This is a genomic window from Methylobacterium sp. E-016 (assembly GCF_022829745.1).
GTDB lineage: Bacteria > Pseudomonadota > Alphaproteobacteria > Rhizobiales > Beijerinckiaceae > Methylobacterium.
Genome location: NZ_JAKSYF010000108.1, coordinates 1 through 96448, shown reverse-complemented (window position 1 = coordinate 96448; position 96448 = coordinate 1). Strand labels below are relative to the sequence as shown.

The following is a 96448-nucleotide window of genomic DNA, read 5'->3' as shown; positions in this document are numbered from 1 at the left end:
GGCGAAGATCGCGTTCTGCGGCGAGACACCGACGACGGTGGCGCCGCGGTTGTCGTTGGCATCGAAGCCGTAGCCGGCATTGATACCGAAGTACGCGCCCGTCCAGGTGAACACCGGAACCGGGGTGAACACCGGCGGCGGGGCGCGACGCGGAAGGTCGGCGGCGGACGCGGCAGCGGTGAGAGCCGTGAAGGCTGCGAGGGACGTAAGGATCTTGTTCATATGTCGGGTGCCGATCGGTGTGCCTAGTTGACTGCTAGATACCCTTTTCCCGCGCAGTTGCTGTAGCGACTAAGACACACCTGCAATCCCTCTATTCTGATCCAATCACGCCCTCGCATCATGAGGCGCGCCCCGCCATCCGCACGCTTTCACGTAAGTCCCTGGTGGGCAAACAGCCCTGCTGTCTCGGCCTGGCTTTCCTGGGTCGCACTACGCGCGTTACCCCCAAAGTTCACACCCTGACTGACTGCCGAAGGGATCCGCTTCGAGGGCACTGCAGTCGGGCGCCTGGCTGGCCCGTGGGCGCAGTTCGGTGCCGCCGAATAGGTCGCCCAGCGCACGGCGCCGGAACGGCGTTCGCTGTCGCTGATGCTCGGGCCGGTCGTGGTTCACGCGGCAGCACGGTGAGGCTCTTGCCCTTCCCGTCACGCCAGGCGTTAACCTCGGCATTCCGCCACCGCCCGTCGCCCAGGTGGGAGACCATGTGCCCATGCGGTCATCCGCAGCCCTCGCAGGCGCCGCCGGCACGCCGGAACCGGACCATGGCCGACAGCTCGCGCCCGTCGATCGGGTAGGAACAGCGGTCTGGATAGCTCGGCGGCCATCGATCTGCCGGCTGTGGTCTGCGCCGCATTCGCGGTCGGCAGATCCGTCCCGAGCCGTCAGGTGGCGCTGGCCTCTGCTAAGGCCGCCAGGACGTCCGAGAGGTTCCTCTCGGCTCTCTCGTGGACACGGTCCAGGGCACGCTGGGCCGCGAGCGCGCCGGTGCCCCCGGCGGCGATCAGGGCCAGCATGTCCCGATACGTACCCTCGCCGCCCTCGCGATCGACGCGAAGCCTGGCCAGGTTGTGGATGGTGCGCGTCCGCAGGTTGTCGTCGAGCGCTCCCAGCAGGGTCCGAAATTCCGTATCGCGTGGCTGGCAGGTATAGGGGTCGATCATCAGGCCTGCCGCCTCGCGCGGATCATCCAGGCATCACGGTCCGCACGTGCCACGGCCAGCTCCATCTGCAATTCCTCGACACGGGCATGCATCTCGCCGGCATCGACGGCGGTCTCGATTAAGAGTTCCTGAGCCTCGGCGAGCGCCGCGCGCAATTCCGCGTTCTCGGTCGCGAGCGCCAGGACCAGAGCCGTCGTCTCGTTGCTCATCCCTCAGCAACCCATCTGATCCACCGTGGACGCCGCCGCATCCGCGGCCAGCAGGTCGCTCGATCTGTTGCGACGGTCCTGTTTGCCCCTTCGAGCAGGGCCGCCGCCTACATTCCAGCCGACAACCTGCTCTCGCACCCTCGTGACCCGACGTTGGGCGGACCCAGTGCGTACACGGGCCGACAGGGTCAGGCGCAACCCGATTCCGTCAGCGGCTGCCGAAAATTATTTTCGACCGCTGACCGCGCACGCCATTTCGACTTTCATACTCCGGCCGGATCGTAGGGGCTCCATTCAACGGAGCCACGCCGATGCCTCTCGCGAGGGACGGCGCCTGAAGGACAACCGCGGTCGCTACGTGCCGCCGGATCGGGGCGATCCGAACGGCGCGGAGGTTGGCTGGAAGGCCCCGGCCACGTTCCTGGAGCGGGCTGCCGAAGGATCGGCCGCCGACTGGGAGTAGCGGGGGAGCACGAGGGGTTGGGTGCCAGCGGCTGATTGTGCGACGACCGTGTCGGGAGTCCATACCCCCGAGAGCGAGCGGGCTTCCGGCACCGGTGGCAGATCTGAGCGCCGAGGTTATCGAGCATCTGACGCTACATATGTCAGCGCTCCTCGGCATGTTGTGTTTCAGCCGCTACAACGGTCTCTCAATAAAGAACCGCCGCGCGGAAGCGATATCAATTAAAGGCAATAAGAAGCGCGCCAGGTAGACACATCAGTATATTTTAGGCTTCTTGGACATGCTCACACCGTGAGCCCGGGATGGCGGTTCCGGAACGAAGCCAGGCGAAATGAAAGCGTCATGACGGGTCCGAGCAAGCGATACCCCTGGGAGAGCCCCTCCGAACTCGAAGCGCCTACGAATGTGACCTCCTCGACCGACACCCACCTGGCCAACGTGTTGAGGTTGGTCGGGCCTCTCGACGACATCGGTGGTGGAGGCGCTCCCACCCGTCGTTCCTCGCCACAGGATTGGTCGAAGCTGATCGAGCGGGTTCGGCATGCGGCCAATCACGCCCGCGAGGTCGAGGCGCAGGCTCAAGAACAGGAGCTGCGCGTCCAGGAGGTGCTTGACCGCGTCCGCGAAGATGTCCGCAACGCCGCCGAGCGGGTCCGAGTCGCTGAGGCGCGCACCGCTGAAATTCAGAGCCGTGCCGACGCCATGCTGAAGCTGGCCGACGAGAGGGTAAAGGCGGCCGAAGAGCGAGCGCGGATCGCGGAGGAGTGGCTCACACGCGTCTACGACACGATCGCGAGCGAGTTCCCCCTTGAGCCGGATGTGAAGAGGACTGCGTGATGCCGAACTCAGCTCAGCGTCCTGCAATCACCGTCCGCCCGGCCGGACGTGATATCCCGGCCGACGATGCTTGGCGCAGCAGCTCCGAGCTGGCGGCCGGGCTGCCTTCCAACAGCAAGATCGTCCCCCTCTTCGTGGAGCCGGGCATCTCACCGCCACGGCTTGCGGATATCGGTCCTGGCGAAACCGACTGGCCTGCCGCGCTCGACCTGATCCGCGACGTTGGAGACCGCGTGCGCCGGGCACGCGATTTCGCGCAGGAGGTGTCCCGCCAGTCTCAGTCGATCATTCGCCGTAGCCTCAAGCAGACCGAAGAGGCCGAACGGCGCGCCGAGGCTGCCGAAGCTTCAGCGGCCGCGGCCATCGCACGTGCCGAGAGGGCTGAGGAACTGGCTCGGCTGTCGGAAGCCAGGGCGAAGCTTGCAGAGAAGCAGGCAGAGGCCGCCAAGGCTGAAGAGGCTGAAGCTCAACTATGGCTCAGGCGCGTGCATACTTGCCTCAAGGACGAGTTCAAAGACCTGACCGAAGATCCGACCTGACCGTATCAACTGCCGTGAGGTGGCAGGGCATCGAACCGAGCCTCCGGCCCACCGTGGGCATCGGCGGCCGAACGATGCGAATTCTCGCTGCCGCCCGGTCCAGTGGCGCCGAGCGCCCGCGCTCGTTCGAGACAGCGGGTTGTGAGCGGCCATGGTCGTCGCCGCGTCCTTGAGGAAGGCGGCGATGACCGCCCGGTCCGCCATATGCGCCGCGGTTCGGAGTGATGCTGCGAGCTGGCGCGGCGTACGGTCTGCGCAAGGCGGGCGCGCGGCGGAGGAGGGCGCCACGGAGGCCGAATCGAACGCCTGGTTCGGATGGGCTGAGGGGAGCCGCGAGCGCGACCTACCTGCGCGGAGCCGACCGAGCGAAACTCGCCGAGCGGGTCGCAGAGAGGGCAGCAGCTCGAATGTCCATCTCCGCTTCTCCTGAACCGGTGCGGGGTTCGGAGCGAAAAGATTAATCCGAAAAATGGCTTGGAGAAGTGATGGCTCCCCGAGCAGGACTCGAACCTGCGACAAGGCGATTAACAGTCGCCTGCTCTACCAACTGAGCTATCGGGGATCACGGGGGTGATCTACACAGCGTCGGTACGGCGCGCAAGGGCCTCGGGTGGATGTTTTGCATTTCGCGCGGGCTGCCTCGGGCGGCGCGAATGGAACCTCGGCAACAGCGTTGCGCCGGGGCCACGAGGCGGCCGCGCCACGAGGCTCAGGCTTCGCGTCGCGATGCCGGAGGACGCGCGGCGCCTGCGATCGATCGCCGGGGATGGGTCAAGGAAAAGTAGATGGGAGGACGTGACGTGGAGGCCTCGCCCGGAATCGAACCGGGGTGCAAGGATTTGCAGTCCTCTGCGTAACCACTCCGCCACGAGGCCTCGTCGCTCCGGCGCGGCCGTCGAAACGGGGCGCCCGCAAGATCCCGTGCCGGGCGGCCGGCGCGGGGTGAGGGGTCTCTAGCAGACGAGGCGGGCGCTGAGCAACGGGCGCGAGGCCGTATCTCCGCAGGATCGTCGGGCATTCGCGCTTTCGAAGGACCGCCGGCCGTCGAAAGCCGCCGAGCCCTCAGGCCTGCCACACCCGCGGGAGCGCCACGCCGCGGTAGCGGACGAGCAGGCGGGCGGCGACGGCGCGCAGCGGCCCGAGATCGGTGGCGAGGAGGCGGATCGCGAGGTGGCCGTTCCAGGCGCTCGCGCCGGCCTCGACCCCCGAGCCGGCGTTCGCGCCGCATTCCGCCAGCAGGCCCCGGGCCTCGTCCAGGCGCGCCTCCGCCCCGGGGGAGAGGTCGAGCACCGTCGCGCAGGCCCTGGCGCCGCCGCCGATCGCGGGCCGCGCGAGGCGGGCGGCGATCGGCCCGTCGAGGCGCAGGCTGTCGGCGTAGACGAGGCGGCCGCCCCGCCGGATGCGCCAGACGTCCTCGAACAGCCCCGCCTCCACCCGCTCGCCGCGGGCGGCCCGGCCGAAGGCCACGGCCTCGAACACCAGGAGCCCGGCATCGGGGGCGAGATCAGCCTCGAAGCGCCGCCGCAGGCGGGCGCGGTCGAACACGATCGTCTCCTGCGGCAGCCAGGCCAGCCGGGCCCCCGGGCCGAGGGCGACGCGGTTCGCGATTTGGCTCACCGGCCCGTCCGAGCGGTAGATCTTCTCCGCCGCGGTCGTGGTGAGGACGAGGCCGGCCCCGGCCTCGAGCGCGAGCGAGACCGCGAAGTCGTCGCCGCAGGCGATCCCGCCGGCGGTGTTGACCAGGATCGCCTCCGCGGCACCCCCATGCGCGCGCGGGAAGCGCAGGCGCGAGGGGCCGGATTCGGCGAGGTCCGCGATCCGCGTCGCCGTGCCGGCGCCGTCGGCGGCGACGCGCAGCATCACCCGGCCGACCGAGCGCTGGCGCGCCGGCGCGGTCTCGGGTGAGACGGCGTCGGTCCGGTCCGAAACGGCGAGCCGGTCGCTCATCCGCGCGTCGCGGGCGCAGGCACGGCGGCGATCGGGGTCGGGCGGTCGAGGATGCGGCGGCCGAACAGGCTCGCGACCAGCTCCACCAGCACGCGGGCGCTGCGGCCGCGCTCGTCGAGGAACGGGTTGAGCTCGACCACGTCGAGCGAGCCGACGAGGCCGGAATCGTGCAGCATCTCCATGATCAGGTGCGCCTCGCGGAACGTCGCCCCGCCGGGCACCGTGGTGCCGACGGCCGGCGCGAGGCCGGGATCGAGGAAGTCGATGTCGAAGCTGACATGGAGGTGGCCCGAGGCCTCGGCGACCCGCTCCAGGCTGCGCCGGAGCGGCGCCACGACGCCGAACTCGTCGATGTGGCGCATGTCGGTGACCTCGACGTTGCGCGCGGCCACGAGGGCCCGCTCGCCGGCATCGATCGAGCGCAGGCCGAACAGGTGGACGCGGGTCGGGTCGAGGGCCGGGCGGTCGGGGTCGGCGAACAGGTCGGACAGGCCCGGCTCGCCGCAGAGCGCCGCCAGCGGCATGCCGTGCAGGTTCCCCGAAGGCGAGGTCTCCGGGGTGTTGAAGTCGGCATGCGCGTCGAGCCAGAGCACGAAGAGCGGCCGGCCGGTCCGCGCGCAGTGGCGCATCGCCCCCTCGACGGTCCCGAGCGACAGGCTGTGATCCCCGCCGACGACCACGGGCAGGTCGCCCGCGTCGAGGGCGGCCTCGACCTGGCGGGCGAGCGCCCGGGTCCAGGCCGCGACCGCGGGCCTGCCGACCGCGTCGGCCGGCCCGTCGGGCACCGCATCGCCATGGTCGGCCACCGCGTGGCCGAGGTCGCGCAGGGTGCGGACGAGGCCCGCGGTGCGCAGGGCGGCCGGGCCCATCACGGAGCCGGGCTCGCTGGTGCCGACCTCCGTCGGCGCGCCGAGGATCGCGATACGTTCCGGGCCGTCCATCCCCACCTCGTCCGTACGGAACCGTGCCGGTTCCTGCGCCGTGCGGCGTGACACGCTTGCGCGACGAGCCCGTGTCGGGGCCGCCGCCTCGGGCCTCGGCCGGGAACGGCCGGCGACACGAAGGCCCGCCATGCGAAGGCTCACGCCGCGATAGGGCATGCGCAAGCCGCGGGCCAGCGGCCGGCCCGGCGCGGGGAAACGGGCGGGGCCCCGGGCGGTTGGCAGGGACGCCGGCCGCGGCGCAGCGAGGGAGATCGCCCATGCCGAACCGTTTGCAGACCGTCGGGTGCCGCGCTTTCGCCTGCGCCGCTGCGATCCTGCTCGCGCCCGCGGCCGTGGCGCAGACCACGCCGGCGGCGGGCGCCGCCCGCATCGCCGAGCACATGGAGGTGGTCGGCGCCGACGGGGCGCATGTCGGCACCGTCGACAAGGTCGAGAACGGCACCATCGTCCTGGCCGAGACCGACCGGGATGCCGGCGGACGCCATCACGCCGTGCCGATCGCGTGGATCGGCACGGTGGACGGCAAGGTGCTGCTGACGAAGCCGGCGGCCGAGGCGAAGGCGCAGTGGGATCGGGCGGACAAGCCGACGGACGGGCCGAAGCACTGAGCCGGGCGCTACTCGGCGACCGCCTCGGTGACCTGGACGCGGCCGGCATCCTCGATGATCGCGGCGGCGGCGGCCTTAGCGAGCATGGCGTAGCCGCGGTCGGCCATGTGCAGGCCGTCGGCGGAGAAGAGCTGGCTATGGGTCAGCTTGCCGTCGCGGATCCAGCCGCGCATCAGGTCGGCGCGGCGGATCACCGGCACGTCGAGCGCGTCGCCGATCTCGCGCACCGCGTCGCGGAAGCGGTCGGAGCCGGGGGTGGCGTCGAGCTTCGGGCACCATTGCGGCTCCATCAGCACGACGTCGATGCCGGCCTCCTGCATCCGGCGCACGGCGCTGACCGTCGCCTCGCGGAAATGCTCGATGGTGACGCCGCGCAGCGGGTCGTTGCTGCCGGTCTGCCAGATCACGAGCTGCGGCTCGGCGGCGATCACGTCCCGCTCGAGCCGGCGCAGCATGTCGTCGACGTGCTCGCCGCCGATGCCGCGGTTCAGCACCGTGATGCTCGCGGCGACGCTCGGCAGGGCGGCGCGGAGATCCGCCTGCAGGCGGGCGGGATAGGCGTTGGCCGGCGTGCTGGCGCCGATACCCTCGGTCGAGGACGAGCCGAAGGCGACGATGCGCAGCGGTGCGCCGATGGCGATCTGCCGGGCGACGTGCGGCAGGTCGATCTCGGCGACCGCATCGCCGAGGCCGAAATCGAACGGGACCGGGAGAAGGTCGGCGTAGGCGAGCACCGCGCTCGGCAGGACGAACAACCCGGTGAGCAGGGCGACGCCGCGAATCAGTCCCCGCAGGGGTTTCGTGACGCGGCGGGCGGACGCGGTGTTCGGCACGGGCACCATCGGAGCGTTCGGGCTTGCGGGATCCGAATACGATCCTACGGGGCCGACCGAAAGGTCCCGTCTGCAACACCTGTTGAATTCCGATTGAATTCGTAACGCAAAATTAAGGCTGAATTCCGGTGATACCTGTTCGGACGCCCGCGCCGCGGCTCGTCGGCTTCGCCGATCAGTTCGCCGGCGGCGTGAGCACGAGCTTGCCCACGAACGGCGCGTTCTTGTTGGCCGTGCTGGTGCAGGCGAAGTCGTGGTCGCCGGCCTCGAGCGTCCGCACGCGCAGGGTGCCCTGGCCGTCCCGCTTGATCAGGTAGCCCTTCTCACTCGCCACGTGGACGAGGTCGCCGTCGGCATGGAGCACGTGGCCGTTCTCGAACAGCCCCGCCGCGGTGATCGTCACCGGCGTGTCGGCGTGGCTGACCACGTGCAGCGCGACGTCGGTGTTGGCGGGCAGGCGCAGCTCCGCCGGCGCGCAGACCGGCTTGCCGCCCTCGGCGGTGATCGTCAGCTCGACCGGCGGCATCACGGCGCTCGACGGCGCGGGCAGGGGCTTGCCCTGGGCATGGCCCGCGGCGGTCCCGAGGACGAGGAGGGCGGCCGCGGCGAGGTCGCGTCGAAGATGCTGCATGAAGGTCCGTCCGGAGAAGCGTGAGCGACGGGCATCGCGCGGGGTCGCGCGGCCTCGGGATAGGAGCGGAATGGCAGCAGGCGCCGGCGAGTTCCGGCACGCGACGCCGCACCGGCGGCTCGCGACGGGGTCGGGCAGGCGCTCAGATGTAGGCGGAGGCGAGCGTCGGCGCGCGCCCGAGCGCGTGAGCCAGCACCTCGAGCGCCTGGGCGACCTCGGCGCGGGCGCCGACGCCGCCGAGGCAGATCCGCACCGCCTCGGGGGCGGGGCCCGCGGCGCAGAAGGCGTCGCTCGCGACGACGCCGAGCCCGGCGGCGCGGCCCTGGCTGGCGAAGGCCGAGCGGGTCCAGCCCTCGGGCAGCCGCATCCAGAGATGGAAGCCGTTCGGATCGGAGCGGACCAGCTCCCCCGGCAGCAGGCGGGCGGCGATGGCCTGGCGCGCCTGCGACTCGGTGCGGACGAAGCCGAGCACCGCCTCGCCGGTGCCGTCGAGGATCCAGCGCGTGGCGAGCGCCGTGGTGAGCGGCGAGGCCATCACGGTCGCCGCGCGCAGGGTCGAGGCCAGCGGCAGCGCCGCGCGGGCGCTCGGCGCGACGCAGTAGGCGAGGCGCAGCCCGGCCCCGAGGCACTTGGCGAGGCCGGCGACGTAGTAGGTGATCTCGGGGGCCAGCTGCTGGAAGCTCGGGGGCGGATCCGGGCAGACGAAGCCGTAGGCGTCGTCCTCGACGATCGCCACGTCGTAGCGGCGCGCCACCGCGAGGATCGCCTCGCGCCGGCCCCGGCCGATCGTCTGGGTGGTCGGGTTCTGCAGCGTCGGGTTGAGGTAGAGCGCCTTGGGCGCGAGCCGGGTGCAGGCGGCCGCGAAGGCGTCGGGCTCCAGCCCGTCCGCGTCCGTCGGCAGGCCGACGAGCCGCAGGCCGCGATGGGCCGCGAGCGAGCGGATGCCGGCATAGGTCAGCGCCTCGGTGCAGAGCACGTCGCCGGCCTGCGCCACCGAGCCGAGGATCGCGTCGAGGGCGCTGTGCGCGCCGGGGCAGAGCAGGAGCCGGTCGTGGCCGGCGACGACCCCGCGCCGCGCGAGCCAGAGCCCGCCGGCCTCCTTGTCGGCGTCGGTGCCGCCGAAGCCCTGGTAGCGCAGGAGGTTGGGCAGGTCGTCGGCGATCGCCGCGACGCCGGCCCGCATCCGCGCCTGCAGCCGCGGGTCGTCGGGCTCGGGCGGCAGGTTCATCGAGAAGTCGACCGCGCCGCGGCGGCGCGGCAGGGCCGGGCGGGGCGCCTGGAGGCTGCGCGCCGGATCGCACACGAAGGTGCCCTGGCCGACCCGCGACTCGACGAGGCCGCGGCCTTGCGCCTCCACGTAGCCGCGGGCCACCGTGGTGAAGTTCAGGGCGAGGCGGGCCGCGAGCACCCGCTGCGGCGGCAGGCGCTCGGCGACCGCGAGCTTTCCCGTGCGGACGTCCTCGGCGATCGCCTCGACGATGGCGAGGTAGTGCGGCTTGCCGAAGCGCCGCAGGTCGGGGCACCAGCCGTCTTCCGGGCGCGATCCCGGAGCGGGCGCCCCGGAGACGCGTGATTTCGGCGTCGCGCGGCTCATGTTCGCCTCCCGACCGGTCAGGATGCAGTCAATCGTCGATTGATCGGGAGCAATCGGCGTGCCGCACGCCCGAGCGCTGCGAACCGCGCGAGCGATACGGTCAATCCGGTCAAGTACTCGCCAGAGAACTCACAATAATGGCGCCCATTTTATCGGCAGATGCCGCGTCGTTCGGCGCCGTTTCCAAACAGACGTCGATCGCGCCGCATCGACCATTGACCGCATGATTGACCGCATCCCGCACCGGGCGCCGAAACGGCGCGTCGTCGGCGTCTCGCTGGCACGGGGATTGCCATCCTCGATTGAACCTGCGGCCGGGATCATTCGATCCGCCGCAGGTCGCGATGCACAAGAGGGAGTGCGGCCGATGCCTGCCGTCAGCACCGACAAGCACAAGAAGGGCGATTACTTCGTCGATTACGAGGAGAAGGTCTTCGAGGACGTGAAGGCCGAGCCGGGGCAGAAGGCCCTGGTGACCTTCCACACCGTCGCGTTCGAGGGCTCGATCGGCTTCGTGAACCTGCTCCAGGCCACGCGCCTCCAGCGCAAGGGCTTCGACACCTCGGTGCTGCTCTACGGCCCCGGCGTGACGCTGGGCATCCAGCGCGGCTTCCCGACGCTCGGCGACGAGGCGTTCCCGGGCCACCTCAACATGAACAACCAGATCGCGAAGTTCATCGCCGAGGGCGGCAAGGTCTATGCCTGCCGCTTCGCGCTCCAGGCGCTCTACGGCCACGGCGAGCCCTCGCTGATCGAGGGCATCCGCCCGATCGCGCCGACCGACGTCCTCGACATCGTGCTGCTGCACAAGCGCGACAACGCCGTGATCATCGACACCTGGACCGTCTGAGCGGCCGGCCGCCGGCACCCATCACGAGCGAGGAGGCGGACAATGGCGGAGCCGCGCATCGTCCGGGCCGCCGCGGTCCAGATCGCGCCGGACCTGGACCGGCCCGAGAACACCCTGGAGCGCGTGCTGAACGCGGTCGCGGACGCGGCGGGGAAGGGGGCGCGCTTCGTCGTCTTCCCCGAGACCTTCGTGCCGTACTACCCGTACTTCTCCTTCGTCAGCCCGCCGGCGATGCAGGGGGCGGAGCACCTGCGGCTCTACGCGCACGCGGTCGTGGTGCCCGGCCCCGTCACCGAGGCGGTCTCGGCCGCCGCCCGCCGCCACGGCATGGTGATCGTGCTCGGCGTCAACGAGCGCGACCACGGCACGCTCTACAATGCGCAGTTGATCTTCGACGCCGACGGCAGCCTGGCGCTCAAGCGCCGCAAGATCACGCCGACCTACCACGAGCGCATGATCTGGGGGCAGGGCGACGGGGCGGGTCTCGCCGTGGTCGACACCGCCGTCGGCCGCGTCGGCGCGCTCGCCTGCTGGGAGCACTACAACCCGCTCGCCCGCTACTGCCTGATGGCCCAGCACGAGGAGATCCACGCGGCCCAGTTCCCGGGCTCGCTGGTCGGCCAGGTCTTCGCCGACCAGATGGAGGTGACCATCCGCCACCACGCGCTCGAAGCCGCCTGCTTCGTGGTCAACGCCACCGGATGGCTCTCCGAGGACCAGATCGCCAAGGCCTGCCCGGAGGAGGGCTTGCGGGGCGCGATGCGCGGCGGCTGCTTCACGGCGATCGTCTCGCCGGAAGGGCGGCTGCTCGCCGAGCCCCTGCGCGCGGGCGAGGGGCTCGTGATCGCCGACATGGACCTCGCGCTCGTGACCAAGCGCAAGCGGATGATGGACTCGGTCGGCCATTACGCCCGGCCCGAGCTGCTCAGCCTCAACCACGACGCGCGCCCGGCGCTTCCCGTGACGACGACGCCTCCCGCGACGAACCGCCTTCCCGCGACGACCCGGAGTTCAGACCATGGACAGCCCGCTCCTGACCGGTTCGACCGCCCCGTCGCCGGCCTCCCCGGCTCCGGGCCCGGCGGCGCCCGGCCTTCCGACCGAGCGGCTGATCAACGCGCTGCAATCCTACGGAGTCCGGCTGGCTGACAGCCGCCCCGGCGTCCAGAGCCGGCGCGGCGGGGCCGGCCCCTCCGACCACAAGGCGATGACGATCTCGGGCCGCACGGTGATGGTGCCGGTCCACACCGCCACCGCCTTCGAATCGCCCTTCCTCGTGCAGCGCCCGGGGCCGGACGGGTTCAGCCTGATCGAGCACGACGGCGCGGTGGTCGGGCGGGTGACCTTCCCGGACAAGCCGCGCTTCTACGCGCTCCAGACCTTCGACGGGGTGCCGTATTCCAAGATCGCGGTGCTGCACGGGCGCGACGTCCTCGCGACCACCGTGCTGCAGACCTGCATCCGCTACCAGAGCCGCACGAGGACCTGCCAGTTCTGCGCGATCGGCCAGTCGCTGGCGGCCGGCCGCACGGTCGCGCACAAGAGCCCGCAGCAGCTCGCCGAGGTGGCCCGCGCCGCGGTGCTGCTCGACGGCGTCAAGCACATGGTGATGACCACCGGCACGCCGAACGCCACCGACCGCGGCGCCGCGGTCCTGTGCGAGAGCGCCTTCGCGGTGAAGGCCGCGGTGGACCTGCCGATCCAGGCGCAGTGCGAGCCGCCCGACGACGACCGCTGGTTCTCCCGCATGCGGGCCTCGGGCATCGACGCGCTGGGCATGCACCTCGAGGCGGTGACGCCGGAGGTCCGCAGCCGGATCATGCCCGGCAAGGCGAGCGTCCCGCTGGAGCGCTATCTCGAGGCCTTCGCCGCCGCGGTGCCGGTGTTCGGGCGGGGCCAGGTCTCGACCTACATCCTCGCCGGCCTCGGCGACGCGCCCGATGCGATCCTCGGGATGGCCGAGCGGCTCGTCGCGCTGGGGGTCTACCCGTTCGTGGTGCCGTTCGTGCCGATCTCGGGCACGCCGCTGGAAAGCCACCCGGCCCCGTCCCCCGACTTCATGCACGCGATCCTGAAGCCGCTGGCCGGGATGCTGGCGCGGGCCGACCTCCGCTCGGCCGACATCAAGGCCGGCTGCGGCCGCTGCGGCGCCTGCTCGGCGCTCTCCGCCTACGAGCGGAGGCCTTGAGATGTTCGAGCCGGTCGCCCCGTATCGCGCGAGGCTGTTCCGGGTGAAGTTCGCCACCGCCCCCTGGGAGCGGCGCGCCTGCGCGCGCCTGCGCCGCGCGGTGTTCTGCGCCGAGCAGGGCCTCTTCGCGGGGAGCGACGCGGATGCGCTCGACGCGCATGCGATCCCGATCTGCGCCCTGTCGACGCTCGGCGGCGACCCGGACGCGGTCGTCGGCACCGTCCGCATCCATGCGGCGCCGGAGACGCCCGGCGAGTGGTGGGGCTCGCGGCTCGCCGTCGAGCGCGGGCATCGCCGGGTCGGGGCGCTCGGCGCCGGGCTGATCCGGGTCGCGGTGTCCTCGGCCCATGCGCGCGGCTGCACGCGCTTCCTCGCCCACGTCCAGGCCGGCAACGCCGCCTTGTTCGCCGGCCTGCACTGGGACGACCTCGGCGCGGTCGACCTGCACGGCCGGCCGCACCGGCTGATGCGGGCCGACCTCGCCCACTACCCGCCGATGCACGATCCCGAGCACGGGCTCGTCACCCTGCCGCGCGGCCGGCCGGCGACGGCCGCGTGACGGCGCCCCCCAGCCTCGACGCCATCGCCCGCGCCGTCCGCGAAAGCCGCGGGCTGGCGCACAAGCGCGACATCGACGCGGTCGTCGGGAGGCTCGGGATCGGCCGGCTCGGCGCGCGCGGCCTCGCGGTCCCGGCCGGGGACGACTGCGCCGCGATCCCCGACGGCGACGGGCACCTCCTGCTGGCGATCGAGGGCTTCCTCGACGGGTTCGTCGCCGCCGACCCGTACTTCGCCGGATTCTGCGGCGTGATGGTCAACGTCAGCGACATCGCGGCGATGGGCGGGACGCCGGTCGCGGTGGTCGACGCCCTGTGGAGCCGCGACCAGGACCACGCCGACCCGGTGCTCGCGGGCCTGCGGGCCGGCGCCGAGGCCTACGGCGTGCCGGTGGTCGGCGGCCACACCAACACCCGCAACGGCGCCGAGCACCTCGCGGTGGCGATCCTCGGCCGGGCCGGCCGGCGCCTGCTCACCAGCTTCGACGCCGCCCCGGGGGACGTGCTGATCGCCGGCATCGACCTGCGCGGGCGCTTCCGCGAGCCCCATCCGTACTGGGACGCCGCGACCGGCGCGCCGCCGGAGCGCCTGCGCGGCGACGTCGCGATCCTGGCGGGGCTCGCGGCCGACGGCCTGGCGCGGGCCGCCAAGGACATCAGCATGGCCGGGCTCGTCGGCACCGCGCTGATGCTGATGGAATGCTCCGGCGTCGGCGGCCGGATCGACCTCGACCGGCTCCCGATCCCCGACGGCGTCGCGCTGGAGCGCTGGCTCACCGCCTTTCCGAGCTTCGGCTACCTCGTCGCGGCCGCCCCCGCCGAGGCGCCCGCGGTCGTCGGGCGCTTCACCGAACGCGGGATCGCGGCCGCCGCGATCGGCAGCCTCGACGCGAGCCGGGTCGCGCGGGTGGCGCGCGGGACGGAGGAGGCGGTGGTGTGGGATTTCGGCAGCTCGCCGCTGATCGGCTGCGGCGCGACCCGCGGCGAGGGAGCGTGAACCCATGCCGCGGCAGCTGCGCATCGCGATCCTGACGCATTCGACCAACCCGCGCGGCGGCGTGGTGCATGCCCTGGCGCTGGCGGAAGCGCTGTGCGGGCTCGGGCACGAGGCCAGCGTGCACGCCCCCGACCCCACCGGCGGCGGCTTCTTCCGCCCCGCGCGCTGCCCCACCGTCTCGGTCGCGGCCAAGCCCGCGGCCGGGACGACGGTCGAGCTCGTCCGGGCGCGGATCGCCGACTACCTCCGCCATTTCGCGACGCCGGCGGCCTGCGACTTCGACCTGTTCCACGCCCATTGCGGCATCGGCGGCAACGCGCTCGCGACCCTGGCCCGCCGCCGCCTGATCCCGGGCTTCGTCCGCACCGTCCACCACGTCGACGCGTTCAGCGATCCGCAGCTCGCGCAGTGGCAGGACCGAGCGATCCTGGACGCGCAGGCGCTGCTCTGCGTCAGCGCCGGCTGGAAGGGCGTGCTCGCGAGCGATTACGGGGCCGAGGCGACGATCGTCGGCAACGGGATCGACACCGACGCCTACGCACCCGAGCCGGCCGACGACGACGCGGCGGTCGCGGCGCGCTTCGGCCTCGGGACCGGCCCGGTGCTGCTCGCCGTCGGCGGCTTCGAGGCGCGCAAGAACACGCTGGGCATCGTCGCGGCGTTCGCCGTGTTCCGGGCCTCGCACCCGGAGGCGCAGCTCGTGGTGGCGGGCGGCGCCTCGCTCCTCGACCACGCGGATTACCGGGCCCGCTGCCGGGACGCGCTGGCGCGGGCGGGTCTCGCCGTCGGGCCCGGGCAGGCGGTGGTCGAGACCGGGCCGGTGGCGCAGGCCGTCATGCCGGCCCTCTACCGCCGCGCCGACGCCCTGGTGTTCCCGTCGCTGAGCGAGGGGTTCGGCCTCTGCGTGCTCGAGGCGATGGCGAGCGGCACCCCGGCGATCGTCTCCGACTGCGCGCCGTTCACCGAGTATCTCGGGCCCCGCGACGCCCTGTTCGTCGATCCCGACAACGCCGCCGCGATCGCCCGCGCGATGAAGGCCGCCCTCGACCCGGAGGTCCAGGCGCGCCTGATCCCGGCCGGGCTCGCGATCGCCAAGACCCATCCCTGGCGGCTCTGCGCCGAGCGGCACCTGCCGGCCTACGCCGCCTGCGCGCGCCGGCGCCCGGAGACGTCCCATGCCTGAGATGCGCTTCCACATCCGCTGGCCCGACGGCGCCCGCGAGGCCTGCTACTCGCCCTCCCTGGTGATCAAGGACCACCTCGCGGTCGGCCAGGACTATCCGCTGGCCGAGTTCGTCGCGCTGAGCCGCACCGCGCTCGGGATCGCGAGCGAACGGGTGCGCGAGCGCTACGGCTTCCCCTGCGGCCGGGCGCTCGCGCAGCTCGCCCGGATCGAGGAGGGCGCGCGCCGGCAGGCGCCGGGCACCGTCCACGTCGAGGCCTTCGAGGAATGACCGTTCGCGAGGAATGACCGTTCGCTCCGCCCGCACGCGGGCGGGCCTTCGCCAGAGACCAGGAGACGCGCCATGAGCCGCCAGCCCGAGCCGGACACCCATTCGCCCGCGCACTGGCCCGTGATCGTCGTCGGCGGCGGCCAGGCCGGGCTCGCGATGAGCCGGCAGCTCGCCAACCGCGACATCCGCCACGTGGTCTTCGAGAAGAACCGCATCGCGCACACTTGGCGGACCCAGCGCTGGGACAGCTTCTGCCTCGTCACCCCGAACTGGCAGTGCCGGTTGCCGGACTTCCCCTACGACGGGCCGTCCCATGACGGCCGGGACCCGCACGGCTTCATGCGGCGGGAGGAAATCGTCGGCTACATCGAGGCCTATGCCCGCCACATCGCGGCGCCCCTGCGCGAGGGCGTCGGCGTCGAGGCGATCCGCCCGCGGCCCGAGGGGGGATTCGCCGTCGCCACGGGGGAGGGGGTCCACACCGCCGACGCGGTGGTGCTGGCGATCAGCGGCTACCACCTGCCGGCGATCCCGGCGATGGCCGCGGGCCTGCCGGCGGAGGTGCGGCAGGTCCATTCCTCGGCCTACCGCAACCCGGCGCAGATGCCGGACGGGGTGGTGCTCGTCGTCGGCTCCGGCCAGTCCGGCTGCCAGATCGCAGAGGACCTGCACCTGGCCGGCCGGACGGTGCATCTCGTCACCGGTTCGGCGCCGCGCTGCCCGCGGGTCTACCGCGGGCGCGACGCCGTCGATTGGCTCGCCGAGATGGGCCAGTACGACCTCACGGTCGAGAAGCATCCGCTGAAGGACGAGGTCCGGCGCAAGGCCAACCACTACCTCACCGGCCGCGACGGCGGGCGCGACATCGACCTGCGCCGCTTCGCCCGGGAAGGCATGCGCCTGCACGGGCGGCTGACGGGAATCGACGGCCCCCGCCTCGCCTTCGCCGACGATCTTGCGAAGAACCTCGACGGGGCGGACGCGGTCCATATCGGCATCCAGGCCGCCATCGACCGGCACATCGCGGCAGCCGGCATCGCGGCCCCGGAGGAGGCGCACTACGCCCCCGTCTGGCAGCCCGGCCCGTTCGAGCCCGTGCTCGACCTCGCGACGGCCGGAATCCGCAGCGTGATCTGGGCGACGGGGTTCCGTGCCGATTTCGCCTTCGTCGAGGCCGACATCCTCGACGGCCGCGGCCTGCCGGTGCACCGCCGCGGCGTCACCGCCCAGGACGGGCTCTACGTCGTCGGCATGCCCTGGCTCTGGACCTGGGGATCGGGGCGCTTCTCCGGCATCGCGCAGGACACCGCCTACCTCGCCGACGCGATCGCCGGAGCCGCCGCCGCGCAGCCGCTTCCGATCGCCAGCTGAGACGGCGGCCTCCGCGAAGGTCTACCCGACGATCACCCGCCGGTCGCCGGCCCGGCGGGTGAAGCCGGTGGCGTCGAGGTGCTCGAGCAGCGGGATCGAGAATTTTCGCGAGATGCCCAAGGCCGCCCCCGCCTCGCGGGCGAGGAAGCCGGATTCGGGCTGGGTCGCCCCGGGGAAGGCGGTGCGGAGCTTGGCCCGGGCCTCCTCCACCGCCGCCTTGTGGAACAGCACGGCGCGGCGCTGCACCCGGTCGACGGCGCGGATCACCGTGCCGGCGCCGACGAGGTAGGTCAGCGCCTCGCGGCGGCGCACGTCGCGCCCGATCGCCTCCGCCTCGTCGGGCGGGTTGAGCCCGGCCTGGCGGAACACGGCTTCCAGGCGCCGGGCGACCTCGCTCTCGTTACGGGCCGGGTTGAACGCCGCGCGGCGGAAGAGGGCGCCGCCTTGCGCGACGTCGCCGGTGGCGACGAGGTCGCGCAGGGCCGCGGCGGCGACCGGCTCGGCGAGGCCGAGCGCCTTGACGATGCGCTCGGCCGGCAGCCCGTGCTCCATCGGCTGGTCGCGATGGTGGCCGGCGAGCACCGCCAGGATCGCGTCGCGAAGGCTCGCGAAGGCCGGGCCGCCGAGGATGCGCTCGCCGACCTCGCGGGCGCCGAGCGCCGGCAGCAGCGCCCGCACCCGGTCCGGCGCCGTGCCGCTGACGCGGGCGAGGTCGCGCAGGCCGGCGCCGGCCGCGCCGGCCTGCGCGAGGCGGATCGCCAGCGCCTCGGCCGGCCCGCCGCCGGCGAGCCCGGCGAGGTCGGCGAGCACGCGCGGGTCGTGACGCTTGCGGCGGCGGCTGTCGGGATCGAGCACCCGGCCGCCGGCCACCGTGATCGCCGGCGAGTCGCGGCGCAGGATGAACGGCTCGCGCGCCGGCACGGTGACCGCCGCGTCGAGATGGAGCTGCGCCGGCGCCGTCGCGCCGGGCTCCAGCGCGTCGCGATCGAGGAGGCGCAGGCGGGCCGCGACCTCGCTGGTGCCGAACAGCAGGCGCAGGGCCGTGCCGCCGGGGAGCGGATCGCCGCCCGGGCTCGCGGTGAGCGACACGTCGAGCCAGCGCGACGGCACCAGGAGGTCCGGCGGCGCGAGCGCCTGCCCCCGGCTCAGGTCGGACAGGCCGACGCCGCGCAGGGCCACCGCCGTCCGGCGGCCGGGCTCGGCCGTCGCGACGGCGCGGCCGTGGATCTGCAGCCCGCGCACCGTCGCCGTCGGCCCGCCCGGCACGATCGCGACCGCGTCGCCGACGGAAAGGCGCCCGCGCCGGAGCGTGCCGGTGACCACCGTGCCGAAGCCGGCCCGCGAGAACACCCGGTCGACCGGCAGGTAGGGGAAGCCGTCGTCGGCCCGCGGCGGGCTCGCGTCGAGGAGGGCCGCCAGCGCCTCGGACAGGGCGGGAAGGCCGGCGCCGGTCAGCGTCGAGGTCGCGACGACGGCAGGCGCCTCGAGGCCCGCCCGCGCGGCCACCGCCGCGACCTCGGCCGCCCGCTCGGCGAGGGCGTCGGGCGCGACGAGGTCGGATTTCGTAAGCGCGACGACGCCGCGGCGGACGCCGATCAGCCGGGCGATCTCCAGGTGCTCGATCGTCTGGGGCTTGATGCCCTCGTTGGCGTCGACCGCCAGCAGCACCGCCCCCATGCCGGTGGCGCCCGAGATCATCGCGCGGACGAAGCGCTCGTGGCCGGGCAGGTCGACGAGGTCGATCTCCCCGTCGCGTCCCTCGGGCGCGAGGAGGGCGAAGCCCGGCACGATCGAGACGCCGCGGGCCTTCTCTTCCTTCAGCCGGTCGGTCTCGATGCCGGTGAGCGCCCGCACCAGCGCGGTCTTGCCGTGATCGACATGTCCGATCACGCCGACGAGGAGTGTCTTCATCGCTTATCGTCACCGTCCCGACCGGGCGTGCCTCCGAACCGTCGCCGCCGCGCGCCCGCCCCGGATGGCGGTCGTTCGGGGGCATGGCCGGGAGACGCACCGAACACGCGCACCGTTCCCGTGAACGAGGACGACGCGCAGCCCAATCCGCGACGCGACCGCCGGCTCGGCATCGAGCCGAGGCCCCGCCCGGATGCGGCGGGACCCGCGAGACGGTCGGGTCGATTGTGCACAACACGCTCTTGCGCCAAGCTTTTGCACGAAGCGTCGGTCGCGCAAAGGGCAAACTTTGCGGATGCGGCCGAGGGCGCCACCGCCGCCCTGCGCGTGCTACATGGCGGGCGATCCGGACGGATCGGAGGTGGCTCCGATGCGTTCTCGCGGTGACAGGGGCTGCGGCCCGGAACGGACGGACGAACGCTTCATGGACACGCCGCGGGAGATCGAGCTGAAGCTGGAATGCACGGGCCCAGACCTCGCCGCACTCGGTGCCCATCCGCTGCTGCAGGGGCAGGCCGACGGGGCCGCATCCGAGCCGAAGCTCCTCGCGGCGACCTATTTCGACACCGCCGACGGCGCGCTCCGCGAGGCCGACCTGACCTTGCGGGTGCGCCGGACGGGCGAGGCCTTCGTGCAGACCGTCAAGGCGGGCTCCGGCGCGGCCGGGCTGTTCGACCGGGCGGAATGGGAGAGCCCGGTCGCCGGCGAGGCGCCGGAGCCGGCGGCCTTCGCCGACACGCCGGTGGCCGATCTCCTCGCGAAGGCCGAGGCGCCGGACCTGGCGGCCCAGTTCCGCACCGTGGTGATGCGCTCGGTCCGGCCCGTGACCTACGGCGCCTCGCGGATCGCGGCGACCCTCGACGAGGGCCGGGTCGAGACCGACCGGGGCGATGCCCCGCTGTGCGAGCTCGAGCTGGAGCTTGAATCCGGCGATCCGGCCGACCTGTTCGCGCTGGCCCAGGCGCTCGCCGAGACGGTGCCGCTGCGGATCGGCGTGCTGTCGAAGAGCGCCCGCGGGTTCGCGCTGCGCGACGGCAAGGCCGCGCGGCCGAGCAAGTCCGACATGGCGCCGTTGCCGAAGGACGCGACCGGCGGCGAGGCCTTCCGCCACATCGCGCTCGGGTGCCTGCGGCACCTGCGCCTCAACGAGGACGTCTGGGGCCACGCCCGCGACCCGGAGGCGCTGCACCAGATGCGGGTGGCGCTGCGGCGGCTGCGCACCGCGCTGTGGCTGTTCAGGCCGATGCTGGCGGGCGACGCCCGGGCGGCCACGCTCGGCGACGAGATCAAGCGCGTCACCGAGCCGTTCGGCCGGGCGCGCAACCTCGACGTCTTCCTCGAGACCACCCTGCCCGACGAGATCGCCCGGCGCCCGGACGAGCCGGGGCTCGCCGGCCTGCGCGAGCGCCTGGAGACCGAGCGCGACCGGGCGCACGACGCCGTCGGCGCGATCCTGACCTCGCCCGAATGGCGCAGCCTGCTCCTCGACCTCCTGGCCTGGATCGAGGCCGGCCCGTGGCGGGAGGGCGTGGGCAAGCTCCGCGACGCGCCCGCCCGCGACCTCGCCACGGAGGTGCTGGAGCGCCTGCGCCGGCGGATCGCCAAGCGCGGCCGCCACATCGAGCGGCTCGATCCCGAGGCGCGTCATCGCGTCCGCATCGCCGGCAAGAAGCTGCGCTACGGCGCCGAGTTTTTCGCCGGCCTCTATGGCGGCCGGAAGGCGCGCCGGCGCCACAAGGCGTTCGCAGCCGCCCTCTCCGACCTGCAGGACCACCTCGGCGGCCTCAACGACCTCGCCACCGCGCATGCGGTGATGGCCGGACTCGCCGATGCGTCCGGGCCCGCCTCGGACGCGCTCGACGGCCAGGCGCTGTTCGCGGCGGGCCTCGCCACCGCCGATTCGGAGGCGAAGGCGGACGAACTGCTCGCGGGCGCGGCCGAGGCCCACGGCACGCTGGCCGACCTCAAGCCGTTCTGGCGCTGAACCGGGCGCCCGTCGGCGCGTAGACCCCTCGCGGACGGCGCGGGGGGAGGCGGCATGGCTCACGTCTACAGGTTCGGCATGGAGGAGGAGTTCTTCCTTGCCGACGCCGAGACCCGCAACACCCCCCGCAAGACGTCTCGCGGCCGGGTGAGGGCCTTCCATGCCGCCGTCCAGGCGCGGATGGAATCGGCCGAGCGGGAGATGCTGGAGAGCCAGGTCGAGACCTGCACCCCGCCCTCCGACAGCATCGCGGAGACGCGCGCGCGCCTGATCGCGATGCGGGCCGACCTCGCGACGATCGGGCGGGAGCACGGGTTGCGCGTCTTCGCCGCCGGCACCCACCCGGCCGCGACGTGGCGGCGGCAATCGACGACGCCGGCCGAGCGCTACCGCGGGATCATCGACGACCTGCAGATCGTCGGGCGGCGCTCGGTGGTCTGCGGGCTCCACGTCCACGTCGAGGTGCCGCGTCCCGACGCGCGCCTCGACCTGCAGAACCGGCTGATGCCGTTCCTGCCGATCCTGCTCGCGCTCTCGGTCTCCTCGCCGTTCTGGGAGGGGCAGCGGACCGGGCTCGCCGGCTACCGGCTCAGGGCCTATGCCGAGCTGCCGCGCACCGGCCTGCCGGAGCTGTTCGCGGACGCCGCCGACTACGACCGCTACGTCCGGGTGATGACCGCCTCGGGCGCGATCGCGGATGCGAGCTTCCTGTGGTGGCACCTGCGCGCGTCGGTGAAGTACCCGACGCTGGAACTGCGCATCGCCGACAGCTGCTCCGAGGTCGAGGACGGGCTCTGCATCGCCGCCCTGTTCCGCTGCCTCGTGCGCCTGCTCGACCGCGATCCCGGCGTGAATGCCGGCCTCACCGGGGCGGCGCGCGGCTTCGCGATGGAGAACCTGTGGCGGGCCGAGCGCGACGGGGTGCGGGCCGAGCTGATCGACGCCACGCGGGAGCGGGCGGTGCCGATGGCCGAGATCGTCGAGGGGCTGCTCGCGCGCCTCGCGGAGGATGCCGACGCCCTCGATTGCCGGGCCGCCTGCGAGCGCGCCCGCACCATCGTCCGGCACGGCACGGGGGCCGACCGGCAGCTCGCCGCGTACGCGGCGGCGCGCGCGGCCGGATCGTCGGACCGCGCGAGCCTCGGAGCGGTGGTCGACGCCCTGGCCGACGAGACCGCGTCGCCGAAGCCCCGATGAGGCCGGACCATGCGGGCCGGGCGCGCCCGTTGGGGGTAGGCACGCCCGGCCCGACGGTCGGCCGGCATCCGGACCGAGAGGCCGGACGACGGGCCATCATCGCGCCCGCGTATTTCCCAAGCATGTCCGTTCGCCGCGGGGGCATCGGCGCAACACGGACCGCCCGGGTTCTGTTATCTCCCCCGACGCATCGGCGCCCCTCAACGACCCGGTTCCCATGAGCATCCTGAAAGACATCTTCGGCCGCCTGACCCAGGCGGTGACCGCCTATGCCGGCGACAAGGCGCTGATGCTGGCGGCGGTCTCGGCCGCCGCCAACGTCATCGTCGCCGACGGGGAGGTGGCCGGCACCGAGTTCGAGACGGCGCTGGCCGGCCTCAGGGCCAACCCGATCCTTGAGAAGGGCTACGACACCCTGATGCTGGAGGCCGAGCTCTACGACGGGATCGCCCGCGCCCGGACGCGGGCGGGCCGGGCCGAGAACCTGCGCCACGCCGCCGCGCTCGCCGACCGGCCGCAGGCGCAGCGCGAGAACGTCTTCCTGATCGCGGCCGACGTCGCCGACCAGGACGGGATCAGCGGCATCGAGGCGGTGGCGCTGGCCGAGATCGCCGCCGCGCTCGGCGTCGACGGGAACGCGCTGCTCGGCGCCTCGCCGGTGCGCCGCCCGGCGCCGTGAGCCGCGCCTGCGGGGCCTGACGCGCCTGCGGGGACTGGGCGGGCCTGCGGAACCTGGCCGGGCACGATCCTTGCCGGCCGCCGGGCCGTCACGTCGGCATCGTGACACGAGACACACACGCGACGACGGAGGCCAGGATGGCCGGCACGGCAAAGACCCACAACCTGCGCATCGACGGCTCGCGCCTGTGGGAGACGATCCAGGAGACGGCGCGGTTCGGCGCGACGCCGGCCGGCGGCCTGAACCGCCTCACCCTGTCGCCCGAGGACGGCGCGGTCCGCGACTGGTTCCGGGACGCCTGCACGGCGGCGGGGCTCGAGGTGCGGGTCGACGCCCTCGGCACCCAGTACGCCCTGCGGCCCGGGCGCGACGCGGCGCGCCCGCCGGTGGCCTTCGGCTCGCATCTCGACACCCAGCCGACCGGCGGCAAGTTCGACGGCATCCTCGGCGTGCTGGCCGGGCTGGAGGCGATGCGCGCCCTGAACGACGCCGGCATCGAGACCGAGGCGCCGCTTCTGCTGGTCAACTGGACCAACGAGGAGGGCTCGCGCTTCGCCCCCGCGATGATGGCGTCGGCGGCTTACGCCGGCGATTTCACCACCGACGAGATCCTGGAGAAGACCGACGCGGCCGGCATCAGCGTCGGCGCGGCGCTCGACGCGATCGGCTACCGCGGGACCGACACCGTGGGCGACCGGAAGATCGGCGCCTTCGTCGAGCTGCACATCGAGCAGGGCCCGATCCTGGAAGCCGAGGGCCGGACCATCGGCGTGGTCGAGGGCGGGCAGGGCATCGCCTGGTTCGACGGCACGATCACCGGCTTCGAGGCGCATGCCGGCACCACGCCGATGCCGCGCCGCCGCGACGCGCTGCTCGGGCTCGCGGAGGTCGCGCTCGCGGTCGAGCGGATCGCGCTGGCGCACGCGCCCACCGCCGTCGCCACCATCGGCGAGGCCGTGATCGGCGCGCCCTCCCGCAACGTGGTGCCGGGGCTGGTGCGCTTCACCCTCGACGTGCGCGACCCGAAGCCGGAGGTCCTCGACGCGATCGAGGCGGAGCTGCGCGCGAGCCTTCCCGCGATCGCGGACCGGCGCAAGCTCGCCATCGACCTCGCGCGGATCTGGCGCAAGGAGCCGGTGCCGTTCGACGCGGGCGTGATCGCGGCGGTCGATGCCGCCGCCGAGGGGCTGGGCCTGAGCCGCCGCCGCATGGTCTCGGGCGCCGGGCACGACGCCTGCAACCTCGCGGCCCGCGTCCCGACCGCGATGATCTTCGTGCCGTGCAAGGACGGCGTCAGCCACAACGAGTCGGAATCGGCGACCCCGTCCGACTGCGCCGCCGGCGCCGACGTGCTGCTGCAGACGGTGCTGACGCTCGCCAACGCGCCGAAGGCCTGATCCGTGGACGCCTTCGCCCCCCGCATCCAGCAGCGGCTCGACGCGCTGGCCCAGATCAGCGCCGAGCCCGGCGCGATCACCCGCCTCTACCTCACCCCCGAGCAGGCGCGGGCCGAGGCCCTGGTCGCCGGCTGGATGGGCGAGGCCGGGTTGCAGGTGCGCCGCGACGCCGTCGGCAACCTGATCGGCCGCGTCGAGGGCCACGAGCCCGGCGGGCCGGCCCTGGTGATCGGCTCGCACCTCGACACCGTGCGCAACGCCGGCTGCTACGACGGGCCGCTCGGCGTCGTCGCCGGCATCAGCTGCGTCGAGGCCGTGCTGCGCCAAGGACCGCCGCCGGTCGCGATCGAGGTGGTGGGCTTCGCCGACGAGGAGGGCGTGCGCTTCGCCGCGACGCTGACCGGCAGCCGGGCGTTCGCCGGCCATCTCGACCCGGCGGCGCTGCGCACCCTCGATGCCGCCGGCACGACGCTGGCCGCCGCGATGCGCGAATACGGCCTCGACCCGAAGGCCGTCCCGACCGCCGCCCGCACGCCGGATCAGATCCTCGGCTACGTCGAGCTCCACATCGAGCAGGGGCCGATGCTGGAGCGCGAGGGCCTGCCGGTCGGCCTCGTCACCGCGATCAGCGGGGCGAGCCGCCTGGAGATCACGCTGTCGGGGGAGGCGGGGCACGCCGGCACCGTCGCGATGACCGAGCGCCGCGACGCGCTCGCGGGCGCCGCCGAATGCATCCTGGCGATCGAGGCGCGCTGCCGCGGCGAGGAGCACCTCGTCGGCACGGTCGGGCGCATCCAGGCGCTGCCGGGGGCGGTCAACACCATCCCGGGCCAGGCCAAGTTCAGCTTGGACCTGCGGGCGCCCGACGACGCGCAGCGGCACGCCGCGCTCGCCGACATCGACCTCGCCTGCAAGCGCATCGCGCTCCGGCGCCGGCTCGGCTTCGGCATCGCCCTCCTGCACGAGGCGGAAGCCGTCCCCTGCGACCCCGGGATGACGGCCCTGGTCGAGGCGGCGATCGTCGCCGAGGGCCATCCCGTCCTGGCGCTGCCGAGCGGGGCCGGCCACGACGGCATGGCGGTGGCGGCGATCGCGCCGATCGCCATGGTGTTCGTGCGCTGCCGCGGCGGCATCAGCCACAACCCGGCCGAGTTCGCCAGCCTGCCCGACATCGAGGCCGGGACCCGGGTGCTGCTCGGGACGGTGCGCGGGTTCCTCGCGGCACGGGAGCGGTCGGCCGATCAGACCAGCCCGAGGTCGGCCGGCGCCGCATCCGCGAAGACCCGCCGGAGGCTCGCCGGATCGAGCCCGTAGAGGCGTCGCAGCAGCCCGGCGAGCAGGCTGCGGTAGTCGGTGAGCACGGGATGGTCGCGGTTCTGGAACAGGTGCGCCTCGTCGGCCCGCACCTGCGGCCCGGCGATGCGGCCGCCGCGCACGGCACCGCCCAGCACCCAGTAGACGCTGCCGTGCCCGTGATCGGTGCCGCGGTTGCCGTTCTCGCGGAAGGTGCGGCCGAACTCGGAGAGCACGACCACCACCGTGTCGTTCCAGGCGGGGCCGACCTCCTCGACGAAGCCGGCCAGCCCGCGGCCGAGCTCGCCGATCCGGTCGGCGAGGTAGCCGGTGGCGGCGCCCTGGTTCACGTGCGTGTCCCAGCCGCCGACGTCGACGAAGCCGAGGTTGAACGACTCGCGCATCAGCCGGCCGATGCGCCGGGCCGAGCGCGCGAAGCCCTTCGGCGAGACGGCGCCGCGGTCGGCCTCGGCCTGATGCTCCGAGACCGACTGGTAGACCGCGTCGCGCACGCGGAACCCCTCGGCCACCGAAGCGGCCAGCGGGGTGTCGCGGTACATCGCCGTGATCAGCCCGGCCTGGCGCGCGTCGATCCCGGGCTTGGCGACCTCGTTGATCGCGATGTTGGGCACCGTCTCGGTGCCGCGGAAGATCAGCGGGATCTGCTCGGTGAAGGCGATCGGGCGCGTCCGCGTCAGCTCCGCGGCGAGCCGGGCCATGAAGCCCGAATTGTAGTCGCGGGAGGCGCCGACCGTCTGCCCGAGCTCGATCGTGTCCTGGGTCTCGAAATGGCTGCGCGTGAGGTCGTCGGTGCCGGCGAACGGCACGAAGGCGGCCTGCCCCCGGGCGTAGAGCGGCAGGATCGTGTCGCGCAAGCTCGGGTGGAGGCTCCAGTCGGCGTCGAGCGCCAGCGCCGCCGCCGGGTCGGCCGCATCCGGTCGGGCGACCGCGAGGGTCGGCCGGGCGCGGTAGTAGAAGTCGCTGCCCGTCGGGATCACGACGTTGGCCGCGTCGTAGGCGCCGCGCAGGAACACCACGAGCAGGCGCGCATCCGCCTTCGGCGCGGCCCAGACCCGGCCGGCGACGGTGGACAGGCCGAGCGCGAGGGAGGCTCGGATCAGCGCGCGGCGGGGCGGGTCGCGCGGGTCCATGGGCGGCCTTCAGCGCATGAATTCGGGGGCGGACAGGAACAGGGTGTTCCAGTCCTGCGGGGAGACGGCGCGGGCCAGGGCGTCCCGGGTCGGGGCGCTCAGGGTCGCCGAGAGCGTCGAGAAGTAGAGCCCGTTCTGCAGCAGCGGGAAGGCCGGCTCGTCGGCCATGTCGGGGGCGGGCTTGAACAGGCCGGCGGAGCCCGACCCGATCTGCCGGGCGATCTCGAAGCGCGTCGTCATCTGTCCCGGCCCGTTCCAGGCGGCGGCGCCGAGCGGGTAGCCGTCCGGCGTCGAGCGGTTGAACAGGCCCTCGCCGAGGCGGTTGAGCCAGCCCTGGATCGGCGCGGCGTTGCGGATCGTCCGCCCGTCGTAGGCGAGGCGCACGGCCGAGAGCACGTAGCGGGCCGGGTCCTTGAACCCGTCCCCGAGGGAGGCCGCGAAGTCGGGCGCGTGGAACAGCGCGTCGAGCACGGCCGCGATGTCGCCGTCGCTTTGGGTGAAGACCTGCGCCAGCCGCGCCACCAGGGCGTCCGAGGGCGGGGCGCCCAGGAAGTAGCGCGCGAGCGCGGCCGACACGGTTCGCGCGGTGGCGGGCTCGCGGGCGATCAGGTCGAGCGCCTCGACGATCTCGGGCCAGCCGCGGCCGCGGATCGCGTGGCCGAGGAAGACCTTGTCGCCGTAATCGTGGCGGTTCGGGTTGAATTCGAACAGGCCGGCGCGGACGAGGTCGGCTTGGCGCTCCGGCTTCAGCTTCGGGTCCTCGGGGCGGGCGTCGATGCCGACGCCGGTAAGGATGCGGGCCAGCGCCTCGACGTCGCCCTGCGTGTAGCCGGAGCCGACCCCGAGGGTGTGCAGCTCCATCAGCTCGCGGGCGTAGTTCTCGTTGAGGTGGCCGGCGGCGTTGTCGGCATTGTCGAGATAGCGCAGCATCGCCGGGTGCCGCAGCGTCGCCTCCAGCAGGTCGCGGAAGCGGCCGAGCGCGTGCCGGCGGATCGCCGCGTCGACGTAGTCGCCGACCATGGCGCGCAGGTTCGCCTTGCCCTGGTGGACGTTGAAGCGGTTGAGCCAGAACCAAGTCAGCCGCTCGCGCACCTGGTCCGGGCTGTCGAGCGCCCGCAGGATCGTGGCCGCGGCGGCGTCCCGGGCGACGGCCGAGAGCGCCCCCTGGTAGGCCTGCTGCGCGGCCTTCTTCGCATCCGGGTCGGGCTCGGCGCTGGCCGCCCGCGCCTGCGCGTCGAGGGCGGAGATCCGCTCGAGCAGCGTGCCCTTCGGCGTCAGCGCGTCGACCTGCGCCTGGGCGGCCTCCGGCAGGGCTGGGCCTGCCGGCGGATGGAGCTGCTCTTGGAGCCAGCGCACGCGGCCCTTGGCGCGGAGCTCCGCGTGGCTGGCCGGCGAGACGCCCCAGGTCACGGCGTCGAGGAAGGCGGCGTCGGCCTCGGGCGTGGTCGCGGCCCGGGCCGCGGCGGCCGCGAAGGCGAGGCCCGTCGCGAGCGTCAGGCAGGACAAGCGGAGCGCGGGCCGCATCATCGGATCCCCCCTCGTGCCCGCACGATCCAGCCACCGGATTGTGGCGCCGGTGCGGTAAGGGGCGCCGCGCCTATTCCAGCGGGCCGATCGCGGCCTCCACCGCCGCGACCACCGCCCCCGAGCGCACCAGCGCGAGCGCGGCCTCCATCTCGGCCTGGTACCAGCGGTCGCCCGACAGCGCCGGGGCGATGACCTTGCGCACCGCGTCGAGGGCGGCCTGCGTGCCGGAGCCGAGGGGATGGTCCCGAGCGACGTCGGCGACCAGCGAGAGCGCCTGGCACGCCATCAGGATCTCGCCGGCGACGATGGTCTCGACGTTGGCGACGACGGTGCGGGCCTTGCGCGCGCACCAGGTCGAGTTCGAGACGTGGTCCTCGGCGTTCGACTTGCCGGGGATCGAGTCGACCGAGCCGGGCATCGACAGGGTCCGGTTCTCCATCACCAGGGCCGACATCGTGCACTGCACGGTGGCGAAGCCGGTGTTGAGGCCCTTCTTGCCGGCGAGCAGGTTGCGCGGCAGGCCGTAGCTCATGGTCGGGTCGATGAGGCGCGCGAGCCGCCGCTCCGAGATCGAGCCGAGGTCGGTGGCGGTGATGGCGAGCAGGTCCATCGCCTGCGCGACGTAGGCGCCGTGGAAGTGCCCGGCCGAGATGCAGGTATAGTGGTCGGCCCCGTCGGCGAAGATCAGCGGGTTGTCGGTGGCCGCGTTGATCTCGGTGCCCATGATGCCGTCGACGTAGGCCAGCGCCTCGCGCACCGGCCCGTGCACCTGCGGCGCGCAGCGCAGCGAGTACACGTCCTGCACCCGCGGCGGCGGGGCCTGGCCGGGGGCGCGGGCCTCGTCGGGGAACACCGTGACGCGGGCGCCCTCCGTGCAGCGCTCGGAATCGCCGATCATCCGCAGGACGTTGCGGGCCGAGGCCGCCTGGCCCTTGTGCGGGCGGGCGGCGTGGACGCGGGGATCGAAGGCGGCCTTCTCCGCACGCAGGGCCTCGAGCGTCAGGGCGAGGGCGATCTCGGCGGCCTTGAGGACCCGCTTCATGTCCTCCAGCGCCAGCACGCCGACGGCGAGCGACACGGTGGAGCCGTTGATCAGCGCCGAGGCGTCCTTGGCCTCCAGCGGAAACGCCTCGGGCAGGCCCGCCGCCTTCAGCGCCGCGCGGGCCGGCAGGCGGCGTCCCTCGTAGAACGCCTCGGCCTCCTCGAACCCGCAGATCGCGCCGGCCAGGTGCGCCAGCGGCGCGAGGTCGCCCGACGCCCCGACCGAGCCCTTCGACGGGATCACCGGCACGATCCCGGCGTTCAGGCAGGCGAGCAGGCGGTCGACGACCGCGACGCGCGGCCCGGAGAAGTTCGACGCGAAGGCGTTGGCGCGCAGCAGCATGGTGGCGCGCACCGCCTCCGCGTCGAACGGCTCGCCCATCCCGGTGGCGTGGGCGTAGACGGTCAGCCGCTGGTAGGCCTGCATCTCGTCCATGCGCACGCGCTGGTCCTTGAACAGGCCGACGCCGGTGTTGAACGAGTACATCAGCGGCGCGTCGTCGGTCATGAAATGCGCGTCGATGTAGTCCCGCGCGCCGACGAGGCTCCTGCGCGCGCCCTCGTCGAGCACCGCCTCGGCGCGGAGGCCCGCCGCGTCCGGCCGGGCGACGGCGAGCACGTCCGCGGCGGTGAGGGTGCGGCCGTCGATGGTGGTCGTCGTCATGGGCTGTCTCTCGAAAGGGGCTTTCCCGGAGCGGAGCACGAATCAGGCCGTCACGGCGCCGGGTGGCGGGCGATCCAGTGCCGGGCGATGTCGACGCGGCGGGCGAGCCAGACCCGGTCGTGCGCGGCGACGTGGTCGAGGAAGCGGGCCAGCGCCGCCATCCGTCCCGGGCGGCCGACGAGGCGGCAATGCAGGCCGACCGACATCATCTTGGGCGCCGTCGCGCCCTCGGCGTAGAGCACGTCGAAGCTGTCGCGCAGGTAGGCGAAGAACTGGTCGCCGGAATTGAAGCCCTGGGGGCTCGCGAAGCGCATGTCGTTGGCGTCGAGGGTGTAGGGCACCACGAGGCCGGTGCGCCCCGCGCCCGTCAGCCAGTAGGGCAGGTCGTCGGCGTAGGAATCCGACAGGTAGGTGAAGCCGCGCTCCAGGCCGAGCTCCAGCGTGTGGATCGAGGAGCGGCCGGTGTACCAGCCCTCGGGCGCCGAGCCCGTCACCGCCGCATGGATGCGGATCGCCTCGTCCATCGCGGCGGCCTCCTCCGCCCGGGAGGCGTCGCACATGTCGATCCATTTGAGGCCGTGGCTGGCGATCTCCCACGCGGCCTCGCGCATCGCCGCGACGGCCTCCGGGTTGCGCATCAGCGCGTGCGCCACGCCGAACACGGTGACGGGAATCCCGCGGGCGGTGAACAGCCGCCACAGCCGCCAGAACCCGGCCCGCGCGCCGTACTCGTAGAGCGATTCCATGTTCATGTGGCGCTGCCCCGGCCAGGGCTGCGCGCCGACGATCTCGGACAGGAACGCCTCGGACGCGGGGTCGCCGTGCAGGATGCAGTTCTCGGCGCCCTCCTCGTAGTTCAGCACGATCTGCACCGCGATGCGGGCGCCGTCCGGCCAGTCGGCGGCCGGCGGGTTGCGGCCGTAGCCGACGAGGTCGCGGGGATAGGGGCGGGGATCGGTCAACGGGTCTGCTCGGGCGGTCTGAAGGCTCGGGGACGCAACGACGCAGCCGCCTCCGCCGTCAACCCCGCCGCGGCCCTCGGCCCCGCAAACCCGCCCTCGGCCATACGCAAGCCGGCCCGAATCCCGCTTGACCGCCGAGGCGAGCCGCGGAAGCTCGGCCCCGTGCCGCGAAGCCGGGCACGAAGCCAGGACGGACGATGCGCACGATCCCGATCGAACCGATGGACGAGGTTGCCTTGCGGCCCTTCGCCGACCTGCTCGCCGCGCCCGCGGCGGGGCCGCGGCAGGACCATGCGAGCCCGATCGAGAACCGGCGCGCGGGCGTCTCCGCCAACCTCGCCCTGATCCGCAGCGAGCCGTTCGCCGGCCTGATGCCGCTGACCCGCCTGGAGCGGCATCCGCAGTCGAGCCAGGCCTTCCTGCCGCTCGCGGTGGATTCCTACCTCGTCGTGGTGGCGCCCGACCGCGACGGGCGGCCCGACGAGGCCGCGATCCGCGCCTTCCGGGTGCCGGGGCAGGCCGGCATCAACTACCGCGCCGGCGCCTGGCACGCGCACCTGATGACGGTCTCGGCGCCCGGCACCTTCGCGATGCTCGTGCACGAGGACGGCACGCCGGAGGATTGCGTCTTCGCCGCGATCGCGCCGGTGACGCTCGGCGCCGGTTGACCGGCCCTGCGTCCGCGATGGGCGCGGCAGCCGCCGATTGCCTATCTCGTAGGCAGACGCGATTGACCGGATTATGCCTATTCGACGAGCAATTCAGGCGTCCGGCCCAGCGGGGCGGCTTGGCGCGGCCCTTGCCCGCTCGAGGTCCGATCGTTCGATGAGGATGCCCGATGACGACCCGCGATGCACCGCCGCCGGATCTCGACGCCTTCGCCGCCGCCGCGGCCCCGCTGCTCGAGCTGCGCCTCGATCCCGCCTGGGTCGCGCCGGTGATCGCCAACCTCCGGGTCCTGGCCGCCGCGGCGGACCTCGTCGGCGGCTTCCCGCTGCCCGACGAGGCCGAGGCGGCCCCGGTCTTCGAGGCCTGAGGCGATGGTGGAGCAGAGCACCGACTGGAGCCGCGCCGACGCCGCTTCGATCGCCGCCGGCGTCGCGGAGGGGCGCGTCCGGGCCCGCAGCGTGATCGAGGCGACGCTGGCGCGGATCGGCCGGGTCGACCCGGCGGTCAACGCCTTCACCGACGTGACGGCCGCGCACGCCCTGGCCGCCGCCGACGCCGTGGATGCGCGGCGGGCCGCCGGCGCGGCGTCGGGGCCGCTCGCTGGCGTGCCCTTCGCGGTGAAGAACCTGATCGACTGCGCCGGCCTGCCGACGCGGGCGGGATCGACGATCAACCGCGAGCGGGCGCCGGCCGCGCGCGACGGCGCCCTGGTGCGCCGGCTGGAGGCGGCCGGCGCGGTCCTCGTCGGCGCGCTCAACATGGGCGAGTACGCCTACGACTTCACCGGCGAGAACGTGCACGACGGCGACAGCCGCAACCCGCACGCGGCCGGCCACATGACCGGCGGCTCGTCGGGCGGCTCGGGCGCGGCGATCGCCGCCGGCCTGGTGCCGCTGACGCTCGGCTCCGACACCAACGGCTCGATCCGGGTGCCCTCGGCCTTCTGCGGCTGCTTCGGGCTCAAGCCCACCTACGGCCGCCTGACCCGGGCCGGCAGCTTCCCCTTCGTGAACAGCCTCGACCATCTCGGGCCGATGGCGCGCAGCGTGACCGACCTGGCCCTCGCCTACGACGCGATGCAGGGTCCCGACCCGGACGACGCTGCGGCGACCGCGCGGGCCGCGGAGCCCGTCCTGCCGGGGCTGGATTCCGGCCTCGGCGACCTCCGCATCGCCGTGGCCGGCGGCTACTTCGCCCGCGGCGGCGACCCGGAGGCGTTCGCCGCGGTCCAGGTGGCGGCGCGGGCGCTCGCCGCGACGCGGGTCGTCGAGATCCCGGAAGCCGCCCGCGCCCGGGCGGCGGCCTACCTGATCACCGCGGCCGAGGGCGCCGCGCTCCACCTCGACCGTCTCCGGACCCGGCCGGAGGACTTCGATCCGGCGGTGCGCGACCGCCTCATCGCCGGCGCGATGCTGCCGGCGCCCTTCGTCGAGCGGGCGCAGCGCTTCCGGCGCTGGTACCGCGGCGCGGTGGCCGACCTGTTCGCGGACGTCGACGTGATCCTGGCGCCGTCCACCCCCTGCCGGGCGCCGCCGCGCGGCCAGACGCACTTCACCCTCGACGGCGTCTCCCTGCCGGTGCGGGCCAATATCGGCGTGTTCACCCAGCCGATCTCGTTCATCGGCCTTCCGGTGGCGGCGGTGCCGGTCTGGCTCGAAGGCGGGCTGCCCCTCGGCGTGCAGGTCATCGCCGCGCCCTGGCGCGAGGACGTGGCGCTGCGCGTGGCGCGGGTGCTGGAACGGCTCGGCATCGTCCGCGCCCCGATCGCGGAGCTGACGTGATGGTGGTCGACGATTTCGCGGTGAAGGCCGAGGTCGAGGCGGCGTTCCGCGCCTACGAGACCGCGCTGACGGAGAACGACGTGCCGGTGCTCGAGGCCTTGTTCCGCGACGATCCCCGCACCATCCGCTACGGCGGGGGCGAGAACCTCTACGGCATGGACGCGATCCGCGCCTTCCGCCGGGCGCGCTCGCCCGTCGGCCTGGAACGGACCCTGTCCGAGACGGTGATCACCACCTACGGGCGAGATTTCGCCACCGCGATGACCCTGTTCTTCCGCGAGAGCGCGCCGGGTCGGATCGGGCGCCAGAGCCAGACCTGGGTGCGGTTTCCCGAAGGCTGGCGGGTGGTCGCCGCGCATGTGAGCCTGATCGACGGGTAGGCCCCCCCGCCGATCCGCGCCTCCGGTGCGATTGAATAAAGAATGACACCCCAGCGCCGGTCTGGCCGCGCGCTTGCATGGAGCCGGGCGTCCTCTCGGGCGCCCCGTCGCGGGGGCCCGCCTCACGGAGCAGACCCGCCCGACATGCCGTTTCGCTCGATGAAGACCTTCACCGCCCGTGCGGCGTTCGCCGGCGCCCTCGCGCTGTCGGCCCAGGCGCCCTCCGCCGCGATGGCGCAGGGCACGCTCCGGATCGGCATGACCGCCTCCGACATCCCGCTGACCACCGGCCAGGCCGACAACGGCGGCGAGGGCATGCGCTTCATGGGCTACACGGTCTACGACGGGCTCATCAACTGGGACCTGTCCTCGGCGACCAAGCCCTCCGACCTCGTGCCGGGGCTGGCCGAGAGCTGGGCGGTGGACGCCGCCGACAAGACCAAGTGGACGTTCAAGCTGCGCCCCGGCGTGACGTTCCACGACGGTTCCGACTTCACCGCCGACGCCGTGGTGTGGAACCTCGATAAGCTGCTGAAGAACGACAGCCCGCAATACGATCCGCGCCAGTCGGCTCAAGGCCGCACCCGCATCCCGGCGGTGGCGAGCTATCGCGTGGTCGACCCGCTGACCGTGGAGATCGTCACCAAGGCGCCGGACGCGACGCTGCCCTACCAGATCGCCTGGGTGATGATGTCCTCGCCCGCCCAGTGGGAGAAGCTCGGGCGGAGCTGGGACGCCTTCGCCAAGACCCCGTCCGGCACCGGCCCGTGGAAGCTGACCCTGTTCGCGCCGCGCGAGCGCGCCGAGATGGTCCCCTTCAAGGCGTACTGGGACAAGGCCCGCGTGCCCAAGCTCGACAAGCTCGTGCTGGTGCCGCTGCCCGAGGCCAACGCCCGCGTCGCGGCGCTCCGCTCCGGCCAGGTCGACTGGATCGAGGCGCCCGCGCCCGACGCCGTCGCCTCGCTGAAGGGCGCCGGCTTCACCATCGTCACCAACACCTATCCCCACAACTGGACCTGGCACCTGTCGCGGGTCGAGGGCTCGCCCTGGAACGACGTGCGCGTGCGCAAGGCCGCCAACCTCGCCATCGACCGCGAGGGCCTGAAGGAGCTGCTCGGCGGCCTCGCGGTGCCGGCCACCGGCTTCTTCCCGCCCGGCCACCAGTGGTTCGGCCACCCGACCTTCAAGGTGACCTACGATCCGGCCGCGGCCAAGAAGCTGCTCGCGGAAGCCGGCTACGGGCCGAACAAGCCCCTGAAGACCAAGATCGCGATCTCGGCCTCCGGCTCCGGCCAGATGCAGCCGCTGCCGATGAACGAGTTCGTGCAGCAGAACCTCGCCGAGGTCGGCATCCAGGTCGACTACGAGGTGGTCGAGTGGAACACGCTGATCAACATCTGGCGCGCCGGCGCCAAGGCCGACATCTCGCGCGGCGTGACGGGCATCAACTACTCGTACTTCATCCAGGACCCGTTCACCGGCTTCATCCGGCATCTCCAGAGCAACTTCGCGCCGCCGAACGGCACCAACTGGGGCTACTATTCCGACCCGGCGATGGACAAGCTGTTCGACCAGGTCCGCAACACCTTCGACAAGGCCGAGCAGACGGCGGTGCTGGAGAAGGTCCATGAGAAGTTCGTCGACGACGCGCTGTTCATCATGATCACGCACGACGTGAACCCGCGGGCGATGAGCCCGAAGGTGAAGGGCTTCGTCCAGGCGCAGAACTGGTTCCAGGACTTCTCGAACATCACCATCGCGACCGCGGGGCGCTGACGCGATCCCTCCCCCCGTCGCGGGGGAGGGGCCGGCCCACGCCCGCCCCCCGGTCATCGGAACAAGGACACCCGGATCCGATGCTGCTCTACATCCTCAAGCGCCTCGTCGCCGTGACGCCCGTGGCGTTCGGGGTCAGCCTGGTCTGCTTCCTGCTGGTCCACCTCGCGCCGGGCGATCCCCTGAGCGCGATCCTGCCGGCGGACGCGACGCAGGCGACCATCGACGAGATGCGCGCCGCCTACGGCTTCGACAAGCCGCTGCCGGTGCAGTACGCGATCTGGCTCTGGCACGTGCTGCACGGCGACCTCGGCGTCTCGATCGCCACCGGCCGGCCGGTGCTCGGCGAGGTCTCCCGCGCGGTGGTCAACAGCCTGATCCTCGCCTCGGTCGCGACGCTGATCGGCTTCACCTTCGGCACCCTGTTCGGGTTCGTCGCCGGCTATCACCGCAACTCGATCCTCGACCGGGTCGCCTCCGCGATCTCGGTCTTCGGCGTCTCGGTGCCGCATTACTGGCTCGGCATGGTGATGGTGATCGTGTTCTCGGCCAACCTCGGCTGGCTGCCGCCGACCGGCGCCGGGCCCGACGGCTCCGGCAACTGGCGGCCCGATCTCGAGCACCTGCGCTTCATCATCCTGCCCGCCGTCACGATGTCGGTGATCCCGATGGGCATCATCGCCCGCACCGTGCGGGCGCTGGTGGCCGACATCCTCGCCCAGGACTTCGTCGAGGCCTTGCGCGCCAAGGGCCTCGACGAGGTCGGCGTGTTCAAGCACGTGGTCCGCAACGCCGCGCCGACGGCGCTCGCGATCATGGGCCTGCAGCTCGGCTACCTGCTCGGCGGCTCGATCCTGATCGAGACGGTGTTCGCCTGGCCCGGCACCGGCTTCCTCCTGAACGCCGCGATCTTCCAGCGCGACCTGCCCCTGCTCCAGGGCTCGATCCTGGTGCTGGCGATGTTCTTCGTCGCCCTCAACCTCCTCGTGGACGTGATGCAGACCGCACTCGATCCGCGCATCGAGCGGGCCTGAGCCCGAGGAAAGCATGACGTCATGACCGCACCCGTCACCGCCGCCACCATGGCCCTCGACGGCGGCATCGCCCCCGCGGCGTCCGAGGTCGAGCCCGACGCCTTCGTCGCCTCTCGCGGCTACTGGGGCCATGTCGGCCACCGCCTCGTGCGCGACCCCGTGGCGATCGCCGCCGGATTGGTGATCCTTGCCATCGTCGTCGTCGCGATCCTGTCGCCGTGGATCACGCCGATGGACCCGTATCGCGGCTCGATGCTGCGCCGCCTGAAGCCGGTCGGCGACGCGACCTACTGGCTCGGCTCGGACGAGCTCGGCCGCGACATGCTGAGCCGCCTGATGGTCGGCGCCCGGCTGTCGCTGTTCATGGGCGTGACGCCGGTGCTGATCGCCTTCGTGATCGGGTCGTCGATCGGCATCGTCGCCGGCTACGTCGGCGGCTGGACCAACACGATCCTGATGCGCACCATCGACGTGTTCTTCGCCTTCCCCTCGGTGCTGCTCGCCATCGCGCTCTCGGGCGCGCTCGGCGCCGGCATCTTCAACGCCATCGTCTCGCTCACCTGCGTGTTCGTGCCCCAGATCGCGCGGATCTCCGAGAGCGTCACCACCGGCATCCGCGCGCGCGACTACATCGACGCGGCCCGCCTCTCGGGCGCCTCGGCGCTGACGATCATGCGGGTGCAGGTGCTGGGCAACGTGGTCGGGCCGATCTTCGTCTACTCCACCGGCCTGATCTCGGTCTCGATGATCCTGGCCTCGGGCCTGTCCTTCCTCGGCCTCGGCGTGCGGCCGCCGGAGCCCGAATGGGGCCTGATGCTCAACACGCTGCGCACCGCGATCTACGTCAACCCGACGGTGGCGGCGCTGCCGGGGCTGGCGATCTTCATCGTCTCGATCTCGTTCAACCTGTTCTCGGACGGCCTGCGCAGCGCCATGGAGATCCGCCAGTGATCCCCACGGCTCGGCACCGCCCCCCTCTCATCCGCCCGACGTCGGCGAGCGCGCCCGCGCGTCACCGCCCACGCGGCGGATCGCCGTCGCGGCATCAGCGCCCAGGGCAACACTCATGAGCGTCATCGTCCAGCCCGCCGACCTCGCGACCGCTTCGCTACGCGACCGCGGCGGCCCGGCCCAGCCGCTCCTGTCGGTCTCCGGCCTCGTCAAGCACTTCCCGGTGCGCAAGGGCGTCGGCGGCAAGAAGTCGGTCGTGCGCGCCGTCGACGGCGTCGACTTCTCGGCGCTCAAGGGCGAGACCCTCGGGATCGTCGGCGAATCCGGCTGCGGCAAGTCGACGACGGCCAAGCTCCTGATGGGCCTGATCGAGCGCGACCAGGGCGAGATGCTGTTCGACGGCGAGGCGGTGGGCAGCCGCGCGATGCCGTGGCGGACCTATCACCGCCAGGTGCAGATGGTGTTCCAGGACAGCTACGCCTCGCTCAACCCGCGGATGACGGTGGAGGCCTCGATCGCCTTCGGGCCGACGGTCAACGGGGTCGGCAGCCGCGAGGCGATCGAGCGTGCCCGCGGATTGCTGGCCCGCGTCGGCCTGGAGCCGAAGCGCTTCGCCGGCCGCTACCCGCACGAGCTGTCCGGCGGCCAGCGCCAGCGGGTCAACATCGCCCGCGCCCTCGCGCTGGAGCCGCGGCTGATCCTCCTGGACGAGGCGGTCTCGGCCCTCGACAAGTCGGTGGAGGCGCAGGTGCTCAACCTGCTCCTCGACCTCAAGGCGGAGTTCGGGCTGACCTACCTGTTCATCAGCCACGACCTCAACGTGGTGCGCTTCATTTGCGACCGGGTGATGGTGATGTATCTCGGCCGCGTCGCCGAGCTCGGCCCCTCGGACACGGTGCTGGCCGAGCCCGCCCACCCCTACACCCAGGCGCTGCTCGCCTCGATGCCGTCGCTCGATCCCGACAACCGCACCGAGGCCGCCCTGCTCACCGGCGATCCGCCGAACCCGATCGACCCGCCGGACGGCTGCCGCTTCCATCCGCGCTGCCGGCTCGCCGAGCCGGTCTGCTCCGGCGTGACGCCGCCGCTCGCCCCGATCGCGCCGCTGCATCAGGCCGCCTGCCTCGCGCGCCAGCCGGGCTCGGGCCATTCCCTTGCTCCTGCTGCCGAGCAGGTGGCGGCATGAGCGCGAAGTTGAGCGCGGACATGAACGCGTCGGCCCCCGCGGTCGAGCTCACCGACCTCAAGGTCGGCTTCGGCAAGGTCGAGGTGGTCGACGGGGTCGACCTGCGGCTCGAGCGCGGCCAGGCCATGGCGCTGATCGGCGAGTCGGGCTCGGGCAAGAGCGTGACGCTGCGCGCGATCCTGCGCCTCTTCCCGGAAGGGCGCAGCCGCACGCGGGGCGGAATCTCGGTGGCGGGCCGCGACGTGCTCGCGCTGTCGAAGCGCGAGCTGGCGGATTTCCGCGGGCACGTCGCCTCGATGATCTTCCAGGAGCCGCTGCTCGCCTTCGACCCGGTCTACACCGTCGGCCGCCAGATCACGGAAGCGATCCGCCGCCACGAAAAGATCGATGCGGCGGGAGCCCGGCAGCGGGCGCTCGCGCTGTTCGAGCGCGTCCGCATCCCGAGCCCGGAGCGGCGCCTCGACGCCTACCCGCACGAGATGTCCGGCGGGATGCGCCAGCGCGCGATGATCGCGCTGGCGCTCGCCTGCCGGCCGCAGGTGCTGCTTGCCGACGAGCCGACCACGGCGCTCGACGCCACGGTGCAGATCCAGATCCTGCTGCTGCTGCGCGAGCTGCAGCGCGATCTCGGCCTGTCGATCATCCTGGTGACGCACGACCTCGGCGCCGCCGTCGAGGTCGCCGACCGGATCTCGGTGATGTATGCCGGCCGCATCGTCGAGACCGGCACCGCGCACCAGGTCGTGCTCGATCCGCACCACCCCTACACGATCGGCCTGCTGCGCAGCCGCGCGGAGGGGGCGCTGGCCAAAGGCGCGCGGCTCCAGACGATCCCGGGGAGCCCGCCGGACCTCGCCAACCGCCCGGCCGGATGCCCGTTCGCCCCGCGCTGCTTCCTCGCGATCGACAAGTGCCGCGAGACGCCGCCCTCGCTCAGCGTCGGTGACGGGCACCTCGCCGCCTGCTGGCGCACGGAGGAGGCGTCGGCCGCCTACCGCGCCGGGCCGCAGCCGGTGCGGGCCGAGGCGGCGGCCTGAGGGGGAAACGCGGACGATCGGCCCGATCAGGCCTTCTTCCGGCCGGAGGGACCAGACTCGGCGTCCTGCGAAGGCGGAAACGGCTGACCGGCTGCGACGGCGCCCCCTCGGTCCGATCCCGTCCGCCGATAAATCCCCGCCTCACGCGCCGTATCGGCTTCCGCATGCGGACCTGCGCCTGGATCATCCACGATGCGGGCCAGCACGTCATGCATGCGGGTCTGCCAACCGGGACCGGTCGCCTTGTAGGCATCGAGCACACGGCGATCGATCCGAAGCGTGAGTTGCACCTTGGGCGACGCGGCCCGCGGGCGTCCGCCGCGGTTTCTCGGAAGCGCGGCGTAGATATCCGGAGGCAGCTCGCGAGCCGGTCTCAACGCGGCGAGTTCCACATCCGTCAGGTCGGGGTTGTCGGAGACCTCATCCCAATCCGCCTGGGAAAATGCCGGCGCGTCTGTCTTGCGATCCGAGACGATCATGGACGGCCCTTTCCTTCGGATTGGCGTAGCGCAAACTCACCAGGGCGATGGCTTCCGCCCCCAATGGCGAGACGATCACGACGACGACCAACCGGTCCCGCCATCGACCGATGATCTTGTAGCGGATGCGGCCGGTGCGGCTCGGCTGCGCGGGCAGGTAGACGGCATCCTCGCCATCGAAAGCGGTCTCGAACTCGGCGAAGTCGAGCCCATGCTTGAGCAGGTTCGCCTGCCGCTTCGCCTCGTCCCAGACCGCCGTCACGGGTTTATGTAACTCCGAAAACCATGAGGGACAATCCGGTCGGCTCGTTGGTGCCGCATCGGTCGGTTGTCGAACCCTCTAAAGCCGGCTCGGGATGCTAGCACAGGCGCGCGGTGCGGATGGCAAGGCGCGGGCCACGTCGCCTCATCCCCCGCCGGCGGCCCACAGGGTCGTCGCCAGGCGCGTCACCGCCGGCGCGATGGCGCGCTCGGGCACGGCGGCGTAGCCGAGCAGCAGGCCCGGCTCGGCCGTCATCGGGTCGGCGTGGTAGGCCGAGAGCGCCACGGCCGCGATGCCGGCCTGCGCCAGGGCGGCGACGGCCGCGGCGTCGCCGAGCCGGGGCGGCCAGTCCGGACCGGGGCGAGCAACCAGGTGCATCCCGCCCTCCAGCGGCGCGACCGCGAGCAGGCCCGCGGCGTGGTCGCGGGCGGCGTCGAGCAGGGCGGCCTGCCGCCCGGCATGGAGCTTCCGCGTGCGGCGCAGGTGGCGTCCGAGATGGCCCTCGTCGATGAAGCGGGCGAGCGCGCCCTGGCCGAGGCCGGAGGGCGCCGGCCCGGTCTCCGCGAGCGCCCGCTGGACCGGGCCGGCGAGCCCTTGCGGCAGCACGAGGTAGCTCAGCTGCAGCGCCGGCAGCAGCACCTTGGAGAAGCTGCCGGCGTAGATCACCCGTCCGGTCCGGTCGAGGGCGCGCAGCGGCGGCAGCGGCCGGCCAGCATAGCGGTACGTGCCGCCGTAATCGTCCTCGACGATCCAGGCGCTTGTGGCCTCGGCCCAGGCGAGCAGCGCCAGCCGGTTCTCGAGGCTCATGGCGTGGCCCAGCGGATAGTGATGCGCCGGGGTCACCACGGCGAGGCGCGCGCCCATGGCGGCGCCGGCCCGGTCGATCGCGAGGCCGCCCGGCCCGACCGGGACGGGGGCGGGGCGCAGGCCGGCCTCCGCCAGCGCCGACGCGATGCCGGGAAACCCCGGATCCTCGACCAGAGCCGTCTCGCCCGGATCGAGCAGCAGCTGGGCGAGTAGCCGCAGGCTCTGGCGGATGCCCGCCGTCACGATCACCTCGTCGGCCGTGCAGGCGACGCCGCGGGTGGCGGCGAGGTAGGCCGCGGTGGCGGCGCGCAGGCGCGGGTCGCCGAGGGGTTGGGGCGGCGGGGCGCCGTCGCGCCACTCGGTCTGGAGCAGGCGCCCGAAGGTCGCGAACGGGAAGGCGTCGGCGGCCGGCCGCCCGAGGGCGAAGGCATCCGGCGCAACAGGCGCGGAGAACCACGCCCGCGCCGACGACGCCATCAGGGCCGTCCCGCGCCGCGACAGCACGGGCGGTGCCGGGAAGGACCCTGCGGCCTCGGGCGGGCTCGCGACGGCGAGGGTGTCGTCGGGGAGGATGGCGGCCACGCGGGTGCCGGAGCCCCCGCGCGCCGTCAGGTAGCCCTCGGCGACCAGCTGCTCCAGCGCGGCCAGCACGGTGCCGCGGGCGCATCCGAGATCCTCGGCCAGCGCCCGCGAGCCGGGAAGGCGGGCGCCGCGGGCGATCCGGCGTTCCAGGATCGCCCGGCGAAGCGCGTCGCCGATGCGCGCCTGCAGCGGCAGCGCCCCGCCGGGCGCGAGATCGAGCACGAGGGGGAGGGCGCTCGCGTCCCCGGGAGGGCTCGCCCCCGCCGTTTCCCTCTCCGGGTCCTTGCGCACGAAGTGGTCCAGTCGCTTGCGTGAAACCGGATCTTTTGCCTGGACCGGAGATCGGTCAAGCACGGGCCTCCACCGGTCCGGAGCGCCGCGATGTACCAGCCACCGCATTTCCGAGAGGACGACCTCGGGGCGCAGCATGCCCTGATCCGCGCCCATCCCCTCGGGCTCCTGGTCACCGCCGGTCCGGGGGGCCTGATGGCGAACCCGATCCCGTTCCTGATCGACGGCGCGGCGTCCGAACGGGGGACGCTGCGCGCGCACCTGGCGCGGGCCAACCCGCAATGGCGCGAGCTGGCGCAGGTCGCGGAATGCCTCGTGGTGTTCCAGGGTCCCCAGGGCTACGTCACCCCGTCCTGGTACGCGACCAAGCGCGAGACCGGGAAGGTGGTGCCGACCTGGAACTACGCCACCGTCCACGCCTGGGGTCGGCCGCTTGTGGTCGACGACCCCGACTGGCTCCGCCGCCAGATCGCCGAACTCACCGACCAGCGCGAGGCGTCGCGGCCCGAGCCCTGGTCGGTGGACGACGCGCCCAGACCCTTCACCGACGCGCAGGTGAAGGGCATCGTCGGGATCGAGATCCCGGTCGCGCGCATCGCCGGCAAGTGGAAGCTCAGCCAGAACCGGCCGGAGGCCGACCGCGCCGGCGTGGTCGCGGGTTTTCGCGCGGCGGGCGGCCGGGAGGATATGGCGGCGGACATGTCAGCACACATGGCCGACCTGGTGCAGGAACGGAGCGGACGATGAGCGCGCGCGAGAACAGCTTCGGCCAGCCGATCGGGCCGGCCCTGCCCGACTGGCGCCCGCGCCCGCTGCCGCCGCGGGAGGCGATGCAGGGACGCACCTGCCGGGTCGAGCCGCTCGATGCGGAGCGCCATGGCGCCGACCTGTTCTCGGCCTTCTCCGCGGCGCCGGACCGGCGGGGCTGGACCTATCTCGGCAACACCCTGCCGGAGACGGAGGGGGCCTACCGGGCCGAGCTGGCGGCGATGGCGGCCGGCGCCGACCCGCTGTTCCACGCGGTCGTCGATGCCGGCGCCGGCCGGGCGGTCGGGATCGCGTCGTACCTGCGCATCGATCCGGCCAACGGCGTCATCGAGGTCGGGCACCTGCACTTCTCGGCCCTGCTGGCGCGGCGGCCCGCCGCGACCGAGGCCATGGCCCTGATGATGGCCCGCGCCTTCGACGAGCTCGGATACCGCCGCTACGAGTGGAAGTGCGACGCCCTCAACGCGCCCTCGCGCGCGGCGGCCCTGCGCTACGGCTTCACCTTCGAGGGCGTCTTCCGCAACGCCGTCGTGGTGAAGGGCCGCTCGCGCGACACCGCCTGGTTCTCGGTCACCGACGCCGAGTGGCCCCGGGTGAGGGCGGCGTTCGGGGCCTGGCTCGCCCCCGACAACTTTTTCGAAGACGGGCGGCAGCGGCGATCCCTCGCTGATCTGCGAGCGGGCTGATCCCGGCTCAGCCCCCCGCGCGGGCCGCCCTGACGAAGGCGGCGATGCGGTCGGGATCCTTCACGCCCGGGCCCGCCTCGACGCCCGAGGAGACGTCGACCGCGGTGGCGCCGGTGCGGGCGAGCGCCGCGGCGACGCTGACCGCGTCGAGGCCGCCCGACAGCATCCAGCCGGCGGGAAGGTCCGCCCCGGCGAGCAGATCCCAATCGAAGGCGCGGCCGTTGCCGCCGGGCAGCGCGGCTCCGGGCGGCGGCTTGGCGTCGAGGAGCAGGCGGTCGGCGACGGCGTAGGCCGCGATCCGATCGAGGTCGACGCGGGTCGCGACGCCGATGGCCTTCATCACCGGGCGGCCGGCGAGGCGGCGGATTTCGCCGACGCGCCCCGGGGTCTCGGAGCCGTGCAGCTGGATCAGGTCGGGATCGATCGCCTCCATCGCGGCGGCGAGCGCGGCATCGTCCGGATCGACCAGCAGCACGACGCGCTCGGCCCTGCCGCGGGCCTGCTCGGACAGGGCGCGGGCCGTGTCGAGGCCGACATGGCGCGGGCTCTTTTCGAACCGCACGAGGCCGATCCAGTCGGCCCCGGATTCCAGCGCGGCGGCCAGCGTCTCGGGCGTGCTCAGGCCGCAGATCTTGACGCGAATCGACATGGCCCGAGAACCGGAATCGCGCGTCAGCGCGGGGCCGGCAGCGCGGTCCGCCCCGGCAGCGTCAGGGCGGTGCCGGGCTCCGGCGGGGCGTAGGCCTTCAGCCGCTCGGTCTCGCCTTCGAGCCGGCGGATCTCGCGGCCGCGGTGGCGGACCTGGCGGCGCGCCTTGCCCTGCCCGAGCCAAGCGAAGATGCCGCCGACGACGATGCCGAGCGCCACGGCGCCGAACACGATCGCGTAGAGGGGCAGCGTCACGCTGAACACCGGATCGGGCGAGAACGGATCGAGCGAGAGGCGGACGGGATCGCGGTTGGCGACCGCGAGCAGGATCACCAGGACCGCGATGGGCAGCAGCACCAGACTCTTGAGGAAGCGGACCATCGATCTCTCCGAACCGTTCTTAACCGTGCTGCGGATGGCCCGAGGGGCCATCCGCGATCCGCCGCACCGGCGGCGACGCGGCCGCCCGGCATCCCGCGGCGCCCTACTCGGCCGCGGACTGACTCTCGCCGATCCCGGCCGCGTTGAGGCGCAGGCGCATCTCCTTGCCGGTCTTGAACACGGGGATGGCCTTTTCCGACACGGCAACGGCCGCACCCGTGCGCGGGTTGCGCCCGCGGCGCGCATCCCGGCGCTTCACCGAGAACGCGCCGAAGCCGCGCAGCTCGACCCGGTCGCCCCGTGCCAGCGCGTCGGCGATCGTGTCGAGGATCGCGTTGACCAGCGTCTCGACGTCCCGCTGGTAGAGGTGCGGGTTCTGCTCGGCGATCTTGAGGACGAGCTCCGACTTGATCATGGCGTCTGGTCTTCTCGAAGTTCCGGGGCGCGAATCCTGATGGATCGCACCGATCAGGGCGCGGCGGACGGGCTCGGGCGCCACAGCACGAGCATGCCGCCCCGGGTGACGGCCCCCGCCTCGGCCCCGGCCTCGGCCAACCGGGCGGACAGGCCGTCGAGCCCGAGGAGGTCGGCACCGAGGCCGAGCGCCGAGAACAGGCCGAAGCCCTGGCCGGAAGCCGGCTTCCAGTCGGTCACCGGCAGGTTCTTGGGCACCTTGCGCGCGCTCTCGAGCCAGGCGATCGCCTGCCGCTCGCTGCCGAGCTCGTCCACGAGCTTCAGCGGCACGCTCTGGCGGCCGCTGAACACCCGGCCGTCGGAGACCGTGGCGACCTGGGCGCCGTCCATCCCGCGCCGCTCGGCCACGAGGTTCTTGAACCAGGCGTAGGTGTCGCCGACCACCGCCGCGAGGGCGGCGCGCGCCTCCGGCGAGGTCGGGGTGAAGCCCGACGGCTCGGCCTTGAGCGGCGAGGACTTCACCGATTCGACTTTCACGCCGACCTTGTCGAGCAGCCCCGACACGTCCGGATACTGGAACAGCACGCCGATCGAGCCGACGAGCGAGGTCTCGCGCGCGACGATGTGGTCGGCGGCGATCGCGGTGATGTAGGCGCCCGAGGCTGCGGTGCCGTCGACGAAGGCGACGATCGGCTTCTTCTCGGCCAGCGCCCGCAGGTTGCGGAACAGCTCCTCGGAGCCGGTGGTGGTGCCGCCCGGCGAGTTGATCGAGACCACCACGCCCTCGACGGCGGCGGATTCGCCGACCCGCTTCATCAGCTTGGCGGTGGCCTCGCTGCCGGAGATGAAGCCCGAGATCGAGATGCGGGCGATCTGCGGCTTCACCGCACCGAACAGCCCGCCCTCCGTTCCGGCGCGGACCCGCAGGCCGACCGCGCCGACGGCGACGACGAGGCCGCCGATGCCGACGACGCGCCACAGGGACAGCTTGCGGCGCAGCCGCCGCCGGTCGATCAGGAGTTCGGCGTCGGCTGCCATGCGATGGTCTGCTCCCTCACGGTCCCGGCCGCGCGGGCCGGCCGGTTCTCAGCCCACCCGCAGACCGATGCCCGGGGCAGGGCGCACGAGGCTCACGTGCCGCGACGCGGTCCGCACCTTAGGCAGCGGTACAGACCAAGTCCTTGGCAGGCTTGAGCTCGTGGGCGCCGGGCGGTTGCCCGCGAGCGGTGTTCTAGCCCTGCCGGACACGGACCGGCAAGGGGCGCAGGGGGCCAAAACCGCATCGCCTTGCGGTTGCGCCGCGCCTGTCATGGGCCGCCGGATCGTCTTGCCCCGCCAAACGAAAGGCCCGCGCCGGACGGGTGTCCGGCGCGGGCCTTCGATCGACCGGGACCTGACGGCCGCCCGGATGGACCGGGCGGCCGGCCTGGACCGGACTACTTCTCCTCGACGTCGTCGCTGGTGCGGGCCTTCTTGAAGGCCGCACCGAGGATGTCGCCGAGCGAGGCACCCGAATCGGCGGAGCCGAACTGGGCCATCGCCTCCTTCTCCTCGGCGACTTCCAGCGCCTTGATCGACAGCTGGACGCGGCGCGCCTTGCGGTCGAACTGGATGACGCGGGCGTCGAACTTCTCGCCGGCGGCGAAGCGCTCGGGGCGCTGGTCGCCGCGGTCGCGGGCGAGCTCGGCGCGGCGGATGAAGGTCGACATGTCGGTGTCGACGATCTTCACCTCAATGCCCGAATCCTTCACCTCGACGACCTCGCAGGTGACGATCTGACCCTTCTTGACGTCGCCGGCCTCCGCGAAGGGGTCGCCGCCGATCTGCTTGATGCCGAGCGAGATGCGCTCCTTCTCGACGTCGACGTCGAGAACCTGCGCCTTGACCATGTCGCCCTTCTTGAACTCCTCGATCACCTGCTCGCCGGGACGGTTCCAGTCGAGGTCCGACAGGTGGACCATGCCGTCGACGTCGCCTTCCAGGCCGATGAACAGGCCGAACTCGGTCTTGTTCTTGACCTCGCCCTCGACCTCGGAGCCGACGGGATGCTTCTCGTTGAAGGCCTCCCACGGGTTCTGCAGGGTCTGCTTGAGGCCGAGCGAGATGCGGCGCTTGACCGGATCGACCTCGAGGATCTGCACTTCCACTTCCTGCGAGGTGGAGACGATCTTCCCGGGGTGGACGTTCTTCTTGGTCCAGCTCATCTCGGAGACGTGGATCAGGCCCTCGATCCCCGGCTCGAGCTCCACGAAGGCGCCGTAGTCGGTGATGTTGGTGACGCGGCCCTTGAGCTTGGCGTCGACCGGATAGCGCTGGGCGATGCCCTCCCACGGATCGGCGAGCAGCTGCTTGATGCCGAGCGAGATGCGGTGGGTCTCGTGGTTGATCTTGATGATCTTGACCTTGACCGTCTGGCCGATGGTCACGACCTCGGACGGATGGTTCACGCGGCGCCACGCCATGTCGGTGACGTGGAGCAGGCCGTCGATGCCGCCCAGATCCACGAACGCACCGTACTCGGTGATGTTCTTGACGACGCCGTCGATGACCTGACCCTCTTCGAGGTTGGCCACCAGCTCGGAGCGCTGCTCGGCGCGGCTCTCCTCGAGGACGGTGCGGCGCGAGACGACGATGTTGCCGCGGCGGCGATCCATCTTGAGGATCTGGAACGGCTGCGGGGTGCCGAGCAGCGGGGTCACGTCGCGCACCGGGCGGATGTCGACCTGGGAGCGCGGCAGGAACGCTACGGCGCCGTCGAGGTCGACGGTGTAGCCGCCCTTGACCTGGTTGAAGATCGTGCCGGAGACGCGCTCGTTGGCCTCGAAGGCCTTCTCGAGCTTGACCCACGACTCCTCGCGGCGCGCCTTGTCGCGCGAGATGACGGCCTCGCCGAGCGCGTTCTCGATGCGGTCGACGTAGACCTCGACCTCGTCGCCGACGGCGAGCTCGCCCTCGCGGCCGGGGCCGTTGAATTCCTTGAGGGCGACGCGACCCTCGGTCTTGGCGCCGATGTCGATGACCGCGACGTCCTTCTCGATCGCGACGACGCGACCCTTGACGACGGAGCCTTCGGTGATCTCGTGTTGGAGGAACGATTCCTCGAGCAGCGCCGCGAAGTCGTCGCGGTAGGCGTCGCGCTGCAGAGCGGTACCAGCAGTCATTCTGTCTCCTGAACGGGCTCCCTCGAGGGATGCCCTCACGTCGGCGGCTCGTGTTGCGAACGCCCCCGTTGCCGCTGCCGCTCCGGATGGGGGAGCGACCGATCCGAAAATGGGATCGGCTTGCCGACGCGTTCGTACGGTGTCCGAGGGCGGTCGTCCCGGGGCGGCGCGGCGCAACACGAGAACACGCGCGTGCGGTCGGCCCGGAAGGACGCCGGCTCTCTACAGCAACGGGCCCTGAAGTTCAACAGAAACGGATGTCGGCACGAAAATGGGCCCGCTTCCTTCGAAGCAGGCCCACGCCTTCGGTCCGGAGACTTGAGACCCCCGGGTACGATCTAGTCTTCGTCGTCGTCCGCCGGGCGGACGCCCTTGAGCTTGGCGAAGACCGAATCGGCGTTGATCCGCTCCTCGCGGCCGCCGTGGCGGTGCTCGTCGGCCTCGGGCGCCTCGTCGCGGGTGGAGACCTCGGTCGGCAGGAGCGAGGCTCCCGAATCGGCGGCGAGCGCGGCCGGCCGGTCCTTGGCGGCGCGCTGGACCTCGAAGTCGAGGTCGATCTGGGTGCACAGGCCGAGCGTCACCGGGTCCATCGGCTGCAGCGAGCCGGAATTCCAGTGCGAGCGCTCGCGGATCTGCTGGATCGTCGACTTGGTGGTGCCCACGAGCCGGATCACCTGCGCGTCCTTCAGCTCGGGGTGGTTGCGCAGCAGCCAGAGGATCGCGTTCGGGCGGTCCTGGCGGCGCGACAGCGGGGTGTAGCGCGGCCCCTTGGTGGTGCGCTTGACCTCGGGCAGCTTCACCTTCGAGACCGCGACCTTGAGCTTGTAGGCCGGCGACTTCTGCGCCTTCTCGATCTCGTCGCGGGTGAGCTGGCCCGCGGTGATCGGATCGAAGCCCTTGATCCCGGCGGCGACCTCGCCGTCGGCGATGCCCTTCACCTCCAGCGGGTGCAGCTTGCAGAAATCGGCGATCTGCTCGAAGGCGAGCGAGGTGTTCTCGACCAGCCAGACGGCGGTCGCCTTGGGCATCAGCGGACCCTGGGTCATGTTTCGCACGGGCTCCAAAACCGACGCGTGGACGGACGGGGCCGGGCATCGGTCCGCAGGCTCCGGACCGCTCGATCCGAAAGTCCCGTCTCACGCATTCAAAAGGGGAATGACCTTGTATACGCGGGGCCGCCGGAGGGCGCAATCGACTCGACGGCCTGCGACCGGGCGATCGTCGGGCGGCGCCGGGTCGAAGAACCGGCCCCGGCCCTCCGGTCCGTCCGTGTCGGGCGAAGGGTTTCGGGGCGTTCGACCGCGGCCGGGCAAGCAACGCGAGGGGACACTACCTTGAATTGTAGTAATTCGGCGTCGAGAATTTCGAGGTTCCACCGGAAGACTTGACTTCGCGTCGTTCTCATGACGTACCGCCCGCGATGCCCGTCCCCCTCCGCACCGTCCTGTTCCGCCTGCACTGGGCGCTCGGCCTCACCGCCGGTCTCGTCCTCGCCGTGGTCGGCGTCACCGGCGCGATGATGAGCTACGAGGAGGCCATCGTCGATCTCGCCAATGCCGACCGTGCGCGGATCGCGGTCCTGGACCGGCCGCATCTCGGCCCGGAGGCGCTGGTCGCGCGACTCGGCGCGCAGCGCCCGGGCCTGAGGGTGAGCACGCTGACGATCGCCGGCGACCCGGCGATCGTCCCCCGCGTGCGCTTCGCCGACGACACGTCCGGCGCGCGGCCGCCCTCGGTCTACCTCGATCCCTACGATGGCACGCTGCGCGGCGAGATCCGCGGCGAGGCGACCTTCGCGACGATCCGCGGCCTGCACCGGTGGCTGCTCCTGCCCGGGGAGGGCAGGGGCTGGGGTCGGACGATCACCGGGGCGGCGGCGGTGGCGCTGCTCGCGTTCCTCGCCACCGGCCTGTACCTGCGCTGGCCCAAGGTCCACGCCTGGCGGATCTGGCTGAGGCCGAGCCTGCGCCGGCCGGGGCGCCCGCGCTACTGGTCGCTCCACGCCGTCGCTGGCACCTGGCTGCTGCCGGTCTACGCCGTGATCGCGCTGACGGGGCTGTGGTGGTCCTACGAGCCGTACAGGTCGGCCGCGACCCGGCTCCTCACGGGCAAGGCGCCCGAGGCGCGCGCGGACCGCGCGGCCGGGCGCAAGGCGGGAGAGAGGCAAGGCGAGGCGCGCCCGGTCGGGAGCACCGAAAACCCGCTCGCCCTGGACAGGGCCTGGGCCGCGTTCCGGGCGGAGGAGGGCGCGTCGGCGGCGCTCGCGACCGTGACGCTGCCGGGGCGCGACGCGACGCGGATCCGCATCCGCTGGATCGCCGCGGCGTCCGACGCCCCGAAGGCGCGCAACGAATCGACCTTCGACGCCGCGACCGGCGCCCGCCTCTCGCGCGTGCGCTTCTCCGACGAGGCGCTCGGCCGGCAGATCGCCGAGTCCATGCTCGAGGTCCATCGCGGGCGCTTCTTCGGTGGGGTCTTCGCCCTGGTCTTCTGCCTCGCCGCGCTCATGATGCCGCTGCTCGCGATCACCGGCCTCGTGCTCTACGTCCTGCGCCGGCGTGCCGGGGCCGCGCGACGGTCGGCGCCGCGCGGCCCCGGTCTCGTCGCCGAACCGCGGCCTTGAGACGGGCCGGCGGAGGGAGTAGGTCTGAGGGCACCGGAGCCGTGCCCGGCATCGTGCCTTCGCGACCTTGCCTTCGGGGGCTGCCCTGGTTTCCGTGAGACCGCCGACCACGCTGCCGCCGTCCGAGCCGGACCCCGCGGGCCCCCGCCCCCGCGTGAGCGCGCGCGGACGGCTGCGGACGTACTTCCTCACCGGCATCATCGTCGCGGGGCCGCTGGCGATCACCGCCTACATCACGTGGTGGATCATCACGCTGATCGACGGGTTCGTGAAGCCGCTGGTGCCGGCGAGCTACCTGCCGGACCATTACCTGCCGTTCTCGATCCCGGGGCTGGGCATGCTCATCGCCTTCGTGGCGGTGACCCTGCTCGGCTTCCTCACGGCGAACCTCGTCGGGCGCAGCGTGATCGAGTTCGGCGAGGTGCTGCTGGCGCGCACGCCCGTGATCTCGGGGCTCTACAAGGGCCTGCGGCAGATCTTCGAGACGCTGTTCTCCGCCAACGGAACCTCGTTCCGCACGGTCGGCCTCGTCGAGTTCCCGGTGAAGGGAACCTGGTCGGTGGTGTTCCTGTCGGCGCCGGCCGCGCCCGACGTCCAGGCGGCGCTTCCCGGCGGCAAGGGAGAAGCAGGGGAGGACGGCCGCAACGACTATGTCGGCGTGTTCCTGCCCTGCGCGCCGAACCCGACCACGGGGTTCTTCTTCTACCTGCCGCGCACCGACATCATCGAGGTCGGGATGAGCGTGGACGATGCGGCCAAGCTGGTGATGTCGGCCGGCGTCATCCAGCCGGACGATCCGCAGGCCCGGCTTCAGGCCATGGCCGCGACCCTGCGGACGGCGCAGGGGCTCGCGCCCGAGACGTCGCGGGAGACGCCGCCGGCAGGCGCCGCCCCGCGTCGCGAAACGGTCTGACTCAGGAGGCGCTGGCGGTGACGACGGTCTTCGGCGTCGCCGCGACGCGGTTGCCGCTCATCCAGCCGGTCGAGGTCTCGGCGGCCAGCAGGAGCGCCAGGGCGAAGCAGAGGCCGTTGGCGGCGATCCAGAGGGGCCGCGCGGCCCGGCGAACCGCGATACCCACGTCGGAAGCCTGCTCGGAGGCGGCGTCGGAGATCGGCAGCAGCCAGGGCTCGTGAGCGAGGGACTGCCATCCCTCGGAAGACCCCGGCAGGCGTTGGAACGGTCCGGTCAGCATCGCTGTCCTCCATCTTTCCCGTGACGGCCTGAACGAATCAGCCTTTCGTTCAGGTTCAGTTAAGATTGAAACATGGCCACTGCAAGGCATGCTCGGCGACGTGGGCCTCTCAACCGCGTCCGGGCCGATCGCGTTCCCTCCCCGGATCGATGATTTGCTCGCGGCGCCGGGATGCGCGCCCCGCTCTGTATCGCCCGCCCCGATCGAAGCCATTGCGCCGGGCGCCCCGTCCCTTATCTCGCCGGGCACGATCTCACGCGAGGAAGAGGCGACGACGATGCCGAAGGCGATACGCGTTCAGGATTACGGCGGCCCCGAGGTGATGGCCTACGAGGACGTGCCGACGCCGCAGCCCGGCCCCGGCCAGATCCGCATCCGCGCCGGCGCGATCGGCGTCAACTTCATCGACATCTACTTCCGCTCCGGCGCCTACAAGGCGGCACAGCTGCCGTTCACCCCGGGCAAGGAGGTCGCCGGGACCGTGACGGCGGTCGGCGAGGGCGTGACCGGGTTCTCGGTCGGCGACCGGGTCGCCACCGGATCGGGGGAGGGCACCTACGCCGAGGAGCCGCTGATCGCGGCCTCGGCCGCCGTGCACGTGCCGGACGGGATCGACGATTCGACCGCCGCCGGCATGATGCTGAAGGGGCTCACCGCCGAGTACCTGCTGCACCGGACCTATGCGGTGAAGCCGGGCGACACGATCCTGTGGCACGCGGCCGCCGGCGGCGTCGGCCTGATCGCCTGCCAATGGGCCAAGCACCTCGGCGCCACCGTCATCGGCACCGCCGGCTCGGCCGACAAGGCGGAGCTCGCCCGCGCCCACGGCTGCGACCACGTCATCCTCTACCGCGAAGAGGACGTGGCGGCCCGCGTCCGCGAGATCACCGACGGCAAGGGCGTCCCGGTGGTCTACGACGGCGTCGGCCAGGACACGCTGATGGGTTCGCTCGATTCGCTGGCCCCGCTCGGCCTGCTCGCGAGCTTCGGCTCCGCCTCCGGCCCGATCAAGGCGCTCGACCTCGGCCTGCTCGCCGCCAAGGGCTCGCTCTACGTGACGCGCCCGACCCTGTTCACCTACGCGAGCCGCCCGGAGATCCTGGCCGAGATGGCGAAGAACCTGTTCTCGGTGGTGCAGAGCGGGGCGGTCAGGATCCCGGTCAACCGGACCTACAAGCTGTCGGAGGCCCAGCAGGTCCACCGCGACCTCGCCGGCCGCGAGACCACCGGCTCGACGGTGATGGTCCCGTGATCCCGGGATCGCCGGATCGGAGGATCCCGGGCGGACGCCGTTCCGCCGAAGCCGGGGGCTGCCCGTGACGGTCGGCGCGGCCGAGGCCCTGATCGTCGTCGACGTGCAGCACGACTTCCTGCCCGGCGGCGCGCTCGCGGTGCCCGACGGCGACGCCGTCGTCGCGCCGATCCGGGCGCTGGCCGCGCGGTTCCGGACCCTGGTGCTGACGCAGGACTGGCACCCGGCCGGGCACGTCTCGTTCGCGAGCGCGCATCCGGGCCGGGCGCCGTTCGAGACGGTGCGGCTGGCCTACGGCGAGCAGGTGCTGTGGCCTGACCACTGCGTGCAGGGCAGCGCCGGGGCGGCGCTCGCCCCCGGCCTCGACCTGCCCGGCGCCGCCCTCGTCCTGCGGAAGGGCCTGAGCCCCGGAGTCGACAGCTACTCGGCCTTCGTCGAGGCCGACGGGACGCCGACGGGGCTCGCCGGCTACCTGCGCGAGCGCGGCGTCCGGCGCGTGGTCCTGTGCGGGCTCGCCACCGATTACTGCGTCGCCTGGAGCGCCCTCGATGCGCGCGCGGCAGGCTTCGAGGCCGCCGTCGTCGCGGACGCGACACGGGCGATCGACCAGGGCGGATCGCTCGCCGCCGCCTGGGCACGGATGGAAGCCGCCGGAATCGGCAGGGCGACGAGCGCCGACGTCACGGGATCGTAGGCCCCGAAGGCGCTCGGAGCCTCGGACGGCGCGCGTCCCGAAACGGTCAGTTCGCGGTGCGGTCGCGCATGCGGTAGGTGCCGCCGGGGTCGCGCTCGAACATCTCCGGGATGCCGGCGTGGCGCAGGCTCTCGCCCGAGGTGTCGGGCACCAGGTTCTGCTCGGACACGTAGGCGACGTACTCGGTCTCGGCGTTCTCGGCGAGCAGGTGGTAGAACGGCTGGTCCTTGCGCGGACGCGCCTCCTCGGGGATCGCCAGCCACCAATCCTCGGTGTTGTCGAACACCGGGTCGACATCGAACACGATGCCGCGGAACGGGTAGATCCGGTGGCGCACCACCGCGCCGATCCCGAACTTGGCGATGCGCAGTCTCGATTCGGTCGGTCGCGGGTCGGTCATGGCCTGATCCATCATGACGGATCAGATAGGCGCGGATGGCGGGCTTGTCACCGGGTTCCGGGGGCGGTGCATCGGAACCGACCCGCGTCGCAGGTCGCCCGCGCCCGTGCGGCCGGCGTGATCGAGGCGAGCCTCACCCGCCGGCGGGGAGGGCGATCCCGAGCTCGGCGGCGACCCTGCGTGCGGTCGCCTCCCGCCGCGCGGTGATCTCGGCGACGCCGGTGCGCGCCCGCTCGAGGATCGCGGCCGGGGCGGTCCGCGGCGTGCCGCTGTCGAAGGGCGGCTCGGGGGCGTATTCCATGCCGAGCTGGATCGCCTGGGCGACCTCCGGGCCGCGCAGCTCGGCCGCGAGCCGCAGCGCGCCGTCGATGCCCGCGGTGACGCCGGCCGCGAACACCCACGACCCGTCGACCACGACGCGCCGGTCGACGGGCTGCGCGCCGAAATACGGCAGCAGCGCGAAGGCGCTCCAATGCGTCGTCGCCCGGCGCCCCCTCAGCAGCCCGGCACCGCCGAGGAGCAGGGCGCCGGTGCAGACCGAGAAGACGTGCCCGGCTCCCCCCGCCTGCCGCCGGATCCAGCCGAGCACGGCCTCGTCCCGCATCAGCGCCTCCTGGCCGAAGCCGCCGGGCACGTGCAGCACGTCGAGCTGCGGCGCATCGGCCAAGGCCGCGTCGGGGGTGAGCCGCAGGCCGCGGACGTCGCGCACGCTCTCGGCGGTCGGGGCGTAGATCCGGTAGGTCGCGTTCGGGATGCGGGACAGCACCTCGAACGGGCCGGTGAGGTCGATCTGGTCCAGCCCCTCGAACAGGAGCGAGCCGATCTGCAGGTGGGTCTCGGGGGGGATCATCGCGGGGTCTCCGTGGTGGACAGGGACACCCTAAGGCCTCAAGATCTGGCCGGGATGCCAGACGACCCTCGTTTCCAGCCAGATGCCGCTCGAACCCATACCGTTCGAACCCACGCCGGATCGCCCCGCATCGTCGAGGTGCTGGCCTTTCCGTCCGTGCAACTGCTCGACGTGGCCGGTCCGCTGCAGGTCTTCGCGACGGCCAACGAGCAGGCGCGGGGCTCGCGGCCCTACGCGCCGCGTGTGGTCGGCTGGGGCGACGGCGCGCTGACCTCGTCCGCGGGCCTGCGGCTGGCGGTCGACCCCCTGCCCGACCGCGACGCCCCGCTCGACACGCTGATCGTCGCCGGCGGCCCCGGCGTCGTCGCGGCCTCGGCCGACGCGGACCTCGTCGACTGGATGCGGGCGCGGGCGGCGCGGGCGCGGCGGGTCGCCTCGGTCTGCACCGGCGCCTTCCTGCTCGGGGCGGCAGGGCTCCTCGACGGGCGCCGGGCGGCCACCCACTGGGCCCATTGCGAGCGGCTCGCCGAGCTCTATCCGCTGGCGCGCGTCGAGCCGGACCCGATCTTCGTGCAGGACGGCCCGGTCTGGTCCTCGGCGGGGATCACCGCCGGCATCGACCTGGCGCTGGCGCTGGTGGAACAGGATCTCGGCCGTGCGCTGGCGCTCGGCGTCGCCCGCCATCTCGTGATGTTCCTCAAGCGCCCCGGCGGGCAGGCGCAGTTCAGCGCGGCGCTCGCGCTCCAGGCCGGCGACGACCGGTTCGACGCCCTCCATGCCTGGATCCGGGAGAACCTGGCCGGCGACCTCTCGCTTCCGGCGCTGGCGGCGGTGGCGGGCATGAGCGAGCGCAGCCTCGGCCGGCACTACCGCGCGGCGACCGGGCTGACGCCGGCTAAGGGGGTGGAGCGCCTGCGGGTGGAGGCGGCGCAACGGGCGCTGTCCGAGACCAGGCGCCCGGTGAAGCGCATCGCGCAGGCCTGCGGCTTCGGCTCGGAGGAAACCATGCGTCGCAGCTTCCTGCGGCTCGTCGCTGCGCTGCCGCAGGATTACCGAAGCCGGTTCGGGCCGTGACGGCTCATGCCGGACCTCATGGGCGAGAACCCGTGAGGTCCGGCGGAGAGCCGCCGCCCCGCGGTCGCGGGGGCCAAGCCTCGATGCGTCGGGCTCATCGAGGTCTGGTCATCAGCCGAGCTTGTACACCGCGGCCAGCTCCGGGTCCTTGGCCGCCACGAGCTTGGCCAGGTCGACGATGACCTTGGCCTGCTTCCAGGTGGCGTCATCCTGCATCTTGCCGTCGAGCATCACCGCGCCGGTGCCGTCGGGCATCGCCGCGACGATGCGGGCGGCGAAGGCCACCTCGTCCGGATCGGGGGCGAAGACGCGCTTGGCGATGGCGACCTGGTTCGGATGCAGCGTCCAGGCGCCGGCGCAGCCCATGAGGAAGGCGTTGCGGAACTGGACCTCGCAGGCCGGGCCGTCGGAGAAGTCGCCGAACGGGCCGTAGAAGGCCTTGATGCCGTTGGCCATGCAGGCGTCGACCATCTTCGCGATGGTGTAGTGCCAGAGGTCCTGCTGGGCGGAGGCGCGGGCGACGCCCTCGCCGGCCGGGTCGGCGATCACGCGGTATTCCGGGTGGCCGCCGCCGACGCGGGTGGTCTTCATGCCGCGGGACGCCGCCAGGTCGGCGGGGCCGAGGCTCATGCCGTGCATGCGGGGCGACGCGCAGGCGATGGCGTCGACGTTGGCGACGCCTTCGGCCGTCTCCAGGATCGCGTGGATCAGGATCGGCTTCGTCACGCCGTGGCGCGCCTCGAGCTGGGCGAGGAGCTGGTCGACGTAGTGGATGTCCCACGGGCCCTCGACCTTGGGGATCATCACCACGTCGAGCTTCGAGCCGACGGCGGCCACGAGCTCGAACAGGTCGTCGAGAAACCACGGCGAGTTCAGCGCATTGATGCGGCTCCACAGGCCGGTGCCGGTCGCCGCGAAGTCGGTCGCCTGCGCCATCTGGACGAAGCCCTTCCGGGCCGCCTCCTTCTGGTCCATCGGCACCGCGTCCTCGAGGTTGCCGAGCACGACGTCGACGGTCGGCGCGAGCTCCGGCACGCGGGCGCGGACCTTGTCGTTGTGCGGCGGCACGAAGTGGATCATCCGCTCCAGCCGCACCGGCAGCTCGCGGAAGGGCTCGGGCGCGCCGGCGGCGAGCGGCTGGAAGAAGCGGCGCGGCAGTTTCATGGAAGAACCTCGTTGCAGGTCGGCTTGCCGAGTCGGCGTGACGGACCGGTTCGTCCGGTTAGTGCAAGCACAGGCCCGGCGTAAAGCGATCCGCGTGGCAAGCGTCATGGTGCGCTGCCGCACGAATGGCGCGGCCGGCTCGGTGGTCGTGCCCGGTTGCGGGAACACCGCGGACGGCGCAGCGTTTTCGAAACGAGGCGGGTCAATCGGTATCGGGAAACGGGCTATGCCCTCTTCGAAGACGCGTCAGCTCGCGCTTTGCGCGACGATCCTCGCACTTGGAATCGGTGCACCTGACCTTTCCCGTGCCGGATCGGATACTGCCAAACGCACCGAGCGCACGGCGTTCACCGCCGGCGAGATCGCGACGGCGCGTCCTGCCGCCCTGAAGGGCGCGATCCGCATCGCCGGCGACGACGGGCAGGCCTTCCAGGCGCTGATCGACGGGGCGTCCGCGGCGGCCAACCCCTGGCTCGTGCTGTCCGGCGGCGGCGAGAACGGCGCCTTCGCCGCGGGCCTCCTCTCCGGCTGGAGCGCGAGCGGGCGCCGCCCGGCCTTCGGCGTGATCACCGGCGTCTCGACGGGCGCCCTGATCGCCCCCTTCGCCTTCATCGGTGCCGCCGGCGATGCCGCCCTGCGCGAGGCCTACACCACGGTCTCGGCGGCGGACGTGTTCGAGTTCGGCGGCTCCGCCGAGGCCCTGACCGACACCTGGCCGCTCAAGCGCCGGATCGAGAAGGCGGTGACGCCGCGCCTGCTCAAGGCGATCGCCGCCGAGCACGCCAAGGGCCGGCGCCTGCTGGTCGCCACCACCGAGCTCGACACCGAGCGCCCTGTGCTGTGGGACATGGGCGCGATCGCGACGATCGGCGACGACAAGGCGCTGAACCTGTTCCGGTCGATCGTGCTGGCCTCGTCCGCCGTGCCGGGCGTGTTCCCGCCCGTCTCGATCGACTCGACGACCGTCGACGGCAAGACGAACCAGGGCAAGACGATCCAGGAGATGCACGTCGACGGCGGCACCACGGCGCCGTTCTTCCTCGCGCCGAAGCCGGCGCTGATCGCGGCGCAGACGGGTGCCGGCGGGGTCAGGATCCCGGCCCGGACGGTCTACCTCGTCGTCAACAACAAGCTCGCGCCGTACTTCCAGATGGCGACGCACACCACGCTCTCGGTGCTCGGCCGGGCGATGTCGTCGGCGATCAAGGCGCAGACGCGCGACGCCCTGGCGCTGGCCGACGCCTTCGCCCGCCGCGAATCCATCGACCTGAAGGTCGCCGAGATCGACGACCGCTTCACCGACACCTCGCCGGCCCCGTTCGACCAGCGCTACATGAAGGCGCTGTTCGCCCACGCGGAGAAGCTCGGCCAGGAGGGCACGGCCTTCGGCGGACCGGAGGCGCTGGCCGAAGGCTCGTCGAACCTGCCGACCGGCTCGCTCGGCGCGCTGCATCCGAAGGCCCCGCAGCCGGCGACGCCGCGCCTGGACGCATCCCGACCGGACGCCTCGCAGGCCCTGGCGACGCGCTGAGCGGCGCTTACGCCGCCTTCTTCTTCCCCCCGCGCTCGGCGATCCCTGCCAGCGCCCGCACCACCTGCGTCGCGGTCTTGAGCCGGGCCGGGATCGAGTCGAGCTCGCGGATGAAGACCACGCTCATGTCGGGCCGGACCTTCGCGAACGAGGCCTGCTCGGCGACGTAGGCGACCAGCCCCTGCGGGTTCGCGAACGACTTGTCGCGGAAGTGGACCACGACGCCCTTCGGCCCGGCCTCGACCTTGGCGATGTTGGCGGCCAGGCACAGGATCTTGATCGTCACGATCTTGAGCAGCTGCTCCACCTCCGGCGGCAGCGGCCCGAAGCGGTCGATCAGCTCGGCGCCGAACGCCTCCATCTCGGCGTCGTTCTCCAGGGTCGAGAGCCGGCGGTAGAGGGCGAGCCGCACGCCGAGATCCTCGACATAGGTCTCGGGGATGGTGACCGGGGCGCCGAGCGCGATGGTCGGCGACCACGCCTCCTCCACCGGCTCCTCGTAGCCGGCCTTGAGCGCGGTGACCGCGTCCTCCAGCATCTGCTGGTAGAGCTCGTAGCCGACCTCCTTGATGTGGCCGGACTGCGCGTCGCCGAGCAGGTTGCCGGCGCCGCGGATGTCGAGGTCGTGGGAGGCCAGCTGGAAGCCGGCGCCGAGCGTGTCGAGCGTCTGCAGCACGGTGAGGCGCTGCTCGGCCTGGGCGCTCAGGGTGCGGTTGGCCGGCGTCGTGAACAGGGCGTAGGCGCGGGCCTTGGAGCGGCCGACGCGGCCGCGGAGCTGGTAGAGCTGGGCCAGGCCGAACATGTCGGCCCGGTGCACGATCAGCGTGTTGGCGGTGGGGATGTCGAGACCGGATTCGACGATCGTGGTCGAGAGCAGCACGTCGTACTTGCCCTCGTAGAACGCGGTCATCACGTCCTCGAGCTGGCCCGCCGCCATCTGCCCGTGGGCGACCGCCACCGTGGTCTCGGGCATCTCGGTGTCGAGGAAGCGCTTCACCTCGGCCAGATCCTCGATCCGCGGCACCACGTAGAACGACTGGCCGCCGCGGTAGCGCTCGCGCAGCAGCGCCTCGCGGATGGTCAGCGGATCGAACGGCGTCACGAAGGTGCGCACCGCCAGGCGGTCCACCGGGGGGGTCGCGATGATCGAGAGGTCGCGCACGCCCGTCATCGCCAGCTGCAGCGTCCGCGGGATCGGGGTGGCCGAGAGCGTCAGCACGTGCACGTCGGCCTGCAGCGCCTTGAGGCGCTCCTTGTGGCTGACGCCGAAATGCTGCTCCTCGTCGACGATGATCAGGCCGAGGTCCTTGAAGGCGATGGTCTTGGCCAGCACCGCATGGGTGCCGACCACGATGTCGACGGTGCCGTCGGCGAGCCCGGCGCGGGTCTGCTTCATCTCGGCCGCGCCGACGAAGCGCGACAGCTGCGCCACCTGGATCGGCAGGCCCTTGAAGCGCTCGGCGAAGGTGCGGAAGTGCTGGCGCGCGAGCAGGGTGGTCGGCACCACCACCGCCACCTGCCGCCCGGAGATCGCGGCGGCGAAGGCGGCGCGGAGCGCCACCTCGGTCTTGCCGAAGCCGACGTCGCCGCAGACGAGCCGGTCCATCGGGCGGCCCTCGTTGAGGTCCGAGAGCACCGCCTCGATCGCGTTGGCCTGGTCCTCGGTCTCCTCGAAGGCGAAGCGGGCGGCGAACTCGCCGTAAAGGCCCTCGGGCGGCACCAGCCGCGGCGCCTGCCGCACGAAGCGCTGGGCGGCGACCTTGATGAGCTCGCCGGCCATCTCGAGGATGCGCTTCTTCATCCGCGCCTTGCGGGCCTGCCAGCCGGCGCCGCCGAGGCGGTCCAGCGCCACCTCGGAATCCTCTGAGCCGTAGCGGGTCAGGAGCTCGATGTTCTCCACCGGCAGCAGCAGCAGGCCGGTGGCGTATTGCAGCTCCAGGCAATCGTGCGGGGCGCCGGCCGCCGTCACCGTCTTCAGGCCGACGAACCGACCGATGCCGTGGTCGGCGTGCACGACGAGGTCGCCGGGCTGAAGCGCCTGCACCTCCAGGATGACGTCCTGCGGGCGCTTGGACTTCCGCTTCTGGCGCACCAGCCGGTCGCCGAGGATGTCGCCTTCCGAGATCACGGCGAGCTGGCCGGCGGTGAAGCCCGATTCGAGGCCCCAGACCGCGACGGCGACGTCGGTGCCGCGCTTCAGCGCGTAGACGTCCGACAGGCGCGAGATCGCCATCGGCTTCCTGAGGCCGTGGTCGGCGAGCACGCCGCAGAGCCGGTCGCGCGAGCCCTCGGACCAGGATCCGAGGATCACGTGATGACCGGATCCCTGCAGATCCTTCACGTGCGCCACCGCCGCGTCGAAGACGCTCGCCGCCTCGCTCGCGCGCTCGGCGGCGAAGGTGCGGCCGGGCTCGGCGCCGCAATCGATGGCCGGGCCGCCGGCCCCGCCCTCGGGCACCGCGAACGGCATCAGGCGGGCGACGGAGCAGGCCGCGATCCGGTCGCGCAGCTCGTTCTGGGTCAGGTAGAGGGCGCGCGGCGGCAGCGGCTTGTAGGGCGCGACGCCCGATTGCGGGGTCTTGCGCGCGCCTTCGCGAGCCTGGAAGTAGTCCTGGATCAGGGCCAGCCGCTCGGCGGCCGCATCCTCGATCTGCGGCTCGAACACCATCGGCACCCCGGCGACGTAGTCGAACAGGGTGTCGAGGGATTCGTAGAACAGCGGCATCCAGTGCTCGAGGCCGGCATAGCGCCGGCCCTCGCTCACGGTCTCGTAGAGGCGGTCGTCGCGGGTCGCGGCCCCGAAATTGGCGACGTAGCCCTGGCGGAAGCGCCGGATGGTCTCGGTGGTGAGCTGGACCTCGCTCATCGGCACGAGATCGAGGGAGCGGAGCTGGCCGACGGTGCGCTGCGTCTCCGGATCGAAGGCGCGGATCGATTCCAGCGTGTCGCCGAAGAAGTCGAGGCGGATCGGGTTCGGGAGCCCCGGCGGCGACAGGTCGAGGATGCCGCCGCGCACGGCGTACTCGCCGGTGTCGCGCACCGTCCCGGTGCGCAGGAAGCCGTTGGCCTCGACCCAGGCCACGACCTTGTCCATCGAGACGACGTTGCCGATCGCGACGGAGAAGGTCTCGACGGCGATGCGCTTCATCGGCGGAACGCGCTGGATCAGGGCGTTGACCGTGGTGCAGACGATGCGGGGCGCGGCCTCCGAGGAGCGCGTGCGCGTCAGCCGCGAGAACGCGGTCATGCGCTGCGCCGCAGTGGCGCCGTTGGGCGAGACCCGGTCGTAGGGCTGGCAATCCCAGGCCGGCACGCTCATCGCCTCGATCTCGGGCGCGACGAACTTCAGGGCGTTGACGAAGGCCGCCGAGCGCCCGGAATCGCGGGCGACGTGGACCAGCACCGCCGGCCCCTCGAAGCCGGCGCTCAGGGCGCGCGCGAGGTCGGCCACCACCAGGGCGTCGAACCCGTCCGGGACGCCGGCCAGCGTCGGGCTCTCGCCGCGCGCGAATGCGTCGCGGATCCGCGCCAGCGGCCCGGACTTGGGAAGCGCGAAGCGCGCCGTCTGAACCTTCGGCGCGGGGACCGGGGGCGCGGGCGTCTTGGATGCGGACGTCTTGGATGCGGGCTTGGCCATCGGGTGTCTGTTCGTCGTCGAATCGGGCGGGCAGGCGATGCCCGGGGGCGGGACGTGGAGCCCGCGAGACGGGATGTATAGACCGGAAGGCAGGGTGTCAGGAGGCGGCGATCCGACGATGCGGCGCTCCGACCCGGGCCGCCATGGTCCGGCCGGACGAATGCAGGGGATGAGCTTTTCGAGGCAACCTACTCGAAATCAGCGATTTTCGATCGTTTTTTCCCGAGGCGGCCCCGTCGGCTCTTGCGCCGACAGGGCCAGCATGGAGCGGCTCGGGTCGGTGCTCCGCATGCCGGTGTCGCAGGGGCGGATCGCCGGAGGGACGCGCACCCGATTTTCGCGCCGAAACGCTTGATGCTCAACGCGAGCCGATAGGGACAACCCACACGTCGAAAAGAGTTTTTCCGTTCAGTGCGTGGCCCGCATCTGCTCGGGTGCGCCGAGTCGCGGCAGGACGCCCTCGCGCATCACGGCGCGGCGCAAGGGCCCGATCGCGCTCATCGCCAGCAGGCCGAAGCCGCGCAGCGCGTCGACGGGCACGAGGTCGGCGAGCAGGCTCCGGTTGAGCGTGTCGACCGCCGTGGATCGCAGCGCCGCGTCGAGCCGGCGGGCGCGGGCGAAGCCGGACAACGCCGCGCGGGAGCCCGGATCGCGGCGCTCGCGGGTGGCACCGAGCACCGCGTCCCGAAGGGCGGCGGCATCCCGCAATCCGAGGTTCAGGCCTTGCGCGCCGATCGGCGGGAAGACGTGGGCGGCCTCGCCGATCAGGGCGAGGCGGTGGGCGGTCGGGGTCGCCACGGAGAGGCCGCGCATCGGCACCAGGCCGCGGGGGCCGTCGATCCGCATCGTCCCGAGCATGCCCTGCGCCTGGCGCGTGACCGCCTCGGCCAGCGCCGCGTCGTCGAGCGCGGCGAGCCGGCGCGCGACGCCCTCGGCCGCGACCCAGACCAGGCTCGAGCGGTTCCCCGGCAGCGGCACCAGGGTGAAGGGGCCTCCGCGGGTGTGGAACTCGGTCGAGACGTCGCCGTGCGGGCGGTCGTGTGCGAGGATCGTGGTGATCGCGGATTGCGGGTAGGACCAGTCCCGCACCCGGATGCCGCTCGCGCTCCGCAACGGCGACCGCCCCCCGTCCGCGGCGACGACGAGCTGTGCCGAGACGCGCCCGCCATCGACGAGCCGAACCTCGGAAACCTCTTCGCCAGGAACGGCTTCCGCGGCATCACTCTCGAACAGCGTGAGGTTCGCGGTGGCGCGTGCCTGCCGGCGCAGGGACTCGACCAGGAGCCGGCTCTCGACGTTCCAGCCGAACGCTTCCAGCCCGATCTCGCCGCCCTGGAAGCGCGCGGGCGGGGGGCGGAACAGGCTGCCGGTGTCGTCGATGATCTGCAGCGTCGCCAGCGGGCCGGCCTGCGGGGCGATGCCGCCCCAGGCCTTCAGCGCCGCGAGGAAGCGCACGGACCCGTTGAGCAGGGCGACGGTGCGCCCGTCGGCCACGGGTGCATGGCGTCCGACCAGGGCCGTGGGCACACCGTCGCGGGCGAGCGCCAGGGCGGCGGCGAGGCCCGCGGCGCCGGCGCCGACCACCGCGACGGCAAACGTCCTGTCCTGTCGGGGAGGCTGGGGCACGGGCGGAGAATCCTTGGTACGACCCAAACGGATCTAGGGCGATCGCGCGCGCCTGTCGCCCATGCTGCGGCAACCCGCGCCGGCGAGAGCATGGTCCGTGATCCGTCAATCGCGGACACGGCTCGCTCTCGTCTCCAGGGCGCATCGTCGTCACGCCAGCGGGAATCCACCTCGCTCGACGATGCTCTAGCCGGCCCCGAGCAGCCGGATCGCGGCGTCGCGCTCGAACAGGTAGAGCAGCACCCGCAGCGCCTGGCCCCGCTCGGTCCGCAGGGTCGGATCGCGCTCGACGACCAGCCGCGCGTCGTCGCGGGCGACCTCCAGCAGGGCGCCGTCGCTCTCCAGGCGGGCGAGCCGGAAGGCCGCGAGGCCGGATTGGCGGGTGCCGAGCACCTCGCCCTCGCCGCGCAGCCGCAGATCGGCCTCGGCGATGCGAAACCCGTCCTCGCTCTCGCGCATCATCTCGAGGCGGGCCTTCGACACCTGGCCGAGCGGCCCGCGATAGAGCAGCAGGCAGGACGAGGCCTTCGCGCCGCGCCCGACCCGGCCGCGCAGCTGGTGGAGCTGGGCCAGCCCGAAGCGCTCGGCATGCTCGATCACCATGATCGTCGCCTCCGGCACGTCGACCCCGACCTCGACCACGGTGGTCGAGACCAGGACCCGGGTCTCGCCCGCAGCGAAGCGGGCCATCGCCGCATCCTTGTCGGCGCCGGGCATCTTGCCGTGGATCAGCCCGACCTCGGCCCCGAAATGCTGCTTCAGGTCCTCGAAGCGCTCCTCCGCCGCGGCGAGGTCGACGAACTCCGATTCGGCCACCAGCGGGCAGATCCAGTAGACGCGCTCGCCGCCCTGGAGCGCGCGGTGGAGGCCGGCCACGACCTCGTCGATGCGCTCGGTCGGGATGGTGATCGTCCGGATCGGCTGCCGTCCGGCCGGCTTCTCGTCGAGGACCGAGATGTCCATGTCGCCGAAGCAGGTCAGCGCCAGCGTCCGCGGGATCGGGGTCGCGGTCATGACGAGAATGTCGACCGCCGCGCCCTTGGCGCCGAGCGCGAGGCGCTGGTGGACGCCGAACCGGTGCTGCTCGTCGACCACCGCCAGCCCGAGATCGGCGAACACCACGCTGTCCTGGAACAGGGCGTGGGTGCCGACCAGGATGTCGATCTCGCCGGCGGCGAGGTCGGCCAGCGTCGCCCGGCGCTCGGCGGCGCGGTCCCGGCCGGTCATCAGGCGCAGGCGCAGGGCGCCGGCCAGCGGCTTCAGGCGCTCGAAGTGCTGGCGTGCCAGGATCTCGGTCGGGGCCATCAGCGCCGCCTGCCGGCCGGCCTCGCAGGCCGAGGCCATGGCGAGGAGCGCCACGGCGGTCTTGCCCGACCCGACATCGCCCTGGAGCAGGCGCAGCATCCGCTTGTCGGAGGCCAGATCGCCGCGGATCTCGGCGACGGCGCGCGTCTGCGCGCCGGTCAGCGCGAAGGGCAGCCCCGCCTCGATCCGGGCGGAGAGGCGGCCGTCGCCGGCGTTGACCCGTCCGGGCTTGCGGCGGCTGCGCGCCCGCATCAGCGCCAAAGCCAGCTGCGAGGCCAGAAGCTCGTCGTAGGCCAGCCGTTTTCGCGACGGCGTCGCGGGCGGCGGGACCGCGACGCCGTTGGGGCCCAGCGTCGGGGGCTTGGGCGCCTCCTCGGGCCGGTGCTCGGCGCGCAGCGCGTCGGCGAAGGGCGGCAGCCGGTTCTGCCGCAGCCAGGCCGGGTCCTGCCACTCCGGCAGCACCGGCAGCCGCTCCAGCGCGGCCACCGCGAGCTTGCCGATCGCCCGCGAGGTCAGGCCTTCCGTGGCGCCGTAGACCGGCTCGACGGAGGGCAGGGCGGCCAGGCCTTCCGCGTCGACGATGCGGGAGGGATGCACCATCTGGCGGCTGCCGTCCCAGAGGTCGATGCGGCCGGTGACGTAGCGGTGGCTGCCCAGCGGCAGCATCTTCTCGACCCGCGCCGCCGGCATCCCGAAGAACACCAGGGTGATGTCGCCGGTCTCGTCCTCGACCAGCACCCGGTGCGGGCGCCTGCCCGGCCCGGTCCCGGCCGGCCGGTGATGCGAGACGGTGACGCCGACGGTGACCGGCTCGCCCACAGGGGCCTCGCCGACCGAGCCGACGAGCTTCTGCGCGATGCCGCCCTGCGGCAGGTGGAACAGCAGGTCGACGATGCGGGCCGGCCGCTCGGGCGTGCCGAGCAGCCGCTCGATCATGGGCGCCATCTTCGCGCCGACGCCCGGCAGCCCGCGCGCGGGCGCGAACAGCGGATCGAGGATGCTGGGGCGCAGGAGCGCAGGGGCCGTCTCGTCGCGCATCGCCAATCCGCTCGTTCGGCCCATCCTGCCCGGCGGCCCCTAATAGCCCGTGCATCCCGCCCCGTCGCGCGCGGCCGCTCGACGCTGGCGCGCCGCGTCGCCCTCCCGTGATCGGCGGATCGGAGGATCCTGTGCCCGGCGCCCGGATGCGGCCGGCTGGCAGGTCGGCCGCGATGGCTTAGATACGGACGGTGGCGGCGCTCGGCGCGGCCGGCGGCGGGAGCCAAGGCGATGATCGAGTTTTTCGACCGGGAGGGACGTCCATCCGCCTTCTGCGACGACGGCCGGGCGGTCTACCACTGGGATGGGCGGCCCGCGGCGATCATCGACGACGACAAGGTCTTCGCCTATTCGGGCCGCTTCGTCGGCTGGTTCTCCGACGGATGGATCAGCGACGCGCGCGGGAACCGGCTGCTGTTCGAGTTCGATGCGGTCGGCGGCCCGGCCAAGCCGGACCGCGGCACCCGGGTCGCCAAGGGCCAGCGCGGGCACAAGCCGCCGGTCGGCCCGCGCGATCCCGTCCCGGCCCCGCCCGGGCCGTCCGCGGCGTGGTCCGAGACCGCCTTCGCGGGACTGGTCTGAGCCTTTCGTCCCGTGATCCTCGGATCACGGGTTGTCTCCAGCGATCCGAAGGCCCTCACGATGTCCGGCACCACCCGCACCAGCGCGGATCTCGATCCCCGCCGCCGCCGCACGCTGTTCCGCGCCTGGCACCGGGGCATCCGCGAGATGGACCTGATCATGGGGCGCTTCGCCGACGCCGAGATCGGCAGCATGAGCGATGCGGATCTCGACCTGTTCGAGGGCCTGATCGAGGTGCCGGACCGCGACCTGTTCCGCTGGCTCGTCGGGGAGGAACAGGTGCCGGGAAACTACGACACGGCGCTGTTCCGCCGTCTCAAGGCGTTCCACAAGCACGACGCGCCGATCCATTCGTAGCGGATCGGCGCCCGGGCCGGGCGATGCCTAGAGGTCGGGTTCGTTGACGACGTAGGGGCCGATGCGGCTCATCAGGTCGATCGGCGCGCCCGCGCGGCGCCCCTTCGCGCCGTCGATCACCAGGACCGGGATGCCCTGGTCGCGGACCTGCGCACGAAGCCGGGCTGCGAGGCGAGCATAGCTCGAATCGCGGCGCGACGAGGTTTGGAGCAGGATGGCGGCAGGCCGGGCGATCACCGCCAGCACGTCCGCCGCCGCCTCGAGGGAGACGGTGACGCTGGCATAGCCGAGCTCGGCCAATTCTCCGGCCAGGGAGTGATCGATGGCACGGACACCATCGTCGACGACGAGCACTTGTTGCAGCGCACCCATAAGATCGAGAGCTACCCCATCGCAGGCCACTTGGGAAGAGAGCTGAGCTTTAAACCCTCCGCCAACGGTTTGGTTCGCCGGCGCCCTTTGCAGATGCGAAAATAAACCCTTCGATGAGCGTCCGATGAACCGCGCGGCCGGCGCCATCGATCGTACCGGGCACAGGCGCGGGCACGATCGGCCAAGGCCCTGGCGACGCTGAGCTTTCGGAACGGTTTCGTTTCACGGGCGAGGATGCGCGGTCGAGGGATGCGCCGGGCGGGCACGCGGCACCGCCGCGCCGGATGGTGCGGCGCGGGGCGGCCCGAGCGGCCGCTCAGGCCTCGGTCACGGCGATCCCGGTTCCGGCAAAGCGATCGACGCGGAAGCGCGAGGCGCGAAACTCATCGGCTTCGGACGCGCCGGCCTCGCCGCGTTGCACCAGGGCCGTCGCGCAGGCCTGGCCGCGGAAGGCGAGGCGGCCGTCGGGCTCGCGGCGCAGGTCGAACAGGGCGGGGGGCAGGGAAGGGGGCAGGGCGCGGTGGCCGGGCTCGGTGAGCGCCCCGGCGAGGCCCGGCCCCTTGCGCCTGACCGAGAGGATCGCATCCTCGTCGAAGGCCAGCACATCGAGCACCGGCCGTGCCGGGTCCGGTCCGGGCGGAGGCACGGGCCCGGGCGCACGGCGTGCGAGGACGACCGAGCGCAGCGTCGTCGCGGGCAGGGCGTCGAGCGCACCCTCCAGGAAGGCCGGGGCGACGAGATGGGTCGGGCGCGGATGCGCCAGACTCTCGATCAGCGCGCCTCCGTCGAAGACCGGCATCGTCTCGAGGTCGGCGCCGGCGGCGAGCGCCGCGCCGAGGCCGGTGACGATCCCGCGCAGATCCGAGGGCGGCAGCAGGGTGAGGATGCGGTCGCCGGGCTCGATCCGGGCCGAGACCAGGTGCGCGGCGACCGCCGCGAGCAGGGCGTCGCCCGTCCGGTGGACCGGCCGCGCCGGATCGCCCGCCACGAAGCTGACGAGGCCGCCGCCGGTCTCAGGCAACGCAACGGCGCCCCCGGACCGGTCGAGGGCGAGCGCGTCGAGGTTGATCACGCCGTCGGGCACGGCCGGGCCGAAGGCGGCGAGATAGCGCAGGCCGAAATAGCCGGCCGCGATCCGGCACATCGCCTCCGCCGGGCGGCCGGCGCCGACATGGGTCTGGGTCAGCACCGCGGAGAGGCCGGCCGCCTGGATGCCGGCCGCCGCCTGCGCCTCGGTCCAGGACGCGGGCAGCGGGCAGGGGACGTGCCCCGCCGCCTCGACGGCGAGGTGGGCGACCAATCCCTCGGTGCTTCCGGGAAACCACAGGCCGATCCGGCTTCCCGGCGGCAGCCGCCACGTCCGCAGGGCCCGGCCGAGCCGCCCGACGATCTCGGCCGCCGTCCCGTAGGTCCAGGTCATCGGCGGCCTGTCGCTCCAGCCGCGCTTGGGCGCGGCGTCGGAGAAGGCGAGACGGGCGGGGTCGAGGCGGGCGGTTCCGGCGAGCAGCGCGCACAGCCCCACCCGCGGAAGGACGACCTCGGCGGCGGCCGGCGACCGCACCGGCTCGCGGGCCGCCGTCCGGGGCAGGGGGCGTCGATCGGCGGCCGGTCCCCATCCGGCGGTCGACGGCTCGAGGGAGGGCTGCGCCGCGCTCACGGGGTACTCGAACTCCATCCGAAGGGCGTCGCCCGACATCCCGCACGGGGACGACTGGCCATCGATGCAGGTTTAGGGTTAACCCCCGCCTAAGGCCGACCCGCGGATGTCCCGCATGCGCGGGGCCGGGTGTCGCGGTGGGTGTCATGCCTTCGCCGCATTCGGCGGGGAATGCAGGCCGCCCGATCGCCCGGGACCAGCGCGGCGCCCTGTCGGACCGGCCGCCCGCGTCCCGCACCGCATCACGTTTTCCCGTCACGACGACGTCCTCTTCATCGACGAACTTCAAAGGGTCTGAGCCGATGTCCTTCGCCAAAAGCCCGGCGCTCCTGATGCGCGCCGCCGCGTTCCTTGCGCTCGCCGGCCTTGCCGGACCCGCCCTCGCCCAGCCGAAGAAGGCGACGCCGGCCCCCGCGGCCCCGGCGCCGGCGGCCCCCGCCCCGGCCCAGAGCACGCCGGCGGCCAACACCGCGGCGCAGACCGGCCCGCAGACCGTGACCGTGAAGTCCGAGCCGAGCCAGGCCGACTGGACCAAGGTCTGCGGCAAGGACGGCGGGTCGGGCACCGACATCTGCTACACCACCCGCGACTTCGTCTCCGACCAGGGCCAGCCGGTCCTCGCGGTCGCCGTGTACGAGATGAAGAACCCGGCCACGAAGCAGGAGGTGCGCGTGGTGCGCTACCTGCTGCCGCTCGGCCTGCTGCTGCAGCCCGGCATCCGCTTCACCGTCGACGGCCAGCAGGGCACCGCCGGCAAGTTCGCGGTCTGCTTCCCCAACGGCTGCTTCGCCGAGGCCGGCGGCGTCGATGCCGGCGTCGTCGCCGCGATGAAGAAGGGCACCACGCTCAACGTCTCGGTGCAGAACCAGACCCAGCGCGAGGTGACCTTCGCCGTGCCGCTCGCCGGCTTCGGCAAGGCCTTCGACGGCCCGGCCATGGACCCGAAGGTGCTCGAGGAGCAGCAGAAGAAGCTCCAGGCCGAGCTCGAGAAGCGCAGCGAGGACATGCGCAAGAAGCTGGAGCAGCCGGGCGCGGCCGGCGCCGGCGCCGCGGCGGCCCCCAAGCCCTGATTCGCGACCGCCGATCCCGCCGTCGGGATCGGCCCCTGCAAATTGACTTTTGCAAGAAGCCCGGCGCCCCGAAGCGCCGGGCTTTTCCGCTTTGGGGTGCCGGCATGATGCGATCGGCACAAGATCCCGTGATCACGGGATCGCAGCATGACCGGATCACGGGATCACGGGATCATCGCCCCGGGGCGCGCCGGCCCGCAGCCCGCGACGCCGCGCGGCGGAACGGCCAGTCGATCGCGCCGCCGGCAAACAATCCGGCCCAGATCAGCACCGGTTGGAAGGCCAGCCGGGGGCCGTGGTACCACCAGGAATCCGGCAGCGGCGGCACCACGATCCCCTCGACCGCCTGCTTGATGTTGGCCGGCCAGACGCAGAGCGCGTAGAGCGCGAGCCCGATCCCGGCCGCCCGGCGCAGGGCCGGGCGCGTCAGCGCCAGCGCGCCCGCGACCTCGCAGAGCCCGGTGCCGAGGATCACGAGGCGCGGCTCCGGCACCCAGGCCGGCATGATCGGCATCAAGGTGTCGGGCGCGGCGAGGTGTACCGCGCCGACGAGGCCGTAGAGGCCGACCAGCCCGCGCCGCAGCCAGATCCGCCCGGGCGTCTCCGTCGATCGCCCGCCCGTCATGCGACGACGCTGGCGGGAACGCCGCATTCCGCTGCGACGCGGTCGCGCAGGGCCGCGATCAGCCGCATCAGCACCGGGTGGTCGGTCGCGTAGGCGGTGTCGCCGATCGTCGCGACCGGTGCGACGAGCCGCAGCGAATTGGTGACGAGCACCGCGTCGGCGCGGCGCAGCTCGGCCCTCGTCGCGGACCGTTCCTCGCAGGCGAGCCCGCAGGCCGGCGCGAGCTCGGCGATCACGACGGCGCGCACGATGCCGGCCAGCACCCCGTCGCCGAGCGGCGGCGTGACCAGGCGGTCGCCGAACAGCGCGAAGACGTTGCCGGTGCCGGCGCAGGCGAGGTGCCGCCGGGTGTTGCAGAACAGGGCCTCGTCGAAGCCGGCCGCCCGCGCATCCCGCGCCGCGAGGATCGCGTCGCCGTAGCCGAGGGTCTTGAGCCGCGCCAGCGGCGAGGTCTCGTTCCGGGCGATGGCGGTGGGCCACAGCCGCAGGGGCGCGAACGCGATCCGGCGGTCGCTGACGGCCGCGGTCGCAAACAGCGTCGGGCGCGGATCGGGCGGCGGGGCGAGGCCGCGCGGGCCGATGCCGCGGGTGACGGTGGTGCGGATCGCCAGGCGATCGCCCGTGGCGGCGAGCGCATGCATCGCCGTGCGGGCGGCATCGGCGGGCACGGAGAAGCCCAGCGCTTCGGCCGAGGCGACGAGGCGGGCGACGTGCGCGTCCGCGAAGGCGACCCGGCCGGCCAGCGCCAGGGCCGTGTCGAAGACGCCGTCGGCCAGGGTCAGGCCGCGATCGGTCAGGTCGAAGGGCAGGGTGGTGCCGTCGATCAGGCGGCCGTCATGCCACAGCATCGCCGCCCTCCCCGGATGCGGGCCGCTCCCGCCAGTCGCGGGCCAGGCCGAGGAAGTTCGAGAAGATCGCGTGGCCGTTCTCGGTGAGCACCGATTCCGGGTGGAACTGGATGCCGTAGGTCGGATGGCGGCGATGCGACAGCGCCATCACCTCGCCCTCGGCCGAGCGCGCGTCGACGGTGAGGTGGGCCGCCATCGCCGGCTGCGGCGCCACCACGAGGGAGTGGTAGCGCCCGACCTGCATCGCCGGCGGCAGCCCGGCAAACAGCCGCTCCCCGCCATGCGCCACCGGCGTCGCCTGCCCGTGCAGGGGCTTCCGCGCCCGCTCGACGGTGCCGCCGAAGGCCGCGCCGATCGCCTGGTGCCCGAGGCAGACCCCGAGGATCGGCATCCGACCCGAGAGCTCGCGGATCGCCGGCAGCGAGATCCCGGCCTCGGCCGGCGTGCACGGCCCCGGCGAGATCACCAGGGCGTCGGGGGCGAGCGCGCGGATGCCGGCCACGTCGAGGGCGTCGTTGCGCACCACGCGCACCGTCTCGCCCAGCTCCTCGAAGTAGCGGACGACGTTGAAGACGAACGAGTCGTAGTTGTCGACGACGAGGATCATGGGGTTTCCCGGTGGCCCCCGGCCGTCGCCGGCCGCAGGCATCGGCCGCGCCGGCGGCGACGCGCGGTCGCGCGCGCCGACCTCCGCTCGGATCTCCCCGTGCGGCCCTCGGTCGTCGCGCCGGCCCGGGCTCGCGCAGGCGCGCTCATGTTTCGAACGCCTCTGCCTCGAACGCCTGGAACACGCGGGCGGCCTTGGTCAGGGTCTCGTCGTACTCCGCCGCCGGCTCGGAGAGCAGGGTGACGCCGCCGCCGGCCTGGAGCACCGCGGTCGTCGCGTCCATGAACACGGTGCGGATCGCGATCGCGGTGTCGAGCGACCCGTCGAACCCGATCCGGCCGATGGCCCCGCAATAGAGCTCGCGCGCGTCGCCCTCGATCTCGGTGATGATGTCCATGGCCCTGAGCTTCGGCGCGCCGGTGATCGAGCCGCCGGGAAAGGTCCTCTCCAGCAGGTCGAAGCCGTCGAGACCGTCCCGCAACGTGCCCGTGACGACCGAGACGAGATGGTGGATGCCGGCATAGGATTCCAGCCCGCACAGCACCGGCACCTGCACGCTGCCCGGCGCGCAGACCCGGGACAGGTCGTTGCGCAGCAGGTCGACGATCATGGTGTTCTCGGCGCGCTCCTTCGGGTCCGCGAGCAGCCGCGCGGCGCGGGCCGCGTCCTCGACCGGGTCGGGGCTGCGCGCGAGCGTGCCCTTGATCGGCCGGGTCTCGACCTGGCCGCCCTCGAGCTTCAGGAAGCGCTCGGGCGAGCTCGACGCGACGGTCAGCCCGTCGAACTCGAGATAGGCGCCGAAGGTCGCCGGGTTGGTCTCGCGCAAGCGGCGGTAGAACGCGAACCGGTCGAAGCCCGCGGGCAGGGCGGCGGTGAAGCGCTGGGCGATGTTGGCCTGGTAGATGTCGCCGGCCCGGATGTAGTCCCGCACCCGGTCGACCGCCGCCTCGTAGCGGGCGCGCGTGAAGTTCGAGTGCCAGGTCGGCGGGGCAGCGCGCGGGGGCAGGGCGGCCGGTTCCGGCGTCGCCCCGCTCAGGCGATCGGCGAAGGCGGCGAGCCGCGCCTGCGCGCGGGCCTCGCGCCGCGACGGCTCGGTCTCCGGGAAGCCGGTGGCGGCGAGGCGGCAGGTGCCGGCGCCGTGGTCGATGGTGAGCGCGACGTCGTGGAGGTCGAAGGCGGCGTCGTCCGTCAGCCCGGCCCGGCGCGCGGGCGGGACCACCCGCTCCAGCGCCTGCCCGAGATCGTAGGCGCAGTAGCCGATCGCGCCGCCGGAGAACGCGGCCCCCTCCTCCGGGCCGAGCCGGTAGGGCGCGAGGCAGGCGCGGAGCGCCGCCATCGGCCCGCCGGGGACGGGCCGCCCGTCCAGCGTGGCGCGGCCGTCGCGAAACCGGAAGCGGGCGAAGGGGTCGGCCGCCAGGATCGAGACCCGGCCGAGGGTGTCGTGCCGCATCGCGCTGTCGAGGAAGGCGAGGCCGGGCCAGCGGCGCAGCCGCATCGCCGCCGCGACGGGGTCGACGAACGGGATCTCCCGGGTCCAGATCTGTTGCGCCGCCATGTCCTGCGCTGTCGCGTCCGGTTCGAGGGCGACGGGTGCCGGCCCGTCGGTGGGTCCGAAGGCCTCGCACAGGCGGTAGCCCCTGGGAAGCCGCAGCCGATGCCGCAGGGTTTTGCGACCGATGCGCCCGACGCAATCCCACTCGGCGCTCGGCCGCGCGCCGGCGGGGCTCGCGCGGGCGCCGCGATCCCGCTATAGCGATGCCCCATCACGAAAATTCGGGCCCGAAGATCGGGATGTCCCCCATCCTCGGATTCTCGAGGCGTCCGACCTGGCGGCGTCCACGCCGCACGAAGGCAGCATGACCGCATCCGCTCTTCCGTCCGATCCGACGCCCGCAAGGGTCTCGGCCGCACCCAAGATCTCGTTCGTCTCGCTCGGCTGCCCGAAGGCGCTGGTCGATTCCGAGCGGATCCTCACGCATCTGCGGGCGGAGGGCTACGAGCTCGCCCGGCGCCACGACGGGGCGGACGTGGTCATCGTCAACACCTGCGGCTTCCTCGATTCGGCCAAGGCCGAATCGCTCTCGGCGATCGGCGAGGCGATGGCGGAGAACGGCCGGGTCATCGTCACCGGCTGCATGGGCGCCCAGCCCGACGAGATCCGCGACAAGTACCCGAACCTCCTGGCCGTCACCGGCCCGCAGGCCTACGAATCGGTGGTGGCCGCCGTCCACGAGGCGGTGCCGCCGGCCCACGACCCGTTCCTCGACCTGGTGCCGCCGCAGGGCGTCAAGCTGACCCCGCGGCACTACGCCTACCTGAAGATCTCGGAGGGCTGCAACAACCGCTGCACCTTCTGCATCATCCCGTCGCTGCGCGGCGACCTCGTCAGCCGCCCCGCCGGCGACGTGCTGCGCGAGGCGGAGAAGCTGGTCAAGGCCGGCGTGAAGGAGCTGCTCGTCGTCTCGCAGGACACCAGCGCCTACGGCGTCGACCTGCGCTACGCCGAAAGCCCGTGGCGCGACCGCGCGGTGCGGGCGAAGTTCTACGATCTCGCCAAGGAACTCGGCGAGCTCGGTGCCTGGGTCCGGCTGCACTACGTCTACCCCTACCCGCACGTCGACGAGGTGATCCCCCTGATGGCGCAGGGGAAGATCCTTCCCTACCTCGACATGCCGCTCCAGCACGCCTCGCCGACCGTGCTCAAGCGCATGCGCCGCCCGGGCAACCAGGAGCGCCAGCTCGAGCGCATCCGGCGCTGGCGCGAGACCTGCCCGGACCTCGCCATCCGCTCGACCTTCATCGTCGGCTTCCCCGGCGAGACCGAGGCCGAGTTCTCGGAGCTGCTCGACTGGATCGGGCAAGCCAAGCTCGAGCGCGTCGGCTGCTTCACCTACGAGCCGGTGACGGGCGCGCTCGCCAATTCCGTCGGCGCGGCGGTGCCGCCGGAACTGCAGGCCGAGCGCAAGCGCCGCTTCATGGAAGCGCAGCAGCAGGTCTCGCTGCGCCTGCAGAAGGCGCGCATCGGCAAGCGCCTGCCCGTGATCGTCGACACGGTGGGGCCCGACGGCATCAAGGGCCGCTCGAAATACGACGCGCCCGAGATCGACGGCACCGTCCACGTCGCCAGCCGCCGGCCGGTGCGCCAGGGCGACATCGTCACCGTGAGGATCGAGGCGGCCGACGCCTACGACCTGCGCGGCAGCGTGGTCTGAGAGCGGGTTTCGAAAGGGATCATCCCTTTCGTGGGTCCAGGGCGAAGCCCTGGTGCCTATTCGTCGGGCTCCGCCCGACACCCGCCAAAGGGATGATCCCTTTGGAATCCCAAATCCGCGATCAGGCCTCGCGCTCGGTTCGCTTGACCGCGGCCCAGGCCGCCTCCATCGCGGCGAGGTCGGCATCCGACAGCGTCCCGCCCGCGGCCTCGAGCCGGGCGGCCATCGCGGTGAAGCGGCGTGCGAACTTGTCGTTGCCGGCCCTGAGCGCCGCCTCCGGGTCGATCCCGGCGTGCCGGGCGAGGTTGGCCACCGAGAACAGCAGGTCGCCGATCTCCTCGGCCACGGCCTGCCCGTCGTCGCCGGCGAGCGCCTCGGCGACCTCGTCGGCCTCCTCGCGGACCTTGGCGACCACGTCCGCCGCATCCGCCCAATCGAAGCCGTAGCCGGCCGCCCGCCGCGAGATCTTCTCGGCCCGGGTCAGGGCCGGAAGCGTCCGGGCGACGCCGTCGAGCGGTCCCGCCGGGGCGCGGGACGGCTTGGCGGCGCGCTCGGCGGCCTTGATCGCCTGCCACTGCGCCTCGACCGCGCGCGCGTCGCGGCGCGGGCTGCCGGCCGGGAGCAGGGTCCCGTCGGGCTCGAACACGTGCGGGTGCCGCCGCACCAGCTTCGCCACGATCGTGCGCGCGACGTCGTCGAGATCGAAGGCGCCGGCCTCCTCGGCCATCCGGGCGTGGAACACCACCTGCAGCAGCAGGTCGCCGAGCTCGTCGCGCAGGTCGCCGAGATCGCCGCGCGCGATCGCGTCGACGACCTCGTAGGCCTCCTCGAGGGCGTAGGGCGCGATGCTCGCCGAAGTCTGGGCGACGTCCCAGGCGCATCCGCGGTTCGGATCGCGCAGCGCGGCCATCACCCGCCTCAAGGCATCGAGCGGCGCTTCGGCCATGCGTCACGGCTCCTCACGGGGTCGGCCTGCCCGACGCCCACCGGCCGCAGGGGTAGACCGGCACGGCCGCGAAATCACCTGCGCGAGCCTCGCGGCGCACGCCGCCGCTCCCGGTCCGGCTCCGCGCTTCCGGCGCGCCTTTGGGGACAAAAACGGCATATTCCCTGTGTTCCAAGTGGACATTCTGAGGGTTTCGGGGTGTTCGCCAAAGCGAACGACACCGCAGGAGGACTAGGAAATCTATCAGAAAGGATTCTCAGAGAGTCTGTTCTGAAGGTTATATGGGGCGCCGAAAACCCTATTCCCGACAATGGCTTGGTGGGGGTTCTCGCATCCGACTCTGCGTGGGTCCGCATCCGACTCTGCGTGGGATCGCATCGGAGTCTGCGTGGGATTCCCGGGAGGCCGCATCGGAGTCTGCGTGGATCCGCATGCGATTCGGCGTGATTTCACGCCAAGGGCGGTGGGGAATGGGGACAAGTCGGCGGCCCCTGCGCGTATCGAACTCTGCGTGGCCGGCCGGCGGTCGCGACCCCGCATCGAACTCTGCGCGGCGCGCATCGACCCACCCCCACGCATCGGACGCCGCCCGCGAAACCCTGGGGGACGCCGCCCGCGAAACCTTGGGGGGAGGGGAAGCGTGGATAGCCGGGATAACCCGCCCGCCCCCGGGGACTCCGGGCCGGCAAATCGTGTCATGACCATCGTGCCCCGGCCCGATGCGGCCGCGGGATCGGGCGCTTGCAGGTGCGGCCCGGGCAGGGATGGTCCGCGCAGCGCGGTCGCGGAGTTTCGGAACGGGCATGGGGATCGAGGACAGACTGGCCGGCATTCGCGACGCCGACCTCCGCGCGGAGGTCGAGGCGGCGCGTGGCGGCTTCCTGTTCGCCCAGATCGTCGAGCACATCCTGCACCGGCAGCAGGTCCGCGACGCGGAGGCCTCGGCCAAGGGCGCGGTCGCCGGCCGGCGGGCCGGGATGGGGCGGGACCAGCGCCGGCGCGACGCCGTGCGCGAGGTGATCGAGAACCAGCCGACCGTGCCGGAGAACCTCCAGCACATCCATTCGGTGCTCGCGCTCTGCGGCCTGCCCTACCGCGATCCCGGGCCGGTGCGGGAATTCTCGCGCGATTACGGCCGCAACTCGCTGAACCTCGTCGCCGGCCGGCTGAAGAGCCCGATCACCGGCGAGATGGAGCCGCAGGGCCTGCCCTACGGCCCGAAGGCGCGGCTCGTGCTGCTCCACCTCTGCACCGAGGCCGTGCGCCAGCGCAGCCCGACCATCGCGGTCGCCGATTCCCTCTCCGGCTTCATGCGCGAGATGGGTTTTGCCGTCACCGGCGGCGAGCGCGGCACGATCCGGCAGTTCAAGGAACAACTCAACCGCCTCGCCGCCTGCTCGATGCAGATCGGCCTGTGGGACGGGCACGACCAGGCCAGCACCCTCAACGTGCCGCCGTTCCGCAGCCTCGACCTGTGGCGGCCCACGGCCCGGGACGGGGCCAAGGATGGGATGAGGGACGGGGCGAGGGACGGGGAGGGCGCGGCCTGGTCCCGCACCGTGCAGTTCCACCAGGACTTCTACGACAACCTGATCCGGCACGCCCTGCCCGTCGACATCCGGGCGGCGCGGGCCTTCTCGGGCTCGGCGCGCAAGCTCGACCTGCTGTTCTGGGTCGGCTACCGCCTGCGCGCCCTGCAGCGGCCCCTGAGGCTCACCTGGACCAACCTGCACGGCCAGTTCGGCGCCGAGAACGCCTGCATCCGCAGCTTCCGGCAGGCGTTCAAGACCGACATCGCCCACCTGTGCGAGGTCTTCCCGAAGCTGCCGATCGCGCTGGACGACGGCGGCATGACCTTGCAGCCGGCCGATCCCGGCATGCTCCTCGTCCCGCCACGCAAGGGAATACGGAAGGCGCCGGCAGGGAAGGACGCGGCAGCCTGAGGGAACTGGCATCGCCTGACTGATCTATTCCCTTAGTACGCGTCCAGGGAACGTCACCTCCATTCCCTCAGCGGAGCAAAATTCCGAGGCAAAACAGTCTTCCGTTCGAGCGCGATTCCTGATATTCCCTATCTGAGAATCAGGGAAGATGCGGGCCCATCATGGGATTGTCGGAAGCGGAGATCGAGGCGCGGCTCGCGAGCCTGCGGCGCCAGCGCGACGCCCTCGAGCGCGAGATCGCCGATCACGTCCTCTACCTCGAGCTCGGCCGTCGCCTGCGCGGGGGCGAGCCATTTCGGGCGATCGAGGCGCCCGAGGATCACGTCCCGCCGGAGCCCGCCGCACCGCGCGCCACCGGCCCCGCCCTCCGGGCCGAGCCTCCCGCTCCCGAGCCATTGCCGGAGCGGGTGCCCGTCGCGTTCGAGGTCGATCCCGTCGGCGCGCGCCGCTACGGCCGCGCCCTGGCGGAGGCCGCCTGCGGCATCCTCGTGCGCGCCGGCCGGCCGATGCATGCGGGCGAGATCCTGGAGGCGCTCGTCGCGGAAGGGTTCGCCGTCCCCGGCCAGGATCCGGTCGCGGCGCTGAACACGCGGCTGTGGAAGCGCGCGGGCCCGCACGGGCCGCTGCGGCGGCTCGGCGACGCGGTCTACGCGCCGGCGCTCGATCTGGATCGGGGCTGAGGCGGATCCGGCGGAAGGGCGCCTAGTCGCGGCGGTCGTTGCCGGCGGTCACGCGCTGCGCCCGCGCGCTGCGGAGATCCCGGCCGACCTCCAGCACGAACATCCGCAGCGAGATGCCGCTGAACAGCACGATGGCGCAGACCAGCACGGCGGAGACGAGGGTCTTGGCGGTCGAGACGTCCACGGCGAAAGGTCCTGAAGCGGGTGCGGTTGCGATGGCCCTGAATCTGGGCCTCGTGCCCGGCGGGCACCACCGGGCCGCACGCGGTGGCAGTCATGTGCCCGGCTCGGGTCTCGTGCGTCTCCGCACGCGAATGCTGCATCGAACGCATGATCGATGGAGAAACCGTGAAGAATTTCTTCGGTTCGCCGATCCGTCCGATCCGACAGCGCCCAAACCGGGCTTCCGCGGTGCGGGTTTCGCGGCCGCTCCGGGCCGGATGCGGCCGCGGACGGCTGGCCCATCGCCGCAAATCCCGCGATAAGCCGCCCGGCGGAGGGCAGGGCCTCGGCGGGAGGACGGCATGATCGCCAGGCGGGGCTTTTCGGGGCGCGGCGTGCGCAAGCGGCTCGGCGCGGGTCTCGTCGCCGTGGGGCTCGCCGTCGCCGGGGTGCAGCCCGGGCCGTCCGCCGCCGCGGACGCCCCCGCCCAAGGCCCCCTGACGGTGGCGAGCTACTTCTACATCGGCGGCCGCTACGAGCGCGTCGCCGACAAGACCGTGATGGTCGGCCAGATGTTCGTGCAGTCTCGGCGGCCGGCCACCGTCACGCAGCCCTGGCCGGTGGTGATGGTCCACGGCATCTCGCAGACCGGGGTCAACTTCCTCGGGACGCCGGACGGCCGGCCCGGCTGGGCCCAGCGCTTCGTCGAGAAGGGGTTCGCGGTCTACATCGTCGACCAGGTCGGCCGCGGCCGGTCCGGCACCAACCCGGAAGTCTACGGGCCCTACGCCCGGTTCTCGACCCGCGCCCTGGAGGAGACCTACACCGCCCAGGAGCTCTACGACCTGTTCCCGCAGGCCAAGCTCCACACCCAGTGGCCGGGCGGCCCCGGCGTGCAGGGGAACGCCGCCTTCGACCAGTTCTTCGCCAGCCAGGTGCCCTACCTCGCCGGCGCGCAGCAGACCGAGGAGCTGGTCGACCCGGCGCTGATCGCGCTGCTGGACAAGATCGGGCCGGCGGTGCTGGTCACCCACGGGCAGGCCGGGCTGTTCGGCTGGGCGGTCTCGGATGCGCGGCCCGACCTCGTGAAGGCCCACGTCGCGATCGAGCCGAACGGGCCGCCCTTCTTCGACGTGCGCCTGCGCGGCGGCAAGGACTTCTACGAGAAGGCGGGCGACGGGCGCGCCCGCGCCTACGGCATCACCCGCGTGCCGCTGACCTTCGACCCGCCGGTGACGTCGCCCGAGGATCTCGTGGTGATGCAGGCCAAGGCCCCGGCGGCCGAGGGGCGGATCCGCTGCTGGCTCCAGGGCGAGCCGGTGCGCCGGCTCCCGAACCTCGCCCGCGTGCCGGCGGTGATCGTGACCGCCGAAGCCTCGTTCCGCACCCCGGTCGACGACTGCACCACCGCCTTCCTCGCCCAGGCCGGTGCCAGGCCCGACAGCCTCAAGCTCGTCGACCAGGGCCTGCGCGGCAACGGCCACATGATGATGCTGGAAAAGAACAGCGACCAGGTCGCCGACGCGGTGATCGGCTGGATCGCCGCGCGCCCGCGCTGAGGCCGCCCGGGCAGAGAAGAGCAGGGCAGGGCACGCGGAGCGCCGTGGCCGGGATGGCGGTCTCAACCGTGGCTTGCAGGCCACAGGGCGGGCGCATCCGTCCGCCGAGGCCTTGTGCGCGATCCGGCCCGGCCGTAACGAAGACCCGGAAAACCTAGTAATAACATCAGTTTAGCATCATTCCAAACAACGTCGCGAAGCCGTTTTCGCAGCGATCGTCCCCTGCTGTCCGCATCCTGGCAAGGCCCTTCAGTCCCATGCGTCGTCCCGCCCCCCGCCCCACCCCGAACCCGCGTCGCCTCGTGCTGGCCGGCGCCTCGCTGATCGCGCTGGCGCCGTTCGTCCTGCCCTCGTCCGCGCAGGAGGCGACCGCGCCGCGCCGCGGCGTCGGCGAGCCCTCGGCGCAGGGCAGCGTGCGCCTGGAGGAACTGACCGTCGAGTCGCGCGACGGCACGGCGGCGCGCGTCGTGGTCCCGCGCGAGGATCCGCGCGGGCCGATCGACGGCTACGTCGCCAAGCGCACGCTGACCTCGACCAAGACCGACACGCCGCTGATCGAGACGCCGCAATCGGTCAGCGTGATCGGCCGGCAGCAGCTCGACGCGATCAAGCCCCAGCAGATCGGCGAAATCATCAATTATTCGGCCGGCGTGTTCGGCAACGCCTTCGGCCCGGATTCGCGGGTCGACTTCTTCCAGATCCGCGGCTTCACCGCGAGCGACACCGGCCTGTACCGGGACGGGCTGCAGCTGTTCAACTACGGCTTCGCCTCCTACAAGGTCGATCCGTTCGGGGTCGAGCGCGTCGACGTGCTGCGCGGCCCCGCCGCCGTGCTGTTCGGCCAGGGCGGCCCCGGCGGCCTGATCAACATCATCAGCAAGAAGCCCCCGCTCGAGCCGTTGAACTACGTCGAGGTCGGCGGCGGCTCGTTCGGCCAGAAGTACCTCGCCTTCGATTTCGGCGGCCCGGCCGACACCGAGGGCCACTGGTTCTACCGCCTGACCGGCATCGGCCGGCAGGGCGGCACGCAGGTCGACGGCCTCGACGAGAACCGCGGCTACATCGCGCCGAGCTTCACCTACAAGCCGGACGGCGCCACCACGCTCACCGTGCTGACGAGCCTGCAATACGACGACACCGGCCGCATCAACGCCTTCCTGCTCTACCAGGGCACGGCGCGCCCGGACGTGTTCGGCGCGCGCATCCCGCGCAGCTACAACGTCCAGGACAAGGACAACAACGTCTATCGCCGGACGCAGTACAGCCTCGGCTACGAGTTCGAGCACGTCTTCGACGACACGTGGACGTTCCGGCAGAACCTGCGCTACGCGTACAGCGAGTCCTACGACAACTCGTTCAGCATCAACGGCTACGCCGACCCGCTGCAGACGCAGCTGGCGCGCTACCGCTTCCGCGCCACCTCGCGGATCGGCGCGTTCAACGTCGACAACAACGCGGTCGCCCGGTTCGACGACGGCTTGTTCCGGCACACCTTCCTGGTCGGGCTCGACTACAAGAACGTGCAGCTGAACGACAACCAGGCGACGGGCGGCTTCGTCGGCCCGGCGGTCGCGAACTTCAACCTGCTGGCGCCGAACTACGGCTCGCCGACCGTGGCGGCGGCGCCCTACCTGGTCAACTACGACGTCTTCCAGCAGGTCGGTCTCTACGCGCAGGACCAGATCAAGCTCACGCCCGAGCTGACCCTGGTGCTTTCCGGCCGCGGCGACTTCACCTCGAACGAGGTCAACAACCTGCTGGCCAGCACCGTCACGCGCCAGACCGCCAACGCCGGCACCCAGCGCTACGGCCTGATCTACAACTTCGATTTCGGCCTGGCGCCCTACGTCTCCTACGCGAGCTTCTTCAACCCGCAGATCGGGACGAACTTCTTCAGCCAGCCGTTCAAGCCGACCACCGGCGACCAGTACGAGGTCGGCGTGAAGTACCAGCCGCCGGGCTACGACGCCTTCCTGACGCTGGCCGCCTTCGATCTGACCCTGGCCAACTCGCTGACGATCGACCCGAGCAACAACCTCAACCAGCTCCAGCTCGGCGAGACGCGCTCGCGCGGCTTCGAGGCGCAGTTCGTGGCCAACCTCACCCGCGACCTCAACGTCACGGCCTCGTTCACGACCTTCAACATCGAGGTCACCCGCGGCGACGTCGGGGTGATCGGCCGGGCGCCGACCGCGACCCCGGAGACGCTGGCCACCGTGTTCGCCGACTACACGATCCCGGGGGGCGAGTGGCGCGGCTTCGGCTTCGGCGGCGGCGCGCGCTACGTCGGGCGCTCGTTTGCGGACACCGCCAACACCCTGACGGTGCCCGAGCGGGTGCTGTTCGACGCGGTGGTGCACTACACCCGCGACAACTGGCGCTTCGCGGTGAACGCTCAGAACATCGCCGACAAGCGCTACGTCTCGGCCTGCCAGTCGACGGCGGCCTGCTTCTACGGCGAAGCCCGTCGCATCACCGCGAGCCTGAGCTACAAGTGGTGAGCCTCCCGCGGGCGGCGCGCGCCGCCCGCGTCGCCTGCCATGATCCTCGGCTCCCTACGATTCTTGCCCCGGCTCCTGCCGCGCCCGCTCGCGCAGCAGGTACTTCTGCACCTTGCCGGTGGAGGTCTTGGGCAGCTCCCCGAACACGATGGTCCGGGGCATCTTGTAGGCGGCGAGCCGCCCGCGGCACCAGCGGATGAGGTCGTCGGCGCTGGCCGCGGCGCCGTCCCTGAGCTCGACGAAGGCGCACGGCGTCTCGCCCCACTTGTCGTCGGGCTTGGCGACGACCGCGGCGGCGGCGACCGCCGGGTGCTTGAACAGCGCGTCCTCGACCTCGATCGAGGAGATGTTCTCGCCGCCCGAGATGATGATGTCCTTCGAGCGGTCCTTGAGCTGCACGTAGCCGTCGGGGTGCTTCACGCCGAGGTCGCCGGTGTGGAACCAGCCGCCCCGGAACGCCGCCTCGGTGGAGGCCGGGTTCTTGAGGTAGCCGCGCATCACCACGTTGCCGCGCATCATCACCTCGCCCATCGTCCGGCCGTCCGCCGGCACCGATTCCAGGGTCTCGGGGTCGCGCACGTCGAGGCCCTCGAGCACGGGATAGCGCACGCCCTGGCGCGCCTTCCTGGCGGCCTGCGCGTCGGCCGGGAGGTCGTCCCATTCGGCATGCCACGCGTTGACGACGGCCGGGCCGTAGCTCTCGGTCAGCCCGTAGAGGTGGGTGACGGCGAAGCCCGCCTCGCGCATGCCCGCCAGCACCGCCTCCGGCGGCGGCGCGGCGGCGGTGAAGAACGCGACCCGGTGGGGCAGGGGGCGGCGCTCGGCGTCGGAGGCGTTGATCAGCAGCTGCATCACGATCGGCGCCCCGCACAGGTGGGTGACGCCGTGCTCGGCCATCAGCGCGTACATCGCCTCAGCCCGGACCTGGCGCAGGCAGACATGGGTGCCGGCCACGATCGACAGCGTCCACGGGAAGCACCAGCCGTTGCAGTGGAACATCGGCAGCGTCCAGAGATAGACCGGGTGCTGCCCCAGGCTCCCGGTGACGACGTTGCCGAGCGCCAGCAGCGCCGCGCCGCGGTGGTGGTAGACCACGCCCTTCGGGTCGCCGGTGGTGCCGGAGGTGTAGTTCAGGCTGATCGCGTCCCACTCGTCGTCGGGCATCGCCCAGTCGTGCTCGGGATCGCCCTCGGCGAGGAATGCCTCGTAGTCGCGGGTGCCGAGGGCCTCGCCGGCGCCGGCATAGTGCGGATCGTCGTAATCGATCACCAGCAGGCTGCGCCCGGCCTGCGCCAGCGCGTCGCGCGCGACGCGCGAGAACTCCCGGTCGGCGACGAGGACCTTGGCCTCGCCATGATCGAGGCAGAAGGCCAGGGCCGCGGCGTCGAGGCGGGTGTTGAGGGTGTTGAGCACGGCGCCGGCCATCGGCACGCCGTAGTGGCACTCGATCATCGCCGGCGTGTTGGCGAGCAGCACCGCGACGGTGTCGCCCCGGCCGATCCCGTGGGCGGCGAGCGCCGAGGCCAGGCGGCGGCAGCGGGCGTAGAGCTCGGCATAGCTGCGCCGCAGGGGCCCGTGGATCACCGCGACCTGGTCGGGAAACACCCGCGCCGCCCGGTCGAGATAGCCCAGCGGCGTCAACGGCTGGTGGTTGGCCGGATTCCGGTCGAGGTCGCGGTCGTAGATCGTGTCGCGGCGCATGGCGGCCTCCCGGCGAGCAAGGCCCGGACAGTACCGCGCACGGCAGCGTGATCCAACGGCCTGCGGCCGCCCGGATCAGTGGTGGCGCTCGGCCCGGAGCGCGCCGAGGGCGCGCGGATCCTGCAGGAACTTGGCGAGCTCGAAGCCGATCTCGATCATCAGGCCGTCGATCAGCTTGGTCAGGTTCGCCTCCCCGAGGCCGTCGGCGAGGGCGCGGAGCGCGATGGCGTGCTCGGCCATGCGGTTCACGAGGCGCTCCGTCTGGCGCAGGTCCGCCGACCGGTTCTCGGTGAGATCGATCGCGATGCCCCGCCCCTGCGCCGTCCCGTCGACCGCATTGCGCTCGACGCGCCCGCGGATGAGGAGCTTGCGCACGCCCGCCGCCGATTCGACGGTCCGGAACTCGGCCTCGACCGGCCCGCCGATCTCGCCGGCCGCGTGCAGGCAGCTCTCGACCCGGCTGCGGTCCTCGGGATGGGTCCGCTCGAGGAACGTGTCGATCGATACCCCGCCGGCGGCGACCTCGGGATCGAGGCCGAGCAAGCCGGCGAAGTCGCCCGACAGCGTGAGACGCCCCGCCCAGTGATCGTGCACCCAGGCGCCGACGACGCCGGAGGCGTCGAGGACAGCCCGGAGCTCGTCGTTGGAGTGCGGGTTCGGAGCCTGTGCCATGCAACTCCTAAAGGCCGGCGGCAGCAAAAATAAACTTGAGGTACGATCGACGGACGGGATGGCGCCCTTGAAAAGCAATCTAAGGCATCGCTTCCTCTAAGAAAAGTGAGAACCGACAGGGAGCCCTCGAAAACAAACTTGAGGTTGGAAAAACCCTCCGCATCCCGGGTCTCGGGCCGCGTTCCGGAGCCGGCGGATGGCGAGCGGATGCCGGCCGGCCCGAGCCGGGGCCCGCTTCCGTTAACGGCCTCTTAACCATAATCGACGCGATATCGGGATCACGGCATCCCTGGGTCACAGGATCCTCGCCTTCGCGCGGAGCTCCCCGATTCTAGGTTGCCCGGAGCGCGTGCGCCGCAACTCCGGCTTTGGCCTGCGAACGGGACGGCGGCATGCCCGCGCCCGGCAGGACGCCGGATCGTGCCGCACCGCGACGCGCATGCGCGCGCTTTTGAGCCAAGGCAGCTTGAACCGAGGACCGGCCGATGAAAGCGATCACCTTCGTCACCCAGAAGGGGGGCAGCGGCAAGAGCACGCTCTGCATCTCGCTCGCGGTCGCCGCACAGGAGGCCGGCCGCTCGGTCTGCATCCTGGAGATGGACCGGCAGGCCACGATCTCCGACTGGCTCGACCACCGCACCGCGGAGGGCCCCGAGGTCGCGCAGATCGATGCGACGCAGATCGACGCCGTGATGGCCCAGCTTCGGGACTCGGCCTACGACTACGTCTTCATCGACACGCCCGGCGTCGATTCCACCGGCACCCTCTCGGCGATCCGCGCCGCCGACCTCTGCATCATCCCGTGCCGGCCGACGCCCGCGGACCTGCGCGCGTTCAAGCCGACGCTCGCCGCCGTGTACCGGCTCGAGAAGAAGTTCGCCTTCGTCCTCAACCAGACGCCGCCGCGCTCCTACCGCATCCGCGACGCGGCCGACGGCCTCGCGGTGCTGGGCATCCTCCCCGACGTCAACATCGTGGCGCGCACCGACCACCAGGACGCGATCGGCGTCGGCCAGGGCGTCACCGAGTTCAACCCGAAGGGGCAGGCGGCGGGCGAGGTGCGCCGGCTGTGGTCCTGGATCGAGAAGCGCACGCAGGCGGGCAAGGTCGGATCGGCACAGGCGGTCTCGGGCAAGCCCGTTTCGGGCCAGACCGGATCCGGCAAGGCGGTGAAGCATGTCGAAGCCGCCTAAGCTCAATCTCGCCTCGATCGTCGCGGCCTCGGTGCCGGCCGCGCGCGCCGTGCCGCAGACCGCCGAGATCGTCCAGCTCGACCGCGGCGCGAGCCCGCCGAAGCGCGGGCCCGCCACCCTGAAGGAGCGCGCCCGGCAGATGTCGGTCTATCTCGAGCCGCCGGTCTACGACCAGCTGCGCGACCTCGCCTATGCCGAGCGCACCAAGATGCACGCGATCATGCTGGAAGCCCTCGACCTGCTGTTCAAGCAGCGCGGCGCCCGCTCGATCGAGCAGCTCTCGGAGCCGCTCCAGCGCTGAGGCTCCGCAACCGCACCGGCGAGATCACGGGTACGGGCCTTGCCCCCGCCCGGTCTCGCCGATCCGCGTGCGAGCGGTTTCTGAACGATCGTGGAACGTCTTGGCGCCGAACGCTCAAGCGATGCGGGAACGCGAAACCCTGTGAATCGCGGCGGTCGGACGGCGCGCGGCGCGTTCCGTTCAGGCTTCCTTTACGGCGTTCGGACAAGTGTCGGCTCGTTCGGTCGCCGCCCCCTTGTGCAGGGGGCGAGCCGGACGCCCCGGCGTGACCGCTCCCGTGCGGGCCGGACCTTCGGCACGTGGCGTACAGGCGGATCCGGTGGGCATGGCGCGTTCGACGCTTCTTCGAATCCCGGATTCGCGCCGCGGCCCGCTTCCCTTGCGGCGCCTGCTCGCGGTCTCGGCGATCGCGCTGGCCACCGCCAACTGCAGCACGAACCCGCAGAAGTTCGCCGGCCCCGCCGGCAACGGGCTCGACCCGAAATACGGCGTGAAGACCAGCCCGCGCCTCTACAACGAGGGCGACGTGATCCCGAAGGGCGGCGGACGCCGCTTCTCGGGCAAGCCCTACGTGGTCGCCGGCCGCACCTACGTGCCCAAGGAGGATGCCCGCGGCTACGTCCGCGAGGGCCTGGCCTCGTGGTACGGCGCCGCCTTCCACGGGCGGATGACCGCCAACGGCGAGGTGTTCGACCGCCACTCGATCGCCGCCGCCCACCCGACCCTGCCGCTGCCGAGCTACGTCCGCGTCACCAACACCGCGAACGGCTACTCGATGGTGGTGCGCGTCAACGACCGCGGCCCCTACCATGCCGACCGCGTCATGGACGTCTCGGAGGAGGTCGCCCGGGCGCTCGAGTTCCACAACAAGGGCACCGCGCACGTGCGCGTCGCCTATCTCGGCAAGGCCTCGGTCGCCGGCTCCGACGACCGCAAGCTCCTGGCGACGCTGCGCACCGACGGCGGGCCGGCGGGCGTGCGCACCCCGGTGATGGTGGCCGATCTCGGGCCCTCGGAGGAGCCGGAGCGGTTCTCGCGCACGACGCCGGCGCCGCTGGCGTTCAAGCCGGCACCGGAGCGCGAGGAGCGCGACGAGGCCCCCGCCCCGCATCCGGTGCGCGCGCCGATAGTGCTGGCGCGGGCGGCGGTGGCCGTGCCGGCCGCCCTGCAGCCGACGGCCGTGCGCGGCCAGGCGTTCCGGCCGGCGCCGGTGCGGGTGGCGGGGCTCAACCCGGCCGCGGAGCGCATGGCGCCGGCCTCCGCGCCGATCGCCCGGCTCCCCGGCAAGGACGCGCCGGTCCGTCTCGCCGCGACTTCGCCCGCGACGCGCACGGCCCAGGCCGTGCCCGCACGGGTGCCGGCGGCCCGGCCGGGCTCCGTCCCGCCCGCGATGCCGCCCTCGGCCAAGCTCGCGCTGGCCCGGCTCACGGGCGCCGCGGCCCCGAGCGACAAGAGCTCGGGCGACAAGGGAACGGCCCGCGCAGTCGTGAAGAGCCGCGTCGACCTCGCCGCGAAGCCGCCCGGCAAGCCTGCCGACAAGCGCGGCGCACGGCTCGCCGGGATCTACTGACGAGCCGGCGCCGTCCCGTCCTGGCGGAGCCCGGTCGTCCGCGAGACGACCGTCGGTCCCGCGGTCGCGGGGAGGGCCGGCGGGCCGGGACCGACCCCCTGCGTATCCCTGCGGCCGGGGGATCGTTCAGGTCCCGGCGATCTCGGCCCGAAGCAACCTCGGATGGTAGAAGAACCCGCATCGGTCGGTGCGCGGGCAGGTGCGCTGCGTCATTTCGCATTCGATCCGGCGCGGAAACCGTAATATGGTCACGCTTGTTATCCGAGGCGGGATGTTCGCGAGCGTGGCGGCCCGGCCGCACGGGAGTTTTTGATGCGCAGGACCTGGGTCTTCCTTCTGGCGGCGGCCTGCGCGCTCGCAACGCCGGCCCGCGCGCAGGTCTTCCAGACCGCGGCGCCGCACGCGATCCTGGTCGACGCCGATTCCGGCTCGGTGCTGTTCGAGAAGGCGGCCGACGAGCCGTTCGCCCCGGCGAGCATGGCCAAGCTGATGACCACCGACATCGTGTTCGACGCCCTAAAATCTGGGCGGCTGACGATGGAGACCGAGTTCACGGTGACCGAGGACGCGTGGCGCCGGGGCGGGGCGGGGGGCGGCGGCTCGTCGATGTTCGCCCAGGTCAACAGCCGCATCAAGATGCAGGACCTGCTGCGCGGGCTCGTGGTCCAGTCGGGCAACGACGCGGCGATCACGATCGCCGAGAACATGGCCGGTTCCGAGGAGGCCTTTGCCGCCATCATGAACCAGCGCGCGAAGGAGATCGGGCTGACGCGCTCGACCTTCCGCAACGCCACCGGCTACTCGGCGCCCGACCAGCGGGTCACCGCGCGCGACATGGCCAGGCTCGCCGCGCACATCATCGACACCTACCCGGACCTGTACAAGATCTTCTCCGAGCGCGAGTTCACCTGGAACAAGATCAAGCAGCAGAACCGCAACCCGCTGCTCGCCCTCGACATCGGCGCCGACGGCCTCAAGACCGGCTACCTCGAGGAATCCGGCTACGCGCTCACCGGCTCGGCGGTGCAGAACGGCCAGCGCCTGATCATGGTGATCTCCGGCCTCAAGACCGCGCGGGACCGTGCGGCCGAGGCGCGCAAGCTGATGGAATGGGGGTTCCGCGCCTTCGAGCCGCGGCAGGTGTTCACCCCCGGCGAGACGGTGGCCGAGGCCTCGGTGTTCGGCGGCGCGTCGGGATCGGTGCCGCTGGTCGCCAAGAAGCCGGTGCGGGTGCTGCTGCCGCGCGGCTCCTCCGATCGCGTGACGGCGCGTGCCGTCTACCAGGGGCCGCTGGTCGCCCCGGTGGAGGAGGGCCGCGAGGTCGGCCGCCTGAAGATCATGCGCGGCGATGCAGTGGCGCTCGACCAGCCGCTCTATGCCGGCGCCTCCGTCGAGGCCGGCACCATCCAGCAGCGCGCGATGGATGCCGCGCTCGAGTTCGGCACCGGCCTCGTCCGCCGCGCCTTCGACAAGGCGGGCAAGGGCGAGAAAGCCGGCGACAAGCCTGGCGAGAAGCGCGCCAACCCGTCGTGAGGACCGAGAGGCGCGGCCCCATGCTGCCACCACCGCGTCGGCAGCCATGACCGCTTCGACACCTCGCGGCGTCTTCATCACCTTCGAGGGCGGGGAGGGCGCGGGCAAGTCGACCCAGGTGGCCCGTCTCGCCCGGACGCTCGGCGCGCACCGCACGGTCACGACCACCCGCGAGCCCGGCGGCTCGACCCGCGCCGAGGAGATCCGCACGGCGCTGCTCGCCGGGGTCGCCAAGCCCTACGGGCCTTTCGCCGAGGCGCTGCTGTTCTCGGCCGCCCGCATCGACCACCTCGACCGCCTGATCCGCCCGGCGCTGGCCTCGGGCGAGGTCGTGCTGTGCGACCGCTTCATGGATTCGACCCGCGCCTACCAGGGCGCCGCCGGCGGTCTCGATGCGGAAGCCGTCGCGGCGCTCGAGCGGGTCGTCGTCGGGCCGACGCGGCCCGACCTCACCCTGATCTTCGACCTCGACCCCGAAATCGGCCTGGCCCGTGCGCGGGCGCGGGCGGCCGGGCAGGAGGCACAAGGGGCGCAGGCCGCACCGGACCGCTTCGAAGCCGAGGCGCTGGCCTTCCACGCCCGCCTCCGCGATGCCTTCCGGGCGATCGCGCAGGCCGAGCCGGCGCGCTGCGTCCTCGTCGACGCGGCGCGCGATCCCGATGCCGTCGCGGACGCGGTCCGCGCAGCGGTCGCCGCGCGCCTGCCCGGCCTCCTCGACGACACCGAAGGCCGCACCGATGCCGCCTGATCGCGCCCCCGACGACGTCGAGCCCGGCGACCTTCCCGGCATCGTCCGCCCGCGCGAGACGCTGCGCCTCGTCGGCCATGCCGAGGCGGAAGCGGCCTTCGCCGAGGGCATCGCCTCGGGCCGCCTGCACCATGCCTGGCTGATCGGCGGCCCGGCCGGCGTCGGCAAGGCGACCCTGGCCTACCGCGTCGCCCGCCGCCTGCTCGCCGACCCCGACGGGGTCTCGCGCGCGCCCGGCCTCGACATCGCCGCGGGCGATCCCGTGACGGCCAAGATCGCGGCGCTCTCGCACCCGAACCTCGTGGCCCTGCGCCGCCACCGGGTGCCGACCGCGAAGACGCTGCCGACCAAGATCCCGGTCGACGCGGTGCGCAAGGCGCTCGAGCTGTTCGGCTCCACCGCGGGCAATGCCGGCTACCGCATCTGCATCGTCGACAGCGCCGAGGACCTGAACGCCAACGGCGCCAACGCGCTGCTGAAGATGCTGGAGGAGCCCCCGCCCCGCGCGCTGTTCCTCATCGTCAGCCATGCGCCGGGCCGGCTCCTGCCGACGATCCGCTCGCGCTGCCGCGCCCTCGCGCTCCGGCCCTTGGACGCGGGCGCCGTGGCGGCGGTGGTGTCCGGCTTCCCGCCGCCGTTCCCGGCGCCCTCCGCCGAGGCGCTCGCCCGGGCCGCCGACCTGTCCGAGGGCTCGGTGGCGCGCGCCGTCGCGATGCTCGATCCGGCGATGCAGGGGCTGGTCGCCGAGATGGAGACCCTGCTGTCGCGCGCCGACCATCCCGATTGGGGCCGCGTCCTCAAGCTCGCCGACAAGCTCGCCGGGCGCGAGGCCGAGCCCCTGTTCGCGGCCGGCCTGGAGACCGTCGAGCGCTTCGTCTCGACCGAGCTCCACCGCCGGCGGGCGGAGCCGCCGGCGCGCCTTGCGGCCCTGGTCGAGGTGTGTGAGAAGTTCGGCCGTACGGCGCGCGAGGCCGCGACCTACAATCTCGATCGCCGGCCCGTGGTCCTGTCGCTGTTCGCGGACCTCGCGGGCGCCGTGCGGACCGGCTAGAGCATCGTCCCGAACGGTGCCGGTTCGGCGCCGGCGAACGCGCACGACGCCGCGCCGGAACGGCGCCGATCCTGCAGAGCCGCGTATCCGGGAATGTCCGACGTGACCGCCAAGACGAACAGCACCAAGACCTTCAGCATAACCACGGCGATCTCGTACCCCAACGGCGCGCCGCATATCGGCCACGCCTACGAGGTGGTCGCCACCGATGCGATCGCGCGCTTCAAGCGCCTCGACGGCTACGAGGTGCTGTTCACCACCGGCACCGACGAGCACGGGCTCAAGATCCAGCAGACGGCGTCGCGCGCCGGCACCACGCCGCGCGCCTTCGTCGACGGCATGGCGGCCCGGTTCCAGGCGGTGGCCGACCGGCTCGACTGCGCCTACGACCGCTTCATCCGCACGACGGAAGCCGCGCATACCGCCGCCGCGCAGGAACTGTGGCGGCGGATGGAGGCCAACGGCGACATCTACCTCGACACCTATGCCGGCTGGTACTCGGTCCGCGACGAGGCCTATTACGGCGAGGACGAGACCCGCCTCCTGGAGGACGGCACCCGCCGCTCGCTCGCCACCGACACCCCCGTCGTGTGGATGGAAGAGGAGAACTTCCTGTTCCGGCTCTCGGCCTACGCCGACCGCCTGCTCGCCCTCTACGAGGCGCAACCGGACTTCATCGGCCCCGAATCGCGGAAGAACGAGGTCGCGAGCTTCGTGCGCTCCGGCCTGAAGGACCTGTCCGTCAGCCGCACCACCTTCGACTGGGGCGTGCCGGTGCCCGACCGGCCCGGCCACGTCATGTACGTGTGGGTCGACGCGCTGACGAACTACCTCACCGTCACCGGCTTCCCGGACGAGGCCGACGAACGGCGGAAATTCTGGCCGGCGGACCTGCACGTCATCGGCAAGGACATCGTCCGCTTCCACGCGGTGTACTGGCCGGCCTTCCTGATGTCGGCCGGGCTGCCGCTCCCGAAGCGCGTCTTCGGCCACGGCTTCCTGCTCTCGAAGGGCGAGAAGATGTCGAAGTCGCTCGGCAACGTCCTCGACCCGATCGACCTCGCCGACACCTACGGCGTCGACGCCGTGCGCTACTTCGTGCTGCGCGACGTGCCCTTCGGCGGCGACGGCAGCTACAGCCACGAGGCCATCATCACCCGCATCAACGCGGACCTCGCCAACGACCTCGGCAACCTCGCCCAGCGCTCGCTCTCGATGATCGCCAAGAACGTGTCCGGAGCGGTCCCGGAGCCGGGTGCCTTCACCGAGGCCGACCGGACACTGCTCGCCGTCGCCGACGCCCTGCCGGCGCGGGCGCGGGCTCTGATGGACGACCTCGCGCTCCATTCCATCCTCGCCGAGATCTGGGCGGTGGTGGCCGACGCCAACCGCTACTTCGCGGCCGAAGAGCCGTGGAAGCTGAAGAAGACCGATCCGGAGCGGATGGGCACCGTGCTCTACGTGACCGCGGAGGTTCTGCGCGCGGTCGGCATCCTGGTGCAGCCCTTCGTGCCGCGGTCGGCCGCGAGCCTGCTCGACGTGCTGGCGGTGCCGGCCGACCGGCGCCTCTTCGCCGACGTGGGGGAGGGCGGCCGCCTGGCGCCCGGAACGCCGCTGCCGGCGCCGAGCCCGATCTTCCCGCGGTTCGAGAAGCCCGAGGCACCGGCTGCGTGAGCCGGCCGTTCCCGCCACACCGAACCCCTCGCCCAGGCTCCCGGACCGCATGCTCGTCGACAGCCACTGCCATCTCGACTTCCCCGACTTCGCCGCCGACCTTCCGGGCGTGATCGCCCGGGCGAAGGCCGCCGGCGTCGGCCGGATGCTCACGATCGCGACGCGTGTCGCCAAGGCCGACACCTACCGCGCCATCGCGGAGGCGCACCCGGAGGTCTGGTACACGGTCGGCACCCATCCGCACGGCGCGGCCGAGGAGCCGGACGTCGCGCCCGAGACCATCGCGGCGCTGACCGATCACCCGCGCTGCATCGGCATCGGCGAGGCGGGGCTCGACTACCATTACGAGGACGCTGCGCCCGAACCGGTTCAGGAGCGGGTGCTGCGCGCCCACATCGAGGCCGCCCGCGCGACCGGGCTGCCGCTGGTGATCCACGCCCGCGACGCCGACGCCCACATGGAGCGGGTGCTGACCGACGAGATGGGCCGCGGCCGGTTCTCGGCGGTGCTGCACTGCTTCTCGTCGGGCGCGCGGCTGGCCGAGGCCGGCGTCGCGCTCGGCCTCTACGTCTCGTTTTCCGGGATCGTCACCTTCCGCCGCTCGACGGCTCTGCGCGACATCGCCCGGCAGGTGCCGCCCGACCGCATCCTGGTCGAGACCGACGCGCCGTTCCTCGCCCCCGAGCCGCATCGCGGCCGGACCAACGAGCCGGCCTACACCGCCGACACCGCCCGGTCGCTGGCCGGGACCCTCGGCCTCGAAGCGGAGGCCTTCGCCCGCCTCACCACCGCGAACTTCCATCGCCTGTTCGCCAAGGCGGACCTGAAGGCAGGCCCGTCCGCGTGACAACCGGCGCCGTCCTCGGATACCACCCGAGCGGGAGGTCCGGATGGCGACGCTGACTCTGCGCATCCTCGGTTGCGGCTCGTCCGGCGGCGTGCCCCGCGTCGGCTACGGCTGGGGCGCCTGCGACCCGCACGACCCGAAGAACCGACGCCGGCGCTGCTCGATCCTCGTCGAGCGCCGGGAGGGCGAGGCCGCCACGACGCTGCTGATCGACACCTCCCCGGACCTGCGCGAGCAGCTGCTCGATGCGGGGGTGACGCGCCTCGATGCGGTGCTGTTCACCCACGCCCATGCCGACCACACCCACGGCATCGACGACCTGCGCCCCCTGGTGATCCAGATGCGCGCGCGCATCCCGGTCCATGCCGATACGCTCACGAGCGACCTGCTCCGCGCCCGCTTCGGCTACTGCTTCAAGACGCCGCCGGGCAGCGCCTACCCGCCGATCCTCGACCTTCGCGATCTGCCGATCCACGAGATCGTCGCTGTCCGCGGGGAGGGCGGGGCGATCGAGGCGCAGGCGCTGCCGGTCGAGCACGGCAACGAGGCGGCCCTCGGGTTCCGCCTCGGGCCGGCCGCCTACATCCCGGATCTCAGCCTCCTGCCCGAGGCGAGCCGGGCGCGGCTCCACGATCTCGACCTGCTGATCATCGACGCCCTGCGCGAGACCCCGCACCCGACCCATTACTCGGTCTCGGAGGCGCTGGCGTTGATCGCGGACGTGCGCCCGCGCCGCGCGATCCTCACCAATCTCCACACCGACCTCGACCACGCGACGCTGGCGGCCAAGCTGCCGCCCGGCGTGGTGCCGGCCTATGACGGCCTGACCGTCACCCTCGATCTCGATCGGCCCGCGCGGGCGTACGGGGATTGAACCCGATGCCGGGTTGGCCGCGCGCTTGACGGTCGCGCGATCGGCGGGAGCTGGCTGAGCTCGGGCCGCCTGCCCGGGCGATCGCCCGGCCCGCCGACGGACGTCGATGTCGTGCCGAAGGACTCCGCGGGCCAGATTTGCGAAAACCCCGTGATCGCACGGCCGGAGGGTTCGGCAGGCTTCCCATCCGCGCGGACGGTGGCCGACGCCTGCCGTCCGAGAGCCGCAGGCACTGACGCGCGAAGAGGACGGGTGGGGATGAGTCGGCTTCCCGGACGGGCCTGCCGTCGTCGCCGGAACCCGGGAGGACCGCGTCACACGCCTGTCGCGGATTTTATGGATTTCTCCGCATTTGGCTGTTGACGGGCTGCTGGGTGGTCCGTATACCCCTGTTCATCGAGACGGGGCGGCGGCGACGCGGTTCTGGACTTGGTCCACCGACATGACGAGCGATGGGGCAGCTGGCGAGAGCCGGGTGGCCTGGTGTTTGTG

General features: G+C 72.5%; 87 protein-coding genes, 2 tRNA genes and 2 pseudogenes. 50 read left to right on the top strand and 41 right to left on the bottom strand.

Features of this window, described 5'->3' with window-relative positions; all coding sequences use genetic code 11:
* The 3 genes and pseudogenes from MKK68_RS13615 to MKK68_RS13600 all read right to left on the bottom strand — a co-directional run.
* Nucleotides 1-222 (bottom strand): annotated as a pseudogene (locus tag MKK68_RS13615) (porin family protein); the annotation flags it as partial.
* Between the two features lie 662 nt (nucleotides 223-884).
* Nucleotides 885-1163 carry a hypothetical protein gene (locus MKK68_RS13605; RefSeq protein ID WP_243933848.1) on the bottom strand — a complete coding sequence of 93 codons (279 nt, stop codon included), beginning with the start codon at nucleotides 1161-1163 and terminating at the stop codon, nucleotides 885-887.
* Complete coding sequence (locus tag MKK68_RS13600; RefSeq protein ID WP_244030721.1) at nucleotides 1163-1372, bottom strand: hypothetical protein; 210 nt, start codon at nucleotides 1370-1372, stop codon at nucleotides 1163-1165. Before MKK68_RS13600 ends, MKK68_RS13605 begins: the two co-directional genes overlap by 1 nt.
* An 805-nt stretch (nucleotides 1373-2177) precedes the next feature.
* Between MKK68_RS13600 and MKK68_RS13595 the strand changes: the two genes are divergently transcribed.
* Both MKK68_RS13595 and MKK68_RS13590 read left to right on the top strand, forming a co-directional pair.
* Nucleotides 2178-2672, top strand: a complete 495-nt coding sequence (locus MKK68_RS13595) for a hypothetical protein (RefSeq protein WP_244030720.1) — start codon at nucleotides 2178-2180, stop codon at nucleotides 2670-2672.
* Nucleotides 2672-3211 (top strand): hypothetical protein, encoded by a 540-nt coding sequence (locus tag MKK68_RS13590; RefSeq protein ID WP_244030719.1) that lies wholly within the window; start codon nucleotides 2672-2674, stop codon nucleotides 3209-3211. The genes MKK68_RS13595 and MKK68_RS13590 overlap by 1 nt, the downstream gene beginning before the upstream one ends.
* A gap of 486 nt (nucleotides 3212-3697) precedes the next feature.
* Here the strand turns inward: MKK68_RS13590 and MKK68_RS13585 are convergent.
* The 4 genes from MKK68_RS13585 to rocF all read right to left on the bottom strand — a co-directional run bounded on the left by MKK68_RS13585 (nucleotide 3698) and on the right by rocF (nucleotide 6099).
* Nucleotides 3698-3773 (bottom strand) — tRNA-Asn (locus tag MKK68_RS13585).
* A 239-nt stretch (nucleotides 3774-4012) separates the two neighbouring features.
* Nucleotides 4013-4086, bottom strand: a tRNA-Cys gene (locus MKK68_RS13580).
* A gap of 187 nt (nucleotides 4087-4273) precedes the next feature.
* Nucleotides 4274-5158, bottom strand: coding sequence for an urease accessory protein UreD (locus MKK68_RS13575; RefSeq protein ID WP_147843661.1), 885 nt, complete (start codon nucleotides 5156-5158; stop codon nucleotides 4274-4276).
* Nucleotides 5155-6099, bottom strand: a complete 945-nt coding sequence (gene rocF, locus MKK68_RS13570) for an arginase (protein ID WP_244030717.1) — start codon at nucleotides 6097-6099, stop codon at nucleotides 5155-5157. Before rocF ends, MKK68_RS13575 begins: the two co-directional genes overlap by 4 nt.
* A gap of 260 nt (nucleotides 6100-6359) precedes the next feature.
* Here rocF and MKK68_RS13565 point away from each other — a divergent pair, with 260 nt between their 5' ends.
* Nucleotides 6360-6710: a DUF2171 domain-containing protein gene (locus MKK68_RS13565; protein ID WP_244030714.1), complete on the top strand. Its 351-nt coding sequence runs from the start codon at nucleotides 6360-6362 to the stop codon at nucleotides 6708-6710.
* Nucleotides 6711-6718: 8 nt separating this feature from the next.
* On the opposite strand, the gene MKK68_RS13560 is transcribed toward MKK68_RS13565, so the two are convergent.
* The 3 genes from MKK68_RS13560 to MKK68_RS13550 all read right to left on the bottom strand — a co-directional run bounded on the left by MKK68_RS13560 (nucleotide 6719) and on the right by MKK68_RS13550 (nucleotide 9768).
* Nucleotides 6719-7543, bottom strand: a complete 825-nt coding sequence (locus tag MKK68_RS13560) for an SGNH/GDSL hydrolase family protein (RefSeq protein ID WP_409567239.1) — start codon at nucleotides 7541-7543, stop codon at nucleotides 6719-6721.
* Between the two features lie 175 nt (nucleotides 7544-7718).
* A complete protein-coding gene (locus tag MKK68_RS13555) occupies nucleotides 7719-8174 on the bottom strand; it encodes an anaerobic typically selenocysteine-containing protein (RefSeq protein WP_147729670.1) in 456 nt (151 codons plus the stop codon).
* A 142-nt stretch (nucleotides 8175-8316) separates the two neighbouring features.
* A complete protein-coding gene (locus tag MKK68_RS13550) occupies nucleotides 8317-9768 on the bottom strand; it encodes a PLP-dependent aminotransferase family protein (RefSeq protein WP_147859825.1) in 1452 nt (483 codons plus the stop codon).
* Between the two features lie 367 nt (nucleotides 9769-10135).
* On the opposite strand from MKK68_RS13550, the gene MKK68_RS13545 reads away from it, so the two are divergent.
* The 8 genes from MKK68_RS13545 (at nucleotide 10136) to MKK68_RS13510 (ending at nucleotide 17185) form a co-directional block, all read left to right on the top strand.
* Nucleotides 10136-10618, top strand: coding sequence for an MSMEG_0572/Sll0783 family nitrogen starvation response protein (locus tag MKK68_RS13545; RefSeq protein WP_147729031.1), 483 nt, complete (start codon nucleotides 10136-10138; stop codon nucleotides 10616-10618).
* Nucleotides 10619-10660: 42 nt separating this feature from the next.
* The gene (locus MKK68_RS13540) at nucleotides 10661-11767 is read left to right on the top strand and encodes a Nit6803 family nitrilase (protein WP_243938515.1); all 1107 of its coding nucleotides are present in this window, start codon (nucleotides 10661-10663) and stop codon (nucleotides 11765-11767) included.
* Entirely contained in the window at nucleotides 11652-12806 is a 1155-nt protein-coding gene (locus MKK68_RS13535; protein WP_244030722.1) for an MSMEG_0568 family radical SAM protein, read from the top strand. The genes MKK68_RS13540 and MKK68_RS13535 overlap by 116 nt, the downstream gene beginning before the upstream one ends.
* Nucleotide 12807: 1 nt before the next feature.
* A complete protein-coding gene (locus MKK68_RS13530; RefSeq protein WP_244030712.1) occupies nucleotides 12808-13365 on the top strand; it encodes an MSMEG_0567/Sll0786 family nitrogen starvation N-acetyltransferase in 558 nt (185 codons plus the stop codon).
* Nucleotides 13362-14360 (top strand): sll0787 family AIR synthase-like protein, encoded by a 999-nt coding sequence (locus MKK68_RS13525; RefSeq protein WP_243938511.1) that lies wholly within the window; start codon nucleotides 13362-13364, stop codon nucleotides 14358-14360. Before MKK68_RS13530 ends, MKK68_RS13525 begins: the two co-directional genes overlap by 4 nt.
* A 4-nt stretch (nucleotides 14361-14364) precedes the next feature.
* Nucleotides 14365-15543, top strand: a complete 1179-nt coding sequence (locus MKK68_RS13520; protein WP_244030710.1) for an MSMEG_0565 family glycosyltransferase — start codon at nucleotides 14365-14367, stop codon at nucleotides 15541-15543.
* Nucleotides 15536-15814 carry an MSMEG_0570 family nitrogen starvation response protein gene (locus tag MKK68_RS13515; protein ID WP_147729117.1) on the top strand — a complete coding sequence of 93 codons (279 nt, stop codon included), beginning with the start codon at nucleotides 15536-15538 and terminating at the stop codon, nucleotides 15812-15814. Before MKK68_RS13520 ends, MKK68_RS13515 begins: the two co-directional genes overlap by 8 nt.
* A gap of 72 nt (nucleotides 15815-15886) precedes the next feature.
* A complete protein-coding gene (locus MKK68_RS13510; protein WP_244030708.1) occupies nucleotides 15887-17185 on the top strand; it encodes an MSMEG_0569 family flavin-dependent oxidoreductase in 1299 nt (432 codons plus the stop codon).
* Between the two features lie 21 nt (nucleotides 17186-17206).
* Here MKK68_RS13510 and MKK68_RS13505 read toward each other — a convergent pair whose 3' ends face one another.
* The gene (locus MKK68_RS13505) at nucleotides 17207-19096 is read right to left on the bottom strand and encodes a SelB C-terminal domain-containing protein (RefSeq protein ID WP_244030706.1); all 1890 of its coding nucleotides are present in this window, start codon (nucleotides 19094-19096) and stop codon (nucleotides 17207-17209) included.
* 424 nt (nucleotides 19097-19520) lie between these two features.
* On the opposite strand from MKK68_RS13505, the gene MKK68_RS13500 reads away from it, so the two are divergent.
* The 5 genes from MKK68_RS13500 (at nucleotide 19521) to MKK68_RS13480 (ending at nucleotide 25667) form a co-directional block, all read left to right on the top strand.
* Nucleotides 19521-21080 carry a CYTH and CHAD domain-containing protein gene (locus MKK68_RS13500; RefSeq protein WP_243945938.1) on the top strand — a complete coding sequence of 520 codons (1560 nt, stop codon included), beginning with the start codon at nucleotides 19521-19523 and terminating at the stop codon, nucleotides 21078-21080.
* A gap of 54 nt (nucleotides 21081-21134) precedes the next feature.
* Entirely contained in the window at nucleotides 21135-22277 is a 1143-nt protein-coding gene (locus tag MKK68_RS13495; protein WP_243938399.1) for a carboxylate-amine ligase, read from the top strand.
* Between the two features lie 217 nt (nucleotides 22278-22494).
* Nucleotides 22495-22956: a tellurite resistance TerB family protein gene (locus MKK68_RS13490; protein WP_147859830.1), complete on the top strand. Its 462-nt coding sequence runs from the start codon at nucleotides 22495-22497 to the stop codon at nucleotides 22954-22956.
* Between the two features lie 137 nt (nucleotides 22957-23093).
* Nucleotides 23094-24353 (top strand): Zn-dependent hydrolase, encoded by a 1260-nt coding sequence (locus MKK68_RS13485; protein ID WP_147843547.1) that lies wholly within the window; start codon nucleotides 23094-23096, stop codon nucleotides 24351-24353.
* Between the two features lie 3 nt (nucleotides 24354-24356).
* Entirely contained in the window at nucleotides 24357-25667 is a 1311-nt protein-coding gene (locus MKK68_RS13480) for an allantoate amidohydrolase (protein WP_243945936.1), read from the top strand.
* Here MKK68_RS13480 and MKK68_RS13475 read toward each other — a convergent pair.
* The 4 genes and pseudogenes from MKK68_RS13475 to puuE all read right to left on the bottom strand — a co-directional run.
* A complete protein-coding gene (locus tag MKK68_RS13475) occupies nucleotides 25595-26797 on the bottom strand; it encodes a DUF1501 domain-containing protein (RefSeq protein WP_243938403.1) in 1203 nt (400 codons plus the stop codon). The two genes, MKK68_RS13480 and MKK68_RS13475, sit on opposite strands and share 73 nt — an antisense overlap.
* 9 nt (nucleotides 26798-26806) lie before the next feature.
* A complete protein-coding gene (locus MKK68_RS13470) occupies nucleotides 26807-28324 on the bottom strand; it encodes a DUF1800 domain-containing protein (RefSeq protein WP_244030704.1) in 1518 nt (505 codons plus the stop codon).
* 70 nt (nucleotides 28325-28394) lie between these two features.
* Nucleotides 28395-30029 carry a histidine ammonia-lyase gene (hutH, locus tag MKK68_RS13465; protein ID WP_147729044.1) on the bottom strand — a complete coding sequence of 545 codons (1635 nt, stop codon included), beginning with the start codon at nucleotides 30027-30029 and terminating at the stop codon, nucleotides 28395-28397.
* Nucleotides 30030-30085: 56 nt separating this feature from the next.
* A pseudogene (puuE, locus tag MKK68_RS13460) lies at nucleotides 30086-30991 on the bottom strand (allantoinase PuuE); the annotation flags it as partial.
* A 197-nt stretch (nucleotides 30992-31188) separates the two neighbouring features.
* Between puuE and MKK68_RS13455 the strand changes: the two are divergent.
* The 9 genes from MKK68_RS13455 to MKK68_RS13415 all read left to right on the top strand — a co-directional run bounded on the left by MKK68_RS13455 (nucleotide 31189) and on the right by MKK68_RS13415 (nucleotide 39805).
* A complete protein-coding gene (locus MKK68_RS13455; protein ID WP_244030702.1) occupies nucleotides 31189-31659 on the top strand; it encodes an ureidoglycolate lyase in 471 nt (156 codons plus the stop codon).
* Between the two features lie 170 nt (nucleotides 31660-31829).
* Nucleotides 31830-32027, top strand: coding sequence for a DUF4089 domain-containing protein (locus MKK68_RS13450; protein WP_244030699.1), 198 nt, complete (start codon nucleotides 31830-31832; stop codon nucleotides 32025-32027).
* A 4-nt stretch (nucleotides 32028-32031) separates the two neighbouring features.
* Nucleotides 32032-33441, top strand: coding sequence for an AtzE family amidohydrolase (locus tag MKK68_RS13445; protein ID WP_244030698.1), 1410 nt, complete (start codon nucleotides 32032-32034; stop codon nucleotides 33439-33441).
* Complete coding sequence (gene hpxZ, locus MKK68_RS13440) at nucleotides 33441-33821, top strand: oxalurate catabolism protein HpxZ (RefSeq protein ID WP_147727497.1); 381 nt, start codon at nucleotides 33441-33443, stop codon at nucleotides 33819-33821. The genes MKK68_RS13445 and hpxZ overlap by 1 nt, the downstream gene beginning before the upstream one ends.
* 144 nt (nucleotides 33822-33965) lie before the next feature.
* Nucleotides 33966-35597, top strand: a complete 1632-nt coding sequence (locus MKK68_RS13435; RefSeq protein ID WP_147842972.1) for an ABC transporter substrate-binding protein — start codon at nucleotides 33966-33968, stop codon at nucleotides 35595-35597.
* An 80-nt stretch (nucleotides 35598-35677) separates the two neighbouring features.
* Complete coding sequence (locus MKK68_RS13430; protein ID WP_147727495.1) at nucleotides 35678-36631, top strand: ABC transporter permease; 954 nt, start codon at nucleotides 35678-35680, stop codon at nucleotides 36629-36631.
* Between the two features lie 21 nt (nucleotides 36632-36652).
* Nucleotides 36653-37582, top strand: a complete 930-nt coding sequence (locus MKK68_RS13425) for an ABC transporter permease (RefSeq protein WP_147727494.1) — start codon at nucleotides 36653-36655, stop codon at nucleotides 37580-37582.
* Nucleotides 37583-37697: 115 nt separating this feature from the next.
* A complete protein-coding gene (locus MKK68_RS13420; RefSeq protein WP_244030697.1) occupies nucleotides 37698-38768 on the top strand; it encodes an ABC transporter ATP-binding protein in 1071 nt (356 codons plus the stop codon).
* A gap of 20 nt (nucleotides 38769-38788) precedes the next feature.
* A complete protein-coding gene (locus MKK68_RS13415) occupies nucleotides 38789-39805 on the top strand; it encodes an ABC transporter ATP-binding protein (protein WP_243938530.1) in 1017 nt (338 codons plus the stop codon).
* A gap of 26 nt (nucleotides 39806-39831) precedes the next feature.
* Here MKK68_RS13415 and MKK68_RS13410 read toward each other — a convergent pair whose 3' ends face one another.
* The 3 genes from MKK68_RS13410 to MKK68_RS13400 all read right to left on the bottom strand — a co-directional run bounded on the left by MKK68_RS13410 (nucleotide 39832) and on the right by MKK68_RS13400 (nucleotide 42226).
* Nucleotides 39832-40284: a BrnA antitoxin family protein gene (locus MKK68_RS13410; RefSeq protein WP_243945925.1), complete on the bottom strand. Its 453-nt coding sequence runs from the start codon at nucleotides 40282-40284 to the stop codon at nucleotides 39832-39834.
* Nucleotides 40226-40546: a BrnT family toxin gene (locus tag MKK68_RS13405; protein ID WP_243938490.1), complete on the bottom strand. Its 321-nt coding sequence runs from the start codon at nucleotides 40544-40546 to the stop codon at nucleotides 40226-40228. The genes MKK68_RS13410 and MKK68_RS13405 overlap by 59 nt, the downstream gene beginning before the upstream one ends.
* Nucleotides 40547-40690: 144 nt before the next feature.
* Complete coding sequence (locus MKK68_RS13400; protein ID WP_244030696.1) at nucleotides 40691-42226, bottom strand: PLP-dependent aminotransferase family protein; 1536 nt, start codon at nucleotides 42224-42226, stop codon at nucleotides 40691-40693.
* Between the two features lie 90 nt (nucleotides 42227-42316).
* Here MKK68_RS13400 and MKK68_RS13395 point away from each other — a divergent pair, with 90 nt between their 5' ends.
* Both MKK68_RS13395 and MKK68_RS13390 read left to right on the top strand, forming a co-directional pair.
* Nucleotides 42317-42973: an FMN-binding negative transcriptional regulator gene (locus tag MKK68_RS13395; protein WP_147842391.1), complete on the top strand. Its 657-nt coding sequence runs from the start codon at nucleotides 42317-42319 to the stop codon at nucleotides 42971-42973.
* The gene (locus MKK68_RS13390; protein WP_244030695.1) at nucleotides 42970-43680 is read left to right on the top strand and encodes a GNAT family N-acetyltransferase; all 711 of its coding nucleotides are present in this window, start codon (nucleotides 42970-42972) and stop codon (nucleotides 43678-43680) included. The genes MKK68_RS13395 and MKK68_RS13390 overlap by 4 nt, the downstream gene beginning before the upstream one ends.
* Nucleotides 43681-43687: 7 nt before the next feature.
* Here MKK68_RS13390 and MKK68_RS13385 read toward each other — a convergent pair whose 3' ends face one another.
* The 6 genes from MKK68_RS13385 to MKK68_RS13360 form a co-directional block, all read right to left on the bottom strand.
* On the bottom strand, nucleotides 43688-44329 hold the full coding sequence (locus MKK68_RS13385; protein WP_243938486.1) for a phosphoribosylanthranilate isomerase: 642 nt from the start codon (nucleotides 44327-44329) through the stop codon (nucleotides 43688-43690).
* A gap of 23 nt (nucleotides 44330-44352) precedes the next feature.
* Nucleotides 44353-44709, bottom strand: coding sequence for a lipopolysaccharide assembly protein LapA domain-containing protein (locus MKK68_RS13380; RefSeq protein ID WP_244030694.1), 357 nt, complete (start codon nucleotides 44707-44709; stop codon nucleotides 44353-44355).
* 103 nt (nucleotides 44710-44812) lie between these two features.
* Complete coding sequence (gene ihfB / locus MKK68_RS13375) at nucleotides 44813-45124, bottom strand: integration host factor subunit beta (protein ID WP_147727600.1); 312 nt, start codon at nucleotides 45122-45124, stop codon at nucleotides 44813-44815.
* Nucleotides 45125-45177: 53 nt separating this feature from the next.
* Nucleotides 45178-46161 (bottom strand): signal peptide peptidase SppA, encoded by a 984-nt coding sequence (sppA, locus tag MKK68_RS13370; RefSeq protein ID WP_147842387.1) that lies wholly within the window; start codon nucleotides 46159-46161, stop codon nucleotides 45178-45180.
* A 398-nt stretch (nucleotides 46162-46559) separates the two neighbouring features.
* Nucleotides 46560-48284 carry a 30S ribosomal protein S1 gene (gene rpsA, locus MKK68_RS13365; RefSeq protein WP_147727602.1) on the bottom strand — a complete coding sequence of 575 codons (1725 nt, stop codon included), beginning with the start codon at nucleotides 48282-48284 and terminating at the stop codon, nucleotides 46560-46562.
* 338 nt (nucleotides 48285-48622) lie between these two features.
* A complete protein-coding gene (locus tag MKK68_RS13360) occupies nucleotides 48623-49330 on the bottom strand; it encodes a DUF1013 domain-containing protein (RefSeq protein ID WP_147727603.1) in 708 nt (235 codons plus the stop codon).
* Between the two features lie 374 nt (nucleotides 49331-49704).
* On the opposite strand from MKK68_RS13360, the gene MKK68_RS13355 reads away from it, so the two are divergent.
* Nucleotides 49705-50907: a PepSY-associated TM helix domain-containing protein gene (locus MKK68_RS13355; protein WP_244030692.1), complete on the top strand. Its 1203-nt coding sequence runs from the start codon at nucleotides 49705-49707 to the stop codon at nucleotides 50905-50907.
* A 94-nt stretch (nucleotides 50908-51001) separates the two neighbouring features.
* On the top strand, nucleotides 51002-51820 hold the full coding sequence (locus MKK68_RS13350) for a DUF502 domain-containing protein (protein WP_244030690.1): 819 nt from the start codon (nucleotides 51002-51004) through the stop codon (nucleotides 51818-51820).
* A gap of 1 nt (nucleotide 51821) precedes the next feature.
* Here the strand turns inward: MKK68_RS13350 and MKK68_RS13345 are convergent, their stop codons facing one another.
* Entirely contained in the window at nucleotides 51822-52100 is a 279-nt protein-coding gene (locus tag MKK68_RS13345; RefSeq protein WP_147728587.1) for a hypothetical protein, read from the bottom strand.
* A gap of 277 nt (nucleotides 52101-52377) precedes the next feature.
* Here MKK68_RS13345 and MKK68_RS13340 point away from each other — a divergent pair, with 277 nt between their 5' ends.
* A complete protein-coding gene (locus tag MKK68_RS13340; RefSeq protein ID WP_243938475.1) occupies nucleotides 52378-53352 on the top strand; it encodes a quinone oxidoreductase family protein in 975 nt (324 codons plus the stop codon).
* Between the two features lie 64 nt (nucleotides 53353-53416).
* A complete protein-coding gene (locus MKK68_RS13335; protein WP_244030687.1) occupies nucleotides 53417-54046 on the top strand; it encodes a nicotinamidase in 630 nt (209 codons plus the stop codon).
* Nucleotides 54047-54092: 46 nt separating this feature from the next.
* Here MKK68_RS13335 and hspQ read toward each other — a convergent pair whose 3' ends face one another.
* Together hspQ and MKK68_RS13325 are read right to left on the bottom strand one after the other, a co-directional pair.
* Nucleotides 54093-54446: a heat shock protein HspQ gene (gene hspQ / locus MKK68_RS13330; protein ID WP_147728590.1), complete on the bottom strand. Its 354-nt coding sequence runs from the start codon at nucleotides 54444-54446 to the stop codon at nucleotides 54093-54095.
* 133 nt (nucleotides 54447-54579) lie between these two features.
* Nucleotides 54580-55296 (bottom strand): DJ-1/PfpI family protein, encoded by a 717-nt coding sequence (locus MKK68_RS13325; RefSeq protein ID WP_147728591.1) that lies wholly within the window; start codon nucleotides 55294-55296, stop codon nucleotides 54580-54582.
* 54 nt (nucleotides 55297-55350) lie between these two features.
* Here MKK68_RS13325 and MKK68_RS13320 point away from each other — a divergent pair, with 54 nt between their 5' ends.
* Nucleotides 55351-56370 carry a GlxA family transcriptional regulator gene (locus MKK68_RS13320; RefSeq protein WP_243938437.1) on the top strand — a complete coding sequence of 340 codons (1020 nt, stop codon included), beginning with the start codon at nucleotides 55351-55353 and terminating at the stop codon, nucleotides 56368-56370.
* A 111-nt stretch (nucleotides 56371-56481) separates the two neighbouring features.
* Here the strand turns inward: MKK68_RS13320 and MKK68_RS13315 are convergent, their stop codons facing one another.
* Nucleotides 56482-57534, bottom strand: a complete 1053-nt coding sequence (locus MKK68_RS13315) for an HpcH/HpaI aldolase/citrate lyase family protein (protein ID WP_147728376.1) — start codon at nucleotides 57532-57534, stop codon at nucleotides 56482-56484.
* A 226-nt stretch (nucleotides 57535-57760) separates the two neighbouring features.
* On the opposite strand from MKK68_RS13315, the gene MKK68_RS13310 reads away from it, so the two are divergent.
* Nucleotides 57761-59065 carry a patatin-like phospholipase family protein gene (locus tag MKK68_RS13310; RefSeq protein WP_244030686.1) on the top strand — a complete coding sequence of 435 codons (1305 nt, stop codon included), beginning with the start codon at nucleotides 57761-57763 and terminating at the stop codon, nucleotides 59063-59065.
* Nucleotides 59066-59072: 7 nt separating this feature from the next.
* Here MKK68_RS13310 and mfd read toward each other — a convergent pair whose 3' ends face one another.
* The 3 genes from mfd to recG all read right to left on the bottom strand — a co-directional run bounded on the left by mfd (nucleotide 59073) and on the right by recG (nucleotide 66671).
* Complete coding sequence (mfd, locus tag MKK68_RS13305) at nucleotides 59073-62702, bottom strand: transcription-repair coupling factor (RefSeq protein WP_244030685.1); 3630 nt, start codon at nucleotides 62700-62702, stop codon at nucleotides 59073-59075.
* Nucleotides 62703-63110: 408 nt separating this feature from the next.
* Nucleotides 63111-64328: a UbiH/UbiF family hydroxylase gene (locus MKK68_RS13300; protein ID WP_244030684.1), complete on the bottom strand. Its 1218-nt coding sequence runs from the start codon at nucleotides 64326-64328 to the stop codon at nucleotides 63111-63113.
* A 186-nt stretch (nucleotides 64329-64514) separates the two neighbouring features.
* Nucleotides 64515-66671 (bottom strand): ATP-dependent DNA helicase RecG, encoded by a 2157-nt coding sequence (gene recG / locus MKK68_RS13295; protein WP_244030683.1) that lies wholly within the window; start codon nucleotides 66669-66671, stop codon nucleotides 64515-64517.
* Between the two features lie 231 nt (nucleotides 66672-66902).
* On the opposite strand from recG, the gene MKK68_RS13290 reads away from it, so the two are divergent.
* Both MKK68_RS13290 and MKK68_RS13285 read left to right on the top strand, forming a co-directional pair.
* On the top strand, nucleotides 66903-67253 hold the full coding sequence (locus MKK68_RS13290; protein WP_147729744.1) for a 4-fold beta flower protein: 351 nt from the start codon (nucleotides 66903-66905) through the stop codon (nucleotides 67251-67253).
* A gap of 60 nt (nucleotides 67254-67313) precedes the next feature.
* A complete protein-coding gene (locus MKK68_RS13285) occupies nucleotides 67314-67610 on the top strand; it encodes a succinate dehydrogenase assembly factor 2 (RefSeq protein WP_147729745.1) in 297 nt (98 codons plus the stop codon).
* A gap of 27 nt (nucleotides 67611-67637) precedes the next feature.
* Here the strand turns inward: MKK68_RS13285 and MKK68_RS13280 are convergent, their stop codons facing one another.
* Nucleotides 67638-67982, bottom strand: a complete 345-nt coding sequence (locus MKK68_RS13280) for a hypothetical protein (protein ID WP_147729746.1) — start codon at nucleotides 67980-67982, stop codon at nucleotides 67638-67640.
* Between the two features lie 316 nt (nucleotides 67983-68298).
* A complete protein-coding gene (locus MKK68_RS13275; RefSeq protein WP_244030681.1) occupies nucleotides 68299-69657 on the bottom strand; it encodes an AMP-binding protein in 1359 nt (452 codons plus the stop codon).
* Between the two features lie 284 nt (nucleotides 69658-69941).
* On the opposite strand from MKK68_RS13275, the gene MKK68_RS13270 reads away from it, so the two are divergent.
* A complete protein-coding gene (locus MKK68_RS13270; RefSeq protein ID WP_147860186.1) occupies nucleotides 69942-70709 on the top strand; it encodes an invasion associated locus B family protein in 768 nt (255 codons plus the stop codon).
* Between the two features lie 172 nt (nucleotides 70710-70881).
* Here the strand turns inward: MKK68_RS13270 and MKK68_RS13265 are convergent, their stop codons facing one another.
* The 4 genes from MKK68_RS13265 to pabB all read right to left on the bottom strand — a co-directional run bounded on the left by MKK68_RS13265 (nucleotide 70882) and on the right by pabB (nucleotide 74344).
* On the bottom strand, nucleotides 70882-71334 hold the full coding sequence (locus tag MKK68_RS13265) for a DoxX family protein (RefSeq protein WP_147860185.1): 453 nt from the start codon (nucleotides 71332-71334) through the stop codon (nucleotides 70882-70884).
* Complete coding sequence (locus tag MKK68_RS13260; RefSeq protein WP_244030680.1) at nucleotides 71331-72182, bottom strand: aminotransferase class IV; 852 nt, start codon at nucleotides 72180-72182, stop codon at nucleotides 71331-71333. Before MKK68_RS13260 ends, MKK68_RS13265 begins: the two co-directional genes overlap by 4 nt.
* Nucleotides 72169-72789 (bottom strand): anthranilate synthase component II, encoded by a 621-nt coding sequence (locus tag MKK68_RS13255; protein ID WP_147729349.1) that lies wholly within the window; start codon nucleotides 72787-72789, stop codon nucleotides 72169-72171. The genes MKK68_RS13260 and MKK68_RS13255 overlap by 14 nt, the downstream gene beginning before the upstream one ends.
* 145 nt (nucleotides 72790-72934) lie before the next feature.
* A complete protein-coding gene (gene pabB, locus MKK68_RS13250; protein ID WP_243938455.1) occupies nucleotides 72935-74344 on the bottom strand; it encodes an aminodeoxychorismate synthase component I in 1410 nt (469 codons plus the stop codon).
* Nucleotides 74345-74645: 301 nt separating this feature from the next.
* On the opposite strand from pabB, the gene rimO reads away from it, so the two are divergent.
* Nucleotides 74646-76001: a 30S ribosomal protein S12 methylthiotransferase RimO gene (gene rimO / locus MKK68_RS13245; RefSeq protein ID WP_244030678.1), complete on the top strand. Its 1356-nt coding sequence runs from the start codon at nucleotides 74646-74648 to the stop codon at nucleotides 75999-76001.
* Nucleotides 76002-76122: 121 nt separating this feature from the next.
* Here the strand turns inward: rimO and mazG are convergent, their stop codons facing one another.
* Nucleotides 76123-76947, bottom strand: a complete 825-nt coding sequence (mazG, locus tag MKK68_RS13240; protein ID WP_244030677.1) for a nucleoside triphosphate pyrophosphohydrolase — start codon at nucleotides 76945-76947, stop codon at nucleotides 76123-76125.
* A gap of 803 nt (nucleotides 76948-77750) precedes the next feature.
* Between mazG and MKK68_RS13235 the strand changes: the two genes are divergently transcribed.
* Both MKK68_RS13235 and MKK68_RS13230 read left to right on the top strand, forming a co-directional pair.
* Nucleotides 77751-78890 carry a replication protein RepA gene (locus MKK68_RS13235; RefSeq protein ID WP_243985071.1) on the top strand — a complete coding sequence of 380 codons (1140 nt, stop codon included), beginning with the start codon at nucleotides 77751-77753 and terminating at the stop codon, nucleotides 78888-78890.
* A gap of 161 nt (nucleotides 78891-79051) precedes the next feature.
* Nucleotides 79052-79570 carry a winged helix-turn-helix domain-containing protein gene (locus tag MKK68_RS13230; RefSeq protein ID WP_244030675.1) on the top strand — a complete coding sequence of 173 codons (519 nt, stop codon included), beginning with the start codon at nucleotides 79052-79054 and terminating at the stop codon, nucleotides 79568-79570.
* Nucleotides 79571-79592: 22 nt separating this feature from the next.
* Here the strand turns inward: MKK68_RS13230 and MKK68_RS13225 are convergent, their stop codons facing one another.
* Entirely contained in the window at nucleotides 79593-79754 is a 162-nt protein-coding gene (locus tag MKK68_RS13225) for a hypothetical protein (protein WP_187274950.1), read from the bottom strand.
* 340 nt (nucleotides 79755-80094) lie between these two features.
* Here MKK68_RS13225 and MKK68_RS13220 point away from each other — a divergent pair, with 340 nt between their 5' ends.
* Nucleotides 80095-81291 (top strand): alpha/beta hydrolase, encoded by a 1197-nt coding sequence (locus MKK68_RS13220; protein ID WP_244030674.1) that lies wholly within the window; start codon nucleotides 80095-80097, stop codon nucleotides 81289-81291.
* A 257-nt stretch (nucleotides 81292-81548) separates the two neighbouring features.
* The gene (locus MKK68_RS13215; protein WP_244030672.1) at nucleotides 81549-83792 is read left to right on the top strand and encodes a TonB-dependent siderophore receptor; all 2244 of its coding nucleotides are present in this window, start codon (nucleotides 81549-81551) and stop codon (nucleotides 83790-83792) included.
* 54 nt (nucleotides 83793-83846) lie between these two features.
* On the opposite strand, the gene MKK68_RS13210 is transcribed toward MKK68_RS13215, so the two are convergent.
* Nucleotides 83847-85493 carry an acyl-CoA synthetase gene (locus MKK68_RS13210; protein ID WP_244030671.1) on the bottom strand — a complete coding sequence of 549 codons (1647 nt, stop codon included), beginning with the start codon at nucleotides 85491-85493 and terminating at the stop codon, nucleotides 83847-83849.
* Nucleotides 85494-85568: 75 nt separating this feature from the next.
* Nucleotides 85569-86165, bottom strand: a complete 597-nt coding sequence (locus MKK68_RS13205; RefSeq protein ID WP_244030670.1) for a PAS domain-containing protein — start codon at nucleotides 86163-86165, stop codon at nucleotides 85569-85571.
* Nucleotides 86166-86650: 485 nt separating this feature from the next.
* Here MKK68_RS13205 and MKK68_RS13200 point away from each other — a divergent pair, with 485 nt between their 5' ends.
* The 9 genes from MKK68_RS13200 to MKK68_RS13160 all read left to right on the top strand — a co-directional run bounded on the left by MKK68_RS13200 (nucleotide 86651) and on the right by MKK68_RS13160 (nucleotide 95956).
* Nucleotides 86651-87358 carry a ParA family protein gene (locus tag MKK68_RS13200; protein ID WP_244030669.1) on the top strand — a complete coding sequence of 236 codons (708 nt, stop codon included), beginning with the start codon at nucleotides 86651-86653 and terminating at the stop codon, nucleotides 87356-87358.
* Entirely contained in the window at nucleotides 87342-87659 is a 318-nt protein-coding gene (locus tag MKK68_RS13195) for a ribbon-helix-helix domain-containing protein (protein ID WP_147727996.1), read from the top strand. The genes MKK68_RS13200 and MKK68_RS13195 overlap by 17 nt, the downstream gene beginning before the upstream one ends.
* 325 nt (nucleotides 87660-87984) lie before the next feature.
* The gene (locus tag MKK68_RS13190; protein WP_244030668.1) at nucleotides 87985-89229 is read left to right on the top strand and encodes a septal ring lytic transglycosylase RlpA family protein; all 1245 of its coding nucleotides are present in this window, start codon (nucleotides 87985-87987) and stop codon (nucleotides 89227-89229) included.
* A gap of 312 nt (nucleotides 89230-89541) precedes the next feature.
* Nucleotides 89542-90762, top strand: coding sequence for a D-alanyl-D-alanine carboxypeptidase family protein (locus MKK68_RS13185; RefSeq protein WP_147729452.1), 1221 nt, complete (start codon nucleotides 89542-89544; stop codon nucleotides 90760-90762).
* A gap of 46 nt (nucleotides 90763-90808) precedes the next feature.
* Complete coding sequence (tmk, locus tag MKK68_RS13180) at nucleotides 90809-91510, top strand: dTMP kinase (protein WP_244030666.1); 702 nt, start codon at nucleotides 90809-90811, stop codon at nucleotides 91508-91510.
* A complete protein-coding gene (locus tag MKK68_RS13175; protein ID WP_244030664.1) occupies nucleotides 91500-92561 on the top strand; it encodes a DNA polymerase III subunit delta' in 1062 nt (353 codons plus the stop codon). The genes tmk and MKK68_RS13175 overlap by 11 nt, the downstream gene beginning before the upstream one ends.
* A 102-nt stretch (nucleotides 92562-92663) precedes the next feature.
* The gene (gene metG / locus MKK68_RS13170) at nucleotides 92664-94235 is read left to right on the top strand and encodes a methionine--tRNA ligase (protein WP_244030663.1); all 1572 of its coding nucleotides are present in this window, start codon (nucleotides 92664-92666) and stop codon (nucleotides 94233-94235) included.
* A 49-nt stretch (nucleotides 94236-94284) separates the two neighbouring features.
* Nucleotides 94285-95082 (top strand): TatD family hydrolase, encoded by a 798-nt coding sequence (locus tag MKK68_RS13165; RefSeq protein WP_147729586.1) that lies wholly within the window; start codon nucleotides 94285-94287, stop codon nucleotides 95080-95082.
* Between the two features lie 43 nt (nucleotides 95083-95125).
* Complete coding sequence (locus MKK68_RS13160; RefSeq protein ID WP_244030662.1) at nucleotides 95126-95956, top strand: MBL fold metallo-hydrolase; 831 nt, start codon at nucleotides 95126-95128, stop codon at nucleotides 95954-95956.
* Nucleotides 95957-96448 lie beyond the last annotated feature (492 nt).

Excerpts from the sequence above, each read along its gene's own strand:
- MKK68_RS13605 (WP_243933848.1), bottom strand. The coding sequence starts at position 1,163 with ATGATCGACCCCTATACCTGCCAGCCACGCGATACGGAATTTCGGACC.
- hpxZ (WP_147727497.1), top strand. The coding sequence starts at position 33,441 with ATGGTGGTCGACGATTTCGCGGTGAAGGCCGAGGTCGAGGCGGCGTTC.
- MKK68_RS13555 (WP_147729670.1), bottom strand. The coding sequence starts at position 8,174 with ATGCAGCATCTTCGACGCGACCTCGCCGCGGCCGCCCTCCTCGTCCTC.
- MKK68_RS13515 (WP_147729117.1), top strand. The coding sequence starts at position 15,536 with ATGCCTGAGATGCGCTTCCACATCCGCTGGCCCGACGGCGCCCGCGAG.
- MKK68_RS13190 (WP_244030668.1), top strand. The coding sequence starts at position 87,985 with ATGGCGCGTTCGACGCTTCTTCGAATCCCGGATTCGCGCCGCGGCCCG.
- MKK68_RS13310 (WP_244030686.1), top strand. The coding sequence starts at position 57,761 with ATGCCCTCTTCGAAGACGCGTCAGCTCGCGCTTTGCGCGACGATCCTC.
- rimO (WP_244030678.1), top strand. The coding sequence starts at position 74,646 with ATGACCGCATCCGCTCTTCCGTCCGATCCGACGCCCGCAAGGGTCTCG.
- MKK68_RS13565 (WP_244030714.1), top strand. The coding sequence starts at position 6,360 with ATGCCGAACCGTTTGCAGACCGTCGGGTGCCGCGCTTTCGCCTGCGCC.
- MKK68_RS13540 (WP_243938515.1), top strand. The coding sequence starts at position 10,661 with ATGGCGGAGCCGCGCATCGTCCGGGCCGCCGCGGTCCAGATCGCGCCG.
- MKK68_RS13485 (WP_147843547.1), top strand. The coding sequence starts at position 23,094 with ATGGCCGGCACGGCAAAGACCCACAACCTGCGCATCGACGGCTCGCGC.
- MKK68_RS13470 (WP_244030704.1), bottom strand. The coding sequence starts at position 28,324 with ATGATGCGGCCCGCGCTCCGCTTGTCCTGCCTGACGCTCGCGACGGGC.
- MKK68_RS13325 (WP_147728591.1), bottom strand. The coding sequence starts at position 55,296 with ATGATCCCCCCCGAGACCCACCTGCAGATCGGCTCGCTCCTGTTCGAG.
- MKK68_RS13550 (WP_147859825.1), bottom strand. The coding sequence starts at position 9,768 with ATGAGCCGCGCGACGCCGAAATCACGCGTCTCCGGGGCGCCCGCTCCG.
- MKK68_RS13185 (WP_147729452.1), top strand. The coding sequence starts at position 89,542 with ATGCGCAGGACCTGGGTCTTCCTTCTGGCGGCGGCCTGCGCGCTCGCA.
- MKK68_RS13420 (WP_244030697.1), top strand. The coding sequence starts at position 37,698 with ATGAGCGTCATCGTCCAGCCCGCCGACCTCGCGACCGCTTCGCTACGC.
- MKK68_RS13495 (WP_243938399.1), top strand. The coding sequence starts at position 21,135 with ATGGCTCACGTCTACAGGTTCGGCATGGAGGAGGAGTTCTTCCTTGCC.
- MKK68_RS13385 (WP_243938486.1), bottom strand. The coding sequence starts at position 44,329 with ATGTCGATTCGCGTCAAGATCTGCGGCCTGAGCACGCCCGAGACGCTG.
- MKK68_RS13315 (WP_147728376.1), bottom strand. The coding sequence starts at position 57,534 with ATGAAACTGCCGCGCCGCTTCTTCCAGCCGCTCGCCGCCGGCGCGCCC.
- MKK68_RS13600 (WP_244030721.1), bottom strand. The coding sequence starts at position 1,372 with ATGAGCAACGAGACGACGGCTCTGGTCCTGGCGCTCGCGACCGAGAAC.
- MKK68_RS13380 (WP_244030694.1), bottom strand. The coding sequence starts at position 44,709 with ATGGTCCGCTTCCTCAAGAGTCTGGTGCTGCTGCCCATCGCGGTCCTG.
- rpsA (WP_147727602.1), bottom strand. The coding sequence starts at position 48,284 with ATGACTGCTGGTACCGCTCTGCAGCGCGACGCCTACCGCGACGACTTC.
- MKK68_RS13435 (WP_147842972.1), top strand. The coding sequence starts at position 33,966 with ATGCCGTTTCGCTCGATGAAGACCTTCACCGCCCGTGCGGCGTTCGCC.
- MKK68_RS13345 (WP_147728587.1), bottom strand. The coding sequence starts at position 52,100 with ATGCTGACCGGACCGTTCCAACGCCTGCCGGGGTCTTCCGAGGGATGG.
- sppA (WP_147842387.1), bottom strand. The coding sequence starts at position 46,161 with ATGGCAGCCGACGCCGAACTCCTGATCGACCGGCGGCGGCTGCGCCGC.
- MKK68_RS13215 (WP_244030672.1), top strand. The coding sequence starts at position 81,549 with ATGCGTCGTCCCGCCCCCCGCCCCACCCCGAACCCGCGTCGCCTCGTG.
- MKK68_RS13530 (WP_244030712.1), top strand. The coding sequence starts at position 12,808 with ATGTTCGAGCCGGTCGCCCCGTATCGCGCGAGGCTGTTCCGGGTGAAG.
- tmk (WP_244030666.1), top strand. The coding sequence starts at position 90,809 with ATGACCGCTTCGACACCTCGCGGCGTCTTCATCACCTTCGAGGGCGGG.
- MKK68_RS13285 (WP_147729745.1), top strand. The coding sequence starts at position 67,314 with ATGTCCGGCACCACCCGCACCAGCGCGGATCTCGATCCCCGCCGCCGC.
- MKK68_RS13160 (WP_244030662.1), top strand. The coding sequence starts at position 95,126 with ATGGCGACGCTGACTCTGCGCATCCTCGGTTGCGGCTCGTCCGGCGGC.
- MKK68_RS13230 (WP_244030675.1), top strand. The coding sequence starts at position 79,052 with ATGGGATTGTCGGAAGCGGAGATCGAGGCGCGGCTCGCGAGCCTGCGG.
- MKK68_RS13360 (WP_147727603.1), bottom strand. The coding sequence starts at position 49,330 with ATGACCCAGGGTCCGCTGATGCCCAAGGCGACCGCCGTCTGGCTGGTC.
- MKK68_RS13590 (WP_244030719.1), top strand. The coding sequence starts at position 2,672 with ATGCCGAACTCAGCTCAGCGTCCTGCAATCACCGTCCGCCCGGCCGGA.
- MKK68_RS13195 (WP_147727996.1), top strand. The coding sequence starts at position 87,342 with ATGTCGAAGCCGCCTAAGCTCAATCTCGCCTCGATCGTCGCGGCCTCG.
- recG (WP_244030683.1), bottom strand. The coding sequence starts at position 66,671 with ATGCGCGACGAGACGGCCCCTGCGCTCCTGCGCCCCAGCATCCTCGAT.
- MKK68_RS13200 (WP_244030669.1), top strand. The coding sequence starts at position 86,651 with ATGAAAGCGATCACCTTCGTCACCCAGAAGGGGGGCAGCGGCAAGAGC.
- mfd (WP_244030685.1), bottom strand. The coding sequence starts at position 62,702 with ATGGCCAAGCCCGCATCCAAGACGTCCGCATCCAAGACGCCCGCGCCC.
- MKK68_RS13290 (WP_147729744.1), top strand. The coding sequence starts at position 66,903 with ATGATCGAGTTTTTCGACCGGGAGGGACGTCCATCCGCCTTCTGCGAC.
- MKK68_RS13430 (WP_147727495.1), top strand. The coding sequence starts at position 35,678 with ATGCTGCTCTACATCCTCAAGCGCCTCGTCGCCGTGACGCCCGTGGCG.
- MKK68_RS13205 (WP_244030670.1), bottom strand. The coding sequence starts at position 86,165 with ATGGCACAGGCTCCGAACCCGCACTCCAACGACGAGCTCCGGGCTGTC.
- MKK68_RS13255 (WP_147729349.1), bottom strand. The coding sequence starts at position 72,789 with ATGATCCTCGTCGTCGACAACTACGACTCGTTCGTCTTCAACGTCGTC.
- MKK68_RS13260 (WP_244030680.1), bottom strand. The coding sequence starts at position 72,182 with ATGCTGTGGCATGACGGCCGCCTGATCGACGGCACCACCCTGCCCTTC.
- MKK68_RS13210 (WP_244030671.1), bottom strand. The coding sequence starts at position 85,493 with ATGCGCCGCGACACGATCTACGACCGCGACCTCGACCGGAATCCGGCC.
- hutH (WP_147729044.1), bottom strand. The coding sequence starts at position 30,029 with ATGACGACGACCACCATCGACGGCCGCACCCTCACCGCCGCGGACGTG.
- MKK68_RS13490 (WP_147859830.1), top strand. The coding sequence starts at position 22,495 with ATGAGCATCCTGAAAGACATCTTCGGCCGCCTGACCCAGGCGGTGACC.
- ihfB (WP_147727600.1), bottom strand. The coding sequence starts at position 45,124 with ATGATCAAGTCGGAGCTCGTCCTCAAGATCGCCGAGCAGAACCCGCAC.
- MKK68_RS13595 (WP_244030720.1), top strand. The coding sequence starts at position 2,178 with ATGACGGGTCCGAGCAAGCGATACCCCTGGGAGAGCCCCTCCGAACTC.
- MKK68_RS13410 (WP_243945925.1), bottom strand. The coding sequence starts at position 40,284 with ATGATCGTCTCGGATCGCAAGACAGACGCGCCGGCATTTTCCCAGGCG.
- MKK68_RS13275 (WP_244030681.1), bottom strand. The coding sequence starts at position 69,657 with ATGGAGTTCGAGTACCCCGTGAGCGCGGCGCAGCCCTCCCTCGAGCCG.
- MKK68_RS13280 (WP_147729746.1), bottom strand. The coding sequence starts at position 67,982 with ATGGGTGCGCTGCAACAAGTGCTCGTCGTCGACGATGGTGTCCGTGCC.
- MKK68_RS13505 (WP_244030706.1), bottom strand. The coding sequence starts at position 19,096 with ATGAAGACACTCCTCGTCGGCGTGATCGGACATGTCGATCACGGCAAG.
- MKK68_RS13475 (WP_243938403.1), bottom strand. The coding sequence starts at position 26,797 with ATGGACCCGCGCGACCCGCCCCGCCGCGCGCTGATCCGAGCCTCCCTC.
- MKK68_RS13220 (WP_244030674.1), top strand. The coding sequence starts at position 80,095 with ATGATCGCCAGGCGGGGCTTTTCGGGGCGCGGCGTGCGCAAGCGGCTC.
- MKK68_RS13520 (WP_244030710.1), top strand. The coding sequence starts at position 14,365 with ATGCCGCGGCAGCTGCGCATCGCGATCCTGACGCATTCGACCAACCCG.
- MKK68_RS13320 (WP_243938437.1), top strand. The coding sequence starts at position 55,351 with ATGCCAGACGACCCTCGTTTCCAGCCAGATGCCGCTCGAACCCATACC.
- MKK68_RS13425 (WP_147727494.1), top strand. The coding sequence starts at position 36,653 with ATGACCGCACCCGTCACCGCCGCCACCATGGCCCTCGACGGCGGCATC.
- MKK68_RS13455 (WP_244030702.1), top strand. The coding sequence starts at position 31,189 with ATGCGCACGATCCCGATCGAACCGATGGACGAGGTTGCCTTGCGGCCC.
- MKK68_RS13575 (WP_147843661.1), bottom strand. The coding sequence starts at position 5,158 with ATGAGCGACCGGCTCGCCGTTTCGGACCGGACCGACGCCGTCTCACCC.
- MKK68_RS13500 (WP_243945938.1), top strand. The coding sequence starts at position 19,521 with ATGGACACGCCGCGGGAGATCGAGCTGAAGCTGGAATGCACGGGCCCA.
- pabB (WP_243938455.1), bottom strand. The coding sequence starts at position 74,344 with ATGGCGGCGCAACAGATCTGGACCCGGGAGATCCCGTTCGTCGACCCC.
- MKK68_RS13510 (WP_244030708.1), top strand. The coding sequence starts at position 15,887 with ATGAGCCGCCAGCCCGAGCCGGACACCCATTCGCCCGCGCACTGGCCC.
- hspQ (WP_147728590.1), bottom strand. The coding sequence starts at position 54,446 with ATGACCGACCCGCGACCGACCGAATCGAGACTGCGCATCGCCAAGTTC.
- MKK68_RS13450 (WP_244030699.1), top strand. The coding sequence starts at position 31,830 with ATGACGACCCGCGATGCACCGCCGCCGGATCTCGACGCCTTCGCCGCC.
- MKK68_RS13235 (WP_243985071.1), top strand. The coding sequence starts at position 77,751 with ATGGGGATCGAGGACAGACTGGCCGGCATTCGCGACGCCGACCTCCGC.
- MKK68_RS13270 (WP_147860186.1), top strand. The coding sequence starts at position 69,942 with ATGTCCTTCGCCAAAAGCCCGGCGCTCCTGATGCGCGCCGCCGCGTTC.
- MKK68_RS13340 (WP_243938475.1), top strand. The coding sequence starts at position 52,378 with ATGCCGAAGGCGATACGCGTTCAGGATTACGGCGGCCCCGAGGTGATG.
- mazG (WP_244030677.1), bottom strand. The coding sequence starts at position 76,947 with ATGGCCGAAGCGCCGCTCGATGCCTTGAGGCGGGTGATGGCCGCGCTG.
- MKK68_RS13415 (WP_243938530.1), top strand. The coding sequence starts at position 38,789 with ATGAACGCGTCGGCCCCCGCGGTCGAGCTCACCGACCTCAAGGTCGGC.
- MKK68_RS13175 (WP_244030664.1), top strand. The coding sequence starts at position 91,500 with ATGCCGCCTGATCGCGCCCCCGACGACGTCGAGCCCGGCGACCTTCCC.
- MKK68_RS13265 (WP_147860185.1), bottom strand. The coding sequence starts at position 71,334 with ATGACGGGCGGGCGATCGACGGAGACGCCCGGGCGGATCTGGCTGCGG.
- MKK68_RS13355 (WP_244030692.1), top strand. The coding sequence starts at position 49,705 with ATGCCCGTCCCCCTCCGCACCGTCCTGTTCCGCCTGCACTGGGCGCTC.
- MKK68_RS13390 (WP_244030695.1), top strand. The coding sequence starts at position 42,970 with ATGAGCGCGCGCGAGAACAGCTTCGGCCAGCCGATCGGGCCGGCCCTG.
- MKK68_RS13165 (WP_147729586.1), top strand. The coding sequence starts at position 94,285 with ATGCTCGTCGACAGCCACTGCCATCTCGACTTCCCCGACTTCGCCGCC.
- MKK68_RS13545 (WP_147729031.1), top strand. The coding sequence starts at position 10,136 with ATGCCTGCCGTCAGCACCGACAAGCACAAGAAGGGCGATTACTTCGTC.
- rocF (WP_244030717.1), bottom strand. The coding sequence starts at position 6,099 with ATGGACGGCCCGGAACGTATCGCGATCCTCGGCGCGCCGACGGAGGTC.
- MKK68_RS13445 (WP_244030698.1), top strand. The coding sequence starts at position 32,032 with ATGGTGGAGCAGAGCACCGACTGGAGCCGCGCCGACGCCGCTTCGATC.
- MKK68_RS13395 (WP_147842391.1), top strand. The coding sequence starts at position 42,317 with ATGTACCAGCCACCGCATTTCCGAGAGGACGACCTCGGGGCGCAGCAT.